This window comes from Streptomyces sp. NPDC005799 (assembly GCF_040630525.1).
Lineage (GTDB): Bacteria > Actinomycetota > Actinomycetes > Streptomycetales > Streptomycetaceae > Streptomyces > Streptomyces griseorubiginosus_B.
Window position 1 is genome coordinate 56,514 of the sequence record NZ_JBEXXQ010000017.1, and the last position, 114,710, is coordinate 171,223.

Here is a 114,710-nt window from a genome sequence, read left to right on the forward strand (position 1 = left end):
CCGCCCCCGTCCGGCCCGCCGCCCTTCACCAGCCTGCGTCAGGTGGACACCGAGCGCTTTCTGCGGGGGGCCTGCGAGCGGGCGGGGGTGGAGTTCGTGTGGGGCACGCGCGTCACGGGCGTGCGGACGACACCGGACGAGGCGGTGCTGACCTGCGCGGACGGGCGGGAGTGGGGCTGCGGGTACGTCGTGGCGGCGGATGGCGCGCGGTCGGCCGTGCGGCGGGGGCTGGGCATTCCCATGGAGGGCGAGCGGGGCGAGGGCTTCCACGTGGTCGTCGACGTGGCGGAGGCCGAGGGCGCCGAGCCGGTGTCCGAGCGGGTCTTCCACTACGAGCATCCGGGCGTCGGCGGGCGCAGTGTGATGCGGGTGCCGTTCGCCGGGGGGTTCCAGGTCGATCTGCAGTGCCGGGACGACGACGCGCAGGAGGACTTCGGCACCCGGGAGACGGTACGCAGGTGGCTGCCGGCGGTCGTGGGCGACGGATACGCCGAGCGGATCCTGTGGGTGTCGACGTACCGCTTCCTGCGGATGGTGGCGGCCTCCTTCACGGATCAGCACCGGCGGGTGCTGCTCGTCGGTGAGGCGGTGCACCTCTTCCCGCCGTTCGGGGCGCGCGGGATGAACAGCGGGATCGCGGACGCGGCGGCGGCCGCGGAGGCGGTCGCTGCGGGTACGGCGGACGCGGTCGGCGAGTTCGCGCGAGTGCGGCGGGCCGCGGGGCTGTTCAACAGCGCCGCCGCCCAGACCGCGCTGGACCATCTGCGGCCCCGGCGCCGGATCGTCCGGGCCAGACAGCGCGCGGCGGCGGTCCTCGCGCCCGTGCTGCCCTGGTGCGGGGCATGGCTGGAGCACGCGCCGTACGGGCCGCGGAACGGAGCCCCGGTGGTCGCCGGCGGCAAGTACTGAGGGAGGAGCAGCTGTGACGCAACCTGTCATCGCCGAGGGGTTGTCGGCGTGGACGCCCGCCGGTGGGCTGGCTCCGGCGGGCGAGCCCGGCGGGCGGCTGCTCGTCGCGGACTCGTGGCTGGTGCGGGACGGCAGGGTGCGCGGTCTGGAGCGGCACCGGGAGCGGTTCCTGCGGGCCTGCGGAGAGGTCGGCGGGCCGCCGCTCCGACGGCTGCTGGAGTTCTGGCGGGACGTGACCGACGCGCTGCCGCGGACGGGCGAGTGGTTCCCGCGTGTCGAACTGGCTCCGGGCGGCACGGAGTTGCGGCTGCTGCTGCGGCACGCGCCACCGCTCGCGACCGGTGTACGGGTCTGGGCCACGGGCCAGTCCGACCCGCGGACCGTGCCCCGCCGCAAGGGCCCGGACCTGGACACGCTGGCCCGGGTCCGCAGACGCGCCTCGGGCGAGGGAGCCGACGAGACGGTGCTCGTCGCGCCGTCCGGAGTGGTGCTGGAGGCGGCCACGGCCAGCGTGCTGTGGTGGGAGGACGACACGCTGTGTCTCCCCCCGCCCCAGCTGCCCGTCCTGCCCGGCGTCACGGTCGCCCTCATCCAGGAGCGGGCCCACCGTGAAGGCGTCCGGCTCGCCCACCGCACCCGGACCGTGGCCGAACTGGACGGCCGCGAGGTGTGGCTCGTCAACGCGCTCCACGGGATCCGGCCGGTGACGGACTGGGTGGGCGGGTCGATCAAGGCGGCCCCCGCGACCCACGCCCCGGAATGGCGCTCCTGGCTGGACGACATCATGGAGCCGCTGCCGGAGAAATAGCCGGAAAAGCGGGAAAGGGCGCATGGAATACGGGCATCGGCGCGGATCGCCGATGCCCGTATCAGGTATTCCTGTATCCGGCCCTATTCATGTGTCCGACCCTATTCCTGGGATCGGCCCTATTCCTGGGACCGGCGTTATTTATTGGCGGGCTGATAACCGCCCGGTGCCATCCGGGTGGCGATGGCGATGCGGTTGTAGGCGTTGATGACGGTGGCCGCCCAGATGAGTGCCGCGATCTGGTCCTCCTCGAAGACCTCGGCGGCCTCCGCGTAGACGGCGTCCGGCACCCGGCCGTCGTGGACCAGGGTCACGGCCTCGGTCAACGCCAGTGCGGCGCGCTCGCGTTCGGTGAAGAAGGGGGTCTCCCGCCAGGCGTTCAGGGCGTAGATCCGCTGCTCCGTCTCGCCCGCCGCCCGCGCGTCCTTGGTGTGCATGTCGAGGCAGAACGCGCAGCCGTTGATCTGCGAGGCGCGAATCCTGATCAGTTCCAGGAGTTCCGGTTCGACCTTGGCGTCCTGGGCCGCGGAAACGGCGGCGGTGTGCAGGGAGCCCATCGCCTTGGAGACGTCGGGGGTGATTTTCTTGAGGGGCACACGGGATATCGCGTCACTGTTGCTCATGGGGCGACTCTATCCGCGCGACCGCATTCGGGAATGCTGAATGAGGCAATTACGGCGGCGTCATTCGGGCAGTGCCGCGCACAGGGCGTCCAGCGCCCCCGACCAGGCGTGGTCCGGCGGTGTCCCGTAGCCGACGACCAGCGCGTCGCGCCGCTCGACCCTCGCCTCGGGGTGCTGGTAGCGGTGCAGCCCGTGCACCGCGAGCCCCTGCCAGGCCGCCGCCCGCAGCGCCTCCTGCTCGGTGCCCGGCGGGAGCCGCAGGACGACGTGCAGCCCGGCCGCGATGCCGGTGGCGCGGACCTGCGGGGCGCTGCGGGCGAGCCGGGCCACCAGCGCGTCGCGGCGGCGCCGGTAGCGCAGCCGGGCGGCGCGTACATGGCGGTCGTAGGCGCCGGAGGTGAGGAACTCGGCGAGGGTCAGCTGGTCCAGCGCCCCGCAGCTGTCCACCCTGCCCTTGGCCTTCACCGCCTCCCGCACCCATCCCGGGGGCAGGACCAGCCAGGCCAGCCGGAGGCCGGGGGCGAGGGACTTGCTGGCCGTGCCGGCGTAGACGACGTGTTCGGGGTCGAGGCCCTGGAGGGCGCCGACGGGCTGGCGGTCGTAGCGGAACTCCCCGTCGTAGTCGTCCTCGATCACCAGGCCCCCGGTGCGGCGGGCCCAGTCGACGACGGCCGCCCGCCGGTCCCGGTGCAGGGTGTGGCCCATCGGGAACTGGTGGGCGGGCGTGAGCAGGACGGCGCCCTGGTCCGCCAACTCGCCCGGGTCCGTGCCCCGTTCGTCGAAGGGCAACGGGACCGTGCGCAGGCCGGCCTCGGCGAGCAGGTGCCAGTGGACGTGGAGCCCGTACGACTCGACGGCGACCGTGCCGGCGCCGTGTGCGCGCAGGACGGCGGCGAGGATCCGCAGTCCGTGTGAGATGCCGGCGCAGACCAGGATGTGGTCCGGGTCGGCGCGCACGCCCCGGGCGCGGGCGAGGTAGTGCGCGAGGGCGGTGCGCAGTTCGGCGCGGCCGCGCGGGTCGCCGTAGTCCAGGGCCTGGTGGGGGGCGGCGGCCAGGGCGCGGCGGGCGGCCTTGAGCCACTCGGCGCGCGGGAAGGAGGCGAGGTCGGGCAGACCCGGGACCAGGTCGTAGGCGGGGCTGCTCGGGGCGCGCGGGTGCGGCGGGGGCGCGGAGGGCGGACTGACCGGGCGGTCGGCCACCCGGGTGCCGGAGCCCTGCCGTGCGGTGAGCCAGCCCTCCGCGACCAGGTCGGCGTAGGCCTCGGCGACCGTGTTGCGGGCGACACCCAGGTCGGCGGCGAGGCTGCGGGAGGAGGGCAGCCGGGTGCCGGGGGCCAGCCGGCCGGTGCGGACCGCCTCGCGCAGGGCGTCGGTCACGCCCCGGCGCACGCCCGGTCCCGTCGGCTCCAGATGCAGGTCGACACCCAAAGTGGCCCATGATTTTGCCATGGAAATGGACCATACCCCTGGGCTGCCTCGCTTCTAGGGTCGAGGACATGACCACAGAGCAGACCACCGAGTACGCGCCCGAGCGGCCCGCCCGGCTGCGCTGGGCCCAGCACGCGCCCGAGGTCTACAAGGCGATGGTCCGCCTCGAGGCGGCCGCCAGGCAGGGCCTGGACCCCAGGTTGTACGAGCTGGTGAAGATCCGGGCCTCGCAGATCAACCACTGCGCCTTCTGCCTGGACATGCACACCAAGGACGCGCTCGCGGCCGGGGAGAGCGTGGAGCGGGTCGTCCAGCTGGGCGCCTGGGAGGAGTCGAAGCACTTCTACACGGAGAAGGAGCTCGCGGCGATCGAGCTGACCGAGGCGGTCACCGTCCTGACCGACGGATTCGTGCCCGACGAGGTGTACGACCACGCGGCCAAGCACTTCGAGGAGGCCGAGCTGGCCCAGCTGATCGCCGCGATCACCGTGATCAACGCGTGGAACCGGTTCGGCGTGACCACCCGGATGGCACCGGGCCACTACACGCCGGGGCAGCACCAGTGAGCCGTACGCAGGTGCTCGACCGTGCCGTCGGACAGGCCATGTCGGCACTCAGCGCGGCGGCGAAGCGGGGGCTCGGGGATCCCGCCCTCGCCGAACTGGTCGTCATCCGGGCCTCGCAGCTCAACCACTGCGCCTTCTGCCTGGACATGCACCTCACCATCGCCCGCGAACACGGGGTGAGCGAGAAGCAGCTGGATCTGCTGGCCGCGTGGGAGGAGGCCGGGGACGTCTTCGACGAGCGGCAGCGGGCCGCGCTCGCGCTGACGGAGGCGATCACCGTGCTGACGGAGGGCTTCGTACCCGATGAGGTGTACGACCGTGCGGCCGAGCACTTCGACGACGGCCGGCTCGCCCATCTCGTCGGCCTGGCCGTCGCCATCAACAACTGGAACCGGGTGATGGTCGGCCGCCGGATCCCGCCGGGAGGGTACACACCATGAGCAAGGTCGATGTCTTCCGCGCCCTGCACCGCGGCCGCCTCCCCGGCGACCCTCTCATGCTGCCGGGACCGTGGGACGCGGTCAGCGCGCGGACGCTGGAGGAGGCCGGGTTCCCGGCGCTCGCCACGCCCAGCGCGGGGATCGCGGCCTCGCTCGGGTACGAGGACGGGTCGACCCCGGCCGACGAGATGTTCGCTGCGGTGGCGCGCATCTGCCGGGCGGTGGACGTGCCCGTGTCGGCCGACGTCGAGGGAGGGTACGGGCTGGCGCCGACGGAGCTGGTGGAGCGGCTGCTGGCGGCCGGTGCCGTCGGCTGCAACCTGGAGGACTCGCACCGGGGCGTGCTCAAGGACCCGCGCGAGCACGCCGACTGGCTGGCCCGGGTGCGGTTCGCGGCCGGTGACCAGCTGTTCGTCAACGCCCGCGTCGACACCTTCGCGTACGGCGACGGCGATCCCGCACGGGCCATCGAGCGGGCCGCGTTGTACGTCGCCGCGGGCGCCGACTGCGTCTATCCGATCGGCGCCCCGACGAACGTACTGCCCCTGCTGCGGTCCGGCATCCAGGGCCCGATCAATGTGAACGCCACCCTGGAGGGCGGCCCCGAGCCCTCCGAACTCGGTGAACTCGGGGCCACGCGCATCACCTTCGGGCCGACCCTGCAGCGCTGGGCCGCGCTGGCGTTCAAGGGGATGACGGACGAGCTGAGGAAACGCTGGTGATCAGGACAGCCACGCCTTCCATGTGGACGCGTGGCCGTCCACCCACTTCTTCGCCGCCTGTTCGGGCGACAGTTTCTGGTCGGCGATCATCAGGGAGACCTCGTTCTGGTCCTCGGTCGTCCATTTGAACTTCTTCAGGAAGGCGGCCGCCTTGCCGCCCTTCCTCGCGAAGTCGGCGTTGAGGTACTTCTGCAGCGGGGTGTGCGGATACGCGCAGGCGACCTTGGCCGGGTCCGCGTCGCAGCCCTCCTTGTACGGCGGCAGCTTCACCTCGGTCATGGGGACCTTCTTGAACAGCCACTGCGGGGCGTACCAGTACGTCAGGAAGGGCTTCTTCTCCTTGGCGAACTGTTTCATCTGGGTGATCTGCGCGGCCTCCGAACCGGCGAACACCACCTGGTAGTTCAGCTTCAGGTTCGTCACCAGCGCCTTGTCGTTGGTGACATACGACGGCGAGCCGTCCATCAGCTGGCCCTTGCCGCCGCTCTCCGCGGTGCGGAAGAGGGAGGCGTACTTGTTGAGGTTCTTCCAGTCGGTGATGTCGGGGTGCTGCTTGACCAGGTACGTCGGCACGAACCAGCCGATGTGCCCGGTCACCCCGAGGCCGCCGCCGCGCGCGATGGTCTTCTTGTCGTCGACGTACCGCTTCTCCTGGTCGGGGTGGCCCCAGTCCTCCAGGATCGCGTCGACCCGGCCCTGGCTGAGCGCGTCCCAGGCGGGGACCTCGTCGACCTGCACGGTGTCGACGCGGTAGCCGAGCTTGTGCTCCAGCAGGTACTGGGCGACGGCCACGTTGGCCTGCGCGCCCACCCAGGACTGCACGGAGAGGGTCACGCTCCCGGTGCCCCCGGCGTTGGCGAAGGGGGACGCCTGCTTGGTCATGTCGGCGGCGCCGCAGCCGGTGAGCAGCGCCAGCGAGGCGACCGCGGCGGTCGTGGTGACGCGCAGTCGCATGTCACGCTCCCTTCGTCGCGCGGCGCTGCGTCGGCTGGGTCACCCGGTCGAGCATCAACCCCAGGCACACGATCGCCGCACCGGCCACCAGTCCCGTCGCCAGATCGCCCTGTGCGAGGCCGAACACGACGTCGTAGCCGAGCGCGCCGCCGCCGACCAGGCCGCCGATGATGACGACGGCGAGGACGAGGACCACGCCCTGGTTGACGGCGAGCAGCAACGCGGGCCGAGCTAGCGGGAGTTGGACCTGACGCAGCTGCTGGGCGGGGGTCGCGCCGAGGGAGCGGGCCGACTCCAGCGCGGCCGGGTCGACCTGGCGCAGCCCCTGGGTGGTGATCCGGACGACGGCGGGCAGGGCGTAGACCACGGCCGCCGCGACGGCGGGGGCGCGGCCGACGCCGAACAGGGCCACCACCGGGATCAGGTACACGAACTGGGGCATCGTCTGGAAGACGTCCAGGACGGGCCTGAGCAGGCGCTCGAAGCGGTCGCTGCGGGCGGCCGCGATACCGGTCGCGAAACCGAGGACGAGGGTGACGGCGACGGCGGCCAGGACCTGGGAGAGCGTGTCGAGAGAGGGCTTCCACACGCCGAGCACGCCGATCGCGGCCATGGCGAGGACCGCGGTGAGCGCGGTGCGCCAGGTGCCGATCAGCCAGGCCAGGGCGGCGACCAGGAGCAGCACGGACCACCAGGGCAGCCACTGCAGACCGCCGCGGACCGGGTCCAGGACCCAGGTGGTGAAGTGGCCCGCCCAGTCGGCGGTGCCGCCGACGACCGGGACGCCCGAGTAGAGGTGGGCGGTCATCCAGTCGACGGCGCTGTTGACCGGGTCGGCGATGTTCAGGGTCCATGCCTCGGGCCAGTCGAGACGCCCGGCGAGACGTCCCGCCAGCGCCACGGCGACGGCGCCCGCGGCCGCGTACAGCCAGGGGCGCACGCCCGCCGGCTCCTCGCCGGCGTTCTCGCCCGCGGCGCAGGTGACCCGGTCCAGGACGACGGCCAGCAGCACGATCGGGATGCCGGCCGCGAGGGCGGCGCCCACGTCGACGGAGGCCAGGGCCTGGTAGACGCGGTCACCGAGGCCGGCGGCGCCGATGACGGACGCGATGACCGCCATCGACAGGGCCATCATGATCGTCTGGTTGAGGCCGAGGAGGAGTTCCTTGCGGGCCAGCGGGATGCGCGCGGTCAGCAGCCGCTGGCGGGCGGTGGCACCGAGCGAGTCGACGGCTTCGAGGACCTCCTTGTCGGCGCCGCGCAGGCCGAGGGAGGTGAGGCGGGCCATCGGCGGGGCGGCGTAGACGACGGTGGCCAGGACGGCGGCGGGGACGCCGATGCCGAAGACCAGGACGACCGGGAGGAGGTAGGCGAAGGCGGGGAGCACCTGCATGGTGTCCAGGACCGGGCGCAGGGCGCGGTCGAGGCGGTCGGAGAGACCGGCGGCCAGGCCCAGGAGGGCGCCCACCACCACCGACGCGAGGACGGCGACCACCATCAGGGCGAGCGTCTGCATCGTCGGGATCCACATGCCGAGCAGCCCGCAGGCGAGGAACGCGACGGCCGTGCCGAGGGCCAGCCTGAGGCCGGCGACCCGCCAGGCGACGAGGGCGCCGATGGCCGTCACCCCGGCCCAGCCCGCGGCGAGGAGGACCAGATAGACGGCGCGTACGGAGAGGACGACCGCGTTGCTGACGTAGCCGAAGCCGTAGAGGAACAGCGGGTGGCTGTCGCGGTTGTCGATGATCCAGTTGCTGGCGCCGGTGAGCGGCTTGGACAGGTCGACCGTGAGGGCGGCGGGCCAACTTCCGCTCGCCCACTGGGCGTTGGCGAGCGGGACGAGGACCGCGGCGGCGAGCGCGAGCAGCAGGAGTTTCCGGACGGCCCGGTGTTTGAGGAAGCCCGCGGACAGCGGGACGGGCGCGGTGAGGGTGGCCATCAGGCGGCCTCCCGCTGCGGCTCGGTCCCGGCGACCACACCAAGGAGCCTCTCGTGGTCGACGACGCCCAGACAGCGGCCGTTCTCGACCACACAGGCCGGCCTGCCGCTGGTGGCGACCACCTTGATGGCGTCGGCGACGAGCTCGTCGGGGGCGAGCGCGCCGGGGTGCTCCGGGCCTTCGCAGCCGCCGGGGCGCATGGCCGTACGGACCGTCATGACCTGCTCCCGCGACACGTCCCGGACGAACTCGCGGACGTAGTCGTCCGCGGGGCTGCCCACGATCTCCTCCGGGGTGCCCAGCTGGACAACCCGGCCGTCGCGCATCAGCGCGATGCGGTCGCCGAGCTTGAGGGCCTCGCTCAGGTCGTGCGTGATGAAGACCATCGTGCGGCCCTCCTCGCGGTGCAGTCGCACGACCTCCTCCTGCATGTCACGCCGGATGAGGGGGTCGAGGGCGCTGAAGGGCTCGTCGAACAGCAGGACCTCCGGGTCGACGGCCAACGCCCGGGCCAGGCCCACCCGTTGGCGCTGGCCGCCGGAGAGCTGGCCGGGGCGGCGCTGTTCCATGCCCTCCAGGCCGACCTTGGCGACGACCTGCTGGGCGCGCGCCCTGCGCTCCGCCTTGCCGACGCCCTGGATCTCCAGGCCGTAGGCGACGTTGTCGAGGACGGTGCGGTGCGGGAGGAGGCCGAAGTGCTGGAAGACCATCGCGGCCCGGTGGCGGCGCAGTTCACGCAGCCGGGACCTGTCCATGGCGCGGACGTCCTCGCCGTCGATGGCGATCGTGCCGGCCGTCGGCTCGATGAGGCGGGTGAGGCAGCGGACGAGCGTGGACTTGCCGGAGCCCGACAGGCCCATCACCACGAAGACCTCGCCCTTGCGCACGTCGAAGGAGACGTCCCGGACGGCGGCCGTGCAGCCGGTGCGGGCCCGGAGCTCGGAGGGCGCCAGCGCGGACAGCTCGGCGTCGCCGGGCACGCTGTCCGCCTTGGGGCCGAACACCTTCCACAGGTTGTCGACGGAGAAGACGGGCTTTTCGATGGCCGTGCTCATCGCACACCACCCCCGATCAGGTCCACGGCCCGCTCACCGACCATGAGCACTCCGATCATCGGGTTCACGGCGGTCATCGTCGGGAAGACCGAGGCGTCGGCGATCCGGATGCCCTCAAGGCCGCGGATCCGCAGCTCGGGGTCGACCACGGCGAGGTCGTCGTCCGTGGCGCCCATCCTGCAGGTGCCGGCGGGGTGGTAGACGGTGTGCGCGACCTTGCGGGCGTACTCGCTCAGCTCCTCGTCGCCGGTCACCTCCGGCCCCGGGCACACTTCGCGCTTGAGCCAGCCCGCCAGCGGTTCGGTGCTCGCGATCTCGCGAGCGACGCGGATGCCGTCGACGAGGGTGCGGGCGTCGTAGTCGTCCTCGTCGGTGAAGTACCGGAAGTCGAGGGCCGGTTTGACCGACGGGTCCGCGCTCGTCAGGTACAGACGGCCGCGGCTTCTCGGCTTGGGGATGTTGGGCGTCATCGAGACGCCGTAGGCGGGGCGTTCGTAGCCCAGCCGCTCCGGGTTGTCCGTGAACGGGATCTGGTAGAAGTGGAACATCAGGTCCGGGCCCGGGTGTTCGGGGTCGCGGCGCACGAACAGGCCGGCGTCGCTGTCCATCGCGGAGTTGTCCGGGATGGGTCCGTTGGTCTCCCAGACGATCACCGACTCCGGGTGGTCGAGGAGGTTCTCTCCGACGCCGGGCAGGTCGTGCACGACGGGGATGCCGAGGGCTTCCAGGTCCGCGCGCGGGCCGATACCGGAGTACAGGAGCAGCCGCGGGGAGTCGACGGCCCCCGCGCACAGGACGACTTCGTCGCGGGCGCGTACGAGGATCTCCTCGCCGTCCTTGGTGCGGACGTGCACGCCTTCCGCGCGCGTGCCGTCGAGCTGAAGCCGGTACGCCCAGGTCTCCAGCAGGATCGTCAGGTTGGGCCGCTCGTCCATCACCGGGTGGAGGTACGCGACCGACGCGCTGGAGCGCTTGTTGGTCTCGGGGTGGTAGGCCAGGTCGAAGAAGCCGACGCCGTCGTCGAACGGCTTCTTGTTGAAGCCCTCGACGCGGGGGACGTCCAGCGCCTTCTGGGCGGCGCCGACGAAGTCGCGGGCGATGGCGTTCCGGTCCTTCTCGTCGACCGGGACGATGTTGTTCTTCAGTCGCGCGAAGTACGCCTCCATCGGCACCGCGCCCCAGCCCTTGGCGCCGGCCGCCTCCCACTCGTCCCAGTCGGAGGGCAGCGGCTTGAAGGCGATCAGCGTGTTGTGGGAGGAGCAGCCGCCGAGGACGCGGGCCCGGCTGTGCCGGATGTGCGAATTCCCGCGTGGCTGCTCGGTGGTGGGGTAGTCGTAGTCGAGCTCACCGCCGAGCAGGCCCATCCAGCGGCGCAGCGTCAGGACGTCCTCTCTGCCGACGTCGCTGGGGCCGCCCTCGATGACGGCGACGGTGACGTCGGGGTTCTCGGACAGGCGGGAGGCTATGACGGAGCCGGCGGTTCCGCCGCCGATGACGACGTAGTCGTAGAGATGGGGGGTCTCGGACATGAGGGGGTTGCTCCAAGGTGCGGGGAACGTACGGGAGTCGGGGGCTTCGTACGGGAGTGGGGGGCGTACGGAGGTCGCTGTGTCGTACGGAAGTCGCGGGTGGGTACGGGAATCGGGGCTCAGCCCGCGAACCAGCGGACCGGCTTCGGCGCCAGGTTCTGGTACACGTGCTTGGTCTCGCGGTACTCGGCGAGGCCGGCCGGCCCCAGCTCGCGGCCGACGCCGCTCTTGCCGAAGCCGCCCCACTCCGCCTGCGGAAGATAGGGGTGGAAGTCGTTGATCCAGACGGTGCCGTGCCGCAGCCGGCCGGCGACCCGGCGGGCACGGCCCGCGTCGGAGGTCCAGACGGCGCCGGCGAGGCCGTACTCGGTGTCGTTGGCGAGGGCGACGGCCTCGTCCTCGGTGCGGAAGGTCTCCACTGTCAGCACCGGTCCGAAGACCTCCTCGCGCACGACCTTCATCTGGCGGTGGCACTGGTCGAGGACGGTCGGCTCGTAGAAGTAGCCGGACGCGGGACGCTGCGGCGCCGGTACGGGCCGCCGGCCGCCCGAGCGCAGCACCGCGCCCTCCTCCAGCGCTGAGGCGACGTACGCCTCGACCTTGGTGCGCTGCTGCTCGGAGACGAGGGGGCCGCACTCGACGCCGTCCTCGGTGCCGCGGCCGAGGCGTATCCGGCCGGCGCGGCGGGCGAGTTCGGCGACGAAGCGCTCGCGCAGCGACTCCTCGACGATGAGGCGGGCGCCGGCCGAGCAGACCTGGCCGCTGTGGATGAACGCGGCGTTGAGGGCCTGGTCGACGGCGGTGTCGAAGCCCTCCTCGGTGACGCAGGCGTCGGCGAAGACGACGTTGGGGTTCTTGCCGCCGAGTTCGAGCGCGACCTTCTTCACGGTCGGGGCCGCCGCCTGGGCGACCTTGGTGCCGCTGACCAGGCCGCCGGTGAAGGAGACCAGGTCGACGTCCGGGTGCTCGGCGAGCCGGGCGCCGACGGAGTGGCCGGGGCCGGTGACGACGCCGGCGACGCCCGCGGGCAGACCGGCCTCGGTGAGCAGGTCGACGAGGGCGACGGTGGTGAGCGGGGTGATCTCGCTGGGCTTGACGACGAAGGTGTTGCCGGCCGCGAGGGCCGGGGCGATCTTCCAACTGGCCTGGAGGAGGGGGTAGTTCCAGGGGGTGATCAGCGCGCAGACGCCGACCGGTTCGTGCACGACCACGCTGTGGACGTCGGGCGAGCCCGCGTCGACGACCCGGCCCGGTGCCTCACCGGCCACCAGGTCGGCGAAGTAGCGGAAGGCGTCGGCGACACAGTCGATGTCGACCCGGCCCTCCTCCACGGTCTTGCCCGCGTCCTGGCTCTCCAGCCGGCCGAGGCGTTCGCGGTCGCGTACGAGAAGATCGGCGACGCGGCGCAGCAGCGCGGCGCGTTCGGCCACGGGGGTGCGGGGCCAGTCGCCGTGGTCGAAGGCCTCCCGGGCGGCCGCGACCGCCAGGTCCGTGTCCTTTTCGTCACCCTCCGCGACCAGGGCGAAGGGCTGCCCGTCCGCGGGGTCGAGGATCTCTCGCGTGGCGCCGGAGACGGCTTCTCGCCATTCTCCCGCCACGTGGATGGTCGCCTGCGCGTCGAGTTCCGGTGCTTGCGCCCTGTCCGCCATGTTCGGTACTGCCTTCCGTTCCTGTTCAGCTCCCGTGAGTCACACCGGTGTCACCCACCGGGACCGTGAGCACCTGCCCTCCACCCCTGATTGCATGCGCAATCCATGGCCGAAAGTGCGCTGTGTCACTGAACATGCGGGCAAATAGAGCGAACCGTAGGCTGAGCCGTGACGCGCACCACGGAGGTGAGGTCATGCACGGCAGGGCTCTGGTGTGTACGGCGGCGAGCGTGGCCCTCGCCCTCACCCCGGCCGCACTCGCCGCCGCGGACGACGGCGGTGGGCTCTCCGCCCGGCAGCTGGCCCAGCAGGCGAAGAAGAACCTCCTCGACGCCACGTCCGTCCACCTGAAGCTGACGGACCGCGGGGCGGGGGTGGCGCACGGCAAGACCCAGCCGACGTTCATGGACCTTTCCCTCGACCGGGACGGCAACTGTGTCGGGACCCTGCGGATGGGCGGTCACGGTGGCAGTGTCGAGCTGGTCAAGCGGGGCGAGCAGGTGTGGATGAAGCCGGACACCGCGTTCTGGAAGGCGCAGGTGCCAGGGCCGCAGGGTGCGGCGGTCGCCCAGCTCTTCAAGGGCCGCTACATCCACGGCACGACGAAGGACGCCATGCTCAAGGGGCTGTCGGACACCTGCGACCTGTCCGCCTTCCAGCGACAGGTGGACACCGGGTCGTCGTCGGGCGGCAAGTCCCTGACGAAGGGCGCCGAGACGACCGTCGACGGCACGAAGGTGATTCCGCTGAAGGGCACGGAGGGCGGGCAACGGTCGGTGCTGTACGTCACTTCGGGCGCGCCGCACCGGCTGGTCGAGGCCACACTGAAGGGCGGCCGCACCGACACGACGCTGGCCTTCTCGGACTACGACAAGCCGGTGCCCTCCGCCACACCGTCGCCGGACCAGTCGGTGGACATCGGCAAGCTGCAGCAGCGGTTGCAGAACACCTGAGTCAGTCGGTGCCCGGGGCGGGGTCGCAGGTGGTGTTCGGCGGGCAGAACCAGTCCAACGCGGTGGTGAGCTTGGCGAGTTCGTCGTCGCGGCCGTCGGAGTCGGGGCCGTAGGAGGCGATGGCGTAGATGTTGCCGTCCTGGGCGACGAAGCGTTCGTCGTAGACGTGCCAGGTGCCGACGTCGGGCTCGCCCTTGATGGCGCCGGCGAGGTACTCCAGCCGGGAGCCGGTGAACTGCCCGTCGTCCAGGGTCTGCAGGCCGAGCTTCTTGAAGCCGGCGGGCTTGGGGGTCTGGTCGGACAGGTACAGGTCGAAGGAGGCCTGCGGGGACTCCTCCTGCACCTGGTAGACCTGCAGCCGGTGTGTGCTGTCGGCGCTGCGGTAGTTGACCACGTCGATCCCGAACAGCGAGGGCGCGGTGGTGCGGGTCCAGCCCTCCGGTACGGCGATCCGGAACCCCTCCTCGTCGTCGCGCAGTTCGTATCCCGCGGGCGGTGCGGAGGGCGAGGGCGAGGACGTCGTGGTGTCCTCGACGAGCGGTGACGGCGACTGGGTGGGCGACTCGCTCGCCGTCGTGGAGGACCCGGCGGCGACGGGCTCCTTGTGTCCGCCGCCGCTCCTCCCCACGACCAGGGTCACCACGAGACTGACGGCGACCCCGACCACGGCGGCCCCGACCACCACGGACCACACGAGCCGCCGACTGAGCCCACCACCGCCCGCGCCCTGCTGCTCGGGGGGCGTCCACGAGGCCCCGGAACCCCACTCGGGCACAGTCCCCCAGGAAGCCCCGCTGGACCACTCCGGCGCAGGTCCTCCGGCCCCGCCGCCACCGGCTGCGCCGGAGGAACCGGAATCAGCAGGAGAACCTGCGACGCCCGAGCCGGCCGACGCCGCCCACGCCCCACCGCCCCCGGCCGAACCCGAACCACCGTTTCCGGCACCCGAATCCACCACGGTCCCCCCGGCCCCGGGCCCATGCCAGCCGCTCCCGGCCCCCGTACCGGGCCAGCCACCGGGCAGGGGCGGAACGAGGGGAGCCGGCGGTTGAGAGCCGACAGCCCCGGCAGCCCCGTCCGGCGAGACACCGGCGTCAGCCCCGCCGGCGCCGGCCCCACGATCAGAGCCCGGATCTTCCGCCTCACCACCGGCGTTCTCCACGCCGAGACCGTCAGCCGTGCTCCCCACTCCCGAGCCACCGACCTCGGCCCCCGATCCCCCCGCCCCCGGCCAGCCCGGCGGCGCGGACGGCGGCTCGGCCGTCGGATGACTCCCCGTGCTGTCCTCCCAGCGCTGGGTGTCCTCGTTCCAGTACTGTCCGCCCCCGCTCATCGGCTGACTCTCACATCCCCAGGAGGCCGGCCAGGGAGCCGGCGGAGGCCAGGAAGGTGACCAGGGCCTGGGAGTCGGTCAGCAGTTCCCTCAGGCGTTCGCGGCGGGTGGGGCCCGCCTGGCCCGTGGTCGCGATCTCCGTCTCCGTCTCCGCCAGGGCTTCGTCCAACGCGGCCGTCTGCTCGGTGCCGCGCACCCGTTGGGCCAGGTCGGCTCGCAACTCCCGTACAGCGGCGAGCAGTTGTTCGGTCGCCTCGTCGCGCTGCGGGCCCGTGCCGTGGTGCACGTGGTGGCTCTCGGCGTGCGACTGGCTGCCGATGGCGAAGGTGTTGTTGCCCGAGATGTCGCCGATGTTGACGCTCGGCTCGTTACTTGCCACTGGTGTCGGCTCCCTTCGGCGGCACCGCACCGCCCGAGACACTGGAGGAGGCGGCGGACGAACCACTGCCGACCGCGAAGGTGGACCCCTCGATCCGGCCGATGTTCACGTCCCCGTTGCTGATGTTGACGACCTTCTGGACGAACTCCCCGGTCTCGTAACCGGATTCGGCGAGCGCGGCCCGCACCCCGTTCGCCACCCTGTCCTGCACGCTCTTCAGGTAGCGCACCACGTCCATCTCCTGGAAGGTGGAACCGGCCGGCGCCGCCCCCAACTCCCGTACCGACGCCCCCGGCCCGTCGGGCAGTGCCCCCGCGTAGCCGCCCGTGAGCAGCCGCCACACGTACACCAGCCCCCGGCCCAACTGCCCCAGCGAGCGGCCGACGGACGACGGCACCAGGACGAGCGCGCCCGCCGCCTTCCCGGCCAGGTTGTTGTGCCGGAACCGGTGCGCCACACGGTCGGCGTCCTTGAAGTCGGCGCGTACCGGCGTCAGCACGTGCGGCGCGATCTCCAGCATCAGCATCCGTCCCTGCGTGTGGATGCGCACGAAGACCGTGACGACCAGTTCCTCCTCCCAGCCGCCGACCCGGATGCGCAGGAAGTGCCGCCGCTTCTCGGCGCCCTCCTCGACCGCCCGGGCCCGGTGCTCCTCGAAGGCCTGCGGGGTGTACGGCGCCTGGTCGCGGGTGAGCAGCCCCTCGGCCGGCAGGAACACGCACTCGTCGATCTCCAGCCAGCGCAGCCGGTCACGGACCCCGGGCCCCGCGAACTCCGCCGGGACGCGCAGCTGTTCGAGCAGCGGACGGATCCGCTCCAGGACCGTGCGGTTGCTCAGCGGCTGCTGCTTGCGCTCCTCGTCCGGGCGGAGTTCGACGGCCAGCACCCAGGTGTCGTACGCCGCGCCCGCCCCGCAGAACGGCCGCGCCTCGTGGTACATGATCAGCGGCGCGTGCTGCTCGAGCCGGATGCGCTGCTTCAGCCGCTGGAAGCGCGGGTTGTCGGCCTGCTCGGCGGGGTCGTTCGCCGCGTCACCGAAGCGCTGCGGGGAGAGCTCGGCGGCCAGCGCGCGGCTGACCTGGTTGCGCTGGGCGTATCCGCACCAGGCGATGAGCGCGAGCACGCCCAGCCCCAGCCAGGCCCGCCAGGGCTCGATCAGGTCGGTGATGGAACTCGGCGAGAACACGTCCGTGAAGCTCGACGAGTCGGAGTAGGAGCCGGTGTAGGGGTCGTACCGGGGGGAGGAGGAACCGCTGTCCGAGCCGCTGCCGAACGCCGCGATCAGGGTGAACACCAGCATCAGCGCGAAGAACAGCCGACCCCACCAGCGGGCCAGGAACGCGGGGACCAGCCGCCACAGCGGCGGCTGCTCGGCCCGCCCCCTGATCCAGGGCGCGAGGGCGAGGGCCACGCTGGGCCAGATGAAGAAGGCCAGCAGACCGCCGCTGAGCACTCCTCCTACCACCCACAGGCCGAGGATCGCCCCGGCCCAGAGCAGCTCGAAGCGGCGGGCGCGCAGGGCGTGGGCGAGGACGCGGGCGGCGTCGAAGCCGAGCGAGGGCGCGACGATCCGCTGTTCGTTGAGCTGGAGTTCCTCGATGACCCGGTCGCGGTAACCGGAATCCAGATAGGTGCCGGCGCACAGCAGCCGGGTCGCCTCGCTGGCGTGCGGTGGGACGGGCGGTGTCGGCGGCGCCCCCGTGGAGACCACGGGCTGCGGTTGCTGAGGCACGTAAGCGGTACTCACGCTACTCCCCCGATGCGTGGAAAGACCGTTGTCAGACATTCAGTTGACAAACCATCAGCATAGAGGTGCAGGTGGGATGGGGAAAGCGGAATGCCGAGGGACAGGCGCAGGCGATGTACTGGCCTGCTGGTCCCGGCGGCGACGGCGGCGGTCGTGGGCGGGTACGGCAGGCACACCGCAACGCGCACTATCGCGTCGAGCGATAGACGCGTACTATCGCGTTCAGCTCGACCCTGACCTCCAACTCCCTCCCTCCGCACGCGAGTTCCCAGGAGCCGCCCCATGCCCGCTCTGCTCTCCCCGGTCCTGGACCTGCTGACGCTCCAGGGCACCATCACCGAGGCCGAACCCGTCGCCGACCGGATGCGCCGACTGCGCATCGAGGGCGAGGCGCTCACCGGACTCGCCGTCCGGCCGGGGCAGCAGGTGCGCGTGCTGGTCGGCGGCGGGCTGACCCTGCGCACGTACTCGATCCGGAGCTACGACCCCACCGGCGCCGTCGAGTTGTGCGTGCTGGACCATCCCGGGGCCGGGCCCGGGGCGCGGTGGGGACGCGGCGTCGAGGTGGGCGAGCGGGTCCGGCTGCGCAGGCCGGAGGGGACGTTCGTGCTGCGGCCGGACGCCCCGCACCATGTGTTCGTCGGTGACGAGACGGCGTCCGTGGCCTTCGCCGCGATGCTGGACGCGCTGCCGGAGGGGGCGCGGATCTCCGGCTGCGTGGAGACCGAGAGCGAGGGCGACCGGCTCCCCCTTCCTCACGGTGACCGGCTCAACTGGGTTCTGCGGCATGACGGTTCGCTCGTCGACGCCGTACGGGAGCTGGCGCCCGCGCCCGGTGGGGTCGCGTATGTCGCCGGGGAGGCGCGGGCCGTGCAGCGGGTGCGGCAGGTGCTCGTGCGGGAGGCGGGCTGGGACCGGCGGGCGGTCCTCACCAAGCCGTTCTGGGCGCCGGGCAAGAAGGGGCTGGAGTAGGACCTAGGTGCACTGGGCGCCGGTCGGGCAGAAGTACCGCACCGCCGCCCTCAGCGGCTCCCGTACCTGCTCGGGCGCCAGGCTCGCGGGGCCGCTGGCGCGGATCGCGTACAGGGTGCCGTCGGCGGCCTCGAAGCGGTGGTCGATGACCTGGCGGTCGCCCTTGTCCTGGTCCGTGTAGCGGTACGTCAGCTCCGCCCAGGTGTCGCCGTGGTCCCGCTGGACCACCTGGTAACCGGGCTGCTTGGCGAAGCCGAAGCCGGGATCGGTCTCGGCCAGGGTCAGCGACTCGTAGGGCGTGGACTCCGTGACCCGGAAGATCTGCAGCTGGCGGCCGTCGGCCGGGGAGTCGTAGTAGACGATCGGCGCGAGCTTGCCCTGCTTCTCACGGCGGGTCCAGCCCTGCGGGACGTCGACCGCGTAGCCGACCGGGTCCTCGGCGCGGCGGTAGCCGGCGGAGGGCGAGTTCAGCACCGAGGCCGACGGGGTCGTGGTGGGCGTGTCCGACGGGCTGCTCGGCGGCTCGGAACTCCGGCCCGGGGTCGAGCTGGTCGAGGCCGCGGCGCTGACGGAGCTCCCGGTGACGGGCCCGGCCCCGGTGCCGGAGCGGTGATCCCGGATCAGATACCAGGTCCCGGCACCGGTCCCCGCGCCGACCGCGACCACCAGGGCGATGACGGCGAGCACCCGTCCGACACGACGCCGGGGCGCCGGCGGCGGGACGGGCGGCAGGGTGTACGGCGGTGTGGGAACCCCGGTGTAGGCCGGGCCGGGCGGCAGGGGGGACGCCATGTACGCGGGGCCCGGCGGTATGGCGGGTCCCGGCGGCGGCGTCACGGGGCCCGGCGGCGGTGTCGTCCAGGGCGGCGGGAAGGCGCCGCCGGTCTGCGTCTCGGCGGACGCCCACGGCGGGGTGGCCCCCGTCTGCCCGTCGGACCAGGCGGCCCGGCCTCTCTCCTCGCTCGGTTCCCGCTCCGGCCCGGAGCCCGAGCCGGCGTCGTACTCGTCCCATCCGCTCATCGCGAACCCCCCGAATCACCCCTGGTGGTACCGCCTTAGACGGTAGCGGCGAAAACGGGCGCGGGCCCCGTTCCGGCCGAAACCGGAACAGGGCCCGTGCGGGCTCGTGACGAAACCGAGGAAACGGCGACCGTCAGATGGCGATCGTCAGATGAGGCCGAGACCGCGGACCGCCTCGCGCTCCTCCTCGAGCTCCTTGACGGAGGCGTCGATGCGGGCGCGGGAGAACTCGTTGATGTCCAGGCCCTGGACGATCTCGTACTGGCCGTCCTTGGTGGTGACCGGGAAGGAGGAGATCAGGCCCTCCGGGACGCCGTAGGAGCCGTCCGACGGGATGCCCATGGAGACCCAGTCGCCGTCGGCGGTGCCGTTGACCCAGGTGTGCACGTGGTCGATGGCGGCGTTGGCTGCGGACGCGGCGGAGGAGGCGCCACGCGCCTCGATGATCGCGGCGCCGCGCTTGGCGACGGTCGGGATGAAGTCCTCGGCCAGCCACTTCTCGTCGTTGACGACCTCGGCGGCGTTCTTGCCGGCGATGGTGGCGTGGAAGATGTCCGGGTACTGGGTGGCGGAGTGGTTGCCCCAGATCGTCAGGCGCTTGATGTCGGCGACCGTCGAGCCCGTCTTCTTCGCGAGCTGGGTCAGCGCGCGGTTGTGGTCGAGGCGGGTCATCGCGGTGAAGCGGTCGGCCGGTACGTCCGGCGCGGCGGCCTGCGCGATGAGCGCGTTGGTGTTGGCCGGGTTGCCGACGACGAGGACCTTGATGTCGTCCGCCGCGTGGTCGTTGATGGCCTTGCCCTGCGGCTTGAAGATGCCGCCGTTGGCCTCGAGGAGGTCACCGCGCTCCATGCCCTTGGTGCGCGGGCGGGCGCCGACGAGAAGGGCGACGTTGGCGCCGTCGAAGGCGACGTTCGGGTCGTCGCTGATGTCGATGCCCTGGAGCAGCGGGAACGCGCAGTCGTCCAGCTCCATGGCCGTACCCTCGGCGGCCTTCAGCGCGGGCGTGATCTCCAGGAGGCGCAGCTTGACCGGCACGTCCGCGCCGAGCAGCTGGCCGGAGGCGATGCGGAAGAGGAGGGCGTAACCGATCTGGCCGGCCGCGCCGGTGACGGTGACGTTCACGGGAGTGCGGGTCATGGCGTTCTCCGTAGGACAGCTGGCGGTGGTCGTCCGGGTGGGACGTACAAATGATCGATCTCTTGGTATCAAGAGAGATCCACCGGTCAGGCTATCGCGCATCCGGGATCCCGCACCGCCGGGCCCCTGTGGCCCACCCCATAGAGTAAAGCCGTGCCGAAAAATTCGTTGCGGCACGCATGGGCCTGCCCATCCCGGGCACGCGAACCGTACCCCCACGGGAGTCCGGCACAGTCGGTACCCCCCACCAGGCGGCCGCCCAGTCCCCCCTCTCCCGGACGGGCGGCCGCCCCTTGTGTGTGCCGCAGGGCCGCTAGGGGGTGCACCCCTTCTGCCCGGACGCCAGCGTCGCGCAGGCCTTCGCATCGCCCGCGTCCTTCACGGCGACCATCGGCGTGTACGCGATCGTGTCGCCGGCCTGGGTGATGCTGTCGTTCTCCTTGGCGGTGCCCGCGGTGACCTGCACCGAGTCGCCCGGCGCGGCGGCGGTGATACGGCCCCACGCGGCGCCGCAGGTCTTGCTGTAGCGCACCTCCAGGGTGACCGTGCCGACGGTGGCGGTCTTGGCGGTCGTCACGGCGGCGGTGTCCTTGGTGCACCCCATGGCCTCGGCGTCCTTGCCGGTGCAGGAGGCGCCGGCGCACTTCACGCCGGCCGGGAGGTCGACGGAGCTGACCGAGGGCGAGGGCGAGGACGAGGCCTTCGCGCTCCCGTGCTTGCCGCCGCCCCGGTCGGTCAGGAAGAACACCGCCGCCATCACCACCAGGACGCCGACCAGCCCCGCGAGGAACATCGTCAGCCGCCGGCGGCCGGCACCGGAGGAGGGACCTCCGCCTGGCGGGGGAGCCTCGCCGAATCCACTTGGTGTCTCCGGCGTCCGGACGGGACCGTCGGACGCGGATCCCCGCGCGGGTGCGCCGAGCACCGGCGAGCGTCCGCCGGCCGGCGAGGGGCCCTGGTAGCCCGCCAGCCGCCAGGAGTTGACACCGGAGGAGCCCTCCGAGGATTCGACCTCGGACGACCCCGCGCCGCCGCCGTCCGGTGCCTCGGAGACGACCGGCTGCGGCGACACCGTCGGCGCCACTCCCGCAGGTCCCGCGATCCCCGGTGTCACCGTCGCGCTGCCGCTCCTGACGGCCGCCTTGCCGCCCTTGGCGACCGTCGCGGGGGGCGCCCCGAACTCCCCGAGCGCGGCACGCGCCTGGGAGATGCGGATGGCCTCCATGGTCATGTCGTGGCGCATCTCCGACTTGCTCCAGGCACGCTCGGCGAGCTCCCACATGGTCGTCAGATGGACCGGGTTGGTCCCCGTGACCTCGGCCAGCGCCACGATCGCGCCCTTGGGTGCGAGCAGCCGGCCGTTCAGATACCGCTCCCAGGACGTCTTGCTGTAGCCCGTACGGTCGGCCACCGACGCGATGCTCAGGCCGCCGCGGTCCACGAGCCGACGCAACTGGCTCGCGAACTCCCTGACCTGCGGATCGAGTTCATCCGGCAAGGCCCTCCAACGAGGCATTGCTTCCCCCCTCTTCCCCCCTGCTTGGTGCTGCTCTCCTCGCGTCTTCCCCGCCCGTCCAGGGTCTCAGTTCCCGGAGTGGGGGCGCACGGGTGCATCCGCGGTCGGACTCGCCCACGCTAGCCCTCTCCTCGAACAATCCCGTGTCAGAGAGGCAAACTTGTTAATACATCGACACAGCAGCCACACATGGACAACCCCACTCGTCCCGGACTTTTCACCTCGCTCAGCGGCACCTCACCCCAGGGCGACCACGCCCACGACCGCGATCAGCGCGGTGAGGACGAGCAGCAGCACCGCGTAGCGAAGCAGTCTCCCCCCGTCCTCGGACGGTGACGGTTCCGGGGTGTCCCACCAGGGCAGCGTGGGGTCGTCCTCGTACTCGCCCGTCCCCTGTTCCTCCGCGGGTCGCGCCGGCCGGGGCCAGGCCTGGACCGCCAGTTCCCAGCGGACGACGAAGCGCTCGGCGTCCGTCTCGGGCAGGCCCGCGATCCGGCACAGCGCGGCCACGGCCTGGCGGGGCGGGGGCTGGGTCCCGTTGAGATAGCGGTGCCAGGAGGACTTGCTGTACGCGGTTTTGGAGCCGAGCGCGACGAGACTGAGCCCCGTCCGGTCCTTGAGGAGCCGCAACTGCTCCACGAAGTGCCGCACCTCCGGCGGCATGTCCCCCGCCAGCGGCTGCCAGCCGCCCATCGCACACCTCCCGCATCGTTCTGAGCAGGTGACGACGCCGGTTCACCGATGGTTCCCGCGTGCCGTGCGCGTACCGGAACGGTCACTTCCGTGCCACAGCGCGCTGACAGCCGTTGAACAGGCCCTTCGCCGTACAGGAGGGTGGTTCCCACGACGGCCCGTCCTTGCTCGGGGGAGAGGACGGGCCGTCGCCGTGCCGGGTTCCCTACGACTAACTGCTGCTCACCGTGAAGTGCAGCGTGTCCTTGAGGAACGGGATCTGCAGCCAGGGGTTGGGCTGCACCATCAGCGCCAGCAGCACGATCGCCAGGCCGAGGCCGCCGTAGGTGACGATGTCGGTGAAGCGGGAGCGGACGGCGAGCATGCCGACGTCGGGCAGGACCCAGCGCAGCACGGCACCGGCCACCAGGGCGCAGCCGATCAGCAGGGTGCCGTAGCGGAAGGCGTCGAACGCGGTCAGCAGCAGCCCCAGCCCGACGACGCCGAGCACGGCGAGGATCGGCCACTGCCGCGCGGGCGCGGGAGCGTCACCGGGCGCGGCCCGGCCACCGCCCTCGGGACGCGCGGTGTCCCGCGTGAACAGCGGAAAGCGCCGGGTGGTACGACGCGGCACACCTTCGGCATCGGGAGCACTGATGGCATCCCGCACGGTCTCCTCCACGGCATCCTCCCCACCGCTTCCGCCCGCGCGCTGCGCGGTGCCGCCGACGCCGGACGTGTCCCGGCCGGCCCCGGGGGCACGCTGCGAGGCGCCCCGGGCGCCTGGCGCGTCCCGACCGGCCTTCGCGACGCCATGCGACGTACTGTCGGCGTCCGACGAGTCCCGGCCGGCCTTCGCGCCCGCGCGCCGGGACGTGCCCTCCGTGTTGCCCGCGGCGCGTCCGGTCCCCGCCGCCTCCCGGCCGTCCGTCCCCTCGGTGCCGCGTGCGTTCCGGCCCGGCTTCCCTGACCTCCGGCGCGCCGTGCCCTCGGTGTCACGGGCGTCCCCGGCCGGCCCGCCCGCCTCACCGCCCGCCGTGCCCTTGGTGTCGGTCGCCGCGTTGATCGCCTCGCGGACCGCCGCCTCCGCCTGCTTCTCCGGGTCCTGCGGCACGCTCCCGCGCCGGGCGTCCCGGGCGTCAGCCGACACTGCGCTCCGCCGCCTCGACCACGTTGACGAGCAGCTGGGCGCGGGTCATCGGGCCGACGCCGCCCGGGTTCGGGGAGATCCAGCCGGCCACCTCGGCGACGCCGGGGTGGACATCGCCCACGATCTTGCCCTCGGCGCTGCGCGAGACACCGACGTCGAGGACGGCGGCGCCCGGCTTGACGTCCTCGGGCCGGATCAGATGGGCGGAACCGGCGGCCGCGACGATGATGTCCGCGCGCTTGAGGTGGGCCGAGAGGTCCCGGGTGCCCGTGTGGCACTGGGTGACGGTCGCGTTCTCGCTGCGCCGGGTGAGCAGCAGCGGCATCGGCCGGCCGATGGTGACACCGCGGCCGACGACCACGACCTCGGCGCCCTTGATCTCGACGCCGTACTGACGAAGGAGGGTGAGGACACCGTTCGGGGTGCAGGGCAGCGGCGCCGGCTCATTGAGCACCAGCCGCCCGAGGTTCATCGGGTGCAGCCCGTCCGCGTCCTTGTCCGGGTCCATGAGCTCCAGGATCCGGTTCTCGTCGATGCCCTTCGGCAGCGGCAGCTGGACGATGTAACCGGTGCACGCCGGGTCCTCGTTGAGTTCCCGTACGACCGCCTCGATCTCCTCCTGCGTGGCGGTGTCCGGCAGTTCGCGCTGGATGGAGGCGATGCCGACCTGGGCGCAGTCGCGGTGCTTGCCCGCGACGTACTTCTGACTGCCGGGATCGTCGCCGACGAGGATCGTGCCGAGGCCGGGCGTGACGCCCTTCTCCTTCAGCGCCGCCACGCGGGCGGTCAGATCGGACTTGATCGCGGCTGCGGTGGCCTTGCCATCGAGAATCTGGGCGGTCATGACCCCATCCTCGCGGATGACCGCCCCCCGGTTCCAATCCGGGTCCCACCAGCGCCCACGCCCGCCCTCACGCCCATGATCAGCCCTATTGCACTTGCACAACACATCTGATTTCCGGCTGGACAAGCCACACAGGGGTGAAGAACCATGAACGGCGCAGTATCGCGGTTCATGTTCGGGGGGCAAACCGCTCACATCGTGTGATTCCTCCGCGCAATCCGCATCGTCCCCGCAGAGCGCAACGGAGGAAGACCGGCCATGAGTTTCGGCTCGCCCAACAATCCCTACGGTCAGCCGCAGAACCCGCAGCAGCCCGGTTACGGCTACCCGCAGCAGTCCCCGCAGGGAGTCCCGCCGCAGCAGGGTTACGGCTATCCCCAGCAGCCGGGTCAGCCCGGTTACGGCTACCCTCAGCAGCCAGGCCAGCCGGGGTACGGCTACCCCCAGCAGCCGGGCTACCCCCAGGGCGGCGGCTACCCCGGCGGCCCCGTCCCCAACGTCGCCTCGATGGGCCGCCGCTTCGGCGCCCGCCTCATCGACGGACTGATCATCGGCGTGGTCTACATCGTCCTCACCTTCGCCGGCATCGCGGGCGCGGCGAACTCGGTCAAGGACTGCGACCCCAACGCCGCCGACTACAACACCTGCATCAACAACGCCGGCTCGGACTTCCTGGCCAAGTTCGGCGCGGTCTTCGGCATCATCATCGTCGCCAGCCTCCTCTACGAGGTGCTGATGATCGGCCTCCTCGGCGCGACGCTCGGCAAGATGGCCGTCGGCCTGCGCGTGGTGAAGGTCGAGACCGGCGAGAAGCCCGGCGTCGGCTCGTCGTTCATCCGCTGGGTCATCCCCCAGGTCGGCAGCCTCCTGTGCGGCATCGGCTCGCTCCTGGTCTACCTGTCCCCGTTCTGGGACAAGTCCGGCCGCCAGCAAGGCTGGCACGACAAGGCCGCGAGCACGATGGTCATCCAGAACTGACCCCGCCCCACCCCACCGAACACCGAGGGCCGTGCCCACCCACCAGAGGGGGGCACGGCCCTGGTGCGTCACCTGAAGGTTGCCATCAGGAAGCCACCGCACCCATCGTCGCGGTCACCTCACACCACACGACCTTGCCCCGAAGGCCGCCCCTACCCGAAGGCCGCCACCCCCACACGCTGGAACACGCCCGCACCAACCCCAGCCCCCGCCCCTCCTCCGCCTCCTCAAGCCTCTCCAACTCCCCTGGCAGCTCAGGCGGTTCGGGATCCGCGTCCCACGCCCCGATCCACAACACCCCCGCCGCCCAGGAAACCCGCAGAGCGGCCGGCCCCTTCGTATGCCGTACGGCGTTGGAGACCAGCTCCGCAGCGAGCAGTTCGGCGACGTCGACGAGGCCGATGAGCCCGTGCAGGGTGAGGATCAGCCGCAGGGTACGGCGACTGACGGTGACCGCACGAAGGTCGTTCGGAATATGGAGGCAGTACTCCCAGGCTTCGGATTCATCCTCAGACATACGTCAACTCCGTTCAGGAGGTGGGGGGTTACGGCAGTCGGGCGGTGGCAGTGCCGCGGCCGTCATGGCATGACGGGGCGGTGCGCTTCCGAGGTCCTGTGGTGCCGCAGCGTGTGCGTCACGTCACCGACGGTAAATCTAAATCTATAGACGAAGCAAGCCGATCGCGTAACCTGACGCCGAACGAGTAGCGCCGACAGGCGCGTTGGACGTAGGAGCGGTCGAGACTTGAGGCGCGAACCGACGGCACGCCAGGCTCGGCTCGCGACCGAGCTGCGCAGACTCCGCGAAGCGGCAGATCTCAGCGCCCGCGAAGCAGCGGCACTGCTCGGCGTGAGCCCCGCCCAGATCACGCACATCGAATCCGGACTCGCGGGCGTGAGCGAGAAGAGACTGCGTCTGCTGGCCGCCAACTACTCATGCGCCGACGATGAGTTGATCGAAGCGCTGTCGGTGATGGCGACCGACCGCACGCGCGGCTGGTGGGAGGAGTACCGAGAGCTGCTTCCCACACCGTTCCTCGACCTCGCGGAGCTGGAGCACCACGCCACGTCACTCCGGGAGGTGCAGTTCCTGTACATCCCCGGCTTGCTCCAGACGGAGGAGTACGCCCGCGCGGTCTACGGCTACCGGGTCCCCGAACTCCCGAGCGAGGACCTTGAGCTGCGCGTACGCCACAGAATGCGGCGCAAGGTGATCCTCGACGGCCCAGCCCCCACGCCCTACGAGGCCGTCATCCACGAGGCGGCACTCCGCATCATGGTGAGCGACCGAGCCGCCTCCCGCGCCCAGCTCGTCCGCCTGGCCGAACTCTCCGAAGCGGATCACATCACCGTCCGCGTCATCCCGTTCGACCTGGAGGGCTTCGCCGGCGCCACGAGTGCGATGACGTACGCGGAAAGCGCCCTGCCCAAACTCGACACCGTCGTACGCGACGGCCCGCACGGCGCCGCCTTCATCGACTCCGAGGCCCAGCTCAGCGCTTTTCGAACGCTCTTTCATAGAGTGGAAGCCGTGTCGCTCGCCGCTGTCCGGTCGCGCGACTTCATCCACCGGCTGGCGAAAGAGTTGTGAGGCACCCATGGACACCCCCGGCGACTGGCGCAAGTCGTCCTACTCCGGTCCCGGCGACGGCGACGCCTGCGTGGAGATATCCACCTCCCCCACCCGCACAGCCATCCGCGACTCAAAGGCCCCGCCCGTCGGCATCCTCACCTTCCCCTGGACGGCCTTCACCACCTTCATCGAAGCCCTGAAGACCCAGCCCCAGGATGAAGCGCCCCGAACCTAACCCAACCTTCTCCCCCTCGCCTCCACGTAAGCCGAAGCAGCCGCCGCACACGTGACCCGCGGGTTCCCAGCCGGCAATCGCACACGGCGCCCCCGCACCGCTCAACAGGTGCGAGGGCGCCGTCAGTTCCGGCAGGCGGGGGTCAGTGGAAGAAGTGCCGCGTCCCCGTGAGGTACATCGTCACGCCCGCCTTCTTCGCGGCCTCCACGACCAGTTCGTCGCGGACCGAACCGCCGGGCTGGACCACGGCCTTGACGCCGGCCGCGGTGAGGATTTCCAGGCCGTCGGGGAAGGGGAAGAACGCGTCGGAGGCGGCGTAGGAGCCGCGGGCACGCTCCTCGCCGGCCCGCTCGACCGCCAGCTTCGCGGAGTCGACGCGGTTGACCTGGCCCATGCCGACGCCGACCGAGGCGCCGTCCTTGGCGAGCAGGATGGCGTTGGACTTGACGGCGCGGCAGGCCTTCCAGGCGAAGGCCAGTTCGGCGAGTTCCGCAGGGGACAGTGCCTCGCCCGTGGCCAGCGTCCAGTTGGCGGGGTCGTCGCCGTCCGCCTGGAGGCGGTCCGTCACCTGGAGGAGCGCGCCGCCGTCGACCGGCTTCAGCTCGACGGGGTTCGAGGGCGCGCCCGCGGCCTTCAGGACCCGGATGTTCTTCTTCTTGGCGAGGGCTTCGAGGGCCCCCTCCTCGTAGTCCGGCGCGACGATGACCTCGGTGAAGATCTCGGCGACCTGCTCGGCCATCTCCTTCGACACCGGGCGGTTGACGGCGATGACGCCGCCGAACGCCGACAGCGGGTCGCAGGCGTGCGCCTTGCGGTGCGCCTCGGCGACGTCCGAACCGATCGCGATGCCACAGGGGTTGGCGTGCTTGATGATCGCGACGCAGGGCTCTTCGTGGTCGTACGCGGCACGGCGCGCGGCATCCGTGTCGGTGTAGTTGTTGTACGACATCTCCTTGCCGTGCAGCTGCTCGGCCTGCGCGAGTCCGCCCGTGCCGGAGACATAGAGCGCGGCCGGCTGGTGCGGGTTCTCGCCGTAGCGCAGGGTGTGCGCGCGCTCCCAGGTGCCGCCGAGGAAGTCGGGGAACGGGGAGTCGTCGACGGGGGCGTACGAGGACGCGAACCAGCTCGCCACCGCCACGTCGTACGCGGCCGTGTGCTGGAAGGCCTCCGCGGCCAGACGCTTGCGGGTGTTGAGGTCGAAGCCGCCCTCGCGGACCGCGGCCAGGACGTCGGCGTAACGAGCCGGGCTGGTGACGACCGCGACGGAGGGGTGGTTCTTGGCGGCGGCGCGGACCATCGACGGGCCGCCGATGTCGATCTGCTCGACGCACTCGTCCGGGGTGGCGCCGGAGGCGACGGTCTCGCGGAACGGGTAGAGGTTGACGACGACCAGGTCGAACGGCTCGACACCCAGCTCTGCCAGCTGCTCCCGGTGGCTCTCCAGCCGCAGGTCGGCCAGGATGCCCGCGTGCACCCGGGGGTGCAGGGTCTTGACGCGGCCGTCGAGGCACTCGGGGAAGCCGGTCAGCTCCTCGACCTTGGTGACGGGGACGCCCGCGGCGGCGATACGGCCTGCGGTGGACCCGGTGGAGACGAGCTCGACGCCTGCCTCGTGCAGGCCGCGCGCGAGGTCTTCGAGGCCCGTCTTGTCGTAGACGCTGACGAGCGCCCGGCGGATCGGCCGCTTGTTGGTCTCGGCGTTGGCGGTCACTGGATAACTACCTTTCGTCCCTCAATGCGATAGCCGTTGCGGGCGAGCCGCCCCACGACATCGACGAGCAGCCTTCGCTCGACTTCCTTGATGCGCTCGTGCAGAGCGCTCTCGTCGTCCTCGTCCCGGACCTCCACCACGCCCTGAGCGATGATCGGTCCGGTGTCGACGCCGTCGTCGACGAAGTGGACGGTGCATCCGGTGACCTTGGCGCCGTACGCGAGCGCGTCGCGCACACCGTGGGCTCCCGGGAAACTGGGCAGCAGGGCCGGGTGGGTGTTGACGAACCGCCCGCCGAAGCGCGCGAGGAACTCCTTCCCCACGATCTTCATGAACCCGGCGGAGACCACGAGGTCGGGTTCATGGGCGGCGACGGTCTCGGCGAGGGCGGTGTCCCACTCCTCACGCGTGCCGTAGTCCTTCACCTTGCGCACGAAGGTGGGCAGTCCGGCGCGCTCGGCCCGCGCGAGCCCCTCGACGCCCTCGCGGTCCGCGCCGACGGCCACGATCTCGGCGCCGTAGGCCTCGACGCCGGTGGCCGCGATCTCGTCCAGGAGCGCCTGCAGATTGGTGCCGGATCCGGAGACCAGCACGACGAGGCGCTTGACCACGGGCTTGGCGGCCACGATGGGGCCCTTTCTCGGGGGTACGTCGGGTGCGTTCTTCGCGCGGCCGGTTCGCACGCTGGACGAGCACGGGCTTTGTACATTCGTACGAATGCTTCGCGCCCCGGGATACGGGGAAGTCTACGAAGCGGCCGACCGTCAGCAACGATACCGGCACATGCGGCGGCCCCCACGGGACGGGGGCGTGGCCGGAAGGTAGCGTCTGGGAGGAGCCTGCCCGGGAACGCGATCGCCGTGCGGCGCGTTCATGGGGTGAAGCCCTTTGCAGGACCAGCCGTAATCGCCCAGTTCGCTGGGTTCGCCCAGTTCACGAAGTCACCAAGGGGAAGACGCTCTCTTGATGTCGGACCGCAGTCTGCGCCTCCTTACGCTCTCCCCGCTCCCGGCACAGGGAGGGGAGCGGGACGCCGTGCTGCTGCGGGAGCGGCCGTCCTCGCCGCCGGACGCGCCGTCGGAGCGCGGACAGGGCAGCGACCAGGACGGCGACCACCAGGAGGACAACCCGTTCGCCCCGCCGCCGGAGGGCACCCCCGACCGCCCCTGGCAGCCGCGCCGGCCGGCGAACGGCGACGACTCCCAGGGCGACGACAACTCCGACTCCCCGTGGGGCAGCCAGTGGAGCGACCGCCAGCCGGGCCGCTCCTCCGGCGGCTTCGGCGAGCGCCCCGGCGCCCCCGGCCCGGAGGGTCCCGGCGGCAACACCCCCGACCAGGGCATGCGCTGGGACCCGACCGACCCCGCCCAGCGCCGCGCGCGGTACGCCCTGCTGTGCGGCATGTGGGCCTTCTTCTTCGCCCTCTTCAGCTGGCCGTCCGTGGCCCTGCTGCTGGGCGCGCTCGCCCTGTACTGGGGCATCAGCGCGCTGCGCACCAAGCCCCGCGAGAACCCCGGCGCCTCCCCCGCCGAGCAGGGCCGCCCCCAGATGACGGCGGCGGTGACGGGCCTGGTCACCGCCTCCCTGGCCATCACCCTCGTCGCCGCGGCCTTCACGGCCCAACTGGTCTACCGCGACTACTACACCTGCACGAACGACGCCCTCACGAACGAGGCGAAGCAGGCCTGCACGGACCATCTCCCCAAGGAACTACGGGGGTTGCTGGGCACGAACAGCTGACGCGGCGGACGGGGTCGAACAGGGCGTTGGTGAGCCGCCCGGCGGGCGGGGCGGTCACTGTGGGACGGGGGCTGCGGCACGTCGGCGGTCCGCCGTGCGTCCGGCACCTGTGGTTTGGCGGTGGCTTCCTGCCCGCCCGGCGGCTGCTCGTCCGGCGGCTGCTCGTCGGGGGTACGCGCGCGTGCGCCGACTGAAGGATGCCGGCGGGGCACTGCACGTCCGGCGACTGCGGCACGTGGGCGGTACGCGCGCGTCCGCTCATCGCTACAGGTCGCTGGGTGTGTGCGGTGGCTGAGGCACTTCGCTGCAACACCGCGCGTCGGGGCCCGCGACGCGTCGGTCGTCGCTGGGACCTACGACTGCGGCACCTCGGCGGTTCACTCCGTTTCCGGTGGCTGCGACTCGTCGCCGGCCTTTTTGAGCGCTGTCCAACGTGCCTCCCGTGAGGCGTCGTCCTCCCGTGGAGCGAGCGGGGGTTCCGGCAGGGGGTCGGTGGGCAGGAGGTCGAACGCCGTGTCGGCCTGGTCGCGTACGACGCCGTAGAACTCGTCCCCGTCGTACGCCCCGCCACCCTCCGGCACCGCACCAGGAGCCGTCTTCTGGAAGCCGAGCCACGCCACGAAGGCGGCCAAGGCCCCACGCCGGCCCTCGGCTTCGGCCGTCTCCGACCTCGGCGCGGCGACCCGTGTCTCGGCGCGATACGGCTCGGTGATCCTCGGCCCGGTGTTCCTCGGCTCAGTGATCTTCGAGTCGGCGTTGCTCTGCTTGGTGACCTCCCGTCGGCTCACCTCCCGCCCACGCTCCTCCCGTCCGCCACCCCTGCGCCGCCAGCCCCGCACCCCGAGCGCCACCGGTACGGCCACCGCCAGGACCCATGCCAGCACCGCTCCCCCCGTCTCCCACCACACCGGCCCGAACCGCGCCAGCGCCGCGACCCCGAGCCGCCCGCCTGCCAGCGCGGTGAGCACGGCGACGCCCGCCGCACAGAGCACCGTGGCCAGCACGGCCGTACCGGCGGTCCTGCCGCCCGACCAGGCCTCGGCGCCGTCTCCCCCGCCCGCCGCCCCCCGCGATGCGGCGGCCGCGCCCACGAACCACCCCACGACCATCCCGGCCACCACCGGCACCACCCCCGTCGCCCGGTCGGCCCATCCCCCCTGCCCCGACCCCGGCACGGCGGCCAACAGCGGGAACGGCGGGAGCAGCGGTGCCCGTGCCGAGGACAGCGGGGTCACCACATGCCCGACGCTCAGCACGAACCCCGGGCCGAGGGCGTACGAGGCGCCCCACACGGCCGCATTGGGCAGCAGGGTCAGGCACAGCAGCAGTACCGCGAACCGCCCCGACCAGCCCGCCGTGACGTGCAGAAAGGACGCGCGCGTCGCCTCGCCGTGCCACAGCAGCGAGGCGCCCACCAGCAGCGCCCCGCCCCCGACGAGGACCGTCACCCCGGCCGCCGCGGCCCGCGCCGCGACCCCCCACCGTTCACGCGCCCGCGTCCCGAACACCAGCCGACGTACTCCCGCGGGCAGCAGCAACAGCACCCCGTCAACGGGCTCCCGGGGACGGCCGTAGGCGGTCCGGACCCCGACCTCCGCCGCCCCCGCCACGACGAGCGGCACGCAGATCCCCGTCCACATCCACGACGGCCGCAGATCGCCCCCGGATGCGTACAGGGCCGCCGCCGCTGCGACGCCGAGGTAGCCGAGGACGACGCCCGTCCACGCCGTACGGCCCGGAAGCAGCGGCACCGGCCCCTCCGTCCGCTCCCCCTCCACCGCGTCCCGGGCCGCGCGGTGCACCAGCCACACCGGCAGGGCGAGCAGCAGCAACGGCGTCACGCCGACGGGCGCGGGGGCGCCGGAGAGCGTGTTGGTGCGGACCAGTTCCACGCCGTGCGCGAGCAGCCACAGCGCCGCCGCCACGTGCAGCGCGCCCCCGGGCCCGCTGTCGGGGTACGGCGAACTGATCCACAGCATGATCATGAGCATCGCGAACACCCCGAGCCCCAGCCCGGCGGCGACCGCGCCACCCAGAAGGCTGGCGCCCAGTCCGGGCGATCGGTGGCGCAGACGGATGAGCAGGGACGACAACGACATGCGGCGAGCGGTCAGCTGGGTCACGACCGTCATGCTCCCAACGACACGCGCTTTCCCGTCGTAACAGGCGAACCTCCGCTGTGTCGCTCAATATATGTTTATGTACTTTTTCGTACGAAGGGGCGCCCAGTGACGCAGCCTCAGGAACCGGAACAGGCAGCGCCCCTGACACCCGCTCAGGCCTTCGACGCGCTGTACGCGTTCTGCGCCCCGGCCCTCGTACGGCAGACCTACCTGCTCACCGGCCGGCGCGAACTCGCCCGTGAGTCGGTGGAGCGGGCCTTCCAACTCGCCTGGCAGCGCTGGCCGGAGGTGGCCCGCGACCGGAACCCGGGAGGCTGGGTGCGCGCGGCGGCGTACGACTACGCGCTCTCCCCCTGGCACCGCTTCCGCCCCCGCTACCGCCACCCCGAGCCCCCACCGGCGGACGCCCCCGACCGAGCGCTGCTGTCCGCGCTCCTCGATCTCCCGCCGCCGTACCGCCGCACGCTCGTGCTGTACGACGGTGTGGGGCTCGGTCTCCCGGAGACGGCGGCGGAGACGGAGGCCAGCACACCGGCGGCCGCGGGCCGTCTGCTGCACGCCCGCGAGGCCGTCGCCGCGCACGTCCCGGACCTCGTGGACCCGACCGAACTCCACCACCGCCTGGCGAGGCTGGCCTCCACGGAACGGCTGCGCGCGGCCAGGCCGACGCGGGTGCGGGTCGGAGGCGAGCACAGGACGCGCTTGTGGACCCGGGCCGCCATCGCGTGCACGGTCGCCCTGATCGGCACGACGACGTTCACCGTGCAGACGGCTCCGACGCACTACGAGCCACCGGTACCGCCCGGCGTACAGGTGCGGGGGCTTCCGCCCCGGGTGGCGCAGGGGCCGCTGTCGCAGGAGGAGGCCGGCCTGCGCAAGAAGCTGCGGGCGCAGATGGTGCCGGGGCGCGACAGGCTCGTACCGCTGGACCGGTGAGCGGACCGGGGAGGAAAACAGTGGTAGGCAGGCCGATGGGCCCGTCCCCATCCCGGGAACGGGCCCATCGGTCGTGCTTCGTGCTGGATGGGCCTCAGGCGCTGAGGATCTCCCGGGCCAGCTTCGCGGTCTCGGTCGGGGTCTTGCCGACCTTGACGCCCGCGGCCTCGAGAGCCTCCTTCTTCGCCTGCGCCGTACCGGAGGAACCGGAGACGATGGCGCCGGCGTGGCCCATCGTCTTGCCCTCGGGCGCGGTGAAGCCCGCGACGTAGCCGACGACCGGCTTGGTCACGTTCTCCTTGATGAAGGCCGCGGCCCGCTCCTCGGCGTCGCCGCCGATCTCACCGATCATCACGATCAGGTCGGTGTCGGGGTCGTCCTGGAAGGCGGCCAGCGCGTCGATGTGCGTGGTGCCGATGATCGGGTCGCCACCGATGCCGACGGCGGTGGAGAAGCCGATGTCACGCAGCTCGTACATCATCTGGTAGGTCAGCGTGCCGGACTTCGAGACCAGGCCGATGCGGCCCGGCTTGGTGATGTCGCCCGGGATGATGCCGACGTTCGACTGACCCGGGGTGATGATGCCGGGGCAGTTCGGGCCGATGATGCGGGTCTTGTTGCCCTTCTTGCCGGCGTACGCCCAGAAGGCGGCCGTGTCGTGCACGGCGATGCCCTCGGTGATGACGACGGCCAGCGGGATCTCGGCGTCGATCGCCTCGTCCACCGCGGACTTGGTGAACTTCTCCGGGACGAAGATGACCGAGACGTTGGCGCCGGTGGCCTCGATGGCCTCCTTGACGGTGCCGAAGACCGGTACCTCGTTGCCGTCGAAGTCCACGGTGGTGCCCGCCTTGCGCGGGTTCACGCCGCCCACGACGTTGGTGCCGTCGCCCAGCATGAGCTTGGTGTGCTTCATGCCCGTGGCACCGGTCATGCCCTGGACGATGACCTTGCTGTCCTTGTCGAGCCAGATAGCCATGGTGTGTTGTGTCCTCGTCCTGAGTGCTTACTTGGCGGCGTGGGCCAGCTCGGCGGCCTTGTCGGCCGCGCCGTCCATGGTGTCGACGCGCTGCACCAGCGGGTGCGCGGCGTCGGTGAGGATCTGTCGGCCCAGCTCGGCGTTGTTGCCGTCGAGACGGACGACCAGCGGCTTGGTGACGTCCTCGCCGCGCTCCTCGAGGAGCTTCAGGGCCTGCACGATGCCGTTGGCGACCTCGTCGCAGGCGGTGATGCCACCGAAGACGTTGACGAAGACGGACTTGACGTCCGGGTCGCCGAGGATGATCTCCAGGCCGTTCGCCATGACCTGGGCGGAGGCGCCACCGCCGATGTCCAGGAAGTTGGCGGGCTTGACGCCACCGTGCTTCTCACCGGCGTAGGCGACGACGTCCAGGGTGCTCATCACGAGACCGGCGCCGTTGCCGATGATGCCGACCTCGCCGTCGAGCTTGACGTAGTTGAGGTTCTTCTCCTTGGCGGCGGCCTCGAGCGGGTTGGCCGCGGCCTTGTCGTGGAGCTCCTCGAAGTCGGGGTGACGGAACTCGGCGTTGTCGTCGAGCGACACCTTGCCGTCGAGGGCGATCACATCACCGGAGGCGACCTTGGCCAGCGGGTTGACCTCGACCAGGAGGGCGTCTTCCTTGATGAAGGTGTCCCACAGCCTGACCAGGACGTTCGCGACCTTGTCGGCGACCTCGGCCGGGAACTTGGCGGCCGCGACGATCTCGCGGGCCTTGGCCTCGTCCACCCCGTCGATGGGGTTGATCGGGGTCTGCGCGACAGCCTCCGGACGGGTGGCCGCCACCTCCTCGATCTCCATGCCGCCCTCGACGGAGGCGATGGAGAGGAAGGTGCGGTTGGCGCGGTCGAGGAGGAAGGAGACGTAGTACTCCTCGACGATCTCAGGCGCGGTCTCGGCGATCATCACCTTGTGGACCGTGTGGCCCTTGATGTCCATGCCGAGGATGTCCGTCGCACGGGCGACGGCCTCGTCCGCGGAGGCGGCCAGCTTGACGCCACCGGCCTTGCCTCGACCACCGACCTTCACCTGCGCCTTGACGACGGACTTGCCGCCCAGACGCTCGGTGATCTCGCGCGCCGCCTCAGGCGTGTCGATGACTTCACCGGCCAGCACCGGTACATCGTGCTTGGCGAAGAGGTCCCTCGCCTGGTACTCGAACAGGTCCACGCGCTTCCGTCCCTATCAGTGATCTCGCGGTTCGTTGGATGCGTGGGCGTGCCGCGAAGGGCAACGTGACGTCCGCATGGGTCACAGGGGAAGCGCACACGGTGTCCGAGCGCGCGGCATGTCCGTCTCGCAGGTTATCTCCGCTTGCGGGGGTGCCCTAAATCGAGGGTCACACCTGAGCGGTGATACCTGTCACATGATGCCGGAATCACTGGCACGGGGTGCCGAATGTGAGGGCGGAGGGGAGAGCGCGAAGGCCACGGGGGAGGACGCGGGGAAGGGCCTCACCGGGCTGGGGTTGACCCGGTGAGGCCCACTGAACAGCCCCGCGGGGGCACGAATGGGCCACCCCTGGGGGCTGGGGCCGGTGGTTCCCACCCCAATGGGAACCACCCGCCCCGTTCCGCGCGGCCACGACCGGACGGACCGACGGCTTCGGCCGTCCGTGTCCCGCACCTCACGGAGTCAGCGACCCGACGCGCTGCTCACGCGCCGGAGGAGGGCGTCCTACGACGCCGGTGGTGGGCCGGTCGCATGCCGTGGCGTACGACCGTGGTGGACCGCTCATATGCCGTGGCGTCCCGCGACGCCGGCGCTGATGCTTCGGATGCCGGGGGCGGGAGCGCGCCTGTGGCGGCAGTGAGTGACCGGTCGGGTGGTCGAGGGGGGCGTACGGCGCCGAGCCTCACCGCGACATTTCCGGCGCCGGATCCGGTCACGCTCCGGGGAGTGGGACCGGCGGGCCGGGGGGTCGGCGGGCTCCGTCCGGAGGTTTCGGGGATCCGGACCGGCGGGCGGCCTGTACCGCCCCCGCACGGCGGGTCAGCCGCGCGGGAGGGCCGCCCTAGGCGGGGGAAACCGGAACGTCCCGGTGCCTGTCCCGGGTGGCGTCCACGTCGGCGCGGGCCGCGGCGCCGGCCAGAAGCCGCAGCGGCGCCCGCCGGTCGAGCGCGACGGCGTACGCGTCGCCGTGCCGCGAGGTGCCGCCGTCGACGGCGTTACGGCTGCTCAGCTCACCGGTCGGGTCACCGCCGGGAACCTGGTGCACCGGAACGTACCCGGTGACGTCGCTCCGCTGTCCGCCGCCTGGGCCCGAGGCATGCGCCGTACCGGCGCCCAGGCCCGGTTCCGGCCCGTACGTCGTCCCGCGCACCGCCACTCCGGAACGGCCGTCGGCGGAACCCGCGCCCGTCGCCGACCGCCCCGCACCGTCACCCGGCTGCGGAACCGGCGCCGGCAGCGTCTGCTCCGGGCCGGTCGGAAGTCTGGGCACCGAGGGGAGCGGGGGCAGGCCGGGCACTCCGGGCACTCCGGGCAACGACGGTGCGCCGGGCTGGGTCGGGACGACCGGCAGCGCCGGGAGCGCCGGCAACGACGACAGCGGCGGTATCTGCGCGGTCACCTCTCCGAGCGCGTCGGTCACCGCCACGACGAGTCCGCCGACCGGCTGCAGGACGTGCCCGCCTGCACCCTGGACGAGGCCGTCGACGGCGGACCCGAGGATCTGGTCACCGGCGCCTGGGAGGGTGAGGGGAGCGGCCGGGGGCAACGGCGCCGGGCGGCCCGACCGGGCGTCGGGGGTGGCTCCGGTGGGCTGTGGGTCCGGGTTGGGGTTCGGGCTCGACGGCGTCGGGTTGGCCGGGCTCGCGGGCCTCGGGGACGGTGATGAGGGGTGCGTGGGAGCCGTCGGCCCAGGCTTGGCCGGAGTCTCCGGCTGAGGCGGGGCCGGGGATTCGGCCCGGGAGGCCGGGGGTGCGGCCGGGATCACCGGCCGGCCGTCGATGAGCGCGGCCGGCGCCTGGACGATTCGGCCGACCGCCCGCTCCGCCACCGCCCCGACGCCGCCCAGCCGCAGGCCATCCGCCCGCACACCGCCCGCCCGCACGCCATCCTCCGCGGCGAGCGGCCCGGCCGTCCGTACGGACGTCACCGGCGCCCCCTCCGCCGCGTGCGCCTGCTCCCCGCAGAGGAACCCGAGTACGAACAACCCGCCCGCCAGCAGCGCCACTTGCAGCGCACGTCGGACAACCGCCGTGCGCATCACGCGCAGAGCGGTGCCGGGCAGGGCTGCTGGCCAGGTCAAGAGGGGGTCGATCCTCCCGTGCTGCGGAACGGTCTCGGTCGAGAAGGCGTCGATCCTTGCACGCCCCTCCGGAGGTTGCGCAAGCCCTCCGTTACCGATGGGTAGTCATGTCCCTTTTGCTGCTCCGAGTCGGACGACGACTGGTCGACAAATCGTCAGCGAACACCCGGTGCCCGGCCCGCTGTCACCCCGCCTCCGGTATCGGCAGGGGCCGCTTCTCGATCGCGGCCGCCATCACCTCGGGGAAGAGATCGGGCGTGCAGGCGAACGCCGGTGCCCCCAGCGCGGCGAGCGCGGCCGCGTGCTCCCTGTCGTACGCCGGCGCCCCTTCGTCCGACAGCGCGAGCAGCGCCACGAACTGCACCCCGGACGCCTTCATCGCGGCGACCCGCTTGAGCATCTCGTCGCGTATCCCGCCCTCGTACAGGTCGCTGATCAGCACGACCACCGTCTCGGTGGGCCGGGTGATCTGCGACTGGCAGTAGGCGAGCGCCCGGTTGATGTCCGTACCGCCGCCGAGCTGGGTGCCGAACAGGACGTCCACCGGGTCGTCGAGCTGGTCGGTGAGGTCGACGACGGCCGTGTCGAAGACGACGAGCCGTGTGTCGATCGACCGCATGGACGCGAGCACCGCCCCGAACACCGACGCGTAGACCACGGACGCCGCCATCGAGCCGGACTGGTCGATGCAGAGGACGACCTCCTTCTTCACCGACTGCGACGCCCGCCCGTAGCCGATGAGCCGCTCGGGCACGATCGTGCGGTACTCGGGGAGGTAGTGCTTGAGGTTGGCCGCGATGGTGCGGTTCCAGTCGATGTCGTGGTGGCGCGGCCGGTTGATCCGGGCGCTGCGGTCGAGGGCGCCCGTGAGAGTGGCCCTGGTGCGGGTCGCGAGCCGCTTCTCCAGATCCTCGACGACCTTGCGCACGACCGCCCGCGCCGTCTCCTTCGTCGTCTCCGGCATGGCCTTGTTGAGGGACAGCAGCGTGCCGACGAGGTGCACGTCCGCCTCCACCGCCTCCAGCATCTCCGGCTCCAGCAGCAGCGTGGAGAGCCCGAGCCGGTCGATGGCGTCGCGCTGCATCACCTGGACGACGGAGGAAGGGAAGTACGTCCTGATGTCCCCCAGCCACCGCGCCACCGAGGGCGCCGACGCCCCGAGCCCCGCCGAGCGATCCCGCCCCGACTGCCCCTGCCGGTCCCCCTTCCCGTACAGCGCGCTCAACGCCCCGTCCATCGCCGCGTCCTGACCCGCCAGCACACATCCGGTACCGTCGGCCGCCTCGCCCCCGAGCACCAACCGCCAGCGCCGCAACCGCTCCTGCGCCGGGTCCATCGCCTCCACGGTCATCGGCACACCCCCACGCGCGGGCGGTCCCAGAGCGGGACGACCACGACGACAGCGGTCGGTCGGTCGGCCACCCCCACGCCCGCCGCCGGGCCACCTCGTGCGGAAGGCCCGCCGAGCTGCCGCCCCTCTCGGCGCCCGCGCTCGACGGCATCCCTCACCATCACTCCCCCGTCCGTTTGCCTCGGTACGTCGTGCGTCATCCCGCCACCCCCACAAGGCCGTTGTCCACGTCCTGCCGCCCCTCCACGTCCTGCCGCGTCCCGTCCAGCCCCAGCAGCAGCCGCACCACCGGCACCACGGCGTCGGCGCGTTCCGCGTCCAGCTCCGCGGCGAAGCCCGGTATGCCGGAACCGGCCGCCCCCGTGCTCTGCTGCCGCCCGGGTCCTCGGCGGACCAGCTCGCCGAGGGTGCGCCGGACTCCCGGTTCGTACGCGGAGAACGTCCGCCTGAGCAGCGGCAGTACGTCCGTGAAGGCCTCCGCCGGCACCGCGGTCAGCCAGGCGTCGACCAGACCGAGCAGCCGCTCGTCGTGCACGAGCAGCATCCCGCCGCCCGAGCCGCCACCGACGAAGCCCTCGATCCACGCGGCCGCGTCCCCCGGCGCCGTCCCCGGCGACAGTACGAGCCCCATGAGCCGCGCCGCCTCGTCCTGCTCCAACGCCCCCTCGTCCAGCAGCAACCGCACGGCCCGCCCCCGTACGACTCCCGGCACGGTGTCCCGCAGCCCCAGCACCCGCAGCACGGCCCGCCAACGCCCACGCAGACCACGATGCCCACCCGCGTCGTCCACAACGTCCCGCGCGGGTTCCGTGGATGGGTGTGTCAGGTCGGGTACGTCCGCCAGGAGCCCCACCGCCCCGTGCACCGCGTCCACATGCCGGCGCATCTCCTCGGCCCCGTCCTGGTCGAGGGAGGCGCAGGCGGGAGGGAGGCCCACGAATACCCGCTCGGCCAGGCCCGCCGCGACCTCGGCCAGGGCGCGGGTGTCGGTGCCGCGTACGTCGCCGTACCGCAGGGAGCGGACCAGGGCGGGCAGGGCCTGGGCGAGATGGCCGACGTCCGCGTCGAGGGCGGCCCGGTCCGCGAGGACCCGCATCACCACGGGCAGCGCCTGCGGCAGTTCGGCCAGCAGACAGTGCTCGGCAAGCCCGGTGACGTCGGCGAGTCCCTGCGCGGCCAGCGCGTCCGCCTCCGCCTTGGCGGTCGCGGCGCCGAGCACGGTCGTCCCCCACACCCCGGCCTCCGCCACCCGCACCGACAGCTCCGGCTCCCAGCGCAGCCGCCAGGTCTCCCGGAACGTCCCCGTGCTCCCCCGGGAGGCGACCGGCTCGCCCCACCCGATGCCCAGCAGCCGCAGCCGGTGCAGCAGCCTGCTGCGCCCGGCGTCGGTCTCCTTGCGCAGGTCGAGCTCCACCTCCCGCTCCAGCGCCTCGGGTTTGAGCCGCAACCGACGCTGGGTCCGCTCGAGGTCCCGCTGCAACGGCACCGCCGGCGCCGTCCGCGGCACCTCTCCCAGCACGTCCCCGACGACCAGCCGGTCGTGCACCAGCCCCAACGGCACGTCCGAGCCCTCGCACATCACCGCGCGCACGGCGTCGGTCGTCTCACCGAGTCCCGGCAGGGGGCGCCCCCGCATCGCCGCGAGCGTCTCGGCCAGTCGTACCGCCTCGATGACATGCGCGGAGGAAACGAGCCGGTCCTCCTCCCGGAGCAGTCCGGCCACCTTGGTCATCCACCGCTCGACCGGCCGGTCCGGGGCGGCGAACAGATGCCCGTACCAGCCCGGCGACTCGATCCCCGCGCCGTACCCGCTGACCCGGGACAGCCGCCGGTGCGTCCACGGCACCCATGTCATGTCCGCCTTGACCTTCGGCAGGCCCTTCAGCAGCGCCCGGTCGGCCGCGACGGGCGTCCTCTCCCGCAGCGCGGGCACATGCCAGGCTCCGCACACCACGGCCACCCCGTCCCCGAACTCCCGCTCGGCAGCCCGCATCCGGAGCCGCATATGGGCCTCGCGCACGAGGTCCCGGTCCCGCCCGCCGACGCCGTACGTCTCCCGCAGCGCCCCCATCGCCTCTTCGAGCACGGCGAACGGCGCGAACGCGTCCCTCTCGCCCACTCCACGGTGCTCGACGACGTCCTCCCACCACCGCTCGGGGTCGTCATATCCGGCAGCGTCCGCGAGCACGGCCAACGGGTCGATCCGCACGTCGACTTCGGAGGCGGCATCGGGGCCGTTTCCCGGGAGGTCCACAGGTCCCGTTCCCGGGACGTCCGCAGCTCCCGCCTCCGCGGAGTCGCCGCCCTGGACGACCTCGACCCCCTCCGCTCCCTCTCCTTCGGCCCCGTCGGCTTTCCGCTCCGTCGGCCCCTCGGTCCCGTCCTGCCCCCACGCCAGCGTGTGGGTCGCCGGCAGGTCGATGAAGCGGGCCGGGACCTCGTGGGCCAGGGCCCAGCGGATCGCCACCCACTCCGGGGAGAACTCGGCGAGCGGCCAGAAGGCCGAGCGGCCGGGCTCGTCCACGGCGTGGGCGAGGAGCGCGACCGGCGGCCGCATGTCCTCCTCGGCGGCCAGCGGGATGAGGGCGTCGGCCTCGGGCGGCCCCTCGATCAGCACGACGTCCGGCCGGGCCGCGTCCAGCGCCGCGCGCACCGCCCGCGCCGATCCAGGCCCGTGATGCCGCACCCCGAGCAGCAACGGCCGGCCGCCCCCCTGACTCGTCACGCGCTCACCTCCCGGCAGGCCCGGTAGAAGTCCGTCCAGCCGTCACGCTCGCGGACGACCGCCTCCAGGTACTCCTGCCAGATCACCCGGTCGGCCGCGGGGTCGCGGACGACGGCGCCGAGGATGCCCGCGGCGACGTCACCGGCCCGCAGCACGCCGTCCCCGAAGTGGGCGGCCAGGGCCAGCCCGTTGGTGACGACGGAGATCGCCTCGGCCGTCGACAGCGTGCCGCTCGGCGACTTGAGCTTCGTCCGCCCGTCGGCGGTGACCCCATCGCGCAGTTCGCGGAAGACCGTCACGACCCGGCGGATCTCGTCGACGCCGTCGGGCACGGCGGGCAGCTCCAGGGAGCGGCCGATCTGGTCGACGCGCCGGGAGACGATGTCGACCTCGGCCTCGACGCTCTCCGGCAGCGGCAGCACCACCGTGTTGAAGCGGCGGCGCAGGGCGCTGGAGAGGTCGTTGACCCCGCGGTCGCGGTCGTTGGCGGTGGCGATCAGGTTGAAGCCGCGGACCGCCTGGACCTCCTGCCCCAGCTCCGGTATCGGCAGCGTCTTCTCGGACAGGATCGTGATCAGCGTGTCCTGGACGTCCGCCGGGATACGGGTCAGCTCCTCCACCCGCGCGGTCATCCCCTCCGCCATGGCCCGCATGACGGGGCTCGGCACCAGGGCGTCCCGGCTCGGGCCGTGGGCGAGCAGCTGCGCGTAGTTCCAGCCGTACCGGATCGCCTCCTCCGGCGTACCCGCGGTGCCCTGCACGAGCAGGGTGGAGTCGCCGCTGACCGCCGCGGCCAGGTGCTCGGACACCCAGGTCTTGGCGGTGCCGGGCACACCCAGCAGGAGCAGGGCGCGGTCGGTGGCGAGGGTGGTGACGGCGACCTCGACGATGCGGCGCGGGCCCACGTACTTCGGTGTGATCAGCGTGCCGTCCGGCAGGGTGCCGCCGAGCAGATACGTGGCCACCGCCCACGGCGACAGCTTCCAGCGGGCCGGGCGCGGCCGGTCGTCCTGCGCCGCCAGCGCGGCGAGTTCACCGGCGAAGGCGTCCTCGGCGTGCGGCCGCAACGCCTCGGCCGGTTCCTCCACCTGTACTTCGGCTGCTTCGACGGTCGTCGATTCCACGGACACAGACATGGCTGAGGCCCCCTCCAGCTCGGCCGGTTCGGATCTGTCACCCACCGTGCACCACGCCACTGACAATGCGATGTGACCTGTGCAAACGCCCTCGGAGGGCCGATTGTCAGTGGCGGGATCTACCGTCGGGGACATGACTCAGCAGGGGGTGCGCTGGAGCGCGGAGCAGGTGCTGGCACTGGCGCCTGACGCCGCGTCACGCAAAGCGGGAAGCAAACTCGGCGCGGCGGGGCCGTGGTCCGAGGCGGGGAGCTGTGACGAGGGGACGGTGTGGGGGCTGTGCAAGGGCAGTGGCAGCAAGCCGTATCAGACGGTCGTCGACATCGCGGACGCGACGGGGCCCGCGTACAAGTGCAGTTGTCCGAGCCGCAAGTTCCCGTGCAAGCACGCGCTCGGGCTGCTGCTGCTCTGGGCGGGCGAGGACGCCGCGGTACCGACGGGCAGTCCGCCGGACTGGGCGGCGCAGTGGATGGAGGGGAGAAGGAAGCGGACGGAGGAGAAGCGGGCGGCGGACGTCTCCGGTGCCGCTTCGGCCTCCGCTGATCCGGAGGCGGCCCGGCGCCGGGCGGAGCGGCGGGCCGAGCGGGTCACCGCGGGCGCGACCGAGTTGGAGCAGCGCCTGGCGGACCTGCTGCGCGGCGGCCTGGCCGGCGCGGAAGGGGCGGGATACGGGCTGTGGGAGGAGACGGCGGCCCGCATGGTCGACGCCCAGGCGCCCGGACTGGCGGCGCGGGTGCGCGAGTTGGGGGCGATCCCGGGGTCCGGACCGGGCTGGCCCGTGCGTCTGCTGGAGGAGTGCGCGCTGCTGCACCTCCTCGACCAGGGCTGGCTGCGGCGCGAGCAGTTGCCGGACGGTCTGGCGGCGACGGTCCGCTCCCGCATCGGCCTGCCCGGCACGGCGGACGGCCCGCCGCTGCGGGATCACTGGCTGGTCCTGGCCCAGTACGACACGGCGGACGCCCGTCTGACGACCCGCCGCATCTGGCTCCACGGCGCCGACTCGCGGCGCACGGCGCTGATCCTGTCCTACGGAGCGGCGGGCCGCGCTCCCGAACTGGCGCTGCCGGTGGGCCTGGCCCTGGACGCGGAGGTGTCCGCGTATCCGGGCGGCGGCCGTCAGCGCGCCTCCCTGGGCGAGCAGTTCGCTCCCCCGGCGCCGACACCGGTACGGCCGCCGGGCATGACGACGGCCGAGGCCGCCGCCCACTACGGCACGGCCCTGTGCGGCGACCCATGGCTGGACTCCGTCCCCGTCACGCTGGACCGCGTCATACCGACCCCGGCCGGCGACTCCTGGCAGCTCGCGGACGCCGACGGCGACACGGCACTGCCCCTGACCCCGAGCGCCCGGTCCCGGCCCGGCCTCTGGCGTCTGGTCGCGCTGTCGGGGGGCGCCCCCGTCAAGGTCTTCGGCGAGTGCGGTCACCGGGGCTTCACACCGCTGACGGCCTGGCCGGAGGGCGAGGGCGAGGCGGTCCGGCTGTGCTGAGCGGCGGCCACGACCGCCGTCCGCGGCACGCCCGGGTGGCGTCCGCGGAGAATCCCGCCGACCGCTTCATCACCTCTTCCATGGATACATCCCGTCCCACGGGACACCCGCAACCGACTGAGCCTTCAACCACTCCCGGGCACGCCAGGGAAAGGAACCGCATGAACAGGACGTCCACACCTGTGGATGCGCCCGCTCCGGGCGTCTGGGAGGAACTCGTCACGGCCGCCCTGCTCGGGACGGAGCGCCGTACACCGCCCGGCGGCACCGCGGGCCGCGAGGCACCGGTCGCCCTGCTGGACGCGGCCGCCCTGGAGACCGTACGACGGCGGGCCGGCCTGCGCCCCGCCCCGGCGGCCGAGCGTCCCGTGCCCGCCCCCGACGACCCTCGCCCCCCGTTGCCGCCCGCGGCGGCCCGCAGACTCGCGCTGCTCCTGGCCGACCGCCCCGGCACCGCTACCGGTGGCCGCAGGGGCACCGCGCCGGACCTCATGGAGCTGCTTCCGCAGTGGCTGGCGGCGGCGAACGCGCGCGGTTTCGCCCCGCCCCCGCAGGTGCTGCCCGCCCTTCTGGACGCGGCCCGCGGCCGTACGGACCTGCGTCCGGCGGCGCTGACGTTCGCGGGGCCACGCGCGACCTGGCTGGCCCGGCTCAACCCGGACTGGCGCTTCGCGCTGCGCGCGACCCCGGGCGGCGGTGCGGCGCTGCCCCGTCCCCAGGACGAGGAGCAGACGCGCAGGCTGTGGCAGGAGGGGCTGTTCGCCGAGCGGGTCGCCCTCCTCGGTGCCCTGCGCTCGCGCGAGCCCGCCGCCGCCCGCGAACTGCTGTCGACGACCTGGTCGACGGAGCGGGCCGAGGACCGGCTGATGTTCCTCGACTCGCTGCGCACGCGGCTGGGCCCCGAGGACGAGCCGTTCCTGGAGCAGGCGCTGGCGGATCGCAGCCGTAACGTGCGCGCGACGGCGGCCGAGCTGCTCTCCGCGCTGCCGGACTCGGCGCTCGCCGAGCGGATGGCGGTGCGAGCCTGCGCGTGCGTGGCCGTGGACCGCACACGCGAGACACCCACGATCACCGTCGAGGCCCCGCACGAGTGCGACGCGAGCATGGAGCGTGACGGTGTCGTGCCGAAGGCACCGGCGGGACGGGGTGAACGGTCGTGGTGGTTCGGCCAGTTGGTGGAGGCGGCACCGCTGCGGACGTGGTCCGCGCGGCTCGGCGGCCGGACGCCCCGCGAGATCGTGGCCCTGCCGGTCGCGGACGACTGGCAGAGCGAACTGCACGGGGCGTGGTGCCGGGCGGCCGTACGGCAGGGGGACGCGGAGTGGGCGCGGGCGCTGCTGGGCGCCCCCTCGGCCCCGGAGGCCGGCGGACCGGGGGCGGTGTCCCTGGCCGAGCGCGCCAAGCTGCTCGGCACGCTGGACGCCGCCGAACGGGCCGGCTGGGTTGCCGGGTTCATCGCGGCGCACGGGCTGTCGGAGGCGTTCCAGCTGCTCGGGGTGTGCGCGGTGCCCTGGGCCGAGCCGCTCGGCCGGGCGGTGGTCGACGCCCTCAACATCGCTCGGGACGCAGGGAGTTACCCATGGAGCTTCAGCGGAGTGATGGGCCTGGCCGAACGCTGCCTCGACCCGTCGGAGGCGAGCAGGCTCGACGGCCTGCTGGCGGTACCGGACGAGCACGAGGACGCGTCGCCGGGAGCGGGCGGGTACTGGGCGGAGGCGTTCCAGCGCCTGGTCACGACGTTGCGCCTGCGTGCGGCGATGGCTCAGGAGCTGGGGGCGGGGGCGGCCTAGGGATTCCCGCGACCGGCCGGGCGTCAGAGGGCGAGGTCCTTCGGGCCGGCGAGGGGTCTGGGGGCAGGGCCCCCAGGTCCGCGCGCTCCCACGCACCGGTACCGCACCGGGGCTCAGGCTCCGGCCGGCTGCCTGACGTTGGCCCGGACCCAGTCCACGATCGACTGCGTCGTCGCCCCGGGCGTGAAGATCTCCGCGACGCCCTTCTCCTTCAGCGGGGCGATGTCCGCCTCGGGGATGATCCCGCCGCCGAAGACCAGGATGTCCTCCGCGTCCCGCTCCTTGAGCAGGTCGATCACGGCGGCGAAGAGCGTGTTGTGCGCACCGGAGAGGATGGACAGCCCGATCGCGTCGGCGTCCTCCTGGATCGCGGTGTCGACAATCTGTTCGGGCGTCTGGTGGAGCCCGGTGTAGATGACCTCCATACCGGCGTCGCGCAGCGCCCGCGCGATCACCTTGGCCCCTCGATCGTGGCCGTCGAGCCCCGGCTTGGCCACCACCACGCGGATCGGACCGGCTGCCACACCCATCACTGCCTCCATGAAGCGACTGCATTCATTCCTACCGACGAGTACAGGGGTACCCGAATCGGCCCGGAAAGTGAACGAACGTTATCGACAGCATCCCGCAACCGGCAGTTTCGCGGTGCGGACCGAGGGGGAAATCACACGGTGGGACACGTTCACCGCGCACCGTTCCGGCGGGAACAGGCGCAACGGGAGCCGCAACGAGGTCGCCGCACCACCGCGCCGCAGGCCGCGCGTCGTGGCGGTGAGGCGTTTCGGCGTCGGCTGGAAGGGCACGCGGGGCGCAGCAGCGACCCCACGCATCCCTCAGTCGCGCCGTCGACCGTCTTCGTCGAGGCTATCCACGAGGGCACACGGGGGACACAGGCGTCCTCCAGTGTGCCGACAGGAGGTCGGCCATGACGGTCACCAAGGCGGTGCAGCCCTTTCTCCCGTTCTGCCAGCGACTGCTCCCGAGCAGGCTGGCGGGGCTCTCCCTGGCCCTGCTGAAGGCCACCGCCCTGGAACTCGCGATCCTCGCGGGCCACCTCCTGCTCTATCCCTCCGGCATCACCCCGGAACGCCGGACACCGGCCGCGCTTCCCTCCCCCGACGGCACGGCCAAGCTGCCGACCGAGGCGAAGCCCCCGGTCGTCCTGCTGCACGGCTTCATCGACAACCGCTCGGTGTTCCTGCTGCTGCGGCGCAGCCTCATCCAGCACGGCCGGCAGCAGATCGAGTCGCTGAACTACTCGCCGCTGACCTGCGACATACGCACCGCGGCGGAGCTGCTGGGCCGCCACATAGAGGAGATCTGCGAGCGCACCGGCAGCAGCCAGGTCGACGTCGTGGGGCACAGCCTCGGCGGGCTGATCGCGCGGTACTACGTGCAGCGGCTCGGCGGGGACCTGCGTGTGCGCACCCTCGTCACGCTCGGCACCCCGCATTCCGGCACCCGGGTGGCGCCGCTGGCCAACGCGCACCCGATCGTGCGCCAGATGCGCCCCGGCTCGGAGCTGCTCGAGGAGCTCAGCCGGCCCGCGCCCGGGTGCCGTACGCACTTCGTGAGCTTCTGGAGCGACCTCGACCATCTGATGGACCCGCTGGAGAGCGCCTGCATCGACCATCCCGACCTGCTCGTGGAGAACGTACGGGTGAGCGGGATCGGCCATCTGGCGCTGCCCGTGCACCCCGCCGTCGCGACGGGGATACGCCAGGCCCTCGACGCCGCGGGGTCCGGCGCCGCGGCCGCTGCCTCCACCGGCGGTCTGACGGTGGCGTGAGACCCCCGAACAGCCGATCCACGGCCGCCGGAAAACCGTTTCACACCGACCGGGCATCGAACACTCTTCGAACACAAGGCCAAACCCGCGCCCGCACTCCCCCGAAAGACGGCCGAATGCCCGTTTCCTGCGCGCCCGAAACCAGTTGAAGATTGTCGCGCCCGCATACCGCCGGGTACAGTCACCGCACTGCTCTGGCAGCCCCTGTTGTCGAGGCGAAAGAGAAGTTGGTGAACGACCGTCACCCGTCGGGGACCATGACCACCCCGGCTCCGGCTTCCGACGCCGCCGCGGCGCACTACGCGTCGTACGGCACCGAGGAGGCCCAGTACGGCGACTTCACCACGTACGGCGGCTACGACGCCAACGGCTTTCAGACCGGCGCGCACACCACCACGACCTTCGCCGCCGACCCCCTCTTCGGCAGCCTCCCCGACGACGCCACCGGCCCCTACGACAGCACCCAGTGGGCGACGGGCCACCACCAGACCTCGCACTACGACGCCTACGCGGCCCAGCACCACGCCGCCTATGACACCGGCGTGTACGACACGGCCGCCTGGACCGGCGAGCACCAGCATCTCTCGGTGATCCCGCCACAGGCCACCGGCCACGATGTCTCCGGGCAGTGGGACGCGAGCGCCTGGCTCCAGCCCGACCAGTCCGGTGGCGCGGCCGACCAGACCCAGCACTGGGAATGGGGCACGCGGACCTTCGACACGGGCGCGTACGACGCGACGCAGTGGAACTCCGACGCCCCGGTCGATCAAGGCGAACCGTTCGACCAGCAGGCGACCGCCCTCTTCGAACAGGTCGAGGACGGCTCCTACGAGGAACCCGCCGAGGACGAGGGCGAGTTGACCGCCACGGGTGAGCTGCCCGCGGTGACGCCCCTGCTCGACGACCAGGAAGAGGTCACCCCCGCACCGGCCTCACGCGCCGCCGCCCGCAACGCGGCGCGCTCCCGCCGCCGTACGCCCGCCAGGCGCTCCGCGCTGCTGACCATCGCCGTGCCCTCGGCGTGTGTGATGGGGGTCGCGGGGATCGCCGCCGCGTCGGTCGGCACCTTCTCCAGCGACGACACCTCGGCCACCGCCTCCGACGCGCAGGCCGTGAAGCCGGCCGTCGCCAACAACAAGCTGGACGCGCAGCTGCGGACTCTGTCCGCGGGCGCCGACGACTTCGCCGACCGGGCCAGCCGGACGCAGGAGCGCATCGACCTCAAGGCGCAGCAGGAGGCCGAGAAGAAGAAGGCGGCCGCGGAGGCGGCCCGCAAGGAGCGGCTGCGCCCCAAGTACGTCCTGCCGGTCACCCAGAAGGGGCTCAGCGCCTACTTCGGCCAGGCCGGCGTCAACTGGATGTCGGTGCACACCGGCATCGACTTCCCCGTCTCCTACGGCACCACGGTGATGGCCGCGACCGACGGCACCGTGCGCACGCAGTGGAACAGCGCCTACGGCAACATGTTGATCGTGACCGCGAAGGACGGCACGGAGACGTGGTACTGCCACCTCTCCAGCTACCGCGTCGCCTCCGGTACGACGGTGAAGGCCGGCCAGCCGATCGCGTACTCCGGGAACTCGGGCAACTCGACCGGCCCGCACCTGCACTTCGAGGTGCGCCCGGGCGGCGGAGCGCCGATAGACCCCCTGCCGTGGCTGCGCAGCCACGGACTGAACCCGACGTAGACAGCCCAACTCTGCGGTGAGCCCCCGCCCTTGGGGTGAACTCAAGGGGCGGAGGCTCAGTCCGTCACAGCTTCTCGACCGGCGCGTACCGCAGCAGCAGCCGCTTCGGCTTGGCGTCGCCGAAGTCGATCGTCGCCTCCGCGTTGCCGCCCGTGCCCTTCACGGCCACGACCGTGCCGAGCCCGAACTGGTCGTGGGTGACCCGGTCGCCGACCGCCAGCGACACCACCGGCTTCTCGGAGGTCCGGCTGGTGGCGAACCCGGGCACCCCCGACGCCGACGAGCGCGAGCGGGAGGACGACAGGGAGGCCGCGACGCCGGACGCCGGTCCCGAGGAGACGGGAGACGTGGCGCCCGTCCGCTTCCAGTCGACGTGCTGCGCCGGAATCTCCTCCAGGAAGCGGGAGGGCGGGTTGTACGACGGCTGCCCCCAGGCGCTGCGCAGCGCGGAGCGGGTCAGATACAGCCGTTCACGCGCGCGCGTGATGCCGACATAGGCGAGCCGCCGCTCCTCCTCCAGCTCCTTGGTCTGGCCGAGCGCACGCATGTGCGGGAAGACGCCGTCCTCCATGCCGGTGAGGAAGACCACCGGGAACTCCAGGCCCTTGGCGGTGTGCAGGGTCATCAGGGTGATGACCCCGGAGCCGTCCTCCTCCTCGTCGGGGATCTGGTCGGAGTCGGCGACCAGCGCGACCCGCTCCAGGAAGTCGGCGAGCCCCGGGGACTCCTCGCCCTCACCGGACTCCTGCTCGAACTCCAGGGCCACGGCCGCGAGTTCCTGGAGGTTCTCGATACGGGTCTCGTCCTGCGGGTCGGTGGAGGCCTGCAACTCGGCGAGGTAGCCGGTGCGTTCGAGCACCGCCTCCAGGACGGTCGCCGGGCCCGCACCGGACTCGACGACCGTACGGAGGTCCTCCATCAGCGTGTTGAACTTCTTGACCGCGTTGGCGGAGCGCGCGGCCATGCCGTACGCCTCGTCGACGCGGCGCAGCGCCTGCGGGAAGCTGATCTTCTCGCGCTGCGAGAGGGCGTCGATCATCGCCTCGGCGCGCTCGCCGATGCCGCGCTTGGGGACGTTCAGGATGCGGCGCAGCGGCACCGAGTCCTCGGGGTTGGCCAGCACGCGCAGATAGGCCAGGACGTCCCGGACCTCCTTGCGCTCGTAGAAGCGGACGCCGCCGACGACCTTGTAGGGCAGGCCGACGCGGATGAAGACCTCTTCGAAGACACGGGACTGGGCGTTCGTCCGGTAGAAGACGGCGACGTCCCCGGCCCTCGCGTCGCCCGCGTCGGTGAGACGGTCTATCTCGTCGGCGACGAACTGGGCCTCGTCGTGCTCGGTGTCGGCGACATAGCCCGTGATGCGCGCGCCCGCGCCGGCGTTGGTCCACAGGTTCTTGGGGCGGCGGGACTCATTGCGCTCGATGACCGCGTTGGCCGCGGACAGGATCGTCTGGGTGGAGCGGTAGTTCTGCTCCAACAGGATCGTCGTCGCGTCCGGGTAGTCCTCCTCGAACTGGAGGATGTTGCGGATCGTCGCCCCGCGGAAGGCGTAGATCGACTGATCCGCGTCACCCACCACGCACAACTCGGCGGGCGGGACGTCGTACTCGTTCGGCGGGACGTCGACGGGGTGCTCGCTGGTCCCCACCAGCTCGCGCACGAGCGCGTACTGGGCGTGGTTGGTGTCCTGGTACTCGTCGACCAGGACGTGCCGGAAACGGCGGCGGTAGTGCTCGGCGACGTCCGGGAAGGCGCGGAGCAGGTTGACCGTCGTCATGATCAGGTCGTCGAAGTCGAGGGCGTTCGCCTCGCGCAGCCGTGACTGGTAGAGGGCGTAGGCCTGGGCGAGGGTCTTCTCGAAGCCGTCGGTTGCCTGGGCGGCGAAGTCCTCCTCGTCGATCAGCTCGTTCTTCAGGTTGGAGATCTTGGCGCTGAAGGACTTCGGCGGGTAGCGCTTGGGGTCGAGGTCCAGGTCGCGGCAGACCAGGGCCATCAGGCGCTTGGAGTCGGCGGCGTCGTAGATCGAGAAGGAGGAGGTGAAGCCGAGCTTCTTGCTCTCCCTGCGCAGGATGCGCACGCACGCGCTGTGGAAGGTCATCACCCACATCGCGTTCGCGCGCGGGCCGACGAGCTGCTCGACCCGCTCCTTCATCTCACCGGCGGCCTTGTTGGTGAAGGTGATCGCCAGGACCTGGCCCGGGTGCACGTTCCGCTCGGCCAGGAGGTAGGCGATGCGGTGGGTGAGGACACGGGTCTTGCCGGAGCCGGCGCCGGCCACGATGAGCAGGGGGGCGCCATGGTGCACGACGGCCGCGCGCTGGTTCTCGTTCAGCCCGTCCAGCAGTGCCGCCGGGTCGATCGCCGGACGGGGGGCGCCGTCGCGGTAGTAGGCGTCCCGGTCCGGCGGCACGTCGAACTTCCCGCCGAACAGGTCGTCCGGAACGGGCTCCGGTGCCTGATCGTCCTCGGGCGGCGGCGGGGGTTCCTCCGCGTGCCCGCGAGGGGCCTGGAGGTCCGCCAGGAAGCTGTCGTCAAAGAGGCTGCTCATCGCTCTCCGAGTCTAGGGCGCCCCACTGACAGCCCGCCGCCGCCCTGAGAACATCGCCCGATCCGATACCCCGCACACGCTCCGTGGCGCGCCATCACCGCACGTGGCCGGGCGGGCGGGGCCGGTCGAAGGTCACGGAAATGTATCGGACAAATCGAACATCAACCTTCACACGGGCCACACGAGTTGGCTACCGTTCGGACGGGCCGTACGACCCCCACCGGCGAACCTCGCCGGGCCGTGCGGCCTCCGCCGAGTCCGGGGCGCCGCCGCGCAGCCGGAGCCGGGGACCCACGAGGACCTTGGGGTGAATCGGCCGACCCCCTTCCGGGGCCCCGGCCGTAGGGCAACCCTTCCGAACCACCCGCCCGAACCCGACAGCTAACCCGGTAGGCGGACGATGGAAGGAGTCGCCGGTCTTGGCGTCGCACCGCAAGACGCGTCCCGCCGTTACGCGCGTAGCAGGCATACGCACCCCCGCTCTCGCCACGGCCGCTCTCACCTCCGTGGCCCTGCTCTCCCAGTCGGCCAACGCCGCCCCCTCGGCCGACGGCGGCCCGAGCCTCGAGGAAGTCGAGAAGAAGGTCGACGACCTGTACCGCCAGGCGGAGTCGGCCACCGAGAAGTACAACGCGGCCACGGAGAAGACGACCAAGCAGCGCAGACGGGTCGACTCCCTGCTCAACGACGTCGCCAAGCGCGCCCAGAAGCTCAACGAGGAGCGCGACCGGCTCGGTTCCTTCGCCGCCGCCCAGTACCGGACGGGTGCCGCCGCGCCCGACACGGCGACCTTCCTGCTCGCCGACTCCCCGCAGGACTACTTCGACCAGACGCAGCTGATGGGCCGGCTGACCGCCCGCCAGAAGAGCGAGGTCGACGACTACTTCACCGAGCAGTCCGCGACGATGCGGAAGCGCGAGGAGGCCTCCCGGAGCCTTGAGACGCTCAGCACGTCGCAGAACGATCTGCAGACCGCCAAGGCCACGGTGCAGAAGAAGCTCTCCGACGCGCGCGAGCTGCTGTCGAAGCTGACGGCCGAGGAGAAGGCGCGGCTCGCGGCGATCGAGGAGAAGCAGCAGCAGGAGGCCGCGCGCAAGGCCGCGGAGCTGGCACAGCAGCAGGCGGCGGCGCGCAAGGCCCAGGAGGAGACCGCGTCCCAGGACGGCACCTCCCCCTCGGACACCGGCACGACGGACACCACGGACTCCTCCTACGCCGCCAAGGCCGCGAAGGCGCTCGCGTTCGCCCGCGCGCAGATAGGCAAGCCGTACGTCTGGGGCGCCACCGGTCCCGGCTCCTACGACTGCTCCGGCCTCACCCAGGCCGCCTGGAAAGCCGCGGGCGTGGACCTCCCGCGCACCACCTACGACCAGGTGAACGCGGGCACCACCGTCTCCCTCGCCGACGCCCAGCCCGGCGACCTGATCTTCTTCTACGACGACATCAGCCACGTCGGCGTCTACATCGGCAACGGCATGATGATCCACGCCCCCAAGCCGGGCGCGTACGTCCGCGAGGAGTCCATCTACTACGCCGGCGAGTCAATCATCCACAGCGTGGTACGCCCGGCGTGAGGCGGTGAGCCGGGGCGCGCGGACGGTCTCGTGCGCCCCGAATGAGGCCGCCGGGCGCACGACGCACTTGGCACGCCACCGGCGGTGGAATGCGGGCGCGTGACAGTCCTGAGCGCCCGCCGACCGAGCGCCCGGCAGGCGTGCGAGGCCGCTTCGCGCGCCGACGCACGGCCGTGGGGTGCGGGCCGCGCAAAACACCTTGGCGCAGCCCCCAGACGTGCTGCAGCGTGCGGCATCGCTTCGCACGCCACCGGGCGGTGGGATGCGCGGCGCGCGAAGGTCTCCGAGCGCCCGCCGACCCAGCGCGTGACAGGCGTGCAGGGCCACTTCGGGCGCCGCCCGGCGGTGGGATGCGCGGCGCGCGAAGGTCTCCGAGCGCCCGCCGGCCCAGCGACCGGCAGGCGTGCGAGGCCCCTTCACGCGCCGGCGCACGGCCGTGGGGTGCGGGGCGCGCAAACTGTTGCGATAGGCGTGGGGTGTCGTTCGTGTGCCGTGGTGCACAACCGCACCTCGGCGCGTAGGCATCGGTCCGCGCCCCTCCCCTGCTCCGCGCGCCCGCGCGTATTTCCCTCCGCCCGCGCGCGTGCCTTCTCGGACTCCGGGCCGGGCTCCCTACCATCGGCCGCATGCCCGGCAGCAGCAGCCCCGTGCCCGACCGCTCCGCTCTCCTCGTGTGGTGGGCGCAGCGGCCGCCCGCGGCCGGGGCCGCCGTCATGGCGACCGGGATCCTGTCGGTCGGGCTTCAGCTGACGGGACACGAGACGGTGTCGCGGATCGCCCTCGTGCTGACCTGCGTGGGGTGGCTGGGCCTGGCGGCGGACTTCGCCGCGCGGCTGCTGTGGGACCGGGAGAGATGGCTGGCGGAGGCCGGGACGCCCGGGTCGCTCGCCGCCGTCGCGGCGACCACCGTGCTCGGCACCCGCTTCGCGGTCCTGGGATGGCAGACCCTCGCGGAGGCTCTGCTCGCGCTGGCGGCCGTACTGTGGCCGGTGCTGCTCGTGGACGTCGTACGGCACTGGCGCAGGCGCATGCCCGGCGCGGTGTTCCTGTGCTGCGTGGCCACCCAGGGGCTCGCCGTGCTCGGCGCCGTGCTCGCGGCCGCGGAGTCGACGGCGTGGCTCGCGCACACCGCGCTCGTGCTGTTCTGGCTCGGGCTCGTCCTCTACGGTCTCGCCTTCGTCCGGTTCGAGCTGCGGCAGGTCGTGGAGGGCGCCGGCGACCAGTGGGTCGCGGGTGGCGCGCTCTCCATCTCGGCGCTGGCCGGCGCGAGCCTCGTGGCCGCGGACAGCCCGCCCCTGTATCTGTGGAGCGGCGACGACCGCGGTGTCCTGCGCACCGTCACCTTCGCACTGCTCGCGCTGGACGCGGCCTGGTACGCCGTACTGCTCGTCGCGGAGGTGATGCGGCCGCGGCCCGCCTACGACGTGCGCCGCTGGGCGACCGTGTTCCCGATGGGGATGACGGCGACGGCCGTCCTGTCGGTCGCCGCCGCCCTGCACGTGCCGTGGCTCAAGGGGCCGGGGCAGGTGTTGCTGTGGATCGCGGTGGCGGCGTGGCTGGCGGTCGCCGCTCAGGCCCTCGCCGCCGCCCTCGCAGGCTTCAGGTCCACAGCACCGCGATGAAGATGTTCGCCGTGGTGAGCGCGCCGACCAGCCCGAACAGGCTCTTGTCCACCTTCTCCTCGTCCCGCTTCACATAGACCAGGCCGAGGATGACGACCAGCAGCGCCAGCTTGACGCCGATCTTGATGTTGTTGACGTGATGGTCGTCGGCCTGGTTGAGCCCGACCAGGATCGCGCCGGTGACCAGCATCGTCAGCGCGCCGTGCAGCATCCCCGGGACGAAGCGGGCCTCACCTCGGCCCATCGCCTTCAGCTGGGTGAGGAAACCGCCGAGGAGCGCGGCGATGCCGACGATGTGCAGGCCGACGAAGAGGTGGATGAGTACGTCCATGAGGCCGGAGCTTAAACAGGGGCGCATGGGGCGTCCGACACCGGCCCGCCTTCCCTGACCCGATCCCGCATATATGCGGCCCATAGCACCTTGCCGCCCGTACGTGTCCCGAAACCGTCACTTCGGTCAGCGTCCTGCGCGAAGTCGACGGTCCCGGATCGCCTTCACGGTCGTATACGGTCACCCGCCGGTCCGCTCGCGGCAGTTCCGCACAAGGCGTTACCCCGCCGACACCGTCAGGTTTAGCGTCCTCCCCCAGGTGACCGGCTCCCCACCGCCGCCCGGGCCAGGGGCGGCAGCCGGCCACCACCGCCGAGAAGGTCCGGCGGCGGGCCGTTCCCCCTGTGCGGGCCGTCGCCGGACGCGTAAGCCGCCTCGGTACGGGGCGGTCGTACGAAAGGACGTGCAGTCCACGTGGCAGCGCACCGCAAGCCCAGTCGGCGTTCGCTCGGCGGCAACACGGCCCGCACCGCCTTCACCATCGCGCTCGCGGGCGCGGCCACCGCCACGGCCTTCGACGGGACCGGACACGCCGAGCCGAAGCTGACGCCGGCGCAGGTCAAGGCGAAGGTGGACAAGCTGTACCAGGAGGCGGAGACCGCCACCGAGAAGTACGACGGGGCGAAGGAGAAGGCGGACGCGGCCGAGAAGCGGCTGTCGGCCCTGCGGGACCAGGCGGCGCGCAAGACGGACAAGCTGAACTCGGCCCGGGACGCGCTGGGTTCGATGGCCGCGGCACAGTACCGGGCCGGCGGCATCGACCCGGCGGTGCAGCTCGCGCTGTCCGACGACCCCGACCGGTACCTCGACGGGGCCGAGTTCGTCGACCGGGCGGGCACCCGGCAGGCGGCGGCCGTGGCGGACGTCCGCAGACAGCTGCTGGACATCGAGCGGTTGCGCGGAGCCGCGCGCGTGGAGCTGACCGCGCTCAAGGCGCGCCAGGCCGAGCTGCGGCGCCAGAAGAAGACGATCACCGGGAAGCTGACCGCGGCACGGCGACTGCTGGACACGCTGCCGGCCGAGGAACGCGCCCGGATCGGGGCGGACGGGGGCACGCGTGCGTCACGGTCCGGTTCGGACGCGCGGGTCGGTCTGGAGGCTCCCGGTTCCGCGACCGCCCAGGCGCCCGGCTCCCGGGCCGCGGCGGCCGTCTCGTACGCCTACTCCAAACTCGGCAGCCCCTATGTGTGGGGCGCTACCGGCCCGGGCGCCTTCGACTGCTCGGGCCTGGTCCAGGCCGCCTACCGCTCCGCGGGCCTCTCCCTCCCCCGCACCACCTACGCCCAGATCGACGCGGGCACCCGCGTCTCGCGCTCCGAACTCCTCCCGGGCGACCTGGTCTTCTTCTACTCCGGCATCAGCCACGTCGGCATCTACATCGGCAACGGCCGGATGATCCACGCCCCGAACCCCTCGGAGCCGGTGAAGATCGCCCCGGTCGACGAGATGCCGTTCGCGGGCGCCACGCGCGTGGTGTGAGCGCGCGTGGCGCGAGGCTCACACCAGCCGGCGCGCCGTCGCCCACCGGGTCAGCTCGTGCCGGTTGGACAGCTGCAACTTCCTGAGGACCGCCGAGACATGGGACTCGACCGTCTTCACCGAGATGAACAGCTGCTTGGCGATCTCCTTGTAGGCGTACCCGCGGGCGATCAGGCGCAGCACCTCGCGCTCGCGCTGGGTGAGGCGGTCCAGGTCCTCGTCGACCGGCGGGGCGTCGGTGGAGGCGAAGGCGTCCAGGACGAAGCCGGCCAGACGCGGCGAGAAGACGGCGTCGCCCTCCTGGACGCGGAAGATGGAGTTCACCAGATCGGTGCCGGTGATCGTCTTGGTGACGTAGCCGCGGGCGCCACCGCGGATCACCCCGATCACGTCCTCCGCCGCGTCCGACACGGAGAGCGCGAGGAAACGCACCGGCTGCTCGGCGTCGGCCATCAACGCGGCGCAGCGGCGCAGCACTTCCACGCCGCCGCCGCCCGGCAGATGGACGTCGAGGAGGACCACCTCGGGCCGGGTCGCGGTGATGACGGTGACCGCCTGGTCGACGTCCGCGGCCTCGCCGACGACCTCGACGCCGGTCTCGTCGGTCCGGCCGATCTCGGCCTGCACACCGGTACGGAACATACGGTGGTCGTCCACGAGGACCACGCGCACGTGCCGCTCGCCGGCGCTCCCGCCGGTCGCCTCCACGGGCTCGTTCGCCCCGGTCGGGTCGCTCATGACGTCTTCTCCGCCCTCTCCATCTCCAGCTCGACCTCCGTGCCGCCGTCCGGCACCGCGCGCAGCCGCGCCGTGCCGCCGTGGCGCTCCATGCGGCCGATGATCGATTCTCTGACCCCCATGCGGTCGGCGGGTATCGAGTCGAGGTCGAAGCCTGGACCGCGGTCCCTGACCGACACGAAGACCGTCTTCCCCTCCACCTCGGCGTAGACCTGTACCGCGCCGCCCTCGCCACCGTACTTGGCGGCGTTGACCATCGCCTCGCGCGCGGCCTGCATCTGTGCGCCGATTCTCTCGTCGAGCGGGCAGTCGCCGACGACGACGACCTCGATGGGGACGCCGTGCTTGTCCTCGACCTCGGCCGCGCTGCGCCGCACGGCGTCGGCGAGGTTGGCGGGTTCGTCGGCCTCGTCCTTGCCGGTGCCCTCCGGTTTGTAGAGCCAGGTGCGCAGGTCGCGCTCCTGGGCGCGGGCGAGGCGGCGCACCTCGCTGGCGTTCTCCGCGTTGCGCTGGATCAGGGTGAGGGTGTGCAGCACGGAGTCGTGGACGTGGGCGGCGACCTCGGCGCGCTCCTGGGCGCGGATGCGCATCAGGCGCTCCTCGGAGAGGTCCTGGGTCATACGGACGAGGTACGGCCCCGCGAGGAGCGTTATCCCGACCAGCACCGCGAGCGCGGCCTGGAGGACCGAGCCGAGATGGGCGGCGGAGCCCTGCAGGACGAAGACGCCGGAGACGCCCGCCGTGACGAGGAGGACACCGCCCGCCGCGCGCAGCAGGGTGAGGGTACGGCGGCGGCTGCCGACCTCGGCCCAGCGGGCCCGGCGGGCGTTGTCCGCCTGGCGCCAGACGAGGGCGACGCCCGCGCCGACGAGGACGGCCGGCCACAGGTAGGCCTTGGCGCCGCCGCTCAGATTGACGTTGCCCACGAACACCATGGCCACCACGACCATGAGGAGCAGGGCGACGATCTGACCCCGGTCCGGCTTGCGGGCGACGAGTCTGCGACGGCCGTCGGGCGAGGTCTCGGTGCCGACGAGCGACGGGGGCCGCTGCCCGCCGACACCGCCGACGCCGAGCGGTACGAAGAACCAGAACGCGGCGTACAGCAGCGCGCCGAGGCCGTCCGCCATGAACAGGCCGACGAAGACGAGCCGCACCCAGACCACGGGCAGCCCGAGATGCCCGGCGAGCCCCCGCGCCACACCACCGAGCCAGCGGCCGTCGCTGCTGCGGTAGAGCTTGCGCGGCGGCCGCGGTTCGACGAGGGGCGCTGCAGCGGCTTCCGGCATGGCATCGATACTCACACGGTCGGCGGAGCCGGGCATCAGGGTCGACCCCCGAGACTCCCCTGATCTTCGCCGATTCCCGCTTTTCCCCGTCGAACGCTCCCCGGGCGCCGGCTCAGGGGCGATATCAGGGTCCGGCCAGGGTCGTCCCGACTCCCGTCGGGGGCGCCCGGCCGTCACCATGGACACATGACAGATCACCAGCACGCCGCGACGGGTCCGGGACCCGGCACCGGCCCGAGCCCCACTCCGGGCGCCGGGCCGCGGGATGCCGCACCCGCCGCGCCCCCCGGCACCCCGTCCGACGCGGGCACGCACGCACCCGCGGGCGCGCCCGGGCAGGCGGGCGCGGGCGCGCGGACACAGGGGGGCGCGGGAGCGGCTGCTGGAGCACGGGAGACCGGGGACGCGGAGAGCACGGACGCCAAGAGCGACTCGCGCGAGGCGGGAGCCATGGGCGGGGAGGCTGGAGCTGTTGGCAACGACGCCGGAGCCGTCGGTGGTGACCAAGCCGCCGCCCCCGACAAGTTCCGCCGGGACCGGCAGTTCAAGATGCTCGCCGGGGTGTGCTCCGGGCTCGGGCGGCAGTGCGACATGGACCCGGTGATCTTCCGGATCACCCTCGCCGTGCTCTCCGCGACCGGCGGCATCGGTCTGATCTTCTACGGCTTCGTCTGGCTCCTCGTCCCGTTCGAGGACGACGAGGAGAACGAGGTCCGCAAGCTGCTGACCGGCCGCGTCGACGGACAGGCGCTGGCTGCCGTGCTGTTCGCGCTGGTCGGCTGCGGAGTGTTCCTGACCATGCTGAGGAACGGCGGGGTGCTGGCCTTCGCCGTGGTCCTCTCCCTGCTCCTCGCCGGCGCCGGGTACTGGTCGCGCCGGCGCGGCGCACCCGACCCGGACCCGCTGGCCGCCCAGGCCGTCGCGGACGCTCCGCCGGAGGCGAAGGCGCCGCCGGTTCCCGCCGCCTACCCCTCCTGGTGGCGCGACCCGATCGTCAAGGACGGGACGCACGTCGGGGGCACCGGTTACCTCTGGGGCCCCCGCGACTCCCGCGACCGGGACATCGCCGCGGCGGTCGACATCAGCCTCGGCACCCCCTGGACCGCCCACCCGAGCCCGCGGACCCCGCGTCCGGCGGCACCCCGGCCGCGCGGCCCCCGCTGGATCGGCGGCTGGATCTTCCTGCTCGCCCTCGTGGCCGGCGGCATCGGCACCGGAACGACCTGGCACGACCACGCCCTGGGCACCAGCCTGCAGACCGGCCTCGCCTGCGCGCTGCTCGTCTTCGGCCTGGGCATCGCGCTCAGCGCGTTCCTGGGACGCACGGGAGCCGGCTCGGTCTTCCTGGCCGTCGTGACGGCGGCGCTGCTCGCCGCGTCGGCCGCCCTGCCCAAGGACATCAGTACGCACTGGACACGCACGACCTGGCAGCCGGCCACGGTGACCGACGTCGGGACGTCGTACCACCTCGGGAGCGGTGTCGGGACTCTGGACCTGAGCCGGCTGCGGGTGCCCGAGGGGCGCACGGTGACGACGGAGGCCGAGGTGGGGGCGGGCCAGTTGAAGGTCGTCGTACCGAAGGACGCGACCGTGAGGCTGAGCATCGACGTGGGGGTGGGCGACATCCAGTTGCCCGGCGACGAGAAGAGGGACGTGGACGTGGAGCCGGGCAAGCACAAGGACGTCACCCTGACACCGGCCCAGGGTGCCGGGAAGGGCGGCACGATCGACCTCGATCTCCGGGTCGACGTCGGACAGGCGGAGGTGGCCCGTGCTGCGTCATGAGTTCCAGCCGGGAAGGCTGGTCGCCGGTGTCTTCCTCACGCTCGCGGGGACGATGTACGCCGGTGACGCGGGGGGGTTGTGGGAGACGCCGTGGTTCGCGGTGATACCCGTCGTCACCGTCGGGCTGTTCCTCGCCGGTGTGGTGGGGATGGTCAGCCGCGGGATACGCCGGCGACGGGCGGTGACGGCTCGGCGGGACGGTGCCGACAGGGAGCCGGCCGCGCATGGCTGACGGAGCGTCAACCCCGTACGGGTCGGCGCTCCGCCACCGTCAGCCCCCGCCGACCAGGAGCTACCGGTAACCTCCCGCCCGTGTTCGCCGCGCTCGGAGTGCGGCATCCAGGGAGAACACGGGGGCCCCCGCCAGGACGAGGGGGAGCCAGGCCATCAGGTAGGCGAGGTCGTTGCCGTAGTAGTACGGGTCCGACGCCCAGCTCACCGTCAGCCACAGGCTGAGCGAGATCAGTGCTCCGCCGAGGGCGGCGAGGCGGGCGAGCAGGCCGATCAGGGTGCCGATGCCGACGGCCAACTCGCCGAAGGCGATGGCGTAGCCGAAACCGGTCGGGTTCTTCAGCGCCAGGTCGACCAGGGCCGGAATGGCGGACGAGTCGCGAACGGACCGCATGGTGTCACCGATGGAACCCGCGCCGGAGGACTTCATGAAGGCGCTGTTGGTGATCTTGTCCAGGCCGGCGTAGATGAAGGTGACGCCGAGGAAGATCCGGAGTGGAAGGAGGGCGTAGCGGGTGGCGCTGTCGCGCCAGTTCCGGTCGCCGTCGAGATAGGGGGTGTGCGTGTCCGTGCGTATGCCGTGAGTCATCACTGTCGCCTCTCGCCCGTGTGCCGGGGCCCCTTGGAAAACGATACGTACGTCGGGGGCCGGGCGCTCAATGTGTTCGTGCCGATTTCTGACGGAGTGCGCGGGATCGAACAACGCGTCCGTGTCGACAAGTGCCGTTCCCCTCACGGCGTCACATGAATCACTCGGTCACGTCGACCGCGTACCGGTTCGTCTCCACCCCCGCGGCCGTGACGACCTGCACCTCGACCCGTCCCGGTTCCACGTCCGCCGGTACCGGGACGGTGAGAACCGCGTCGGTCGGGTTGCTGAAGCCGCCGCTCACCGGGACGAGGGGGACATGGACGTTGACCGGGCCGATGCGGACGACCATGCGCGACAGTCGGTCGGCGCCCTGGGCGCCCGGGGGCACGAAACCGGCACCGCGGATCTCGATGTCGTCGCCGGTGCGGATCGGGGCGTCCAGGTCACCCGCCTCCCGGGCGCGGACGACGGAGAGGATCACCGGGCGGCCGCCCTCGGCGTACTTGCCGGCCAGGTAGGTCGCCGCCGAGACCAGCACCACCACGGCCAGTCCCCAGGGCAGGTCGGGCAGCTGGTCGGGGCGCCGGGCGAGCCGTACCGCGGCGAACAGCACGGCGACCGTGCTGATGACGACGTACTGGATGTCGGCGAAGCTGCCGCGGCCCGCGTCGTCGGTGAGCAGGTCGGCGGCCCTAGGCCGGTGCGCCCGTACCTTCTGCAGGCGTTGGGCGAGGACGCGCAGTCCGACCACGCGGCGCACCAGGACGGCGATCCCGCAGACCACCGCCAGCACGGTCACCACACCGGCGGCGCGGGCGAGTTCGAGACCGGAGATCAGCGTGTCCCGTTCCGCGTGGCCGGAGGCGGCGGCCAGGCGGCCCACCAGCACCAGGACCGCGAAGGCGACGAGGAGGACCCAGGCCGCGGCCACCGTGCGGGAGGTGGAGAGACGGTTGTCCTCGCCGATCACCGGGGCCAGCGCGCCGCCCCGGGCGCGGTGGAACCAGGAGGCGGCCGTGAGCACACCGGCGGTCAGCAGCGCCGCCAGCAGTCCGGCCGTGCGCGCCGCCGTCCATCCCGCGCCGATCGCCGTCAGGGACTGCACCAGCAGCAACACCAGCACCAGGGCCCACACGGTGATGGTCGTAACGAGCCACAGCCGGGCCAGCCAGGCCTCGCCCTCGGAGCGGCCGCGTTCGGCGACCAGTTCCGCGGACTGGCTGAGCTCCTCCGACACCCACTGGCGGGATGCCTGCGCGGAGTGGGCGACCGCGGCGGGCACCCCTTGTCCGGCCGCGAACCCGTCGCGCATCAGCAGGAACTCGGCGACCGCCCGCCGATGTCCCTCGCGCGCCCCGTGCGGGCAGTCCCCGCAGGTGCAGCCACCCGCGTGGGCCCCTCCCGGCGCGCCCATGTCCGCCCCGCCTCTCGCCTCCTGCACCGCCACGCCCGACGCCCGCCTTCCGCACGATCCCCTTGACCGGCGGCCCCCGTCCGGGGGTCGGCCGCCGTCCTGCAACTCCCCTGTGATGCCAGCGAATTGTGCCCTACGCCACCCCGTCCTCGTCGGCCAGGTCTGGTCAGCGCCGGTGAAGCGGGGGCCGCCGTGTTGACCCGGCTGCGAGAATTTCCCTATGGCCGAGATCATCCAGCGCGACGGGACCTGGGCCTTCGACGGCACCACGGTCAGGATCACGCCGGGCCTGCACCGTTCCGTGCCGCTGTTCCGGCAGACGTACGGGGAGGTCGCCGTACCCCTCGAGGCGATCGCGGGTGTGGTCTTCGAGCCCGAGCGCAAGCGGGGGCGGCTGCGCATGCGGCTGCGCGAGGGGGCGGATCCGTTGCTGCAGGCGACCGGTGGGCGGCTGCCGGACGCGGCGGATCCGTACCGGCTGCTGGTGGACGTGGACCGTTCGGGGGTCGCGGAGTACGTGGCGGAGGAGATCCGGCAGGCGCTCATGCTGGAGCAGATCCCCAAGGAGCCGACCAAGGCGTATCTGCTGCCGGGTCCGCCGGTGCCGGTCTCGGTCCGTTCCTCCGACGGCACGGTCTCCTTCGACGGCACCCAGGTGCGCCTCGACTGGGCCGACACCTCGGACCGGGTCAAGCGGGCGACGGGACCGCGGATCATGGCCGTCGGCGATGTGGTGCAGGTGGAGTGGCTGCCCAACTCCGGCTACGAGGACGGTTTTCTGCGGTTCGTGACCCGGGAGACGGTGTTCTCCAAACTGCCGCCGGAGAAGGACCCGTACGCCCTGGACCTGTGGGGCAGCGCGCGGCGCGATCTGCTGACCGCGCTGGTCGCCACCGCGGTCACCGCGCGACTGCCGCATCCGTCCACCCGGGGCGGCGGCGAGCTCGCCGGCCGCCGCCCCACCGGCGCCGTCTCGCCGCCGGCCGACCACCACGACGTACTGCTGCGCAGACTGCGGGAGTTGGGCGAGCTGCACCGGGACGGGGTGCTCACGGACGAGGAGTTCGCGATGACCAAGGCGGCGGTGCTGCGCGGTTTCTGAAGACCCGCGACAGCCCCCTACGACAGCAGGTCCGGTTCGCTGCGGCTGATGTCCTGCCACTGGGGCTGGTAGTTGATCCAGGCGACCAGGTCGCCGCCGAGTTGTTCGCGGGTCGCGACCGCGAGCCGGTGGTCGATGAGGAGGGGGCGGCCGGCCGCCTTGGCGGTCAGCTGGACCTGCGCGGAGCGTTCCATGGACAGGAACCACCAGGCCGCCGCGTCCACCGAGTCGCCGACCGTGAGCAGTCCGTGGTTGCGCAGCACGAGCGCCTTGCGGGTGCCGAGCGCGGAGGCGATACGGCGGCCCTCCTCGGCGTCGACGGCGACGCCGGTGTAGGCGTCGTACAGGGCGTGGTCCTCGTAGAAGGCGCAGCTCTCCTGGGTGATCGGGTCCAGGAGTTCACCGAGCGCGGACAGGGCGCGGCCGTGCACCGAGTGGCAGTGGGCGACGGCGACGACGTCCGGGCGGGCCGCGTGCACCTGGGCGTGCACGGTGAAGGCGGCCTGGTTGACGTGGTAACGGCCCTCGATGACCTGCCCGTCGGAGTTGGCGAGGACCAGGTCGCTCACCGTGACGTGCTTGAACGGCATACCGAACGGATTGACCCAGAAGCAGTCGCTGTACTCCGGGTCGCGCGCGGTGATGTGGCCGGAGACGCCGTCCTCGAACCCGTACCGGCCGAAGATCCGCAGCGCGCCTGCGAGCCGCTCCTTCCGGTGCCTGCGCTCGTCGTCGACCGAGTCGTGCATCGGCGGCATGGCGAAGCGCAGCCGATCGCTGGGCAACGGAGTCGGTGGGGTCGGCCCGGGCATGTGGTCCTCCGGCACTGGGTTGCTTGACGAGGCGGAAGTTACCCTCGGTCAGCGCAGGAGAACAGAGCTGTTTTGTAAAGATGACGCGTGCAGCCGATACACGACAGAAGATGTCCGGTATCGGCGGCACCCTGGGACGTATGGCATGGAACTGGGCGGCTTTCAGCGCCGCCGAACCCGAGTTCGCGAAGACCGCCGAGGAGCGCTTCGGGGCCTTCACCCATCATGTCCTGGCCACGCTCCGGCAGGACGGTTCCCCGCGTACGACCGGTCTCGAGGTCCGTTTCCTGAAGGGTGAGCTGTGGCTCGGCATGATGCCGGACTCGCTGAAGGCCCTCGATCTGCGCCGCGACGCGCGGTTCGCGCTTCAGGCGAACCCCGGCGAGGGGCAGACCATGGGCGGGGGCGACGTGCGGATCGCCGGGCGGGCTCTCGAGGTCGAGGATCCCGCGGCGAAGGCCGCATACGGCGAAGAGGTGGAACCGCCGGAGCCGTTCCACCTCTTCCGCACCGAGCTGACGGAGGTCGTGCGGACCTCCGTCGAGGACGACAAGTACCTGGTCGTCCAGGTCTGGAAACCCGGTGAACCCCTGCGCACGATCAAGCGCACCTGACCGTCCGCGTGCGGGGGCCTACTCCCACTCGATCGTGCCCGGCGGCTTCGAGGTGACGTCCAGGACGACCCGGTTGACGTCCCGCACCTCGTTGGTGATCCGCGTCGAGATCTTCGCGAGGACGTCGTACGGCAGACGGGACCAGTCGGCCGTCATGGCGTCCTCGGAGGAGACCGGGCGCAGCACGATCGGGTGGCCGTAGGTGCGGCCGTCGCCCTGGACGCCGACCGAGCGGACGTCCGCGAGCAGCACCACCGGGCACTGCCAGATGTCCCGGTCGAGGCCGGCCGCGGTCAGTTCCTCGCGGGCGATGGCGTCGGCGTCCCTGAGCAGGTCGAGCCGCTCCTTGGTCACCTCGCCGACGATGCGGATGCCGAGGCCGGGGCCCGGGAAGGGCTGGCGCTGGACGATCTCCTCCGGCAGGCCCAGCTCCTGGCCGACCATCCGGACCTCGTCCTTGAACAGCTTGCGCAGCGGCTCGATGAGCTGGAACTCGAGGTCCTCGGGCAGGCCGCCGACGTTGTGGTGGGACTTGATGTTGGCGGTGCCGGTGCCGCCGCCGGACTCGACGACGTCCGGGTAGAGGGTGCCCTGGACCAGGAACTCCACCGCCGGGCCCTCGTCCGCGATGATCTCCGCCTGGGCCTGCTCGAAGACCCGGATGAACTCGCGGCCGATGATCTTCCGCTTCTCCTCGGGGTCGGACACACCCTTGAGCGCGGTCAGGAAGCGCTCCTCCGCGTCGACGACGACCAGCTTGACGCCGGTCGCGGCCACGAAGTCCTTCTCGACCTGCTCGGTCTCGCCCTTGCGCATCAGGCCGTGGTCGACGTAGACGCAGGTCAGCTGGTCGCCGATGGCGCGCGCGACGAGCGCCGCCGCGACGGCGGAGTCGACGCCGCCGGACAGACCGCAGATGGCGCGCTTGTCGCCGACCTGCTCGCGGATGGCCGCGACCTGCTCCTCGATGACGTTCCCGGTGGTCCAGTCGGGGCTCAGGCCCGCGCCCCGGTACAGGAAGTGCTCCAGGACCTGCTGGCCGTGCGTGGAGTGCATGACCTCGGGGTGGTACTGGACGCCGTAGAGCTTCTTCTCGTCGTTCTCGAAGGCGGCGACCGGGACGACGTCCGTGGAGGCCGTGACGGCGAAGCCCTCGGGGGCGGCGGAGCAGGCGTCGCCGTGGGACATCCACACGTGCTGCTCGGCGGGGGTGCCCTCGAAGAGGGTGGAGGACGCCTTGGACACGTGCAGGTCGGTGCGGCCGTACTCGCGGGCGCCGGTGTTGTCGACCGTGCCGCCGAGGGCCTGGGCCATCAGCTGGAAGCCGTAGCACATGCCGAAGACGGGGACGCCGGCCTCGAAGAGCTCACGGTCCAGGCGGGGGGCGCCCTCCTCGTACACGGACGAGGGGCCGCCGGAGAGGATGATCGCCGCCGGGTTCCTGGCGAGCATCTCCGCCACCGGCATGGTGCTCGGCACGATCTCGCTGTAGACCCGGGCCTCGCGGACGCGACGGGCGATGAGCTGGGCGTACTGCGCGCCGAAGTCGACGACCAGGACGGTGTCGGTGGCGGCTGGGGTCGCTGATGACACGGGGTGCCTTCCGGCGGTTGGGCGAGGGCTGTGGTACCGAGTCTAACTGGGTTGGCGTGGGTGACCTCGCCGCCTCTGGGGGCTGCCGCCCCAGGCCCCCGCTTCGGCCCTGAACGGGCCTCGTCCTCAAACGCCGGACGGGCTGATGTATAGTCCCCGGCATGCTTCAGCACTCGACGTTTACCTATGGCACCCGGCCCACCGGCTGCCATGGTCGTGCTGCTTGAGCCACTGACAAGCGACTTCCCCAGGCGCCCCGGGCCGACAAGGTCCGGGGCGCCTGGTGTTTTCCGGATCCTGCCGACTCGGGGCACCCCCGTCACCGAGGAGCCCGACATGACCACCACACCGGAAGCGACCATCGCGGACGCCCGGGAGCGCATCGACGCGCTCGACGACCGGATCATCGGTCTCATCCAGGAACGGATGGCCGTCTCCGCCGTCGTGCAGCAGACCCGTATCGCCTCCGGCGGCCGGCGGGTGCACCTGTCCCGCGAGATGGAGATCCTCGACCGCTACCGCGAGGCACTGGGCAAGCCGGGTACGCCGCTTGCGATGACGCTGCTCGAACTGTGCCGCGGTCGCTCTTGAGTTCGGACTTTTCTCACCCGTACGGCGCGTGACCGCCCCGTGAACCGCTTCGTTGGTGGGGTGTCCGCGCCAGCCAGGGGCGGGCCCGAAAGAACCACGCGTGGCTTGCTGGAGCGATGAGACGCACGGGTCGTGCCGTGCGTCGTGGGACCTCGTTCCAGGGTCGTGACCGGACGGCAGGGGACAGCAGCCCGGTCACCCAAGTAAACGGTCGGCTCCGGGGACGCCCGGGGCCGACCGGCGGAAACTGCAAAAATGCACAACCCCGGGTCAAACGGTTGCGGAGGGCGCATCCATCCAGCACGATGCCTAGAAAGCCCCCAAGTCCCGCCGCAGACAACCGCATTGCGGTGTCCTTGCGGAGTGCCAGAGGTCCAGGCCATTCGTGCGCCGCTTGTGCGCCCGGTCGGCGACCCGGGGCACTCGGGACCACCAGGGCGCACTCAGGACAAGCGGCGCAACCCCCCGGCGCCGCTCCCCGGGCACCGGCGCTGCCCTGACGTCGGTGCTGACGGAGAAGGGCCCCGCGGCCTCAAGTCCCGCGGGGCCCTTCGCATGCCGGGTACGCCGTGTGCCCGCCCTGCCGCGCGTGTCCGGTACTAGGTGCGGCTCACCGTTCCGCAGGAGTCCGCCTGGCCGATGGGGCGGCTGCGGTCGTACGGGTCGACGGACGGGCCGGTCGGGGTGGTGCCGTCGGTGGGAGTCCGGGACGGGAACTGCGGGTGCAGGTAACCGTCGTAGACGTCGCAGGAGGTGTTGCCGCCGTCCTCGTCGTAACGCAGCAGGTTCAGCCGGCCGGGGGTGACCCGGTAGTGCACGGGGTCGGGGAGTTCGGCGTCGATGACGCGGCGCACGATGGTGCGGGTGACCTCGTCGGAACCGTCGGCGGGGGCGACCGGGTAGACGAAGGTGTAGTCGGCGTGCACCGCGACGCCGGCGAAGTCGCCCTTCTTGAAGGTGATCCGGCCGCGAACCTTGATGACCTTCCCTGCGGGCTTCACCTCCTTCGGGTCGAACCGGCTGAACAGGGACAGCGGGTCGTGGTCCTTGCTGGGCGTGCGCAGGGCCGTGTCGAGGTCGTCCAGCAGCTTCGGCTGCTTGGGGTCGAGCACCGAAAGGGCCGCCTCGGGACGGCCGCCGGCCACCACCTCGGGGTTGAGGTTGGCGTCGACCAGCAGCTTCCTGGTCTGCTGGAGGGCCAGTTCGACCCGGGCCCTGGGGATCGAGCCCAGCGCGGTGGCCTTCGGCAGCACGATGCCGGCCTCGCCGTCGGCCCACTGCTGTGCCGGGGATCCCGCGAACGGGCGGGCCAGGGTGGGCACTCGGGGGTCCGCAGAGGAGGGCGGCGCGGTGGGCTGGGCCGTCTCCTCGGGCAGCGGTGAGGCGGCCGCGTCCGACGTGCCGGAGCCGAAGGGGTCGCCGGGGATCAGCGACGGCTTCATCGCGACGACGGCCACGGCGGCGGCGAGCAGCACGGCGAACACCGCGCCCACCCGGCGGCGCCTGCGCCCGCGCCCGTTCCTCTCCTGCCAGGCCGGCCCGGTGCGCCAGCCCTCGGGCTCCTTGCCCCGCGCCTCCTGCTCGCGCAGCCGCTCGGTGACCATACGGGCCCGCGCGGACGGCTCCTTGGGCGCGGACCTGAGGTCGCGTTCGCTGTCCTGGAGGAACTTCTCCCAGACGTCGTCGGGTATGGAGGGTTCCCCGCCGGAACCCGACCCGGATCTCGGCTCGTCGGACGGTCTGTCGGCCACGGCGCGAACGCCTTTCTGTGAAGCGTGACATGGGATGCGTGACAAGCGCACGGGTTGCGTGACGGTGGTGTCGAGCACGAGAGCGTACGTGACGCAGGGCACATAAATAATCTGTGAAGGTGAACACAACCATTCACCCCGGTCACGGATCCAACTTGGCGAACCAAGGGCCACAACCCGCGCCCCACACGCGGAGCCCTCCACACTGGACTCCCTTGAGGTCTTGATGAAGCTTCGCCGTGCCATGGGCGTGGCGGCCGCGACGGCCGTTCTGGCTCCCCTTGCCCTGCTGTCCGCCCCGGTCGCGTTCGCGGACGGAACCCCGGACACGTCGACGAGCAGCCCGGCGGCGCCGGAGAGCACTGCGCCGGAGACCACCCCCGCGGCGCCGGAAACCACCCCGGCCGCCCCCGAGACCACCCCGGCGGCGCCGGAAAGCACCCCCGCCGCCCCGGAGAGCACTCCCGCCGCGCCCGCGAGCTCCCCGGCCGCGTCACAGAGCAGCTCCACCTCCCCGTCGCCGAGCCCCAGCGAGAGCTCCCCGGGCGGTGCCGAGCTCTGCGTCGACGAGAACGGCGACAGCACCGCCGAGCTCAGCGCCGACCTGAAGAGCGGTCTGTCCGGTCTGCCCGACACGATCGTCGCCGGAAGCGGCTGGGTGCCGTTCTCCTTCAACGTCACCAACCACGGCGACACCAAGATCAAGGACATCAAGCCGCTGATCGGCGTCGCCGCCGTCGGCTGGGAGGACGCGAAGGACTACTCGGGCCAGATCAAGGTCCAGGTCCTGGACAAGTCCTCCGGCACCTGGAAGACGATCGCGGACGCCGCGGGCGAGGGCGGCACGTTCACCGCGTTCTCGCTGGACGCGGGCAAGTCGGTCTCGTACCGGCTGCGCCTCAGCGTCTCCGGCAAGGTGCCGGACTCCCTCGGTCTGACCGGCGGTCTCGCCGAGTACGCGGACGACCAGGGCTGCTGGGTCGCCGACGACCCGAACGGCTGGGTCTACTTCTTCGACATCCTGGCCGCCGGCTCCGACGCCGGTAAGCCCGGCGACGCCAAGCCGCAGACGGGTGGCCGCAAGCCGCTGAAGGACGTCAGCGACGTGTCCGCCACCGGCAGCCTCGCCGAGACCGGCTCCAGCTCCGCGCTGCCCGTGATCGGCCTGGTCGGCGGTGTCGCGGTCGTCCTCGGTGCCGGCTCCGTCGTCGTCGCCCGGCGCCGCAGGGCCGGGTCGGACGCGTAACCGGAACCGGGAAGACCCACCGCAGGAAAAGTGAAGGACCCGCGCTCGGAGGGGAGCGCGGGTCCTTTCCTGTCCGACGCCGGAGCCGTACCGGCGTGGCCCTACGGCTTGGGCGGCACCGCCGGCATTCCCAGGAACGGCAGCCTCAGCGCGCCGAACGCCTCCGCGGGGACCGCCGGACTCTTCGGCTCGACCGGCTTCAGCCGCTCGTACGCCGCTCCCTGCGCCGGACGCGGGTCCGCCTCCCCCTTGTTGGGCCAGTACGACATCGCCCGCTCGGCCTGCGCGGTGATGGTGAGGGACGGGTTCACGCCCAGGTTGGCGGAGACCGCGGCGCCGTCCACGACCGAGATGCCGGGGTGGCCGTACAGGCGGTGGTAGGGGTCGATGACACCGGTCTCGCGGGAGGAGCCGATGGGGCAGCCGCCGAGGAAGTGGGCGGTGAGGGGGGTGCCCATGAGCTCGCCGACGTTGGAGCCGGCGAAGCCGTTGATGTCGGCGGCGATCGCGGACGCGGCCTCGGATGCCGCCTTGATCTGCTTGGGGTTGGGGGCGCCGTGGCCCTGCCGGGCGGTGAGCAGTCCCTTGCCGACGCCGTCCGGCTTCAGGTACGTCGTCAGGGAGTTGTCCAGCGACTGCATCACCAGGCCGATGATGGTCCGCTCCGACCAGTGGCGGTTGGAGAGGGAGCGCAGGACCAGCAGCGGGTGGCGGGCGGCGCTCCTGAGCCAGGCCAGCACCCTCGACGAGCCTTCCGCGTACGGCACTTGGAGGATCGACAGGCCGCCCATCGAGTTGGAGCCCTTGCCGTAGCGGACCGGCTCGATGTGGGTGTTCTCGTCCGGGTGGACGGACGAGGTGATGGCCACGCCACGGGTGAAGTCGACCTGCGGCGCGCCGGTGGCCTTGCGGTAGCGCCGGTTGTCGGTCTGCGCACCGACCAGCGCCTCGGAGTTGGTGCGGGTCAGCTCCCCCAGCCTGTCCGAGATGTACGGCAGTTGCCCGCCGGCCTTCATACGGTGCAGCAGGGTCTGGGTGCCGTAGGTGCCGGCGGCGATGACGACCTGGCGGGCCCGGAAGGTACGGCCCTCGGCGCTGCGGTCGTCGGTCGGCAGGGTGGCGACCGCGTACCCGCCCCGCGAGTCGCCCGTGACCGACACGACCGTCGTCATCGGGTGCACGACCGCGCCCGCCTTCTCGGCGAGGTAGAGGTAGTTCTCGTTGAGGGTGTTCTTCGCGCCGTGCCGGCAGCCGGTCATGCACTCGCCGCACTCGATGCAGGCGTTGCGGGCCGGGCCCGCGCCGCCGAAGTAGGGGTCGTCCACCTGTTGCCCGGGGGCCGCCTTCACCTTTCCCTCGGCGTCCTCGCCGTCGCCGAAGAACACGCCGACCGGCGCCAGGTGGAAGGTGTCGCCGACGCCCATCCGCTCCGCCGCCGCCTTCAGATGGACGTCGGAGGGGGTCATCGTCGGGTTGAGCCGTACGCCGAGCATGCGCCGGGCCTGGTCGTAGTACGGCTTCAGCTCCTCCTGCCAGTCGGTGATGTCCCGCCACTGCGGGTCGTCGAAGAACGGCTTCGGCGGGACGTAGAGGGTGTTGGCGTAGTTCAGTGAGCCGCCGCCGACACCCGCGCCGGCGAGGACCATGACGTTGCCGAGCAGGTGGATGCGCTGGATTCCGTACATGCCGAGCTTGGGCGCCCAGAGGTAGTTCTTCAGGTCCCAGGAGTTCCTGGGCAGGGTCTGGCGGGTGAAGCGGCGGCCGGCTTCCAGGACACCTACGCGGTAGCCCTTCTCGGTGAGGCGCAGGGCGGTGACGCTGCCGCCGAAGCCGGAGCCGACGACGATGACGTCGTAGTCGTGGGTGTCCTGGGGCACGTGCTCTCCTCGTTGAGAACCGAAGCGTTCCTACTTGAAGCGCAGAGCCTTCATCAGCCGCAGGCTCCGGCTCATGAACTGCGCGTACTGCTCGTCGTCCATCCCCAGCGACGGAGCCATCGGCAGCAGCCTCTGCTGGGCGACCGTCTGGGCCTCGGTGTACTTGAGGATGCCCTCGGAGCCGTGGCGCCGGCCGAGCCCGGAGTCCTTCATGCCGCCCATCGGGGACTGGACGCTGCCGTAGGCGGGGGCGTAGCCCTCGTTGACGTTGACCGTGCCGGTGCGCAGCCGGGCGGCCACCTGGCGGCCACGGGCGCCGTTCTTCGTCCAGACCGAGGAATTGAGGCCGTACGGCGTGGAGTTGGCGTGCTCGACGGCCTCGTCGTCGGTCGTGAAGCGGTAGAGGGAGACGACCGGACCGAAGGTCTCCTCCGTGCACACCGCCATCGGCTCGGTCACGCCGTCGAGGATCGTCGGCTCGAAGAAGTACGGGCCGATGTCCGGGCGTGCGACCCCGCCGGCGACGACCTTGGCGCCCTTCGCCACGGCCTCCTCGACGTGCCGGGTGACCGTCTCCAGCTGCCGCTCCCCCACCAGCGAGCCCATGTCGGCACCGTAGGCGAGGGACGTGCCGAGCCGCATGGCCCTGGTGCGGGCGGCGAAGCGTTCCAGGAAGGCGTCGGCGATCGACTCGTGGACGTACAACCGCTCGATGGAGATGCACAGTTGGCCGGCGGAGGAGAAGCACGCGCGGACCGCGCCCGCGGCCGCCTTCTCGATGTCGGCGTCCTCGAGGACCAGCATGGCGTTCTTGCCGCCGAGTTCGAGGGAGACGCCGACCAGCCGGGCGGCGGCGCCCTGGGCGACCTCGCGGCCGGTGCGGGTGGAGCCGGTGAAGGAGACGTAGTCGGCGTGCCGGACGACCTCGGGGCCGACGACCGGGCCCTCGCCGATCACGACCTGGAAGACGTCGGCGGGCAGCCCCGCCTCGATGAGCAGGTCACGGGCCCACAGGGCGGTGAGGCAGGTCTCGGTGTCCGGCTTCATGACGACGGCATTGCCCGCGACGAAGGCCGGCAGCGCGTCGCCGACGGAGAGCTCGAGGGGGTAGTTCCAGGGGGCTATCTGGCCGACGACCCCGCGCGGGTGGCGCAGCTCGGTGACCTTGGTGAGGGTCGGTACGGCGCCCGTGTGCCGCTTCGGCTTCAGATACGCGGGTGCCTTGCGGCCGTAGTGACGGGCTGCGACCGCGACGGCCTGCACCTCCTCGTGGGCGTGCAGCCGGGCCTTGCCGGTCTCCAGCTGGATCAGGTCCAGAACCTCGGCCTGACGTTCCAGGACCAGGTCGTGGAAGCGCAGCAGGACGGCCGCGCGCTGCCGTACCGGCGTCTGCGCCCACACGGCCTGGGCCTTGCGGGCCGCCTGGAAGGCCTTCTCCACGTCCTCGGGCGTGGACTCCGGCAGGTCGGCCAGCTTCTCGCCGGTGAACGGCGTGTGGTTGGCGGTGCGTCCGGAGCCGACCACGCCCTTGGTGAGCTGGGCGACCAGCTCCGGGGTGACCACGTCGGAGGCGGTACGGGCGCCCTCGGGCGCGGGGGCGAGGGGGTTGGTGCCGGCCTTGGCCGGGGCTTGCGCGTCCGTCATGAGCCGCAGGGTATTCCGGTACCGAAACTTTGGGTACCCGTGGGTAACGCGGCTTCACCGAGTACACACACACCGCCAGTGGTCACTGGCAAGGTTTGCGCTGATCAGGGCGTTGGGCTGGCACGGCGGGCGAGGGTTCGGCCTTTTCCGGTTCAGCCCTTTCCGATCCGCAGGCGCTCCCGCGCTCCCTTGAAGACGGCGGTGCCCCGCTTCTCGTCCGGGGTGCCCTTGGGCATCTGCACCTGGAGCTGGTACATCCGGTCGTCGGCGGTGCGGACGACGAGCTGGAGCACCCGGACCGGTTTGCGGTCCTGATCGTAGGTGACGTCGGAGAGGGCGGCCTGGTCGCCGTGGAAGGTGGTGGCGGTGTACTGGCCCGCGGTGCGCTGGTGCCCCTCCATGCCGTTCATGGTCTTCCTCGCCTCGGTCATCGGGGCGGCGGGGGCCTTCTTCCACTCGGAGAGGCGGACCGCGACGGTTTCGACGGCGCCGTCGGTGTAGACGCTCAACCGGGCGGAGTCGGCCTCGTCCGTCCAGTAGATCCGCCGGTACCGCTCGGGCAGATAGAGGACGGCGTCCATGTCGGTCTCCCGGTGGGCGGTCCAGGCCGCCGCACTGGGCGTCGCGCGGGCCGGTGTCTCGGTGAGGCTGGCGGTGTGCTCGGAGACGCCCGCGTCCTCACCCGATCCGGCGAAGTACGAGGTGCCCCACCAGATCCCGCCGACGAGGAGCGCGGCGACCGCGGCGAGCGGGACGGGACGGACGCGGAGGGCGCGCTTCGGGGCGCGCGGGACGCTCGCGGTGTCCGGCTCTTCCGCGCCGCCGGACGCGCTCACCGTCCGGGGCGTCGGCCCGGCGGACGGTTCGGCATCCGCATCCGCGTCCGCGTCGGGCCCCGGTTCCGGCGGCTTCGCCCCCAGCCGTACGGTCCCCAGGTCGTCCGCGATCCCCCGCAGCCGCCCGGCGTCCTGAGCCTCCGTCACCCGTACCTCGGCCCGCGGCACCGGCCGCCCCTCCGCCACCGCCTCCAGCACCGCCCCGGCCTCCTCCGGGCCGGGCCGTTGCTCGGGGTCCTTCACCAGGAGCCGGGCGATCAACGGGCCCAGCGGGCCGGCCCGGCGCGGCTCGGGCGGATCGGCGGTGATGACGGCGGCCAGCGTCGACTCCACCGCCGTACGCCTGAAGGGGGACACGCCCTCGACGGCCGCGTACAGCAGCACGCCCAGTGACCACAGGTCGGAGGACGGCCCGGCGCCGCGCCCAGCCATCCGCTCCGGCGCGACGAACTCCAGTGAGCCGACGAACTCCCCGCTGACGGTGAGGGATTCCTCGCCCTGGACATGAGCGATGCCGAAGTCGGTGAGGACGACCCGGCCCTGGGGACCGAGCAGGACGTTCGCGGGCTTCACGTCCCGGTGGACGATCCCGACGGAGTGCGCGGCGCGCAGCGCGCCGAGGACGGCGCGGCCGATCCGGGCGGCCTCGACGGCGTCGACCGGGCCGCGCCGGAGCACCTCGTGCAGGGACTCCCCGCGCACCAACTCCATGACGATGAAGGGCAGTCCGTCCTCGTCGACCACGACGTCGAGAATGGAGACGGCGGACGGATGGTCGACGCGGGCGGCGGCGCGGGCCTCGCGGTAGAGGCGGTGGGCGGCCCGCTGGTGCTGCTCGTCCTCCGGGTCGCCCGGCAGCCGCGGCTCCTTCACGGCGACGTCCCGGTCCACGAGTTCGTCGTGCGCCTCCCACACGGTGCCCATGCCGCCCGAGCCGATGCGCCGGGTCAGCCGGTAGCGCCCGCCAAGTACCCGGCCCACGCGCGTCTGTTCGCCGCCTGCACTCATGCCCCATGAGTACCGTGCGCGGCGGCGACTTGTCGACGCGGGTCCGGGTCACGGTGTCCAGGGCGCGAAGACGAGGGCCTCGCCACGGCGTCGTACCTCCGCGATCCCCGAGCCGCCGAAGTGTGCCGGGATCACCAACTCGCCCTGATCGGCGGCCCGTTCGAGCACCCGGCGACGACTGGCGGCGGCGCCCTCGGGGTCCAGGCAGAGGCGGCTGCTGCACTCGGGGTGCGGGATCTGGACGGGGTTGTGCAGCAGGTCACCGACGAACGCGGCCCGTTCACCGCGGGAGGCGACCCGCAGGACGGACGAGCCCGGGGTGTGGCCGGGCGCGGACTCCAGGGTCAGATGTTCGTCGACGCGGTGCTCACCGTCCCAGAGCACGGCCTGCCCGGACCGGTGGACCGGCGCGATGCTGTCCTCGTAGGTCAGCCGGTCGTCGGGGCGCACCGGGCCGCCGTACGCGCCCTCGGGCCCGAAGTGACGGTCGTCGGCGGCGGGCAGCAGATAGGTGGCGTTGGGGAAGGTGGGCGTCCAAGTGCCGTCCACGTCATGGGTGTTCCAGCCGACGTGGTCGCCGTGGATGTGGGTGTTGACGACGAGGTCGACGTCCTCGGGCCGCACCCCGGCCTGCTCGAGGCGCTTCGGCAGTCCGACGCCCTGCCGTTGGTGGAAGAGCGGGTTGCTCGGCCGCTCCCGCCCGTGCCCGATCCCCGTGTCCACCAGCACGGTCCGCCCGCCGCTGCGCAGCACCCAGGTCTGCACCGCCGCCACGGCCCGGTCGCTCTCCGGCTCCCAGTGGTCCGGGACCAGCACCTCCCGGTTCTCCCGCCACACCTCGGGGCCCACGCCCGGGATCAGCTCCCGGGCCGGAGCGAAGGGCGCCTCCCACTCGACGACCCGGACGACCTCGACGTCCCCGATCACGAAACGCTGTGCGATGTCTTCAGTCATGTCATCGACGGTAGGCGGCATGAATGAGCATTCCAATGCCTGTCTGGCTCCATCGAATACGCGTATGTCTCACTGGCGATCCGACCGGCCTACACTCGATCCATGGACGTGGTGAGCGACGCGATCTCCGCCGTGCGGATCGGACAGCCCTCCTCGAACCGGCTGCGGGTGGGCGGCAGCTGGTGCACGCGGCTCGCGCCGTACGAGGGGGCGGGGTTCCATGTGGTCCTCGCGGGCGGTTGCTGGCTGCGGCCCGACGGAGACGGCGAGCCGGTGACCCTGGGCGCCGGGGACGTCGTACTGCTGCCGCGCGGGGCCGGGCATGTGCTGGCGGACTCCCCGGGGGACACGGCGGGGGCGGTGCCCTTCGAGGAGATACGGACGCCGCCGCGCGGGCCGGACGGGCGTGCGGTGGAGCTGCTGTGCGGGAAGTACCGTCTGGACCACAGCCGGGTGCACCCTCTGCTGGCGGAGCTGCCCGATGTCGTCCATCTACCCAACCGGGTCGGCGCGCACCCCGAACTCCGTTCCGCCGTCGACCTGTTGGCCCGTGAGCTGGACGAGCGGCGCCCGGGAGCCTGTCTCGCCCTGCCGAGCCTGCTCGACCTGCTGCTGGTCTACATGGTCCGGGCGTGGATGACCGAGGCCTCCGCGGGGGTGTGGCCGGCGGTGCTGAGCGACCCGGTCACCACCGCGGCCCTGCGCGCCCTGCACTCCGATCCGGCGGCCCCCTGGACCAACGACCGGCTGGCGGCGGAGGCCGGCGTGTCCAGGGCGACCCTGGCCCGCCGCTTCACCGCGCTCGTGGGGCGCCCTCCGATGGCGTACCTGACCTGGTGGCGGCTGACCCTGGCGGCGACCCGGCTGCGGGACACCGACGCTCCCCTGGCGGCGGTGGCGCGGGAGGCCGGGTACGGCACGCCGTACGCCCTGTCGCACGCCTTCAGCCGGGAGTTCGGGGTGACCCCGGGGCGGTTCCGCGCCGCCCGGTCCCAGGGCCAGGCGGGTCAGCCCCCGGGCCGTGCCACGAACGTGTCCACCGCCACGTCGAAGTACTCCTTGGCCTCCCGCACCTTGCCGACCGGCGCCGACACCCAGACGTCGTACATCCGCCCGCCCTCGTCCCAGCACAGGTCGTAGGTGTGCCGGGGGCCCTCCGCCGTGCTGAAGCCGTTCCAGGTGAACTGCCACAGGGCGGCGGGGTGGCCGTCGTGCTCGGTCGACGTGACCTGCCCGTCGTGGTAACCCGGATTGGTGTCGGACCCCTTGGCCGCCGAGCGCTTCATCACCGCGAGCGGACCGTCCGCATCCGGGTCGGCGACCTTGATGCCGAGACGGAAGGTCTCCCCCGGCGACAGGTAGAAGACCCGCTCCCCCTGCGGCGAACGCGTGAAGCCCTCCGGCACGGCGAGCGAGAAGCCGCCCGGATCGTCGGCGACGCGGTAGCCGGAGGGCGCGGAGGGACTGGTCGCGGCGGAGCTGGGGCTGGAACGGGCCGTGGGACGGGAACCGGGACCGGCGCCGGCGCTCGACGTACTCGGTGACGGCGAAGGCGAGGCGCTCACCGACGTCCTCGGCCCCGAACCGGCGGGCGTACGGCCCGCTCCGTCGTCCCGGTTCATCAGCAGCGCGGCCGCCGACACCCCCGCCCCCGCCATCGCGGCGACCAGCAGCGCGGCCACCAGCACGCCCCGGGTGGAACGCCGGGTCTCCACCGTGGGCGGCGACGGGGGCGCGGGGGCGGGTGGCGGCGGGCGGGGCACGTTCCGCTGGGTGGGCGTGTAGAGGGACGGCTGCGGGGTGCGGCCGAGGTCGCGGAAGGCACGCAGCATGTGTTCGGCCTGTGCGGCGCCGAGCCTGCGCTCCGGGTCGCGCTCCAACAGGCCCCGTACGACGGGCAGGAGCGGCTCCGCCTGCGCGGGCGGGCGGATCTCGTCGAAGACGACGGCGTGCAGGATGCCCCCCAACGAGTCCCGGCGGAACGGGGATTCACCGCTGAGCACCGTGCACAGCAGCGCGCCCAGCGACCACAGGTCGGACTCCGGGCCGGTCCTCGCCCCGGACATCCGCTCCGGAGCCGTGTACTCGGGCGAGCCGACGAAGGAACCGGTCTCGGTGAGGGTGGTGGCGCCCGCGACCTGCGCGATGCCGAAGTCGGTGAGCACGACCCGGTCGGAGCCGGCCTCCATCAGCACGTTGGCGGGTTTGATGTCCCGGTGCAGCACACCGGCGGCGTGCGCGGTACGCAGCGCGCTCAGCAGGCCGATGCCGATCCGCGCGGCCTCGTCGGCGTCGACCGGGCCGCGCGCGGAGATCCGGTCGGCGAGCGAGCCGCCGTCGATCAACTCCATGACAATGTACGGGCGTTCGTCGTCCTCGACCACGTCGTGCACGACGATGATGTGCGGGTGCCGCAGCTGGGCCACCGCCCGCGCCTCGCGCAGGGTGCGGTCGCGCCGTTGCCGGGCCTCCTCGTCGGAGAGCGTGTCGTCGAAGGGGAGTTCCTTGACCGCCACCTGCCGGCCGAGCAGCTCGTCGGTCGCCCGCCACACCACGCCCATGCCGCCGCGTCCGAGCCGCGTCTCCAGCCGATACCGGCCCGCGACGACACGGACGCCTTCCCCCTCGGTCCCCATGGGCCCCATCATGCCCCACCGGAGGAACCGGCTCCGGGACACCGACCGGCCAAGCACCGGCGAGTTGATTTTCGGCCACAACATGTGGCGCGCGGCACCCAAAGCACGTCAAACCACCAAGGGATATGCATCATTCAGTGCAAAATGGGTGGCCGGAACCATGCTGTCATGTGCATCACGGGAACCCTTACCTTTCCCGTATGGGAAACACGTTGAAGCGCCTTTCCGTCACAGGCATCGCGGCGGTGGCCATTTTCGCCATGACCACGGTGACCAACGCCAGCGCCGCCAGTGGCGGAGCCGCGTGCTCGGTGACAGGCGCCACGGGGAGTCTTTCGTTCACCAACTGGTCAGCGCACCATGTGGACATCAGCGGCTGGGTCAAGGACACCGCTGCCGACGGTCACCACGTGGCCATCCGATTCGTGTCCATAGACGACAGCACCGGATGGGTCACGGAGTGGCCCTGGCATTCCGAATACGACGGTAACGGAGCGACCGCCACCGTCAACACCTACGCGTCGCCCTCCGGTGATGCCCTGGACTACATCGGCGCGCAGGTGGCGGTCATCGAAGGAAGCACGATAGTCCGTTCGTGCACGGACTACGCCTGAGCGGATGCGCAATCGCCGTCCGTCACTGCTGTTCCACCCGGCTCAGCGCTCCTGGAAGCCCCGCAGGATCGAGTCGAACTGCTTCTCGGTGGTGGACCAGTCGTCGGCCGGCGATGCCGCGTAGATCGCGTACTCGGTGCCGTCGCTCTCCATGTACGCGACGTCGATCGCGCGATAGGGACCCGGGAAGTAGTGCGGCGGGTCCTTGGCCAGGGCGTTCCAGGTGTATTCCCAGCGAACGCCCGGCTGGTCGCGGAAAAGCTCCTCCTTGAGGCTCAGCCGCTTGTAGTCCCGCAGTCTCTGTGAGACCCGCTTGTCCAAGTCGCTCATGTGCTCGTACGAGGTGCTGAAGTCCGGCGCGGTGTCGACAGCGACCCGCACCAGGTGCTTGCCCTTGTCGGGCGAGTAGTCGACCTGCCGGAGGCCGTCCTGGTCGATGGAGACGGACCGCTTCCACCCCTTGGGCAGGGAGATGCTGAAGCCCACCGGGTCGCGGCGCCGCTCCCAGCCGGCGGGAACCGTTCCCTGGCCGCCCCCTTGGCCGGGCGTGGCACTGGCACTGGCACCCGGAGTGGACGATGCGGAGGGGGAGCCGCCGGAGCTGCTCGTGCCGAACTGCTGCAGCGCCACGGCCGTACCGCCACCGACGATGGCCGCCACCACGACGGCGAGCACGAAGGTGCGCAGGCGCCCGCGCTTCGGCGGGGCGGCGGGAGCGGGGCTCCTCCGGGTCGGCCCGCCCACGACGGGCCCGACCGCGGCGGGTCCGGCCATCGGCGGATACGGCGTCGCGGACCCGGTCTGCGGACCCGTACCGGTGTTGTAGGGTCCCGTACCCGTGCCGGCCTGGGTCCCATAGTGGTTGCCCACATGTTGCGTTGGCACATACGCCTGCGCCGCGTTCGACCGGCGTCCCTCCGCCGCCTCCGCGAGCATCTGCTCCGCCTCGGCCGCACCGGGCCGGACGGCCGGGTCCTTGTGCAGCAGGGCCGCCATGACCGGCCCGAGCGGGCCGGCGTACTGCGGCTGCGTGGCCTCCTCCTCGACGACCGCCTGCATCGTGGACAGCGGCGAGGTACGGCGGAACGGTGAGCGGCCCTCCACCGCCGTGTAGAGCGTGGCGCCCAGCGCCCACAGGTCGGAGGCGGGGCCCGGGTCGTGGCCGCGGACCCGCTCGGGGGCGAGGTAGTCGACCGAGCCGACGACCTCGCCGGTGCGGGTGATGGTCGTGTCGCCCTCGATCTGGGCGATGCCGAAGTCGGTGAGCAGCACCCGGCCGTCGTGCCCGATCAGCACGTTGCCGGGTTTGACGTCACGGTGCAGCACGCCGGCGGAGTGCGCGGCGCGCAGCGCGCGCAGCACCCACAGCCCGATCCGCGCGGCCTCGGCGGGCTCGACGCGCCCGCGCTCCTTGACCGCGTCGGCCAGCGAGTAGCCCTCGACGAGCTCCATCACGATCCACGGTCGCCCGTCGTGCTCCAGCACGTCGTGCACGGTGACGACCGCGGAATGGTTGATCCGCGCCGCGGCACGCGCCTCCGCGCGGGTACGCGCGAGCAACCGCTCCCGGTCGCCCTCGGAGACGTAGAGCGCGGCGGTCAACTCCTTGATCGCGACGGCCCGGTGCAGCACCTCGTCGTGTGCCCGCCACACGCGGCCCATGCCGCCGCTGCCGATGGAGTCGGCGAGCCGGTAGCGGCCCGCGACAAGCTGGCCCTGCATCTGATTCACGTTGCCCCGCAATGGTCTTGACAGGGTCAGACTAAGGACCGGCCCGCTCGCAGGGAACCACGGGGGTGCCAAGGTGACACCACTGTGACGGTTGTCGCTTCGGCCGCGAGAAGTGAACCTCAGGGCGTCGGCACGTTACGACGCCGTGGATCACGGAGAGTGACTCACTTGGTGTACGCGTAGGTGGAGTACGCCTGCTCGTACAGCTTGGTCACCTCGTCGCGCTGGGACTCCGGGCCGCGCACCTGCACGACGTGGTAGCGCCCGTCGATCAGGATCGCGAGATTGCGGACGTACAGATCGTGCCCGCTGCCGTCGGTCCAGGTGAACTGCCCCTCGGCCATGACCCGCGTGCCCACGGTGATGGTTCTCAGCCCGGTCGCGGTGGCCCAGCTCGAACTGCGGTAGGGCTGCAACTCGTGCTCCTCGTCGCGCTGGTACGCCATCGGATCACTGCCGTACGTCACCGCGCCGTCCCGCCCCGGCACGACGATCAGCTGGAAGTCGCCCTTGGAGTAGACGACCTGGTTCCAGGCGTTCTTGTCCGCCCGGCTCCACCCCTTGGCCACGGCGACCTGGAACCCCTCGGGGTCCTTGCGCACGGTGAACCCGGCGGCGACGTCGGGGTCGGTGGTCTGGGTTCCGGTGGCCCCGGCGGAGGTCGAGGGACTCTTCTCGGGCGTGGGCGAGGACTTGGGGGACGGGGACTGACCGCCGGTGCTCTTTCCGGACGGCTGCGGCGCGGGACTGACGTCCCCGGCCGCTCCGGTCCGCTGTCCGCCCGCGGCACCGTCGTCGCCGGCCCTGGGCATGAACAGCACGGCGTAGGCGACCGCGCCCGCGAGCAACAGCAGTATCAACAGCAGCAGTGTCCTGCCGAGCCGACGGGGGGACTGCGCCTGCTCCTTGGCCCGCTTGTGCCGGCCGTGCGGGGAGGTCGCGGGCAGCCCCGCGCGTCGCCTGCGCACCAGTTCGCCGCGCCGCCGGATGATCGGCAGCCGGTTCGGGTCGGCGGGCGGCGCGGGGACGACATGCGTACCGGCGTCCGGTTCGGGAGCCGACCGCACCAGCGAACGCAGCCAGCCCCTGAGTTCCTCGAACTCCAGCCGCTCGGTCGGGTCCTGTCGCAGCAACGACTCCACGACCGGCCTCAGCGGCCCGCACTCCTCGGCGAAGGCGGGCGGCTCGGCACAGACCATCTGCACCAGCTCGGCCGTCGACTCCTCGGGGTAGGGCGCGTGTCCCTGTACGGCCCTGAAGAGCAGCGCTCCGAGCGCCCACAGGTCGGTCGCCGGCCCGATGGGCGCCGCCAGTTGCCAGTTCTCGTGCACGGGCCCGGCCTGCTCCGGCGCCCACCGTTCGGTGACGGGCCCCACGACGGCCATCCGAGCCTGCCGCGCCCGCTCCGCCTCGAGAGCCGTGGTGGGCCCACGGGACGGCACGGGAGTCTTGGCCAGCAAGTCGTCCCAGTGGGCGGGCGGTCGGGGAGCACCGGTGTCCGACCGCGGGAGGCCGGGGGCGGAGGGGCGGGGGGTGCCGTGGTCCGGCGTCGGGATGCCCGGTGCCTGAGGGCGAGGTACCGAGGGGCGGGACTCGCCGAACCCCGACGCCGGGAGGCCGGTCGCGGGGGCCGCGCCCAGGTCGTTGGCCGAGGTGCCGGGCGCGCCGAAGAGGTCACCGGTGCCGGGACCCCCGCTGTGGGCGCCGTTGTCCGCATACGTGCCGCGGCCGTTGTCGCCCCCGGAGGGCGACACCGCCGGACCGTCCTGCCCCAGGGTGCCGTTGCCCGGCCCCCCGGGCACCGGTGTTGCCCCGGCTCCGGGACGACGGGAGGCGCCATGCCAGGGTGCTCCGCCCACCCCGTACGGGTCGGCTATCTGCCCCGGCGGTACCTGGGGCGCATGCTCGACACCCTCACCCGAGGGGTACGGCTGTGCCGTGCCGTTGGTCTGCGTCGCGGGGTCCGACTCGGGGGCCGGGCGGGCGCCGGGCAGGGCCGTGCGGCCGTTCTGCGCCTCCTGGACGCGGGCCGCGGCGCGGGCGCCCGCCCGGTAGGCGGCGATCGCCCCGGCCCGCGCGGCCCTGATGTCCCCGCCGGTCTCCAGGGCCTTGGGCACCACGGCCCCCGACCCACCGCCCCCGTGGGCGGTGTCCGCCTCGGCACTCGGCAGCCCGCCGGCCGTACGCGCCCTGATCGCGGCACTCCGGGCGGCCACGGGATCGACGTCACCGAGCCCGCCCGGGGAAGGCCGCGCACCCTGTCCGCCGCGTCCCCCGGGACCGGCCTGTCCGCCGAGCACCCCGATAGCCCTCGTACCGCCGGAGGCCTCAACTCCGCCGTATCCTCCGGCGTCTCCCCGGCCGTCAGCCGGTGCGCTGTCCGGCGGGCCGTCGTCGTCCGGGGCCGGTACCGGGTCGTAGCCGCACAGGGCCTCCTCCGCGGCGCCGACCGCGAGGCCCGTCAGCATCACACGGCCGTCGTCGCAGACGAGGACCGTGCGGGCGGTGATGTTCCGGTGCACCCAGCCGTGCGCGTGCAGCACCCGCAGCGCCATCAGGACGTCAGAGGCCACCTCGGCCGCCCGGTACGGGGGGAGCGGCTGCTCGGCGAGCAGCGCCGCCAGCGGCCGCGCGGCCACCAACTCGCTGACGATCCACAGCGACCCGCCCTCGGCGAACACGTCGAAGACCTGGTCGAGCCGAGGATGATCGGGTATGCGCGCCGCCGCCTGGGCCGCCTCGACCGCCCGCCGCACCGCGGGGTCCGTCGGCCTGCGGACGCCACCGCGCGCCGACGGGCGCCGGCTCCCCCGGTCCCAGGGGTCACGCGCCGTGAACCCGTCCGGCAGCCCCTCCGCGTCGAGCACCTCCGCCTCGACGACCTCCGGCAACGGCACCTGCCGGACCAGGACTTCCTGCCCGCTGTAGGTGTCGAAGGCCCGGGTCTCGGTGAGTTCGTACTCGTCGGACGGCGGCAACGGCAGGCGGTAGCGGTCGGCGAGCACCCGACCCGCATAGTCCTCCACGCTGCCTCCCTCGGCCGCCCGGTCGGTCAATTCCGTTCGCCCTGTGCCCTGTTCCGGACGCATTCCTGGATGCGTACGGTCCGCAGGTCTTCACGATACGTGCCGGAGGCAACCCACAGAGAGGGGATGCCGGATCTGACGCTTCAAACTCGGACCAGTCGCTTTACGACTTCGGTTCGAACGTCTTCGCGAGCGTGTTCCAGGTGTCCTTACGGAGGTCACTGTCCCAGTTCGCGGCTTTCGCCGTGTACATCAGGGCGTACCCGAGATGGCCGTTCACGACGAATCCCCGGTCGATCGTCCGGTACTGCGTCCCGCCCTCCACATAGGTGAACTCCCAGTCGGCCGCGTTCCAGCCGCGGTAGTCCACCTGCTCTATCCGGATCTTCTGGTACTGCGAGCGCACCATGTAGCGCTCCTGGTTCTTCCAGTCCCCCACCGGGTCGCTCTTCGGCGTGGACGTCCAGGCGACGAGCAGCTTCTGCCCGTCCGGCCCGGTGAACCGGTCTCCCGCGGCACTCGTCGACTGGTACTTCCAGCCCTTGGGCAAACCGATCGAGTACCCCTGGCTCCCCGTGTACTTCGACGCCACCGCGCCGTCGCCCCCGGAGGAACCGCCCGCCTGCGCCCCGCTGCCGCCGGACGCGCTCGGGCTGTTGCCCGGAGTGCCGTCCCCGGTCGATGCCCCCGGGGACTTCGTCGAGCCGCCGTCAGCCTTGCCTCCGGCGCCGGTGTCCTCCTTGGTACGAGGGCCGGCGGTCGCGCTCGCGACGGCCTTTCCGCCGCCCTTCTTCGCCCCGTTGTCGGAACTGTCGTCGCCCCCGCCCAGCGTGAGGGCCAGCACGGTCCCGATCACGGCGAGCGCGACGACCACCGCGATGATCACCAGCGTCCGCCGGGGCACCACGTCGGTGATCGGCGCCCTTGGCACGGGCCGCGGCGGCAGATCGGGCGGCGTCATCACCGGCCACCCCGAACTCCGGCCACCGGCCGCCCCGCTCGCTCCCTGCCCCGCGCCCTTCGAACCCCCGGAGGTTCCCCCCGAAGACGCCGAGGAGGCGGAGGGCGCCGAAGAGGCGGAAGAGCCCGCGGACCCCGCAGAGGCAGCAGACCCCGCAGAGGCACTGGAAGCCGAAGCAGCTCCGGAAGCCGCCGACCCGACAGAAGACGACCCTGCGGAAGCGGGCGCGGTAGATGAAGACCCGGCAGAAGAAGCCGACGACTGCGACGGGACGGACGGCGCCGAAGCCGCCTTCCCGCCCGCCGGCGCCGCAGCACCGCGCGAGGCCGGGGGAGTACCCGGGACCCCGGGCGTACCCGGAGCCGCGGGAGGAGCCCCCGGCGGAGGCGGAACCGCGGCCCCCTTCGCCCCCGCTCCGGCGGTCCCGTCGGCCACGGTCCCCCCCGACGCGGCACCTCCGGCGCCCGAACCCTCCGTACCACCGCCCGACTTGCCGCGGGACGTGGCCGCGGAACCGGCCGCAGCCGCCACCGCGGCCTTGCGCATGGAGCGCAGCGCCCCGCGCAGCTTCTCCCCGGCCTCCTCGCCCCGCTTGCTCCCGGAGCCACCCGAACCGCCCTTGCCCGTGGGCCGGTCCGGCTGCGCCGGGATCGGCACGACCTTGGTCGCGTCCGCCGGCGGCTCCGGCTCGGCCCTGCGCTGGGGCGCGTGGATGACGGCGTTGAGCATCGCCCGCGCCCGGGCGTCGTCGAGCCGCTGCGCCGGGTCCTTGGTGAGCAGCCCGTAGATGACGTCCTTCAGCGCACCCGCGTTCTTCGGCTCCTCCAGCGGCTCGGTCATCACCGCGGTCAGGGTCGCGATCGCGGAGCCCTTGTCGTAGGGCGGCACGCCCTCGACCGCCGCGTACAGCAGTCCACCGAGCGACCACAGGTCGGCCGCGGGACCCGGCTTGTGTCCGCGGGCCCGCTCCGGGGAGATGTAGGAGGGCGCGCCGACGAGCATGCCGGTGGAGGTGATGGACGGGTCGCCCTCGACCTGGGCGATGCCGAAGTCGGTGAGCACCACCCGGTCGGTGTCGGACTCCAGCAGCACGTTCGACGGCTTCACGTCGCGATGCAGGATGCCCTCGCGGTGCGCCGAACGCAGCACGTCCAGGATGGCCAGCCCGACCTCGGCGGCCCGCTTGGGCTCCAGCAGGCCGTCCTCCCGGATGACCTCGGCCAGCGACTTGCCCTCGACGAGCTCCATCACGATCCACGGCCGGTCGTCCTCGTCGACCACGTCGAAGACCGTCACCGCGCTGTTGTTGCGGATCCGCGCGATCGCCTTGGCCTCACGCAGCGTCCGTGTGATCAGCCGGCGCTTCTCGTCTTCGTCGATGTTCGACGGGAACCGCAGCTCCTTGACGGCGACCGTCCTGCCCAGGGTCTCGTCCTCGGCCCGCCACACCGTGCCCATGCCGCCCCGGCCGAGCACGTCGTGCAGCCGGTACCGCCCGGCGAGAAGACGCTCGCTCTTGTCCTGACGAGAGTCCTGACGAGTGTCCTGACGAGATGTACCCGCCCGCTCCGCCTCCGACATGCGTCCCCTCATACAACCCGCCCTGACAGAGCCTCCATTGTCCCTCACCCGACAAGTGCCCGACGCCCAGGGTGCCCCTGGCCCGGCGACGGCCCGCGCACACCGGTTCGACGGCGACCGACCTCTCTCAGTCCCCTTACAGGACCATCACAACCATCGCAAAGCAACCTCCTCGCCACCAGACCCGGACCAAGTCCGCGTCTCGCCACCCTGGATGATGGGCAGTGACAAGGGAGGAGCCCGCGATGCCGTCGCTTCGAGCACTGCTGGTCCTCCCCGTGTCCCTGGCGCTGCTCGCCCTGACCCCGGCCGACTCCACCGCGCCCCGGCCGCCGACCACGGACGCGGTCCTCCCGCTGCTGGTCACGCGGGGCGGCGCCCCCGCCGCGGCGCTGCTGGTCCGCGACGGAACCGGCAGCCACTACGCCCGGGCCGGTACCGGCATCGCCCGCGACGACCACTTCCGCGCCGGGAGCATGACGAAGACGTTCATCGCGACGCTCGTCCTGCAACTGGCCGAAGACCACCGGCTGAAGCTGTCCGACACCGTGGAGCGGCACCTGCCCGGTCTGGTGCGCGGGGCAGGCAACGACGGCAGCACGATCACGTTGCGCGCCCTGCTCACCCACACCAGCGGTCTGCACGACTTCACCGCCGACACCAAGGGTCTGGTCCCCCTCTCCCCTCGTCAGGCTCTGCGCATGGCCCTGACCCATCCGCCGGCCCACCCCGGCCGTTTCTCCTACTCGAACACCAACTACGTCCTGCTCGGCATGGTCGTCCGGCAGGTGACCGGCCACTCCTACGCCGCCGAGGCCGAGCGTCGCATCATCGCTCCGCTGGGTCTGACCGGCACCTCCTTCCCTGGCTCCCGCATGTCGCTTCCCTCCCCGCACGGCCGCGCCTACGCCGCCGACGGAACCGACGTCACCGAACTCGACCCGCGGGTGGCCGGGGCCGCGGGCGAGCTGGTGACCACGCTCACCGATCTGGACCGCTTCTACGCGGCCCTGCTCGGCGGGCGTCTGCTGCCCCCGCGCCGGCTGCGCGAGATGCGCGACACCCGCGCCGCACACGGCCTGTACGGCATGGGCCTGTATCCGGAGAAGCTGCCGTGCGGCACCACGGTGTGGGGACACAACGGCCGCATCCTCGGCAGCTACGTGCGCACCGCGGCCACCGTCGACGGCCGTCGCGTCCTCACCTATCGGGTGAACACGACGGCGACCACAGACCCCGACCTCGAACCGGCCCTGCTCGCCGCCGAGTTCTGCCCCCGCACCTCGTAGAACGACCCGGTTCCGAGCGAAGATCCCGGTTCGCGACACTCGTCCGAGTGAACCGAGCGGGGCTCCCGGGGACGGCGGCTGCGGGGTGCCCCAAGAACGGCACCCCGCAGCGGCACAGTGTCCGGCATCCGGCAGCGGCCCCCTACAGCGCCACAGTGTCCGGCGCCCTACAACGGCACGATGTCCGGCGCCCCCAGCCGCGCCGCGTCCGCCGTCAGGTCGTCCGGCTGCCGCTGGGACTCCCGCTCGGCCTCCACCCGCTTCTCGTAGTGCTCGACCTCGCGCTCGATCTGGTCCTTGTCCCAGCCCAGCACCGGCGCCATCAGCTCGGCGGCCTCACGGGCGCTGCGCGTCCCCCGGTCGAAGGTCTCGATGGAGATACGGGTGCGCCGGGTCATGACGTCGTCCAGATGCCGCGCCCCCTCGTGCGAGGCGGCGTACACGATCTCGGCGCGCAGATAGTCGTCGGCCGCCGGCATCGGCTCGCCCAGCGAGGAGTCGGAGGCGATGAGGTCGAGGACCTCCTCGGCCAACGAGCCGTAACGGTTCAGCAGATGCTCCACGCGCACCACGTGCAGACCCGTCCGGGCCGCGATCCGCGCTCGCGCGTTCCACAGCGCCCGGTACCCCTCGGCGCCCAGCAGCGGCACGTCCTCCGTGACGCACTCGGCGACCCGCATGTCGAGCCCGTGCACCGCCTCGTCGACGGCGTCCTTGGCCATGACCCGGTAGGTCGTGTACTTGCCACCCGCCACGACCACCAGCCCCGGCACCGGGTGGGCCACGGTGTGCTCGCGCGACAGCTTGCTGGTGGCGTCGGACTCTCCGGCCAGCAGCGGGCGCAGCCCCGCGTACACGCCCTGGACGTCGTCGCGGGTGAGCGGCACGGCGAGCACCGAGTTCACATGTTCCAGCAGATAGTCGATGTCCGCACTGGAGGCGGCCGGGTGCGCCTTGTCGAGGTCCCAGTCGGTGTCGGTCGTGCCGACGATCCAGTGCCGGCCCCAGGGTATGACGAAGAGGACGGACTTCTCCGTGCGCAGGATCAGGCCCGTCGAGGCGTTGATGCGGTCCTTCGGCACGACCAGGTGGATGCCCTTGGAGGCACGGACGTGGAACTGTCCGCGCTCGCCGACCATGGCCTGGGTGTCGTCGGTCCACACCCCGGTCGCGTTGACGACCTGCTTGGCGTGGATCTCGTACTCGCCGCCCGCCTCGACGTCCTGCACGCGCGCGCCCACGACCCGCTCGCCCTCACGCAGGAAACCCGTCACCCGGGCGCGGTTGGCGCACTTCGCGCCGTATGCGGCCGCCGTGCGCACCAAGGTGGCCACGTACCGCGCGTCGTCCATCTGGGCGTCGTAGTACTGCAGGGCGCCGACCAGTGCGTCCTTCTTCAAGGCGGGCGCGACGCGCAGGGCGTGACGGCGGGTCAGGTGACGGTGGGCCGGCAGACCCCGTCCGTGTCCGCGGGCCATCGACATCGCGTCGTAGAGCGCGACGCCCGAGCCGGCGTACAGCCGCTCCCAGCCCTTGTGCTGCAGCGGGTACAGGAACGGCACCGGCTTCACGAGATGCGGGGCGAGGCGCTCCAGCAGCAGCCCGCGCTCCTTCAGTGCCTCCCGTACGAGGGCGAAGTCCAGCATCTCCAGATAGCGCAGTCCGCCGTGGATCAGCTTGCTGGACCTGCTGGAGGTGCCCGACGCCCAGTCACGCGCCTCGACCAGCCCGGTGGACAGGCCGCGGGTCACGGCGTCGAGGGCGGTGCCCGAACCGACCACACCGCCGCCCACCACCAGCACGTCCAGCTCGCGCTCGGCCATTGCCGCCAGTGACTCGGCCCGCTGCACCGGCCCCAGTATCGCTGTCCTCACCGCTGCCTCCCGCTATCGATAGCGCCGGCCGCACCCGTCGGGCGAAGCCCGTGTCGTACCCCCCATGCCCAAATTCTGACCGTCTTGCCCGACTTCAGCCACCACGGCTCCCCACCCTGTGGACAACTTTCCCGGGACGACCGGAAAACACAGGCGACCAATCCCGCATAACGGTCATATTTACTCCTAGTCTGACATTGCACTCGCCCATCCTGTCCACCGGGCTTGCGCACCTGTCCCGCTTCGGTTATTGGGAAGGACGGCCCACGCCATGCCCGCAGATCTCGCCGTCATCGGACTCGGCCCGTTCGGCCTGCCCCTGGCCCAGGCGGCCGTGGCCGCGGGCATCCCCACGCTCGGTTACCGCACCGGGCCGGAGCCCGGCTCCCTCAGCCCCGCCGAACTGCGCCGGATGCTCTCGGGGGGCTTCCGGCACGCCACCAGCCCCGCCGAGCTGGGCCGCGTCCGCACCGCGGTCATCTGCGCGCCGACCCCGCCCGGCCCGGACGGCGGTCTCGACCTCACCCAGGTGGAGGCGGCGGCCCGCACCCTGGCCGCCCACCTGCGCCCGCACACCACGGTCATCCTCGAGTCGGCGGTCCCCCCGGGCACCACGGAGAACCTGCTCCGCCCGATCCTCGAAGAGGGTTCACGGCTGCGCGCGGGGCGCGATTTCCACCTCGCCTACTCCCCCAGCCGGGTGGACCCCGGCAACCGCGACGTCACGCCCGCCGGCACCCCCAAGGTGATCGGCGGCCTCACCCCCGCCTGCACCGAGTCGGCCGCGGCCTTCTACGGCCGCCTCACCGACAAGGTGGTACGCGCGCGTGGCCTGCGCGAAGCGGAGACGGTCCAGCTCCTGGAGACGAATTTCCGGCACGTCAACATCGCCCTGGTCAACGAGATGGCCGTCCTCTGCCACGACCTCGGCGTCGACCTCTGGGACGTGATCCGCTGCGCCGAGACCAAGCCGTTCGGCTTCCACGCCTTCCGCCCCGGCCCCGGCGTCGGCGGCCACGCCGTCCCCCAGGACCTGACCGTCCCCGCCGGCCGCACCCTGCGCATGGTCGAACTGGCCCAGCAGGTCAACAGCCAGATGCCGCGTTACGTCGTCCAGCGCGCGGCCACGCTCCTGAACGAACACGGCAAGTCCGCGCGCGGCGCCCGCGTCCTCCTGCTCGGCGTCACCTACAAGCCCGACCTCGCCGACCAACAGGCCACCCCCGCGCGCGAGATCGCCGTCCGCCTGATGGAGCTGGGCGCCTCCGTCAGCTACCACGACCCGCACGTCCCGTCCTGGAACGTCCTCGACCGTCCGGTCCCGCGCGCCGACTCCCTCTACGAGGCTGCCGCCGACGCCGACCTGACGATCCTGCTCCAGCACCACCGCACGTACGACCTCCAGGGCCTGTCGGTGAAGGCCCAGCTGCTCCTCGACACGCGCGGGGCGGCACCGACGGGGGCGGCGCACCGGCTCTGACGGCAAATTCACTGGTGGCCGTGTCAGTCCTGCCTGTTAGTCTCCCCTCACTCGTCGCACAGTCGTGCGCACGTTTCTCCGCTTCACCATTCCGCTCGTTCCATCCCGTGGGGGGATTTCTGTCATGAGCCAGTCAGCTCCACCGCCGCAGCATCCGTCGGCGCAGCCGGAGGCCCAGTCCCAGCCGCAGCCGCAGCCGCAGCCGGTCGACGGCAACCCGTACGCGCAGCAGCAGACCGACGGCGCTCCGTACGCCCCGCAGCCGGGCGCCGTACCGCCGCCTCCGGCACCGGGGGTCCCGTACGGGGCCGTCCCCGCTCCCGTTCCGGCGCGGAACAACGTCGGCCTCGGTCTGATGGCCGCCGCCGTCGCCGCCGTGGTCGCCGCCGGTGTCTACGGCGCGGTCATCGGCCTGACCAAGCACGAGATCGGCTGGGCAGCGGTCGGTGTCGGCTTCCTGGTCGGCCTCGCCGCGGGCCGTCTCGGCGGCCGCAACCCCGTGCTGCCGGTCGCGAGCGCGGCGCTGTCCCTCGGCTCCGTCTACATCGGCCAGCTGGTGGGCGAGGCGATGATCGGCGCCAAGGAGACGGGGCTCAGCTTCAGCGAACTGTTCTTCCAGCACTTCGACGTCGTCCAGGCGGCCTGGAAGGCGGACGCCGACCCGCTGACGTTCGTGTTCTTCGCGATCGCCGCGTACGTCGCCTTCACGGGGGCCAAGAAGGCTGCGCTCTGACACTGCCGATGCGCGGCGGAGGGGCGGCGCGTCGGTGGTGAAGGGGGGCGCGTGGGTGCGTCGGGCTTCGGGGCTGGTGGCACGGGGGGGGCGCGGCGCGGGTACCTTACGGAGACAGGTGGAGCCGGTCGCAGCGGGAACTGCGGCAGGCTCGTGGATGGATCACGGAGAGTCCGCCCCTGGTCCTCGTGGGGACGGCCGCTCACCATCACACCCACTGGGTGGAGCCCACCGCAGGGGCTAGCTGCGGCAGACTCCTGGATGGTTCACGGAGTGTCCGCCCCTAAATTGCGTGGGGGCGGCCGCTCACCATCCGAAAATCCGCAAGATCCACCTCCTCCGGCACTTCACCATCCACAGACGGATCCGATCCCAGCGAGTGGGCTTGCGGTGACGTCCCATGGACGCCCCTTCCACGACACCGCCCAGTAGCCCGGTGAGACGGTCCGTCGGAAATCGGGCCGGGCCCCGAGGAGCGGGGTCCGGAACCAAGTCCTTGGAAGGGGGCGCTCCAGCAACTTGGGGCGCCGATACGGACGTTGTCGTCCCCGACCCGGCTGACCAGCCCGTATCTGCCCCGAACGCAACCGCACGCCCCCACACCACCCCACGCGCCCCGCAAGCCAGGCACACGAAAGGGGGCCGGTCACCCGTCAGGCGACCGGCCCCCTTCCCGTCGTAACCCCTACCGCTTGTGCTGCGAGTCCGCCACCGTCACCTCGACCCGCTGGAACTCCTTCAGCTCGCTGTACCCGGTCGTGGCCATCGCCCGACGCAGCGCGCCGAAGAAGTTCATGGAGCCGTCGGGGGTGTGCGAGGGGCCCGTCAGGACCTCCTCGATCGTGCCGACCGTGCCGAGATCGACCTTCTTGCCGCGCGGCAGCTCCTCGTTGACGGCCTCCATGCCCCAGTGGTGGCCGCGGCCCGGCGCGTCGGTCGCGCGCGCGAGCGGGGAGCCCATCATCACCGAGTCGGCACCGCAGGCGATCGCCTTCGGCAGGTCGCCGGACCAGCCCACGCCACCGTCCGCGATGACGTGCACGTACCGGCCGCCGGACTCGTCCATGTAGTCGCGCCGGGCCGCCGCCACGTCCGCGACCGCGGTCGCCATCGGCACCTGGATGCCCAGCACGTTGCGCGTGGTGTGCGCCGCGCCGCCGCCGAAGCCGACGAGCACGCCCGCCGCGCCCGTGCGCATCAGGTGCAGGGCCGCCGTGTACGTGGCGCAGCCGCCGACGATCACCGGGACGTCGAGCTCGTAGATGAACTGCTTCAGGTTGAGCGGCTCGTGCGAGCCGGAGACGTGCTCCGCCGAGACCGTCGTACCGCGGATGACGAAGATGTCGACACCCGCGTCCACGACCGCCTTGGAGAACTGGGCCGTGCGCTGCGGGGAGAGCGCGGCGGCCGTGACCACGCCGGAGTCGCGCACCTCCTTGATGCGCGCGCCGATCAGCTCCTCCTTGATGGGGGCGGAGTAGATCTCCTGGAGACGGCGGGTGGCCGTGTCCGCGTCCAGCTCGACGATCTCGTCGAGCAGCGGCTGCGGGTCCTCGTGCCGCGTCCACAGGCCCTCGAGGTTCAGGACGCCGAGGCCGCCGAGCTCGCCGATGCGGATCGCGGTGGCCGGGGAGACGACCGAGTCCATGGGGGCGGCCAGGAAGGGCAGCTCGAAGCGGTAGGCGTCGATCTGCCAGGCGATCGAGACCTCCTTCGGGTCCCGCGTACGGCGGCTGGGGACGACGGCGATGTCGTCGAAGGCGTACGCCCGGCGGCCGCGCTTGCCGCGCCCGATCTCGATCTCAGTCACGTCTGTGGCCTTTCCCTGATGCGTTTCAGCGTCTTCCAGTATCGCCGACGGGTACGACAAGGGCGGCCCCGGATGCTTCCGGGGCCGCCCCTCGTACGCCTGTCGCCTACTTGCTGCTGTAGTTCGGCGCCTCGACCGTCATCTGGATGTCGTGCGGGTGGCTCTCCTTCAGGCCCGCGGAGGTGATCCGTACGAAGCGGCCCTTGGACTCCATCTCGTCGATGGTGGCCGCGCCCACGTAGCCCATGGTCTGGCGCAGACCGCCGACGAGCTGGTGCAGGACGCTGGAGAGCGGGCCGCGGTAGGGCACCTGGCCCTCGATGCCCTCGGGCACGAGCTTGTCGTCGGAGGCGACCTCGGCCTGGAAGTAGCGGTCCTTCGAGTACGACTTGCCCTGGCCGCGGGACTGCATGGCGCCGAGCGAGCCCATGCCGCGGTACGACTTGAACTGCTTGCCGTTGATGAACTGCAGCTCGCCGGGCGACTCCTCGCAGCCCGCGAGCAGCGAGCCCAGCATCACCGTGTCGGCGCCGGCGGCCAGCGCCTTGCCGATGTCGCCGGAGTACTGCAGGCCGCCGTCGCCGATGAGCGGGATGCCGGCCGGACGGGCGGCGAGGGAGGCCTCGTAGATGGCGGTGACCTGCGGGACACCGATGCCGGCGACCACGCGCGTGGTGCAGATGGAGCCGGGGCCCACACCGACCTTGATGCCGTCGACACCGGCGTCGATCAGCGCCTGGGCGCCGTCGCGGGTGGCGACGTTGCCGCCGATCACGTCGACGTTCACGCTGGACTTGATCTTCGACATCCAGCTGAGCGCGTTGCTGTTGTGGCCGTGCGAGGTGTCGACGACCAGGAAGTCCACGCCGGCCTCGGCCAGCGCCTGGGCGCGCTCCAGCGCCTCGGGGCTCGCGCCGACCGCGGCACCGACCAGCAGCCGGCCCTCCGAGTCCTTGGCGGCGTTCGGGTACTTCTCGGCCTTGACGAAGTCCTTGACGGTGATCAGACCCTTGAGGACCCCCGCCGCGTCGACCAGCGGAAGCTTCTCGATCTTGTGGCGGCGCAGCAGCTCCATGGCGTCCACACCGGAGATGCCGACCTTGCCGGTGACCAGCGGCATCGGCGTCATGACCTCACGCACCTGGCGGCTGCGGTCGCTCTCGAAGGCCATGTCACGGTTGGTGACGATGCCCAGGAGCTTGCCGGCCGGGTCGGTGACGGGGACACCGCTGATGCGGAACTTGGCGCACAGCGCGTCCGCGTCGGCGAGGGTGGCCTCCGGGTGCACCGTGATGGGGTCGGTGACCATGCCGGACTCGGACCGCTTGACCAGGTCGACCTGGTTGACCTGGTCCTCGACCGAGAGGTTGCGGTGCAGCACGCCGACGCCGCCGAGGCGGGCCATCGCGATGGCCATGCGGGACTCGGTCACCTTGTCCATCGCCGCCGACAGCAGCGGGATGTTGACCCGGACGTTGCGCGAGATGCGGGACGAGGTGTCGACCGCGTTGGGGAGGACCTCGGAGGCTCCCGGCAGCAGCAGCACGTCGTCGTAGGTCAGCCCGAGTGTCGCGAATTTACCGGGCACTCCGTCGACGTTCGCAGTCATGACACCTTCCCCAAATGGCCTTGATCGGTGCGGATGTCCATGCTAGCGGGAAGCAGGGCCGTCGAATTCCACGGTTCCGCGTGACCTCGGGCTTCGTATGTTCGTACGGAATCCCCGAGCGGCCTGTTCAAGAAAGGCGCCGACTTCGGGAAAGCCGCCGACCGCCCAGGAATTACTGTTCCGCCAGTGCCCTGAGCCGGCTCAGGGCCCGGTGCTGCGCCACCCGGACCGCGCCGGGTGACATTCCCAACATCTGACCTGTCTCCTCGGCCGTGAGCCCCACCGCGATACGCAGCAGCAACAGCTCCCGCTGGTTCTCCGGCAGGTTGGCCAGCAGTTTCTTGGCCCATTCGGCGTCGCTGCTGAGCAGCGCGCGCTCCTCGGGGCCCAGCGAGTCGTCCGGCCGCTCCGGCATCTCGTCGGACGGGACCGCCGTCGAACCAGGGTGCCGCATCGCCGCCCGCTGCAGGTCGGCGACCTTGTGCGCGGCGATGGCGAAGACGAACGCCTCGAAAGGACGGCCGGTGTCCCGGTAGCGCGGCAGCGCGAGCAGGACCGCGACGCAGACCTCCTGCGCGAGGTCCTCCACGAAGTGCCGGGCGTCTCCCGGCAGCCGGGACAGCCGGGTACGGCAGTACCGCAGCGCCAGCGGGTGGACATGGGCGAGCAGGTCGTGCGTGGCCTGCTCGTCCCCGTCCACCGCGCGATGGACGAGTGCACCGATCGCCCCTGCGGCGTTCGCCGCCTCGTCGTCGCGCATCGGTCCATGGTGCCTTGCGGCCGTGCGGTCCGTGGCACCGCGTCCGTTGTTGTGCACCGAAGCGTTATGAGCAGGTGCGCCGGAACTCATCTCCTGCGCCCTCCCCTTCCGCTCGACCGACTCGTCCCCGAGAGACTCCACACCTTCAAGGATGCGGCATCCGCGCCGAAACGAGCAGCGGGCACCAAGGGGACTACTTGACCAACCTCGCCGACCGCGCCCCTGAAGGGGCGCGGGGCTGCATCAACCTGCGGTTACCGCCGCGTGGGCGCGACCAGCCCCACCGAACCCGCAGCCGCCGACGACACAAGGCGGCACCCCGGTGGGCCTAACGAACCAGACCCCACCGGAAGCCAAGTGCCACCGCGTGCGCCCGGTCGGACGCACCCAGCTTCTTGAACAACCGCCGCGCGTGCGTCTTCACGGTGTCTTCGGACAGGAACAGCTCCCGCCCGATCTCCGCGTTGGACCGCCCGTGGCTCATCCCTTCGAGCACCTGGATCTCCCGCGCGGTGAGCGTCGGCGCCGCCCCCATCTCGGCGGACCGCAGCCGCCGCGGGGCGAGCCGCCAGGTCGGGTCGGCGAGCGCCTGGGTCACCGTCGCGCGCAACTCCGCGCGGGAGGCGTCCTTGTGGAGGTAGCCCCGCGCCCCGGCGGCGACCGCGAGAGCGACACCGTCCAGGTCCTCGGCGACGGTCAGCATGATGATGCGCGCGCCGGGGTCGGCGGACAGCAGCCGGCGCACGGTCTCGACGCCGCCCAGTCCGGGCATGCGTACGTCCATCAGGATCAGGTCCGAGCGGTCGGCGCCCCAGCGGCGGAGGACTTCCTCGCCGTTGGCCGCGGTCGTCACGCGCTCGACGCCGGGCACGGTCGCGACCGCGCGGCGGAGCGCCTCTCGGGCAAGCGGGGAGTCGTCGCAGACGAGGACGGATGTCATGGCCGCCCTCCGCAGCTGATGCACGTCACCTTGAGCCTCCAGGCTGGTACGAAATCGTCACCTGTGCGGTCGACTGTCTCGGACACTAGCCCGAGCACTTCTTGTTTCAACCGCCTCCGCACTCTCAACGACGGTCACTCGAAAGAGTTACGGGGCCGTGTGCCATCTTCGGCACTCTACGTGAGGGAGCGGACACGGTGCAGACACGCGGGGCCGACCCTCAACGTTTCATCACAACCAGCGCCCCATTCAGCCCTATTTCTTCCCATCTGCTGGTGTCTGAGGCTAGATTCGCAATGAGTCATATTTTCATCTCCTTAGATGAGAGATGTACGGTCGTGGGCACCGTATCCGCTCAGAACGGCTACAAGGGGTCACGTAATGGCAGATTTCTCCCGCCTTCCCGGACCGAACGCGGACCTGTGGGACTGGCAGCTGCTGGCTGCCTGTCGCGGGGTGGACAGCTCGCTCTTCTTCCATCCGGAGGGCGAGCGAGGCGCGGCCCGGAGCGCTCGTGAGAACTCGGCCAAGGAGGTCTGCATGAGGTGCCCCGTGCGCGCGCAGTGCGCGGCGCACGCGCTGGCGGTGAGGGAGCCGTACGGCGTGTGGGGCGGCCTGACCGAGGACGAGCGCGAAGAACTCATGGGGCGGGCGCGGAACCGGCTGGTGTCGGCGGGGGCCACTGGCGCGGGCAGCGCCTCGAACAACTGAAGGAACGTTTCGGCATTCCAGGTTCCCGAGCTCCCGGACCCAGAGCTCCCGATATGAAGGGCACGCACGCGTGCCCTTCTTTTCTCGCCCCCGCGCGTGCTCGCCGTCGAGCAGCCGCGGGTCACGGCTGCCGGGTGGCCGCGTGCGCGAGGTGGTCCAGGGTGGCCGCGACGGCCGGCACCTGGGCGAGATCCGGCAGCGTCAGCGCCACGATCTCCCGCCGCACCGCGGGCCGCAACGTCAGCACCCGCGCGTGGCGCGGCCGCACGGACTCGATGGCGAGCTGCGGCAGTACCGCGACGCCCAGACCGGCGCCCACCAGACCGACCACGGCCGGGTAGTCGTCGGTCGCGAAGTCGATCCGCGGGGTGAACCCGGCGCCCTCGCACACCTCCACCAACTGTCCGCGGCAGCGCGGGCATCCGGCGATCCACGGCTCGTCCGCGAGCTCCCCGATGGCCACGGAACCGGCGCCCGCGAGCCGGTGCCCCTCCGGTACGAGCCCGACGAGCCGGTCGCTCAGCAGCGGCCGTACGACGAGGTCGTCCCACTCCCCCTCCTGGCCGCCCGCCGCGCCCTCGTACCGGAAGGCGAGCGCCACGTCGCACTCGCCCTCACGCAGCATCTCCACCGACGCGGGCGGTTCGGCCTCCTCGAGGGAGACCCGGGTGCCGGGGTGGGCGGCGCGCAGGGCCGCGAGCGCGGCCGGTACGAGGGTGGAACTGCCGCTGGGGAACGACACGAGCCGTACCCGCCCGGCGCGCAGGCCCGCGATGGCGGCGATCTCCTCCTCGGCGGCGGTGAGCCCGGCGAGGATGGTGCCGGCGTGCCGGACGAGCGCCTCGCCCGCCTGGGTGAGCCGCATCTCGCGTCCGCTGCGGACGAGCAGCGGGGTGCCGACGGACGCCTCCAGCGCCTTCATCTGCTGGCTGACCGCGGGCTGGGTGCAGCCCAGTGCGCGTCCGGCCGCCGAGAAGGAGCCGGTGGTGGCGACGGCGCGCAGGACACGGAGATGACGGGCCTCGATCACCCTTCGAGGATAAGCGATGGATAAGCGAGGCTTTGGTACGGCGCCGAATAATCGGTCGACGCTTTGAGATCCGGCGGCCTACCGTTCCGTCATGAGGCTTCTGTCGGTGAATCTGGGCAGCGCGCGGGCCGTGCCGTACACGGACAACCCCGAGGGGGTGACCGGTATCGACAAGCGACCGGTGGCGGGGCCGGTGCGGGTGGCCGCGCCCGGGCCCAAGGGCGTCGGCGGGAGCGGGCTGGCCGGGGACGCGGTGTGCAAGCGGCAGCACCACGGCGGGGACGACCAGGCGGTGTACGCCATGGCGCGCGAGGACCTGGACGGCTGGGAACGCGAGCTGGCGCGTCCGCTGGCGAACGGCTTCTTCGGCGAGAACCTCACCACCGAGGGCCTGGACGTCTCGGGCGCGCTGATCGGCGAGCGGTGGCGGATCGGGGACCGGGTCGTGCTGGAGGTGACCTGCGGGCGGATCCCGTGCGGCACCTTCCAGGGCCATATGGGTGAGCGGGGGTGGGTGAAGCGGTTCACGCGGAAGGGCGCGCCCGGGGCGTACCTGCGGGTGATCGAGCCGGGCGAGATACGGTCCGGCGATCCGGTCGAGATCGTGCACCGGCCCGCCCACGACGTGACGGTGGCCCTGCAGTTCCGCGCGGTGACGACCGAACGAACCCTGCTGCCAAGGCTGTTGGCGGCCGGGGACGCACTGCATCCGGAGGTGCTGGCCGACGCGCGGAAGTACCTCGAGAAGTACGGCACCTGAACCTCCCTCACCGCCCGCCCGCGGATCGGACTCCTTGCCTCCGGGTAACTACGCTTGGGCCATGACAACGGCTCTGATTACGGGATCGACGGCGGGCATCGGCGCCGCGTTCGCGCGGCGGCTGGCGGCGGACGGACACAACCTGGTCCTGGTCGCCCGGGACACCGAGCGGCTGCACGAACAGGCGACCGAACTCCACGACCGGCACGGCGTCGAGGTGGAGGTGGTGACGGCGGACCTGGCGACGGACGACGGTATCGAGACGGTGGCCGCCCGCCTCTCCGACCGCCGGAACCCCGTCGATCTGCTGATCAACAACGCCGGCTTCGGCAACAAGGGCCACTATCTCGACGTCCCCATGGCCGACGAGCTGAAGATGCTCAAGGTCCACTGCGAGGCGGTGCTCCGGCTGACGTCGGCGGCGACGGAGGCGATGCGGGAGCGGGGCCGCGGGGGTGTCGTCAACGTCGCCTCCGTCGCCGCCTTCGTCCCGCGCGGCACCTACGGCGCGTCCAAGGCGTGGGTCGTGCAGTTCACCCAGGGCGCGGCGAAGGATCTCGCGGGCAGCGGCGTACGCCTGATGGCCCTGTGCCCCGGCTTCGTGCGCACGGAGTTCCACCAGCGGGCCGGCATGGGCACGGACAACATCCCCGGCTGGATGTGGCTCGACGCGGACAAACTGGTGGCGGCGGCGCTCGGCGATCTGGCGCGGGGAAAGTCCCTGTCGATCCCGGACCCCCGCTACAAGGCCCTGATGGGCCTCGTGAAGGTGACGCCCAGGGGGCTGCTGGGCGGGATCAGTTCCCGGACGGGACGCAAGTACGGGCCGCAGTAAAGGAGCCGACAGCAAGGGCGCCCACGGCAGGGGCGCCCACAGCAGGGCCGCCGACATGGCCCGATGACGCCGACGGGCAGAGAATGGGGGTGTTCAACGGGACCCAGGCGGACCGGAGGCAGCACCATGACCTTCGTACAGCTCATCGACTGCAGGACCAGCCGTTTCGACGACATGAACCGGCTGATGGACACATGGGTCGAGCAGACCAGGGGGAAGCGGACGGCGACGCATGCGGTGATCGGCAAGGACCACTCCGACGCGTCGCACTTCATCGAGATCGTGGAGTTCCCGTCGTACGAGGAGGCGATGCGGAACTCGAACCTGCCCGAGACGGACAAGATCTTCCGGGAGATGGTGGCTCTCTGCGAGGAGATGCCGACCTTCACGGACCTGGACGTGGTGCGGGACGAGCGGCTGTACGCGGCGAACGTACGGCGGTTCTTCGAGACGATCGCCGTCAAGGGTGATCTGCCGCCGCTCGACGACCTGATCGCCGAGAACTACCACGACCACGATCCCGCCAACGAGCAGGACACCATGGGCATGGACGCCATACGGCGGGAGATCGGCATGTGGCGGGCCGGCTTCGACTTCGCCTTCGACGTCGAGGACCAGATCGCGGACGGGGACCGGGTGTGCACCCGGTGGACCTGGCGCGGCACCCAGACGGGTGAGTTCATGGGGCTTCCCGCCACGGGGCGGAGCGTGGTGATGACCGGGGCGACCATCTTCCGGTGCGACGAGGACGGGAAGATCGTCGAGGGCTGGTGGCAGTACGACCGGCTCGGGCTGATGGCGCAGTTGGGCGCCCTGGACCAGTTGGAGCAGTAGACGCCGAAAGGCCCGGCACCCCCAGAGGGTGCCGGGCCTTCGTGCTGCGGTGCGTCAGTGGGCGTGGCCGTGACCGTGACCCGCGGCCGCCGGCTCCTCCTCTTCCTTCTTCTCGACGACCAGGGTCTCGGTCGTCAGGAGGAGGGAGGCGATGGAGGCGGCGTTCTCCAGGGCGGAACGGGTGACCTTGACCGGGTCGATGACGCCGGCCTTGACCAGGTCGCCGTACTCGCCGGTCGCGGCGTTGAAGCCCTGGCCCTTGTCGAGCTCGGCGACCTTGGAGGTGATGACGTAGCCCTCGAGGCCGGCGTTCTCGGCGATCCAGCGCAGCGGCTCGACGACCGCGCGGCGGACGACGGCGACACCGGTGGCCTCGTCGCCGGTCTTGCCGAGGGAGCCCTCGAGCACCTTGGCGGCGTGGACCAGCGCGGAGCCACCACCGGAGACGATGCCCTCCTCGACCGCGGCGCGGGTCGCGGAGATGGCGTCCTCCAGACGGTGCTTCTTCTCCTTCAGCTCCACCTCGGTGGCGGCGCCGACCTTGATCACGCACACGCCGCCGGCCAGCTTCGCGAGGCGCTCCTGGAGCTTCTCGCGGTCCCAGTCGGAGTCGGTGTTCTCGATCTCGGCCTTGATCTGGGCGACGCGGCCCGTGACGTCCTCGGAGTTGCCGGCGCCGTCGACGACCGTGGTGTCGTCCTTGGTGACGGTGACGCGGCGGGCGGAGCCCAGCACGTCCAGGCCGACCTGGTCGAGCTTGAGGCCGACCTCCTCGGAGACGACCGTGGCGCCGGTGAGGATCGCCAGGTCCTGCAGCATCGCCTTGCGGCGGTCACCGAAGCCGGGGGCCTTGACCGCGACCGCGTTGAAGGTGCCGCGGATCTTGTTGACGACCAGGGTGGACAGGGCCTCGCCCTCGACGTCCTCGGCGATGATCAGCAGCGGCTTGGAGGAGTTGGTCTGGATGACCTTCTCCAGCAGCGGCAGCAGGTCGGCGATCGAGGAGATCTTGCCCTGGTTGATCAGGATGTACGGGTCGTCGAGGACGGCCTCCATACGCTCCTGGTCGGTGACGAAGTACGGGGACAGGTAGCCCTTGTCGAAGGCCATGCCCTCGGTGAAGTCCAGCTCCAGACCGAAGGTGTTGGACTCCTCGACGGTGATGACACCGTCCTTGCCGACCTTGTCCATCGCCTCGGCGATCAGCTCGCCGACCTGCTGGTCCTGGGCGGACAGCGCGGCCACGGCGGCGATGTCGGACTTCTCGTCGATCGGGCGGGCCGTCGCGAGGAGGTCCTCGGAGATGGCGGCGACGGCGGCGTCGATGCCCTTCTTGAGCGCGGCCGGGGAGGCACCCGCGGCCACGTTCTTCAGGCCCTCGCGCACCAGCGCCTGGGCGAGCACGGTGGCGGTGGTGGTGCCGTCACCCGCGATGTCGTTGGTCTTGGTCGCCACCTCCTTCACCAGCTGCGCGCCGAGGTTCTCGTAGGGGTCCTCGACCTCGACCTCACGGGCGATGGTGACGCCGTCGTTGGTGATGGTGGGCGCGCCGAACTTCTTGTCGATGACGACGTTGCGGCCCTTGGGGCCGATCGTCACCTTGACCGTGTCGGCCAGCTTGTTGACGCCGCGCTCGAGGGCGCGACGGGCGTCCTCGTCGAACTTCAGGATCTTCGCCATGACAGCGGGAGCCCTCTCGGATCTGTGGGTTCAAAAAGACACTGCGCCCCGGGCGCCCGGCTGATTAATGGTCGCGGGGGCCAGGGGCGCAGCTCAAAGCGGGAATGCTTCGGTGAATTACTTCTCGATGATCGCGAGCACGTCGCGAGCCGAGAGGACGAGGTACTCCTCGCCGTTGTACTTCACCTCGGTGCCGCCGTACTTGCTGTACAGCACGATGTCGCCGGTCTTGACGTCGAGCGGCAGGCGCTCGCCGTTCTCGAAACGGCCCGGGCCCACGGCCAGGACGACGCCCTCCTGGGGCTTCTCCTTGGCGGTGTCCGGGATGACCAGGCCAGAGGCCGTGGTCTGCTCGGCGTCCAGCGGCTGGACCACGATGCGGTCCTCGAGCGGCTTGATGGCAACCTTGGAGCTGGCGGTCGTCACGATCCGACCTCCCCCTTCGGAGATCTCACGGGGTTAACTGTCTGAGGTGGCGACCAGGTCGATCCGTCGTCGCGGGTGCCGGACCTGCCCGTCGCTTGTTTGGCACTCTCCAGGGGGGAGTGCCAGAGCCGAGACTATGACCGCGATTAGCACTCGGTCAAGCGGACTGCTAATCCCGAACGGCGCGTCGGCCCGCGATGCGGTCGGCGGGGGCCTCGCGAGAGGGTCCCGGCCGCCGCGGTGGACGCGCACCGTCGCCCCATCCCCTCGCGGTCCGTGCCGCCCGACGGCTGCGCGCTCGCGGTCCTGCCTCCCGCCGAACGCGCCTCCGGCCTGGTGCCCGCGGCCGCCCCGGCACTGCACGGGCACGCGGGGGCGCGTCGGCCCGTGATGCGGTCGCCGGGGGCCTCGCGAGAGGGTCCCGGCCGCCGCGGTGGACACGCACCGTCGCCCCATCCCCTCCCGGTCCCTGCCGCCCGACGGCTGCGCGCTCGCGGTCCCGCCTCCGGCCTGGTGTCCGCGGCCGCCCCGGCACCGAACGGGCACGCGGGGGGGCGCGGCGGTGTGGCTGGGCGGGCTGGCGACGGCGCCCTGGCGTCCGCCGCCTTCTTCCTCCGGGACGGGTTCGCCGTGACCGGTGGCGGGCAGACACTCGCGGCCCTGTTCTTCCTGGTGACCGCGCTCGGCTACAGATAGTCCTCCAGACGCCCCACCGTCAGCCCCCGTTCCTGCAGCCGCGCGAGGAGGCGGGACGTGCGCCGGGTGAGAGGTGGGCCCGATCCGTCGTCCGGGGCCACGGAGACGATGTCGCCGGGGGTCAGGTGGCGGGCGGTGCGGGTGTAGGTCAGCCGGCCGGCGGCGTTCATCGACGCGCGCCACAGCACCAGCGCCGTGACCCCGCAGTCACCGGCCGCGCGGAGGGTGGTGCCGTCGTACGCGCCGTGGGGCGGCCGGAACAGACGCGGCCGGGGCCGGTCGGGCCGGCCGCAGATCTCGGCGCGCTGGCCGGCGTAGGGCAGACCGCGCAGGGTGGTGCGGCCGAGGCGGTGGCCCTGGGTGCCCGCGTCGGCCGGCCGTGGGTGCGCGAGGTGGCCGTGGACCGGGGCGGCCGCGCCGTCGGCGGTGAACACGCTGACGGGCAGCCGGAGTTCGCGGACCATGGCGGCGAAGCGCGGGTCCCGCGCGGCGCCGTCGTCGTAGGTGAGGAAGACGACCCGGTCGTGGGTGGGGACGTGGGAGACGATCAGGGGGAGGGCCGGGCCCGCCGGGCGGAAGGCCGGGGCGCGGGCGGGTCGCGGGGCACGGGGCAGCGGGGCCTGGAGGCCCCAGCGGCGGTACGACCGCACGGGCCGGCCGGCGTGTCCGTGCGGCCGTACCTCCTGCGCCGCCTTCCTGCCGAGCCGTTCGATGGGGTCGACGGACTGGGCGCAGCCGGTGAGGAGGGCGAGCGCCAGAACTCCGGCGGCCAGGCCCCGGAGCCTCACAGGTAGTCCTCCAGGCGGGCCACCGCGTACCCCTCGGCCGTGACCTTGTTCAGGAAGCGCCGCATGTCGTCGACCATGGTGCCCTTCCACTCGCCGCGGCCCCGGAAGTGGGTGAGCACGATGTCGCCGGGGTGCAGGTCCTGGTCGTCCTCGCGGTACTCCCAGTGGTCGACGAAGACCTCCTCGTCCCAGATCGGCGCGTACCGGATGCCGCAGGACTTCGCGGCGCGCAGGGTGTCCTGGTTGTAGTTGCCGAAGGGCGGCCGGAAGACGGTCGGGGCCCGGCCGAACTGCCTCTTCATGACCGCCTGCATGCCGCAGATCTCGTGCCGCTGCCGCTCGTAGGAGAGCCCCGGCAGATAGGGGTGGGTGAGGGTGTGGTTGTTGAGGGTGACGCCCTCGGACTGCATCCGGCGGAAGTACCCGTAGTCGTCCTTGACCAGGAAGTCGCTGAGGAAGGCCGAGTACGGGATCTTCAGCTCGCTCATCATCCGCAGGAACGCCGGGTCCTTCTCGGCGCCGTCGTCGATCGTGAGGAAGACGACCCTTTGCCGGGTGGGGACCGTGGTGAAGACGGGCGGGAGGTCCAACTCCTCCTGGTCGTCCACCTCGAAGCCCCTGCGGGCGGTGATCCGCGGCTTGTGCGCCGGTGGCGGCGGAGCGGTCAGGGGCACCTGCCGCAGCCCCCAGCGCCGCGCGGCCGCGGCCCGCGCGGTGAGGGCCGCGCGCAGCTTCAGGGCGTACGAGTCCAGGGCGCGGGCCTCGGGCGCCTTCAGGGGCTGCTGGCCGGAGGCCGGGCGCACCTCCTGGCCGTCGCCCGTCGCACAGCCGGAGGCGATGGCGGCGACGGCGAGCACGGCGATCCCGTCACGGACTCGCCGCTTCCGGGACGCCCCGTTTTTATCGTTTTGTACGACTGCTCGCATGGTGCCGGATCCTCGCAGGCCGGGCCCGCGAACCCGGCCCGACACCGCGTCCACGGGCACACCATCCACCGACTGGCCCACAATGACCCGGTGAACGACCTCGCCCTCCTCCTCACCCCCGAAGGCCGCGCCCTCCTCGACGAGGTGCGTGACACCGCCCCGGCCAACGAACTCGCCGTGGCGACCCGGCTGCGCCGCGAGCACCCCGCCGACCTGGTGTCGGCGGCGCTCGGGCAGGCGCGGCTGCGGCAACGGGCGGCGGCGAAGTTCGCGGCGGCGGACGCCGGGCGGATGTTCTTCACGCCCAACGGGGTGGAGCAGTCGACGCGGGCGAGCGTGGCGGCGTACCGGGCGGAGTGCTTCCGGGCCATGGGGGTACGGTCTGTCGCCGACCTGTGCTGTGGGATCGGCGGGGACGCGATCGCGTTCGCCCGGTTGGGGATCCCGGTGCTGGCCGTGGACCGGGATCCGGTGACGGCCGCCGTGGCGCGGGCGAACGCCGAGGCGCTCGGGCTGGCGGACCTGATCGAGGTGCGGGAGGCCGACGTCACGGAGGTCGACACGGCGGGGTACGACGCCGTGTTCGTCGACCCGGCCCGGCGCGGCGGACGCGGGCGGATCTTCGACCCCGAGGCCTACTCACCACCCCTGTCCTGGGCGGTCGGGGCGGCCCGCAAGGCGTCCCGGGCCGCCGCGCTGAAGGTCGCCCCGGGCATCCCGCACGAGGCCGTGCCCGAGGACGCCGAGGCCGAGTGGATCTCGGACGGCGGGGACGTGAAGGAGGCGGTGCTGTGGTTCGGGACGACGCCCGGGGCGGTCCGCGCCACGCTGCTCCCCGGCCCCCGCACCCTGCCCGGAAGGGGGCTGCCCGATCCCCGGGTCCGCCCGGTGGGGCGCTACCTGTACGAGCCCGACGGCGCCGTCATCCGTGCCCACCTGGTCGCCGAGGTGGCCGAGGGCCTGGACGCCGGCCTGATCGACCCCACCATCGCGTACGTCACCTCCGACGCCCTCCTCCCCACCCCGTTCGCCACCGCCTACGAGATCACCGACCAACTCCCTTTCAACGTGAAGAAGTTGAAGGCCCTGCTGCGGGAGCGGGAGGTCGGGACGCTGACCGTGAAGAAGCGGGGGTCGGCGGTGGAGCCCGAGGAACTCAGGAAGAAGGTCAAGTCGGCCGGCCCCAACTCGGCGACCGTGTTCCTGACCCGGGTGGCGGGGGCGCCGACCATGCTCGTGGGACACCCCGCCTGATCACCCCGCTTCCGTCACCCGCCGCAGCAGCAGCTCCCGTTCCCGTTCGTTGCGCGCGAGTTCCGCCGCCCGGGTGAACTCGGCGCGTGCCTCGGCCGTACGCCCCAGGCGCTCCAGCAGGTCGCCGCGGACGCTGGGGAGCAGGTGGTAGTCGCGCAGGGCGGGTTCCGCGGCGAGGGTGTCCACGATCGCCAGCCCCGCCTCCGGTCCCTGCGCCATCGACACGGCGACGGCGCGGTTGAGTTCGACGACCGGGGAGGGGGCGCGGGCCGCGAGCAGGCCGTAGAGGGTGGCGATGCTCGCCCAGTCGGTCTCCTCGTAGGTGTACGCGTGCGCGTGGCAGGCGGCGATCGTCGCCTGGAGGGTGTACGGGCCCGGGGCGCCGGTGGCGGTGGCCTCGGCACGGTGCAGGGCCGTGATGCCGCGGGCGATGAGCATGCGGTTCCAGCGGCGGCGGTTCTGGTCCTTGAGCAGGACGGGTTCGCCGCCGGGGCCGGTGCGGGCCGCGGCGCGGGAGGCCTGGAACTCCAGCAGGGCGGCCAGGGCGTGCACCTCGGGTTCCTTCGGCATCAGCGACGACAGCACACGGGCCAGCCGCAGCGCGTCCTCGCACAGCGCCGGGCGCAGCCAGTCGTCGCCGGCCGTGGCGGCGTACCCCTCGTTGAAGATCAGGTAGATGACGTCCAGGACGGAGCCGAGACGGGCCTCGCGGTCCGGGCCGTAGGGCACCTCGAACGCGACGTTCTTCGTGGCGAGGGTGCGTTTGGCGCGGACGATGCGCTGGGCGACCGTCGGCTCGGGGACGAGGAAGGCGCGGGCGATCTCGGTGGTGGTCAGGCCGCCGAGCAGCCGGAGGGTGAGGGCGGTGCGGGCCTCCGCGGACAGGACGGGGTGACAGGTGGTGAAGACCAGCCGGAGCAGGTCGTCGTCGATGTCCTCGGGGTCGGCGGGCTCCTCCGGCGGCGCGGTCGTCTCCAGGCTGCGGCCGATCTCCGCCAGCTTGCGGGCGTAGTTCTCCCGGCGCCGGACCAGGTCGACGGCGCGGTGCCGGGCGGTGGCCGTCAGCCAGGCGCCCGGGTTGTCCGGCACACCGTCCCGGGGCCACTGCTCCAGCGCGGCGACCAGGGCGTCCTGGGCGAGCTCCTCGGCGATGCCGACGTCGCGGACGATCCGGGTGACGCCGGCGACGATGCGCGGGAACTCGAGGCGGAAGACGGTGTCGACGGCACGGGTGGCGGTGGGCTGCTGTTCCACAGCCCACCATGCAACACCCCCGACGGGCCTCGGGCCAAGCGGCCCTCAGCCCTCCGCGATCTCCCTGACCTCGCAGGTCACCGTCCAGTGCTCCTCGTGCACCTTCAGGAACCGCTTGGTCCACTCCAGCGCCTCGGCCTTGTCCTTGCACTGCATGATCGCGTAGCCGCCGACGACCTCCTTGGACTCGGTGAAGGGCCCGTCGGTCACGGAGATCTCACCGCCCTGCCAGTGAACCCGCGTGCCCTGCGCGGACGGCGTCAGCCCGGCGGTGTCCAGCATCACGCCGGCCTTGGTGATCTCCTCGATCAGCTCCCCCATCCGCTGCATCAGCTCGGGGCTGGGCCCCTCGGCGGGGGCGGTCTTCTCGTCGATCTGCACGAGAGAGAGGTAACGGGGCATGGTGACTCCTCGGTCGGTCCGGGGCCGGTTGCTGTCCGGCCTTTCACCAGTGCGTCGATCGAGGAGTCCGGGGATCGACAGGCGCGCCGGAATTCCCCGAAGATTTTTTCCGCCGCCCTTCTTTGCGCTGCTCAGCGCAGCGATTCCCACAGATCGCTCGCCGCCGGTTCCTTCGCCACCACGCGGTTGGGGTCGGACGGGGCCGTGACCACCGGCATCATGACCGTCTTGAGGTGCTGCGCGGTCAGTCCCTCCAGGCTGCGCCCGAACCCGACCAGCTCGCTGATGGAGTCCAGGCCCGTGTCGGTGGTGAGGCTGTCCGTCAGGGCGTCGGCGACGGAGTAGAGCCGGGCGGGGTCGGTGAGGAGGTTCGTCGAGGAGATCTGTTCCAGCAGGGCCTTCACCAGCTTCTGCTGGAGGCCTATGCGGCCCAGGTCGCTGCCGTCGCCTATGCCGTGCCGGGTGCGGGCGAGGGCGAGGGCCTGCTTGCCGTCGAGATGGTGGGTGCCGGCCGCGAGGTGCAGATGGCTGTCGTCGTCGTCGATGTTCTGGTCCGTGGTGACGGTGACCCCGCCCAGGGCGTTCACCAGCTTCGCGAAGCCCGAGAAGTCGATCTCGATGTAGTGGTCCATGCGGACGCCGGTGATGGACTCGACCGTCTTCACCGCGCACACCGGGCCGCCCACGGAGTAGGCGCTGTTGAACATGGCGTTGTACGCCGCGGCCGTGGAGCCGCCCGACTTCAGCGGGCAGGACGGTCGGGTGACGAGCGTGTCGCGCGGGATGCTGACGATGGTCGCGTCCTTCCGGCCCGCGTCGATGTGCACCACCATCGCGGTGTCCGACCGGGCGCCGGAGCTGCTGCCCCCGCCGAGCGCCTTGTTCTCCTTGCCGCTGCGGGAGTCGGACCCGAGGACGAGGATGTTCAGGGAGCCGGTGGGCAGCGGGGACTCGGAGACTCCGGGGGACGGGGTCGTCACCGCCCTCGCCGGACGGTCGTCGCCGAGCGCCTGGTTGATGTCGACGCTTTTGATGTTGCTGTCGAGGTGCCAGTACACCCACCCGGCCGCCCCCGCGCCCAGCACCAGTAGTCCCGCCATGGTGAGGCCGGCGATCCTCAGTACGGTCGACCGCCGGCCCCTGGATCTGCCCCCGCCGCCGCTCTCCGCCTGTCCCGGCTCAAGTCCCGTCACAGACAGGAACGTAAGTCCGAATTATTAGGAGGTTGTTAGCGGAGACCCCGCGGAACGGTTTTCTACGGAAACTCTCACGATTCTCAGCGGGCCGTCAGCCCGGTGAGACCGCCGGCACCGGGTCGCCCCCGCTCCACGCCCCGCTGAATACCGCGTTCGCCTTCCAGGGCGACAGGGAGGCGCCGGAGCAGTCGATCGTCACCCGCTCCGTGAACCCGGTGTTCCGCTGGCTGGTCGCGCTGTGCGTGCCCGAGTGGGCGCCCGCCGGAGGCGGCAGTAAAGCCCCGGAGGGTGACGCTCGCGCAGCGGGGGACGGCCGCGCACGCGGCGACGACCGACGTGAAGTGGGCGGCCTTCGGGGCGAGTTTCGCGCTGTCGGCCGACTGGGTCATCCGCCTGTGCAGCAGGTGATCGCCACGTCCACTCCGGGCGCAGGCCGCTGAGCTGCTGAGCCGGGGGCCATGAACCGTTCGTCAGCCGTCTGATCATCTGGTTGCGCCAGACCAGGGCGCGGGTGCCGCCTTCGAAAGTTTCGGTTGGGTAACCGATTGGCTTCGGTGGAGCGTGGGCGTGGGCGCGTCGCCCGTCAATAGCGCCACTTCCGGCCAACGTGTACCCAGTGCCCTGTCAGACGCCACTGGGCGGCGGTGCCGTGCTGCTGCGCACCACCAGGCTCGTGGCCAGCTCGACCCGGGTGGCCATGGGCGCCTGGTCCTCCCGGCCCAGGTCCAGCACCAGCTTGGCCGCCGCCTCGGCCATCTCCGTCAGCGGCTGCCGTACGGTCGTCAGCGGCGGCCCCACCCAGCGGGCGACCGGCAGATCGTCGAAGCCGACCACGCTCAGGTCCTCCGGAACACGCAGGCCCAGCTCCCGGGCGGCCTCGTACAGACCCAGCGCCTGCAGGTCGTTGAGGGCGAAGACGGCGGTCGGGCGGTCGGGGCGGCGCAGCAGCTCCAGGCCCTGGCGGTAGCCGGTCTCGTGGTGGAAGTCGCCGGACGCGACGAGCGAGGGGTCGACGGGGAGCCCGGCGGTCTCCAGGGCGGCCCGGTAGCCGTCGACCCGGGCGCGGCTGCACATCATGCGGGAGGGGCCCGTGATGGCACCGATGCGGGTGTGCCCGAGTTCGACGAGGTGCCGGGTGGCGGCGAGACCCCCCTGCCAGTTGGTCGCGCCGATGGAGGGCACGTCCACGCCCGGGTCGCCGGCCGGGTCCATCACCACGAAGGGGATGGAACGGCTGGTCAGCAGGGCCCGCTGGGACTCGTCGAGGCCCGAGAGCACCAGGATCACCCCGTGCGGTCTGCGGGCGGCGACCTGGTCCGCCCAGGTCCGCCCCGGTGTCAGCCGCCCCGCGCTCTCGCTCAGCACCACGCTCAGCCCGGTGTCCCGGGCCACGTTCTCCACGCCCCGGATGACCTCCATCGCCCAGGCGCTCTCCAGCTCGTGGAAGACCAGGTCGATGAGCGGGGAGCGGCTCGCCTCGGCCCTGCGGCGCCGGTAGCCGTGCGCGCGCAGCAGCTCCTCCACCCGGGTACGGGTGGCCGGGGCCACGTCGGCACGGCCGTTGAGGACCTTCGAAACTGTCGGCGCGGACACGCCGGCCTCGCGGGCGATCTCGGCGAGCGTCGCGGTCTGCTGGGACCGGCTTGTCGTCGGGGTTGTCGTCCGCGTTTCAACGGGCTCCGAAGGCGTCATGGCGGCGATCGTATCCCCGCGCCCCCTCTTGACGAACCCTTGCGACCGGCCTAGGTTCCCGGAACATTCGAGATGAAAAGCGAAACATTCGTGAGAGGGCCCGTCCCGACTCGACCAGAGCAGGAGTTTCATGACCACCGCGCCTTGGCGTGACCCCGCCCTGCCCGCCGCCTCCCGCGTCGACGACCTCCTCTCCCGGATGACCCTGGAGGAGAAGACCGCCCAGCTCTACGGCGTGTGGGTGGGCGCCGACACCGACGGCGACGGAGTCGCACCGCTGCAACGCGAGATGAGCGCCGACTACGACTGGGACGAGCTCATCACCCACGGCCTCGGCCAGCTCACCCGCCCCTTCGGCACCGCCCCCGTGGACCCGGCGCTGGGCGCGCAGGCGCTGGCCCGCGCCCAGCGCCGTATCGCGGAGGCGGGCCGCTTCGGCATCCCCGCCCTCGCGCACGAGGAGTGCCTGGCCGGCTTCACCACCTGGCGGGCCACCGCCTACCCGGTGCCGCTCGCCTGGGGCGCGAGCTTCGACCCCGCCCTCGTCGAGGAGGTGGCCGCCGCCATCGGCCGCGACCTGCGCTCGGTGGGCGTCCACCAGGGTCTCGCCCCGGTCCTGGACGTCGTACGGGATCCGCGCTGGGGCCGGGTCGAGGAGACCATCGGCGAGGACCCGTACCTGGTCGGCACGATCGGCACCGCGTACGTGCGGGGGCTGGAGTCGGCCGGGATCGTCTCCACGCTCAAGCACTTCGCCGGGTACGCCTCCTCGGCCGGCGCCCGCAACCTCGCGCCCGTGCGGGCCGGGGTGCGGGAGTTCGCGGACATCACGCTGCCGCCCTTCGAGATGGCGCTGCGGGAGGCCGGGGCGCGGTCGGTGATGGCCGCGTACAACGACACGGACGGCATCCCGGCCTCGGCGGACCCGGGTCTGCTGACCGAGCTGCTGCGCGAGCGGTGGGGCTTCACGGGCACGGTGGTCGCCGACTACTTCGGCGTCGGCTTCCTGCAGACCCAGCACCGGGTCGCGGGCTCCGAGGCGGAGGCGGCCCACGCGGCGCTCGCGGCGGGCCTGGACGTCGAGCTGCCCACCCTGAAGTGCTACGGCACACCGCTCGTGGAGGCGGTACGGGCGGGCGAGGTCCCCGAGTCCCTGATCGACCGGGCGGCCCGCCGGGTCCTGCTGCAGAAGTGCGAGCTGGGCCTGCTGGACGAGGACTGGAACCCGGAGCCGGCCGAGCGCATCGACCTGGACTCGACGTCGAACCGGGCGCTCGCCCGCCGGCTGGCCGAGGAGTCGGTGGTCCTCCTCGACAACCCCGACGGGCTCCTCCCGCTGGCCCCCGACACCCGTATCGCGGTGGTCGGCCCGCGCGCCGCGGACCCCCTCGCCATGCTGGGCTGCTACTCCTTCCCCTCGCACGTCCTCACGCACCACCCCGAGGTGCCGATGGGCATCGAGATCCCCACGGTCCTCCAGGCGCTGCGCGCCGAACTCCCCGACGCCAAGGTCACCTTCGCCGAGGGATGCGGCGTCGACGACCCCGACACGGGCGGTTTCGAGGAGGCGGTGGCCCGGACGGCCGAGGCGGACGTGTGCGTGGCGGTCCTCGGCGACCGGGCGGGCCTGTTCGGCCGGGGCACCTCGGGTGAGGGCTGCGATGTGAC

At 72.0% G+C, this 114,710-nt stretch carries 94 protein-coding genes, 1 pseudogene and 1 riboswitch (2 of these 96 cut by a window edge); of the genes and pseudogenes, 37 read left to right on the forward strand and 58 right to left on the reverse strand.

Features of this window, described 5'->3' with window-relative positions; translation table 11 throughout:
* Nucleotides 1–909, forward strand: the 3' portion of a protein-coding gene (locus ABZ453_RS18550; RefSeq protein WP_359016016.1) for an FAD-dependent monooxygenase. The gene continues 270 nt to the left of window position 1, outside the view; the window shows 909 of its 1,179 coding nt (coding positions 271–1,179); its start codon lies beyond the left edge, outside the window; the stop codon is at nt 907–909.
* 13 nt (nt 910–922) lie between these two features.
* Nucleotides 923–1,717: an aminotransferase class IV gene (locus ABZ453_RS18555; protein WP_359016017.1), complete on the forward strand. Its 795-nt coding sequence runs from the start codon at nt 923–925 to the stop codon at nt 1,715–1,717.
* Nucleotides 1,718–1,854: 137 nt separating this feature from the next.
* Here ABZ453_RS18555 and ABZ453_RS18560 read toward each other — a convergent pair whose 3' ends face one another.
* Nucleotides 1,855–2,340 (reverse strand): carboxymuconolactone decarboxylase family protein, encoded by a 486-nt coding sequence (locus tag ABZ453_RS18560; RefSeq protein ID WP_359016018.1) that lies wholly within the window; start codon nt 2,338–2,340, stop codon nt 1,855–1,857.
* Nucleotides 2,341–2,400: 60 nt separating this feature from the next.
* Complete coding sequence (locus tag ABZ453_RS18565) at nt 2,401–3,789, reverse strand: PLP-dependent aminotransferase family protein (protein ID WP_359016019.1); 1,389 nt, start codon at nt 3,787–3,789, stop codon at nt 2,401–2,403.
* Nucleotides 3,790–3,836: 47 nt separating this feature from the next.
* Between ABZ453_RS18565 and ABZ453_RS18570 the strand changes: the two genes are divergently transcribed.
* From ABZ453_RS18570 to ABZ453_RS18580, 3 genes are read left to right on the forward strand one after another with little or no spacing between them, the layout of a single operon-like run.
* Nucleotides 3,837–4,334 carry a carboxymuconolactone decarboxylase family protein gene (locus tag ABZ453_RS18570; RefSeq protein ID WP_359016020.1) on the forward strand — a complete coding sequence of 166 codons (498 nt, stop codon included), beginning with the start codon at nt 3,837–3,839 and terminating at the stop codon, nt 4,332–4,334.
* On the forward strand, nt 4,331–4,774 hold the full coding sequence (locus ABZ453_RS18575) for a carboxymuconolactone decarboxylase family protein (RefSeq protein ID WP_359016021.1): 444 nt from the start codon (nt 4,331–4,333) through the stop codon (nt 4,772–4,774). Before ABZ453_RS18570 ends, ABZ453_RS18575 begins: the two co-directional genes overlap by 4 nt.
* On the forward strand, nt 4,771–5,496 hold the full coding sequence (locus ABZ453_RS18580) for an isocitrate lyase/phosphoenolpyruvate mutase family protein (protein WP_359016022.1): 726 nt from the start codon (nt 4,771–4,773) through the stop codon (nt 5,494–5,496). The genes ABZ453_RS18575 and ABZ453_RS18580 overlap by 4 nt, the downstream gene beginning before the upstream one ends.
* Here the strand turns inward: ABZ453_RS18580 and ABZ453_RS18585 are convergent, their stop codons facing one another.
* The 5 genes from ABZ453_RS18585 to ABZ453_RS18605 all read right to left on the reverse strand — a co-directional run bounded on the left by ABZ453_RS18585 (nt 5,497) and on the right by ABZ453_RS18605 (nt 12,622).
* Nucleotides 5,497–6,450: an ABC transporter substrate-binding protein gene (locus ABZ453_RS18585; protein ID WP_359016023.1), complete on the reverse strand. Its 954-nt coding sequence runs from the start codon at nt 6,448–6,450 to the stop codon at nt 5,497–5,499.
* Between the two features lies 1 nt (nt 6,451).
* Nucleotides 6,452–8,389, reverse strand: coding sequence for an ABC transporter permease subunit (locus ABZ453_RS18590; RefSeq protein WP_359016024.1), 1,938 nt, complete (start codon nt 8,387–8,389; stop codon nt 6,452–6,454).
* The gene (locus ABZ453_RS18595; protein ID WP_356762430.1) at nt 8,389–9,444 is read right to left on the reverse strand and encodes a glycine betaine/L-proline ABC transporter ATP-binding protein; all 1,056 of its coding nucleotides are present in this window, start codon (nt 9,442–9,444) and stop codon (nt 8,389–8,391) included. The genes ABZ453_RS18590 and ABZ453_RS18595 overlap by 1 nt, the downstream gene beginning before the upstream one ends.
* Nucleotides 9,441–10,973 (reverse strand): GMC oxidoreductase, encoded by a 1,533-nt coding sequence (locus ABZ453_RS18600; RefSeq protein ID WP_359016025.1) that lies wholly within the window; start codon nt 10,971–10,973, stop codon nt 9,441–9,443. Before ABZ453_RS18600 ends, ABZ453_RS18595 begins: the two co-directional genes overlap by 4 nt.
* A gap of 119 nt (nt 10,974–11,092) precedes the next feature.
* A complete protein-coding gene (locus ABZ453_RS18605) occupies nt 11,093–12,622 on the reverse strand; it encodes an aldehyde dehydrogenase family protein (RefSeq protein WP_359016026.1) in 1,530 nt (509 codons plus the stop codon).
* A gap of 194 nt (nt 12,623–12,816) precedes the next feature.
* Between ABZ453_RS18605 and ABZ453_RS18610 the strand changes: the two genes are divergently transcribed.
* On the forward strand, nt 12,817–13,575 hold the full coding sequence (locus ABZ453_RS18610; protein WP_359016027.1) for a hypothetical protein: 759 nt from the start codon (nt 12,817–12,819) through the stop codon (nt 13,573–13,575).
* 1 nt (nt 13,576) lies between these two features.
* On the opposite strand, the gene ABZ453_RS18615 is transcribed toward ABZ453_RS18610, so the two are convergent.
* The 3 genes from ABZ453_RS18615 to ABZ453_RS18625 form a co-directional block, all read right to left on the reverse strand.
* Nucleotides 13,577–14,350: a hypothetical protein gene (locus tag ABZ453_RS18615; protein ID WP_359016028.1), complete on the reverse strand. Its 774-nt coding sequence runs from the start codon at nt 14,348–14,350 to the stop codon at nt 13,577–13,579.
* A gap of 568 nt (nt 14,351–14,918) precedes the next feature.
* Nucleotides 14,919–15,287, reverse strand: coding sequence for a hypothetical protein (locus ABZ453_RS18620; RefSeq protein ID WP_359016029.1), 369 nt, complete (start codon nt 15,285–15,287; stop codon nt 14,919–14,921).
* Complete coding sequence (locus tag ABZ453_RS18625; RefSeq protein ID WP_359016030.1) at nt 15,277–17,034, reverse strand: hypothetical protein; 1,758 nt, start codon at nt 17,032–17,034, stop codon at nt 15,277–15,279. The genes ABZ453_RS18620 and ABZ453_RS18625 overlap by 11 nt, the downstream gene beginning before the upstream one ends.
* A gap of 282 nt (nt 17,035–17,316) precedes the next feature.
* Here ABZ453_RS18625 and ABZ453_RS18630 point away from each other — a divergent pair, with 282 nt between their 5' ends.
* Entirely contained in the window at nt 17,317–18,006 is a 690-nt protein-coding gene (locus tag ABZ453_RS18630) for a siderophore-interacting protein (RefSeq protein WP_359016031.1), read from the forward strand.
* 3 nt (nt 18,007–18,009) lie between these two features.
* On the opposite strand, the gene ABZ453_RS18635 is transcribed toward ABZ453_RS18630, so the two are convergent.
* The 6 genes from ABZ453_RS18635 to ABZ453_RS18660 all read right to left on the reverse strand — a co-directional run bounded on the left by ABZ453_RS18635 (nt 18,010) and on the right by ABZ453_RS18660 (nt 24,345).
* Nucleotides 18,010–19,026, reverse strand: a complete 1,017-nt coding sequence (locus ABZ453_RS18635; RefSeq protein ID WP_359016032.1) for a hypothetical protein — start codon at nt 19,024–19,026, stop codon at nt 18,010–18,012.
* 147 nt (nt 19,027–19,173) lie between these two features.
* Nucleotides 19,174–20,163, reverse strand: coding sequence for a malate dehydrogenase (locus ABZ453_RS18640; RefSeq protein WP_359016033.1), 990 nt, complete (start codon nt 20,161–20,163; stop codon nt 19,174–19,176).
* Between the two features lie 313 nt (nt 20,164–20,476).
* Nucleotides 20,477–21,661, reverse strand: coding sequence for a DUF2690 domain-containing protein (locus ABZ453_RS18645; protein WP_359016034.1), 1,185 nt, complete (start codon nt 21,659–21,661; stop codon nt 20,477–20,479).
* Nucleotides 21,662–21,916: 255 nt separating this feature from the next.
* Nucleotides 21,917–22,372 carry a helix-turn-helix transcriptional regulator gene (locus ABZ453_RS18650; RefSeq protein ID WP_359016035.1) on the reverse strand — a complete coding sequence of 152 codons (456 nt, stop codon included), beginning with the start codon at nt 22,370–22,372 and terminating at the stop codon, nt 21,917–21,919.
* A 211-nt stretch (nt 22,373–22,583) separates the two neighbouring features.
* Nucleotides 22,584–23,033, reverse strand: a complete 450-nt coding sequence (locus ABZ453_RS18655; RefSeq protein ID WP_133043521.1) for a DUF3017 domain-containing protein — start codon at nt 23,031–23,033, stop codon at nt 22,584–22,586.
* 457 nt (nt 23,034–23,490) lie between these two features.
* Entirely contained in the window at nt 23,491–24,345 is an 855-nt protein-coding gene (locus ABZ453_RS18660; RefSeq protein WP_133043176.1) for a bifunctional methylenetetrahydrofolate dehydrogenase/methenyltetrahydrofolate cyclohydrolase, read from the reverse strand.
* 258 nt (nt 24,346–24,603) lie between these two features.
* On the opposite strand from ABZ453_RS18660, the gene ABZ453_RS18665 reads away from it, so the two are divergent.
* Nucleotides 24,604–25,323 (forward strand): RDD family protein, encoded by a 720-nt coding sequence (locus ABZ453_RS18665; protein ID WP_359016036.1) that lies wholly within the window; start codon nt 24,604–24,606, stop codon nt 25,321–25,323.
* An 85-nt stretch (nt 25,324–25,408) separates the two neighbouring features.
* Here the strand turns inward: ABZ453_RS18665 and ABZ453_RS18670 are convergent, their stop codons facing one another.
* The gene (locus ABZ453_RS18670; protein ID WP_359016037.1) at nt 25,409–25,840 is read right to left on the reverse strand and encodes an ATP-binding protein; all 432 of its coding nucleotides are present in this window, start codon (nt 25,838–25,840) and stop codon (nt 25,409–25,411) included.
* A gap of 228 nt (nt 25,841–26,068) precedes the next feature.
* Here ABZ453_RS18670 and ABZ453_RS18675 point away from each other — a divergent pair, with 228 nt between their 5' ends.
* Together ABZ453_RS18675 and ABZ453_RS18680 are read left to right on the forward strand one after the other, a co-directional pair.
* Nucleotides 26,069–26,914: a helix-turn-helix transcriptional regulator gene (locus ABZ453_RS18675; RefSeq protein WP_359016038.1), complete on the forward strand. Its 846-nt coding sequence runs from the start codon at nt 26,069–26,071 to the stop codon at nt 26,912–26,914.
* A 7-nt stretch (nt 26,915–26,921) separates the two neighbouring features.
* Nucleotides 26,922–27,131 (forward strand): DUF397 domain-containing protein, encoded by a 210-nt coding sequence (locus ABZ453_RS18680; protein ID WP_359016039.1) that lies wholly within the window; start codon nt 26,922–26,924, stop codon nt 27,129–27,131.
* Nucleotides 27,132–27,273: 142 nt separating this feature from the next.
* Here ABZ453_RS18680 and purH read toward each other — a convergent pair whose 3' ends face one another.
* Together purH and purN are read right to left on the reverse strand one after the other, a co-directional pair.
* A complete protein-coding gene (purH, locus tag ABZ453_RS18685) occupies nt 27,274–28,842 on the reverse strand; it encodes a bifunctional phosphoribosylaminoimidazolecarboxamide formyltransferase/IMP cyclohydrolase (RefSeq protein WP_359016040.1) in 1,569 nt (522 codons plus the stop codon).
* On the reverse strand, nt 28,839–29,468 hold the full coding sequence (gene purN, locus ABZ453_RS18690; RefSeq protein WP_359016041.1) for a phosphoribosylglycinamide formyltransferase: 630 nt from the start codon (nt 29,466–29,468) through the stop codon (nt 28,839–28,841). Before purN ends, purH begins: the two co-directional genes overlap by 4 nt.
* A gap of 340 nt (nt 29,469–29,808) precedes the next feature.
* On the opposite strand from purN, the gene ABZ453_RS18695 reads away from it, so the two are divergent.
* On the forward strand, nt 29,809–30,582 hold the full coding sequence (locus ABZ453_RS18695) for a hypothetical protein (RefSeq protein WP_359016042.1): 774 nt from the start codon (nt 29,809–29,811) through the stop codon (nt 30,580–30,582).
* A gap of 377 nt (nt 30,583–30,959) precedes the next feature.
* Here the strand turns inward: ABZ453_RS18695 and ABZ453_RS18700 are convergent, their stop codons facing one another.
* Nucleotides 30,960–32,714, reverse strand: a complete 1,755-nt coding sequence (locus tag ABZ453_RS18700; RefSeq protein WP_359016043.1) for a DUF6350 family protein — start codon at nt 32,712–32,714, stop codon at nt 30,960–30,962.
* On the opposite strand from ABZ453_RS18700, the gene ABZ453_RS18705 reads away from it, so the two are divergent.
* On the forward strand, nt 32,697–33,641 hold the full coding sequence (locus ABZ453_RS18705) for an RNA polymerase subunit sigma-70 (protein WP_359016108.1): 945 nt from the start codon (nt 32,697–32,699) through the stop codon (nt 33,639–33,641). The genes ABZ453_RS18700 and ABZ453_RS18705 overlap by 18 nt on opposite strands.
* A gap of 94 nt (nt 33,642–33,735) precedes the next feature.
* On the opposite strand, the gene sucD is transcribed toward ABZ453_RS18705, so the two are convergent.
* The 6 genes from sucD to ABZ453_RS18735 all read right to left on the reverse strand — a co-directional run bounded on the left by sucD (nt 33,736) and on the right by ABZ453_RS18735 (nt 43,124).
* Nucleotides 33,736–34,620, reverse strand: a complete 885-nt coding sequence (gene sucD / locus ABZ453_RS18710) for a succinate--CoA ligase subunit alpha (RefSeq protein WP_359016044.1) — start codon at nt 34,618–34,620, stop codon at nt 33,736–33,738.
* Nucleotides 34,621–34,647: 27 nt separating this feature from the next.
* Nucleotides 34,648–35,829 (reverse strand): ADP-forming succinate--CoA ligase subunit beta, encoded by a 1,182-nt coding sequence (sucC, locus tag ABZ453_RS18715; protein WP_240863542.1) that lies wholly within the window; start codon nt 35,827–35,829, stop codon nt 34,648–34,650.
* An 844-nt stretch (nt 35,830–36,673) separates the two neighbouring features.
* On the reverse strand, nt 36,674–37,912 hold the full coding sequence (locus ABZ453_RS18720; protein ID WP_359016045.1) for a hypothetical protein: 1,239 nt from the start codon (nt 37,910–37,912) through the stop codon (nt 36,674–36,676).
* A 184-nt stretch (nt 37,913–38,096) separates the two neighbouring features.
* Nucleotides 38,097–39,263 carry a VWA domain-containing protein gene (locus tag ABZ453_RS18725; RefSeq protein ID WP_359016046.1) on the reverse strand — a complete coding sequence of 389 codons (1,167 nt, stop codon included), beginning with the start codon at nt 39,261–39,263 and terminating at the stop codon, nt 38,097–38,099.
* Between the two features lie 196 nt (nt 39,264–39,459).
* Entirely contained in the window at nt 39,460–41,988 is a 2,529-nt protein-coding gene (locus ABZ453_RS18730) for a DUF5682 family protein (RefSeq protein WP_359016047.1), read from the reverse strand.
* Nucleotides 41,985–43,124: an AAA family ATPase gene (locus tag ABZ453_RS18735; RefSeq protein ID WP_359016048.1), complete on the reverse strand. Its 1,140-nt coding sequence runs from the start codon at nt 43,122–43,124 to the stop codon at nt 41,985–41,987. Before ABZ453_RS18735 ends, ABZ453_RS18730 begins: the two co-directional genes overlap by 4 nt.
* A 133-nt stretch (nt 43,125–43,257) precedes the next feature.
* On the opposite strand from ABZ453_RS18735, the gene ABZ453_RS18740 reads away from it, so the two are divergent.
* The gene (locus tag ABZ453_RS18740) at nt 43,258–44,613 is read left to right on the forward strand and encodes an SWIM zinc finger family protein (protein WP_359016049.1); all 1,356 of its coding nucleotides are present in this window, start codon (nt 43,258–43,260) and stop codon (nt 44,611–44,613) included.
* Between the two features lie 161 nt (nt 44,614–44,774).
* A complete protein-coding gene (locus tag ABZ453_RS18745; RefSeq protein ID WP_359016050.1) occupies nt 44,775–46,403 on the forward strand; it encodes a DUF5691 domain-containing protein in 1,629 nt (542 codons plus the stop codon).
* 113 nt (nt 46,404–46,516) lie between these two features.
* Here ABZ453_RS18745 and ABZ453_RS18750 read toward each other — a convergent pair whose 3' ends face one another.
* Nucleotides 46,517–46,933, reverse strand: a complete 417-nt coding sequence (locus ABZ453_RS18750; protein WP_095753645.1) for a cobalamin B12-binding domain-containing protein — start codon at nt 46,931–46,933, stop codon at nt 46,517–46,519.
* A gap of 395 nt (nt 46,934–47,328) precedes the next feature.
* On the opposite strand from ABZ453_RS18750, the gene ABZ453_RS18755 reads away from it, so the two are divergent.
* On the forward strand, nt 47,329–48,192 hold the full coding sequence (locus ABZ453_RS18755; RefSeq protein ID WP_359016051.1) for an alpha/beta fold hydrolase: 864 nt from the start codon (nt 47,329–47,331) through the stop codon (nt 48,190–48,192).
* A 230-nt stretch (nt 48,193–48,422) separates the two neighbouring features.
* On the forward strand, nt 48,423–49,880 hold the full coding sequence (locus ABZ453_RS18760; protein ID WP_359016052.1) for a M23 family metallopeptidase: 1,458 nt from the start codon (nt 48,423–48,425) through the stop codon (nt 49,878–49,880).
* A 64-nt stretch (nt 49,881–49,944) separates the two neighbouring features.
* Here the strand turns inward: ABZ453_RS18760 and pcrA are convergent, their stop codons facing one another.
* Entirely contained in the window at nt 49,945–52,431 is a 2,487-nt protein-coding gene (gene pcrA, locus ABZ453_RS18765; protein ID WP_359016053.1) for a DNA helicase PcrA, read from the reverse strand.
* 240 nt (nt 52,432–52,671) lie between these two features.
* Nucleotides 52,672–52,843: riboswitch (cyclic di-AMP (ydaO/yuaA leader) on the forward strand.
* A 7-nt stretch (nt 52,844–52,850) separates the two neighbouring features.
* Here pcrA and ABZ453_RS18770 point away from each other — a divergent pair.
* Together ABZ453_RS18770 and ABZ453_RS18775 are read left to right on the forward strand one after the other, a co-directional pair.
* The gene (locus ABZ453_RS18770) at nt 52,851–54,005 is read left to right on the forward strand and encodes an NlpC/P60 family protein (protein WP_359016054.1); all 1,155 of its coding nucleotides are present in this window, start codon (nt 52,851–52,853) and stop codon (nt 54,003–54,005) included.
* 626 nt (nt 54,006–54,631) lie between these two features.
* Entirely contained in the window at nt 54,632–55,627 is a 996-nt protein-coding gene (locus ABZ453_RS18775; RefSeq protein ID WP_359016055.1) for a tellurite resistance/C4-dicarboxylate transporter family protein, read from the forward strand.
* Here ABZ453_RS18775 and ABZ453_RS18780 read toward each other — a convergent pair.
* On the reverse strand, nt 55,605–55,958 hold the full coding sequence (locus ABZ453_RS18780) for a hypothetical protein (protein ID WP_359016056.1): 354 nt from the start codon (nt 55,956–55,958) through the stop codon (nt 55,605–55,607). The genes ABZ453_RS18775 and ABZ453_RS18780 overlap by 23 nt on opposite strands.
* 414 nt (nt 55,959–56,372) lie before the next feature.
* Between ABZ453_RS18780 and ABZ453_RS18785 the strand changes: the two genes are divergently transcribed.
* Complete coding sequence (locus ABZ453_RS18785; protein ID WP_359016057.1) at nt 56,373–57,437, forward strand: NlpC/P60 family protein; 1,065 nt, start codon at nt 56,373–56,375, stop codon at nt 57,435–57,437.
* Between the two features lie 18 nt (nt 57,438–57,455).
* On the opposite strand, the gene ABZ453_RS18790 is transcribed toward ABZ453_RS18785, so the two are convergent.
* Complete coding sequence (locus ABZ453_RS18790) at nt 57,456–58,175, reverse strand: response regulator transcription factor (protein ID WP_359016058.1); 720 nt, start codon at nt 58,173–58,175, stop codon at nt 57,456–57,458.
* Nucleotides 58,172–59,464 (reverse strand): PspC domain-containing protein, encoded by a 1,293-nt coding sequence (locus ABZ453_RS18795; protein ID WP_359016059.1) that lies wholly within the window; start codon nt 59,462–59,464, stop codon nt 58,172–58,174. Before ABZ453_RS18795 ends, ABZ453_RS18790 begins: the two co-directional genes overlap by 4 nt.
* A 186-nt stretch (nt 59,465–59,650) precedes the next feature.
* Here ABZ453_RS18795 and ABZ453_RS18800 point away from each other — a divergent pair, with 186 nt between their 5' ends.
* Together ABZ453_RS18800 and ABZ453_RS18805 are read left to right on the forward strand one after the other, a co-directional pair.
* Nucleotides 59,651–61,249 carry a PspC domain-containing protein gene (locus tag ABZ453_RS18800; RefSeq protein WP_359016060.1) on the forward strand — a complete coding sequence of 533 codons (1,599 nt, stop codon included), beginning with the start codon at nt 59,651–59,653 and terminating at the stop codon, nt 61,247–61,249.
* Nucleotides 61,236–61,481 (forward strand): hypothetical protein, encoded by a 246-nt coding sequence (locus ABZ453_RS18805; RefSeq protein WP_359016061.1) that lies wholly within the window; start codon nt 61,236–61,238, stop codon nt 61,479–61,481. The genes ABZ453_RS18800 and ABZ453_RS18805 overlap by 14 nt, the downstream gene beginning before the upstream one ends.
* Before the next feature lie 60 nt (nt 61,482–61,541).
* On the opposite strand, the gene ABZ453_RS18810 is transcribed toward ABZ453_RS18805, so the two are convergent.
* Both ABZ453_RS18810 and ABZ453_RS18815 read right to left on the reverse strand, forming a co-directional pair.
* Entirely contained in the window at nt 61,542–62,069 is a 528-nt protein-coding gene (locus ABZ453_RS18810) for a DoxX family protein (RefSeq protein ID WP_356762395.1), read from the reverse strand.
* 160 nt (nt 62,070–62,229) lie between these two features.
* Nucleotides 62,230–63,519: a hypothetical protein gene (locus ABZ453_RS18815; protein WP_359016062.1), complete on the reverse strand. Its 1,290-nt coding sequence runs from the start codon at nt 63,517–63,519 to the stop codon at nt 62,230–62,232.
* A 187-nt stretch (nt 63,520–63,706) separates the two neighbouring features.
* Between ABZ453_RS18815 and ABZ453_RS18820 the strand changes: the two genes are divergently transcribed.
* Complete coding sequence (locus ABZ453_RS18820) at nt 63,707–64,588, forward strand: DUF4429 domain-containing protein (protein WP_359016063.1); 882 nt, start codon at nt 63,707–63,709, stop codon at nt 64,586–64,588.
* Nucleotides 64,589–64,605: 17 nt separating this feature from the next.
* Here the strand turns inward: ABZ453_RS18820 and ABZ453_RS18825 are convergent, their stop codons facing one another.
* Complete coding sequence (locus ABZ453_RS18825; RefSeq protein ID WP_359016064.1) at nt 64,606–65,400, reverse strand: class II aldolase/adducin family protein; 795 nt, start codon at nt 65,398–65,400, stop codon at nt 64,606–64,608.
* 140 nt (nt 65,401–65,540) lie between these two features.
* Between ABZ453_RS18825 and ABZ453_RS18830 the strand changes: the two genes are divergently transcribed.
* Entirely contained in the window at nt 65,541–66,014 is a 474-nt protein-coding gene (locus ABZ453_RS18830; RefSeq protein WP_359016065.1) for a pyridoxamine 5'-phosphate oxidase family protein, read from the forward strand.
* A gap of 18 nt (nt 66,015–66,032) precedes the next feature.
* Here ABZ453_RS18830 and guaA read toward each other — a convergent pair whose 3' ends face one another.
* On the reverse strand, nt 66,033–67,607 hold the full coding sequence (guaA, locus tag ABZ453_RS18835) for a glutamine-hydrolyzing GMP synthase (RefSeq protein ID WP_359016066.1): 1,575 nt from the start codon (nt 67,605–67,607) through the stop codon (nt 66,033–66,035).
* 336 nt (nt 67,608–67,943) lie between these two features.
* Between guaA and ABZ453_RS18840 the strand changes: the two genes are divergently transcribed.
* Nucleotides 67,944–68,198: a chorismate mutase gene (locus ABZ453_RS18840; RefSeq protein ID WP_359016067.1), complete on the forward strand. Its 255-nt coding sequence runs from the start codon at nt 67,944–67,946 to the stop codon at nt 68,196–68,198.
* Nucleotides 68,199–68,797: 599 nt separating this feature from the next.
* Here ABZ453_RS18840 and ABZ453_RS18845 read toward each other — a convergent pair.
* Nucleotides 68,798–69,949: a hypothetical protein gene (locus tag ABZ453_RS18845; RefSeq protein ID WP_359016068.1), complete on the reverse strand. Its 1,152-nt coding sequence runs from the start codon at nt 69,947–69,949 to the stop codon at nt 68,798–68,800.
* Between the two features lie 226 nt (nt 69,950–70,175).
* Between ABZ453_RS18845 and ABZ453_RS18850 the strand changes: the two genes are divergently transcribed.
* Nucleotides 70,176–71,195, forward strand: coding sequence for a hypothetical protein (locus ABZ453_RS18850; protein ID WP_359016069.1), 1,020 nt, complete (start codon nt 70,176–70,178; stop codon nt 71,193–71,195).
* 101 nt (nt 71,196–71,296) lie between these two features.
* Here ABZ453_RS18850 and ABZ453_RS18855 read toward each other — a convergent pair whose 3' ends face one another.
* The 4 genes from ABZ453_RS18855 to ABZ453_RS18870 form a co-directional block, all read right to left on the reverse strand.
* On the reverse strand, nt 71,297–73,072 hold the full coding sequence (locus tag ABZ453_RS18855) for a GMC family oxidoreductase (RefSeq protein WP_359016070.1): 1,776 nt from the start codon (nt 73,070–73,072) through the stop codon (nt 71,297–71,299).
* 30 nt (nt 73,073–73,102) lie between these two features.
* Nucleotides 73,103–74,716 carry a succinic semialdehyde dehydrogenase gene (locus tag ABZ453_RS18860; protein ID WP_359016071.1) on the reverse strand — a complete coding sequence of 538 codons (1,614 nt, stop codon included), beginning with the start codon at nt 74,714–74,716 and terminating at the stop codon, nt 73,103–73,105.
* 152 nt (nt 74,717–74,868) lie between these two features.
* The gene (locus ABZ453_RS18865; RefSeq protein ID WP_359016072.1) at nt 74,869–76,560 is read right to left on the reverse strand and encodes a serine/threonine-protein kinase; all 1,692 of its coding nucleotides are present in this window, start codon (nt 76,558–76,560) and stop codon (nt 74,869–74,871) included.
* A 48-nt stretch (nt 76,561–76,608) separates the two neighbouring features.
* Entirely contained in the window at nt 76,609–77,514 is a 906-nt protein-coding gene (locus ABZ453_RS18870) for an MBL fold metallo-hydrolase (RefSeq protein WP_359016073.1), read from the reverse strand.
* Nucleotides 77,515–77,616: 102 nt separating this feature from the next.
* Between ABZ453_RS18870 and ABZ453_RS18875 the strand changes: the two are divergent.
* Nucleotides 77,617–78,495: pseudogene (locus ABZ453_RS18875) on the forward strand (AraC family transcriptional regulator); the annotation flags it as partial.
* Nucleotides 78,496–78,521: 26 nt separating this feature from the next.
* On the opposite strand, the gene ABZ453_RS18880 reads toward ABZ453_RS18875, so the two are convergent.
* Nucleotides 78,522–80,150 carry a serine/threonine-protein kinase gene (locus ABZ453_RS18880; protein WP_359016074.1) on the reverse strand — a complete coding sequence of 543 codons (1,629 nt, stop codon included), beginning with the start codon at nt 80,148–80,150 and terminating at the stop codon, nt 78,522–78,524.
* A 200-nt stretch (nt 80,151–80,350) separates the two neighbouring features.
* Between ABZ453_RS18880 and ABZ453_RS18885 the strand changes: the two genes are divergently transcribed.
* Nucleotides 80,351–80,764: a hypothetical protein gene (locus ABZ453_RS18885; RefSeq protein ID WP_359016075.1), complete on the forward strand. Its 414-nt coding sequence runs from the start codon at nt 80,351–80,353 to the stop codon at nt 80,762–80,764.
* A gap of 42 nt (nt 80,765–80,806) precedes the next feature.
* On the opposite strand, the gene ABZ453_RS18890 is transcribed toward ABZ453_RS18885, so the two are convergent.
* The 3 genes from ABZ453_RS18890 to ABZ453_RS18900 form a co-directional block, all read right to left on the reverse strand.
* Nucleotides 80,807–82,486, reverse strand: coding sequence for a serine/threonine-protein kinase (locus tag ABZ453_RS18890; RefSeq protein ID WP_359016076.1), 1,680 nt, complete (start codon nt 82,484–82,486; stop codon nt 80,807–80,809).
* 173 nt (nt 82,487–82,659) lie between these two features.
* The gene (locus ABZ453_RS18895) at nt 82,660–85,521 is read right to left on the reverse strand and encodes a protein kinase (RefSeq protein WP_359016077.1); all 2,862 of its coding nucleotides are present in this window, start codon (nt 85,519–85,521) and stop codon (nt 82,660–82,662) included.
* A 163-nt stretch (nt 85,522–85,684) separates the two neighbouring features.
* Nucleotides 85,685–88,063, reverse strand: coding sequence for a serine/threonine-protein kinase (locus ABZ453_RS18900; protein ID WP_359016078.1), 2,379 nt, complete (start codon nt 88,061–88,063; stop codon nt 85,685–85,687).
* 245 nt (nt 88,064–88,308) lie between these two features.
* Between ABZ453_RS18900 and ABZ453_RS18905 the strand changes: the two genes are divergently transcribed.
* Nucleotides 88,309–89,352, forward strand: a complete 1,044-nt coding sequence (locus ABZ453_RS18905; protein ID WP_359016079.1) for a serine hydrolase domain-containing protein — start codon at nt 88,309–88,311, stop codon at nt 89,350–89,352.
* Nucleotides 89,353–89,519: 167 nt separating this feature from the next.
* Here the strand turns inward: ABZ453_RS18905 and ABZ453_RS18910 are convergent, their stop codons facing one another.
* Nucleotides 89,520–91,226 carry a glycerol-3-phosphate dehydrogenase/oxidase gene (locus ABZ453_RS18910; RefSeq protein WP_359016080.1) on the reverse strand — a complete coding sequence of 569 codons (1,707 nt, stop codon included), beginning with the start codon at nt 91,224–91,226 and terminating at the stop codon, nt 89,520–89,522.
* Nucleotides 91,227–91,497: 271 nt separating this feature from the next.
* Between ABZ453_RS18910 and ABZ453_RS18915 the strand changes: the two genes are divergently transcribed.
* Together ABZ453_RS18915 and ABZ453_RS18920 are read left to right on the forward strand one after the other, a co-directional pair.
* Nucleotides 91,498–92,706 (forward strand): nucleotide sugar dehydrogenase, encoded by a 1,209-nt coding sequence (locus ABZ453_RS18915; RefSeq protein WP_359016081.1) that lies wholly within the window; start codon nt 91,498–91,500, stop codon nt 92,704–92,706.
* Between the two features lie 124 nt (nt 92,707–92,830).
* Nucleotides 92,831–93,439, forward strand: a complete 609-nt coding sequence (locus tag ABZ453_RS18920; protein WP_359016082.1) for a hypothetical protein — start codon at nt 92,831–92,833, stop codon at nt 93,437–93,439.
* A gap of 685 nt (nt 93,440–94,124) precedes the next feature.
* Here the strand turns inward: ABZ453_RS18920 and ABZ453_RS18925 are convergent.
* From ABZ453_RS18925 to ABZ453_RS18940, 4 genes are all read right to left on the reverse strand, one after another.
* Nucleotides 94,125–95,249 (reverse strand): GuaB3 family IMP dehydrogenase-related protein, encoded by a 1,125-nt coding sequence (locus ABZ453_RS18925; RefSeq protein ID WP_359016083.1) that lies wholly within the window; start codon nt 95,247–95,249, stop codon nt 94,125–94,127.
* A gap of 106 nt (nt 95,250–95,355) precedes the next feature.
* Nucleotides 95,356–96,858, reverse strand: coding sequence for an IMP dehydrogenase (guaB, locus tag ABZ453_RS18930; RefSeq protein WP_359016084.1), 1,503 nt, complete (start codon nt 96,856–96,858; stop codon nt 95,356–95,358).
* A 172-nt stretch (nt 96,859–97,030) separates the two neighbouring features.
* Nucleotides 97,031–97,618 carry a sigma-70 family RNA polymerase sigma factor gene (locus ABZ453_RS18935; protein WP_093724548.1) on the reverse strand — a complete coding sequence of 196 codons (588 nt, stop codon included), beginning with the start codon at nt 97,616–97,618 and terminating at the stop codon, nt 97,031–97,033.
* Nucleotides 97,619–97,946: 328 nt separating this feature from the next.
* Entirely contained in the window at nt 97,947–98,558 is a 612-nt protein-coding gene (locus tag ABZ453_RS18940; RefSeq protein ID WP_003948568.1) for a response regulator transcription factor, read from the reverse strand.
* 381 nt (nt 98,559–98,939) lie between these two features.
* Between ABZ453_RS18940 and ABZ453_RS18945 the strand changes: the two genes are divergently transcribed.
* Nucleotides 98,940–99,269 (forward strand): WhiB family transcriptional regulator, encoded by a 330-nt coding sequence (locus ABZ453_RS18945; protein ID WP_208779235.1) that lies wholly within the window; start codon nt 98,940–98,942, stop codon nt 99,267–99,269.
* A gap of 121 nt (nt 99,270–99,390) precedes the next feature.
* Here ABZ453_RS18945 and ABZ453_RS18950 read toward each other — a convergent pair whose 3' ends face one another.
* Nucleotides 99,391–100,299, reverse strand: coding sequence for a LysR family transcriptional regulator (locus tag ABZ453_RS18950; RefSeq protein WP_359016085.1), 909 nt, complete (start codon nt 100,297–100,299; stop codon nt 99,391–99,393).
* 91 nt (nt 100,300–100,390) lie between these two features.
* Here ABZ453_RS18950 and ABZ453_RS18955 point away from each other — a divergent pair, with 91 nt between their 5' ends.
* From ABZ453_RS18955 to ABZ453_RS18965, 3 genes are all read left to right on the forward strand, one after another.
* A complete protein-coding gene (locus ABZ453_RS18955) occupies nt 100,391–101,059 on the forward strand; it encodes an MOSC domain-containing protein (RefSeq protein WP_359016086.1) in 669 nt (222 codons plus the stop codon).
* Nucleotides 101,060–101,120: 61 nt separating this feature from the next.
* Nucleotides 101,121–101,894: an SDR family oxidoreductase gene (locus ABZ453_RS18960; RefSeq protein WP_359016087.1), complete on the forward strand. Its 774-nt coding sequence runs from the start codon at nt 101,121–101,123 to the stop codon at nt 101,892–101,894.
* A gap of 126 nt (nt 101,895–102,020) precedes the next feature.
* Nucleotides 102,021–102,728 (forward strand): ester cyclase, encoded by a 708-nt coding sequence (locus ABZ453_RS18965; protein WP_359016088.1) that lies wholly within the window; start codon nt 102,021–102,023, stop codon nt 102,726–102,728.
* Between the two features lie 54 nt (nt 102,729–102,782).
* Here the strand turns inward: ABZ453_RS18965 and groL are convergent, their stop codons facing one another.
* Both groL and groES read right to left on the reverse strand, forming a co-directional pair.
* Nucleotides 102,783–104,408, reverse strand: a complete 1,626-nt coding sequence (groL, locus tag ABZ453_RS18970) for a chaperonin GroEL (protein ID WP_133043233.1) — start codon at nt 104,406–104,408, stop codon at nt 102,783–102,785.
* Between the two features lie 117 nt (nt 104,409–104,525).
* A complete protein-coding gene (gene groES, locus ABZ453_RS18975) occupies nt 104,526–104,834 on the reverse strand; it encodes a co-chaperone GroES (protein WP_055493212.1) in 309 nt (102 codons plus the stop codon).
* Nucleotides 104,835–105,398: 564 nt separating this feature from the next.
* Between groES and ABZ453_RS18980 the strand changes: the two genes are divergently transcribed.
* Nucleotides 105,399–105,530, forward strand: coding sequence for a hypothetical protein (locus tag ABZ453_RS18980; RefSeq protein WP_359016089.1), 132 nt, complete (start codon nt 105,399–105,401; stop codon nt 105,528–105,530).
* On the opposite strand, the gene ABZ453_RS18985 is transcribed toward ABZ453_RS18980, so the two are convergent.
* Together ABZ453_RS18985 and ABZ453_RS18990 are read right to left on the reverse strand one after the other, a co-directional pair.
* Nucleotides 105,521–106,318 carry a polysaccharide deacetylase family protein gene (locus ABZ453_RS18985; RefSeq protein ID WP_359016090.1) on the reverse strand — a complete coding sequence of 266 codons (798 nt, stop codon included), beginning with the start codon at nt 106,316–106,318 and terminating at the stop codon, nt 105,521–105,523. The two genes, ABZ453_RS18980 and ABZ453_RS18985, sit on opposite strands and share 10 nt — an antisense overlap.
* Nucleotides 106,315–107,244, reverse strand: coding sequence for a polysaccharide deacetylase family protein (locus ABZ453_RS18990; RefSeq protein ID WP_359016091.1), 930 nt, complete (start codon nt 107,242–107,244; stop codon nt 106,315–106,317). Before ABZ453_RS18990 ends, ABZ453_RS18985 begins: the two co-directional genes overlap by 4 nt.
* 90 nt (nt 107,245–107,334) lie before the next feature.
* Here ABZ453_RS18990 and ABZ453_RS18995 point away from each other — a divergent pair, with 90 nt between their 5' ends.
* Entirely contained in the window at nt 107,335–108,498 is a 1,164-nt protein-coding gene (locus tag ABZ453_RS18995; protein WP_359016092.1) for a methyltransferase domain-containing protein, read from the forward strand.
* On the opposite strand, the gene ABZ453_RS19000 is transcribed toward ABZ453_RS18995, so the two are convergent.
* From ABZ453_RS19000 to ABZ453_RS19015, 4 genes are all read right to left on the reverse strand, one after another.
* Entirely contained in the window at nt 108,499–109,752 is a 1,254-nt protein-coding gene (locus tag ABZ453_RS19000) for an RNA polymerase sigma factor (RefSeq protein WP_359016093.1), read from the reverse strand.
* A gap of 45 nt (nt 109,753–109,797) precedes the next feature.
* On the reverse strand, nt 109,798–110,154 hold the full coding sequence (locus ABZ453_RS19005; protein ID WP_356762363.1) for a YciI family protein: 357 nt from the start codon (nt 110,152–110,154) through the stop codon (nt 109,798–109,800).
* A 131-nt stretch (nt 110,155–110,285) separates the two neighbouring features.
* Nucleotides 110,286–111,254, reverse strand: a complete 969-nt coding sequence (locus tag ABZ453_RS19010) for an LCP family protein (protein WP_359016109.1) — start codon at nt 111,252–111,254, stop codon at nt 110,286–110,288.
* 720 nt (nt 111,255–111,974) lie between these two features.
* Entirely contained in the window at nt 111,975–113,042 is a 1,068-nt protein-coding gene (locus ABZ453_RS19015; protein ID WP_359016094.1) for a LacI family DNA-binding transcriptional regulator, read from the reverse strand.
* Nucleotides 113,043–113,172: 130 nt separating this feature from the next.
* Here ABZ453_RS19015 and ABZ453_RS19020 point away from each other — a divergent pair, with 130 nt between their 5' ends.
* Nucleotides 113,173–114,710, forward strand: the 5' portion of a protein-coding gene (locus ABZ453_RS19020; protein WP_359016095.1) for a glycoside hydrolase family 3 N-terminal domain-containing protein. Its footprint extends 766 nt past the window's final position; 1,538 of the gene's 2,304 nt are visible here — the first part of the coding sequence; it begins with the start codon at nt 113,173–113,175; its stop codon lies beyond the right edge, outside the window.

What these genes read in the sequence shown, in the direction of transcription:
- ABZ453_RS18745 (WP_359016050.1), top strand. Translation starts at nt 44,775, where the DNA reads ATGAACAGGACGTCCACACCTGTGGATGCGCCCGCTCCGGGCGTCTGG.
- ABZ453_RS18825 (WP_359016064.1), bottom strand. Translation starts at nt 65,400, where the DNA reads ATGCCCGGGCCGACCCCACCGACTCCGTTGCCCAGCGATCGGCTGCGC.
- ABZ453_RS18860 (WP_359016071.1), bottom strand. Translation starts at nt 74,716, where the DNA reads ATGACGGACGCGCAAGCCCCGGCCAAGGCCGGCACCAACCCCCTCGCC.
- ABZ453_RS19010 (WP_359016109.1), bottom strand. Translation starts at nt 111,254, where the DNA reads ATGGCGGGACTACTGGTGCTGGGCGCGGGGGCGGCCGGGTGGGTGTAC.
- ABZ453_RS18640 (WP_359016033.1), bottom strand. Translation starts at nt 20,163, where the DNA reads ATGACCCGCACTCCCGTGAACGTCACCGTCACCGGCGCGGCCGGCCAG.
- ABZ453_RS18900 (WP_359016078.1), bottom strand. Translation starts at nt 88,063, where the DNA reads ATGTCGGAGGCGGAGCGGGCGGGTACATCTCGTCAGGACACTCGTCAG.
- ABZ453_RS18695 (WP_359016042.1), top strand. Translation starts at nt 29,809, where the DNA reads ATGTCGGACCGCAGTCTGCGCCTCCTTACGCTCTCCCCGCTCCCGGCA.
- groL (WP_133043233.1), bottom strand. Translation starts at nt 104,408, where the DNA reads ATGGCGAAGATCCTGAAGTTCGACGAGGACGCCCGTCGCGCCCTCGAG.
- ABZ453_RS18890 (WP_359016076.1), bottom strand. Translation starts at nt 82,486, where the DNA reads ATGCAGGGCCAGCTTGTCGCGGGCCGCTACCGGCTCGCCGACTCCATC.
- ABZ453_RS18570 (WP_359016020.1), top strand. Translation starts at nt 3,837, where the DNA reads ATGACCACAGAGCAGACCACCGAGTACGCGCCCGAGCGGCCCGCCCGG.
- ABZ453_RS18580 (WP_359016022.1), top strand. Translation starts at nt 4,771, where the DNA reads ATGAGCAAGGTCGATGTCTTCCGCGCCCTGCACCGCGGCCGCCTCCCC.
- ABZ453_RS18940 (WP_003948568.1), bottom strand. Translation starts at nt 98,558, where the DNA reads ATGACATCCGTCCTCGTCTGCGACGACTCCCCGCTTGCCCGAGAGGCG.
- ABZ453_RS18600 (WP_359016025.1), bottom strand. Translation starts at nt 10,973, where the DNA reads ATGTCCGAGACCCCCCATCTCTACGACTACGTCGTCATCGGCGGCGGA.
- ABZ453_RS18755 (WP_359016051.1), top strand. Translation starts at nt 47,329, where the DNA reads ATGACGGTCACCAAGGCGGTGCAGCCCTTTCTCCCGTTCTGCCAGCGA.
- ABZ453_RS18945 (WP_208779235.1), top strand. Translation starts at nt 98,940, where the DNA reads ATGGCAGATTTCTCCCGCCTTCCCGGACCGAACGCGGACCTGTGGGAC.
- ABZ453_RS18965 (WP_359016088.1), top strand. Translation starts at nt 102,021, where the DNA reads ATGACCTTCGTACAGCTCATCGACTGCAGGACCAGCCGTTTCGACGAC.
- ABZ453_RS18790 (WP_359016058.1), bottom strand. Translation starts at nt 58,175, where the DNA reads ATGAGCGACCCGACCGGGGCGAACGAGCCCGTGGAGGCGACCGGCGGG.
- ABZ453_RS18605 (WP_359016026.1), bottom strand. Translation starts at nt 12,622, where the DNA reads ATGGCGGACAGGGCGCAAGCACCGGAACTCGACGCGCAGGCGACCATC.
- ABZ453_RS18955 (WP_359016086.1), top strand. Translation starts at nt 100,391, where the DNA reads ATGAGGCTTCTGTCGGTGAATCTGGGCAGCGCGCGGGCCGTGCCGTAC.
- ABZ453_RS18830 (WP_359016065.1), top strand. Translation starts at nt 65,541, where the DNA reads ATGGCATGGAACTGGGCGGCTTTCAGCGCCGCCGAACCCGAGTTCGCG.
- ABZ453_RS18740 (WP_359016049.1), top strand. Translation starts at nt 43,258, where the DNA reads ATGACTCAGCAGGGGGTGCGCTGGAGCGCGGAGCAGGTGCTGGCACTG.
- ABZ453_RS18680 (WP_359016039.1), top strand. Translation starts at nt 26,922, where the DNA reads ATGGACACCCCCGGCGACTGGCGCAAGTCGTCCTACTCCGGTCCCGGC.
- ABZ453_RS18800 (WP_359016060.1), top strand. Translation starts at nt 59,651, where the DNA reads ATGACAGATCACCAGCACGCCGCGACGGGTCCGGGACCCGGCACCGGC.
- ABZ453_RS18850 (WP_359016069.1), top strand. Translation starts at nt 70,176, where the DNA reads ATGAAGCTTCGCCGTGCCATGGGCGTGGCGGCCGCGACGGCCGTTCTG.
- guaB (WP_359016084.1), bottom strand. Translation starts at nt 96,858, where the DNA reads ATGACTGCGAACGTCGACGGAGTGCCCGGTAAATTCGCGACACTCGGG.
- ABZ453_RS18635 (WP_359016032.1), bottom strand. Translation starts at nt 19,026, where the DNA reads ATGAGCGGATGGGACGAGTACGACGCCGGCTCGGGCTCCGGGCCGGAG.
- ABZ453_RS18665 (WP_359016036.1), top strand. Translation starts at nt 24,604, where the DNA reads ATGAGTTTCGGCTCGCCCAACAATCCCTACGGTCAGCCGCAGAACCCG.
- ABZ453_RS18725 (WP_359016046.1), bottom strand. Translation starts at nt 39,263, where the DNA reads ATGACCGTGGAGGCGATGGACCCGGCGCAGGAGCGGTTGCGGCGCTGG.
- ABZ453_RS18840 (WP_359016067.1), top strand. Translation starts at nt 67,944, where the DNA reads ATGACCACCACACCGGAAGCGACCATCGCGGACGCCCGGGAGCGCATC.
- ABZ453_RS18565 (WP_359016019.1), bottom strand. Translation starts at nt 3,789, where the DNA reads ATGGCAAAATCATGGGCCACTTTGGGTGTCGACCTGCATCTGGAGCCG.
- ABZ453_RS18865 (WP_359016072.1), bottom strand. Translation starts at nt 76,560, where the DNA reads ATGAGTGCAGGCGGCGAACAGACGCGCGTGGGCCGGGTACTTGGCGGG.
- ABZ453_RS18735 (WP_359016048.1), bottom strand. Translation starts at nt 43,124, where the DNA reads ATGTCTGTGTCCGTGGAATCGACGACCGTCGAAGCAGCCGAAGTACAG.
- ABZ453_RS18560 (WP_359016018.1), bottom strand. Translation starts at nt 2,340, where the DNA reads ATGAGCAACAGTGACGCGATATCCCGTGTGCCCCTCAAGAAAATCACC.
- sucD (WP_359016044.1), bottom strand. Translation starts at nt 34,620, where the DNA reads ATGGCTATCTGGCTCGACAAGGACAGCAAGGTCATCGTCCAGGGCATG.
- ABZ453_RS18915 (WP_359016081.1), top strand. Translation starts at nt 91,498, where the DNA reads ATGCCCGCAGATCTCGCCGTCATCGGACTCGGCCCGTTCGGCCTGCCC.
- ABZ453_RS18670 (WP_359016037.1), bottom strand. Translation starts at nt 25,840, where the DNA reads ATGTCTGAGGATGAATCCGAAGCCTGGGAGTACTGCCTCCATATTCCG.
- ABZ453_RS18610 (WP_359016027.1), top strand. Translation starts at nt 12,817, where the DNA reads ATGCACGGCAGGGCTCTGGTGTGTACGGCGGCGAGCGTGGCCCTCGCC.
- ABZ453_RS18795 (WP_359016059.1), bottom strand. Translation starts at nt 59,464, where the DNA reads ATGCCGGAAGCCGCTGCAGCGCCCCTCGTCGAACCGCGGCCGCCGCGC.
- ABZ453_RS18700 (WP_359016043.1), bottom strand. Translation starts at nt 32,714, where the DNA reads ATGACGGTCGTGACCCAGCTGACCGCTCGCCGCATGTCGTTGTCGTCC.
- ABZ453_RS18585 (WP_359016023.1), bottom strand. Translation starts at nt 6,450, where the DNA reads ATGCGACTGCGCGTCACCACGACCGCCGCGGTCGCCTCGCTGGCGCTG.
- ABZ453_RS18630 (WP_359016031.1), top strand. Translation starts at nt 17,317, where the DNA reads ATGCCCGCTCTGCTCTCCCCGGTCCTGGACCTGCTGACGCTCCAGGGC.
- pcrA (WP_359016053.1), bottom strand. Translation starts at nt 52,431, where the DNA reads ATGAGCAGCCTCTTTGACGACAGCTTCCTGGCGGACCTCCAGGCCCCT.
- ABZ453_RS18650 (WP_359016035.1), bottom strand. Translation starts at nt 22,372, where the DNA reads ATGGGCGGCTGGCAGCCGCTGGCGGGGGACATGCCGCCGGAGGTGCGG.
- ABZ453_RS18775 (WP_359016055.1), top strand. Translation starts at nt 54,632, where the DNA reads ATGCCCGGCAGCAGCAGCCCCGTGCCCGACCGCTCCGCTCTCCTCGTG.
- ABZ453_RS18885 (WP_359016075.1), top strand. Translation starts at nt 80,351, where the DNA reads ATGGGAAACACGTTGAAGCGCCTTTCCGTCACAGGCATCGCGGCGGTG.
- ABZ453_RS18935 (WP_093724548.1), bottom strand. Translation starts at nt 97,618, where the DNA reads ATGCGCGACGACGAGGCGGCGAACGCCGCAGGGGCGATCGGTGCACTC.
- ABZ453_RS19015 (WP_359016094.1), bottom strand. Translation starts at nt 113,042, where the DNA reads ATGACGCCTTCGGAGCCCGTTGAAACGCGGACGACAACCCCGACGACA.
- ABZ453_RS19005 (WP_356762363.1), bottom strand. Translation starts at nt 110,154, where the DNA reads ATGCCCCGTTACCTCTCTCTCGTGCAGATCGACGAGAAGACCGCCCCC.
- ABZ453_RS18810 (WP_356762395.1), bottom strand. Translation starts at nt 62,069, where the DNA reads ATGACTCACGGCATACGCACGGACACGCACACCCCCTATCTCGACGGC.
- ABZ453_RS18870 (WP_359016073.1), bottom strand. Translation starts at nt 77,514, where the DNA reads ATGACTGAAGACATCGCACAGCGTTTCGTGATCGGGGACGTCGAGGTC.
- ABZ453_RS18660 (WP_133043176.1), bottom strand. Translation starts at nt 24,345, where the DNA reads ATGACCGCCCAGATTCTCGATGGCAAGGCCACCGCAGCCGCGATCAAG.
- ABZ453_RS18780 (WP_359016056.1), bottom strand. Translation starts at nt 55,958, where the DNA reads ATGGACGTACTCATCCACCTCTTCGTCGGCCTGCACATCGTCGGCATC.
- ABZ453_RS18595 (WP_356762430.1), bottom strand. Translation starts at nt 9,444, where the DNA reads ATGAGCACGGCCATCGAAAAGCCCGTCTTCTCCGTCGACAACCTGTGG.
- ABZ453_RS18590 (WP_359016024.1), bottom strand. Translation starts at nt 8,389, where the DNA reads ATGGCCACCCTCACCGCGCCCGTCCCGCTGTCCGCGGGCTTCCTCAAA.
- ABZ453_RS18750 (WP_095753645.1), bottom strand. Translation starts at nt 46,933, where the DNA reads ATGGGTGTGGCAGCCGGTCCGATCCGCGTGGTGGTGGCCAAGCCGGGG.
- ABZ453_RS18960 (WP_359016087.1), top strand. Translation starts at nt 101,121, where the DNA reads ATGACAACGGCTCTGATTACGGGATCGACGGCGGGCATCGGCGCCGCG.
- ABZ453_RS18880 (WP_359016074.1), bottom strand. Translation starts at nt 80,150, where the DNA reads ATGGGGACCGAGGGGGAAGGCGTCCGTGTCGTCGCGGGCCGGTATCGG.
- ABZ453_RS18820 (WP_359016063.1), top strand. Translation starts at nt 63,707, where the DNA reads ATGGCCGAGATCATCCAGCGCGACGGGACCTGGGCCTTCGACGGCACC.
- ABZ453_RS18920 (WP_359016082.1), top strand. Translation starts at nt 92,831, where the DNA reads ATGAGCCAGTCAGCTCCACCGCCGCAGCATCCGTCGGCGCAGCCGGAG.
- ABZ453_RS18905 (WP_359016079.1), top strand. Translation starts at nt 88,309, where the DNA reads ATGCCGTCGCTTCGAGCACTGCTGGTCCTCCCCGTGTCCCTGGCGCTG.
- ABZ453_RS18990 (WP_359016091.1), bottom strand. Translation starts at nt 107,244, where the DNA reads ATGCGAGCAGTCGTACAAAACGATAAAAACGGGGCGTCCCGGAAGCGG.